At 64.0% G+C, this 114,907-nt stretch carries 110 protein-coding genes, 1 pseudogene and 1 riboswitch (2 of these 112 cut by a window edge); of the genes and pseudogenes, 46 read left to right on the top strand and 65 right to left on the bottom strand.

Translation table 11 applies throughout. The features are described from left to right. From E5554_RS16470 to E5554_RS16495, 6 genes are all read right to left on the bottom strand, one after another. Positions 1–1,589: the 5' portion of an asparagine synthetase B family protein gene (locus E5554_RS16470; RefSeq protein WP_048937967.1), read on the bottom strand. It extends 133 nt beyond the left edge of the window; 1,589 of the gene's 1,722 nt are visible here — the first part of the coding sequence; the start codon lies at positions 1,587–1,589; the stop codon falls past the left edge of the window. Continuing rightward, entirely contained in the window at positions 1,586–2,251 is a 666-nt protein-coding gene (locus E5554_RS16475) for a lasso peptide biosynthesis B2 protein (RefSeq protein WP_080727251.1), read from the bottom strand. Before E5554_RS16475 ends, E5554_RS16470 begins: the two co-directional genes overlap by 4 nt. Positions 2,252–2,316: 65 nt before the next feature. After that, positions 2,317–2,448: a benenodin family lasso peptide gene (locus E5554_RS16480; RefSeq protein ID WP_159078611.1), complete on the bottom strand. Its 132-nt coding sequence runs from the start codon at positions 2,446–2,448 to the stop codon at positions 2,317–2,319. Positions 2,449–2,587: 139 nt separating this feature from the next. Further along, positions 2,588–3,259, bottom strand: a complete 672-nt coding sequence (locus tag E5554_RS16485) for a GntR family transcriptional regulator (protein ID WP_080993597.1) — start codon at positions 3,257–3,259, stop codon at positions 2,588–2,590. Positions 3,260–3,273: 14 nt separating this feature from the next. Then, positions 3,274–3,687: a helix-turn-helix domain-containing protein gene (locus E5554_RS16490; protein ID WP_136187471.1), complete on the bottom strand. Its 414-nt coding sequence runs from the start codon at positions 3,685–3,687 to the stop codon at positions 3,274–3,276. Positions 3,688–3,844: 157 nt separating this feature from the next. Further along, a complete protein-coding gene (locus E5554_RS16495) occupies positions 3,845–4,258 on the bottom strand; it encodes a hypothetical protein (protein ID WP_136187472.1) in 414 nt (137 codons plus the stop codon). Between the two features lie 360 nt (positions 4,259–4,618). On the opposite strand from E5554_RS16495, the gene E5554_RS16500 reads away from it, so the two are divergent. The 21 genes from E5554_RS16500 (at position 4,619) to E5554_RS16600 (ending at position 26,187) form a co-directional block, all read left to right on the top strand. After that, positions 4,619–4,900 carry a hypothetical protein gene (locus E5554_RS16500; RefSeq protein WP_048938646.1) on the top strand — a complete coding sequence of 94 codons (282 nt, stop codon included), beginning with the start codon at positions 4,619–4,621 and terminating at the stop codon, positions 4,898–4,900. A 50-nt stretch (positions 4,901–4,950) separates the two neighbouring features. Beyond that, positions 4,951–5,685 carry a DsbC family protein gene (locus E5554_RS16505; protein WP_080993656.1) on the top strand — a complete coding sequence of 245 codons (735 nt, stop codon included), beginning with the start codon at positions 4,951–4,953 and terminating at the stop codon, positions 5,683–5,685. Positions 5,686–5,857: 172 nt separating this feature from the next. Continuing rightward, entirely contained in the window at positions 5,858–6,187 is a 330-nt protein-coding gene (locus E5554_RS16510; RefSeq protein ID WP_048938644.1) for a hypothetical protein, read from the top strand. Between the two features lie 117 nt (positions 6,188–6,304). After that, positions 6,305–6,571 carry a type IV conjugative transfer system protein TraL gene (locus E5554_RS16515; protein ID WP_026109091.1) on the top strand — a complete coding sequence of 89 codons (267 nt, stop codon included), beginning with the start codon at positions 6,305–6,307 and terminating at the stop codon, positions 6,569–6,571. A 7-nt stretch (positions 6,572–6,578) separates the two neighbouring features. Continuing rightward, positions 6,579–7,214 carry a TraE/TraK family type IV conjugative transfer system protein gene (locus E5554_RS16520; RefSeq protein WP_048938643.1) on the top strand — a complete coding sequence of 212 codons (636 nt, stop codon included), beginning with the start codon at positions 6,579–6,581 and terminating at the stop codon, positions 7,212–7,214. 49 nt (positions 7,215–7,263) lie between these two features. Then, entirely contained in the window at positions 7,264–7,977 is a 714-nt protein-coding gene (locus E5554_RS16525; protein WP_234415765.1) for a type-F conjugative transfer system secretin TraK, read from the top strand. Beyond that, on the top strand, positions 7,974–9,323 hold the full coding sequence (locus tag E5554_RS16530; protein ID WP_168708730.1) for a TraB/VirB10 family protein: 1,350 nt from the start codon (positions 7,974–7,976) through the stop codon (positions 9,321–9,323). Before E5554_RS16525 ends, E5554_RS16530 begins: the two co-directional genes overlap by 4 nt. A 32-nt stretch (positions 9,324–9,355) precedes the next feature. Continuing rightward, positions 9,356–9,976, top strand: a complete 621-nt coding sequence (locus tag E5554_RS16535; protein ID WP_048938641.1) for a TraV family lipoprotein — start codon at positions 9,356–9,358, stop codon at positions 9,974–9,976. Beyond that, positions 9,973–12,501 carry a TraC family protein gene (locus tag E5554_RS16540; RefSeq protein ID WP_048938640.1) on the top strand — a complete coding sequence of 843 codons (2,529 nt, stop codon included), beginning with the start codon at positions 9,973–9,975 and terminating at the stop codon, positions 12,499–12,501. The genes E5554_RS16535 and E5554_RS16540 overlap by 4 nt, the downstream gene beginning before the upstream one ends. After that, positions 12,498–12,845 carry a hypothetical protein gene (locus E5554_RS16545; RefSeq protein ID WP_234415584.1) on the top strand — a complete coding sequence of 116 codons (348 nt, stop codon included), beginning with the start codon at positions 12,498–12,500 and terminating at the stop codon, positions 12,843–12,845. The genes E5554_RS16540 and E5554_RS16545 overlap by 4 nt, the downstream gene beginning before the upstream one ends. Then, positions 12,842–13,081, top strand: coding sequence for a hypothetical protein (locus E5554_RS16550; protein WP_048938656.1), 240 nt, complete (start codon positions 12,842–12,844; stop codon positions 13,079–13,081). The genes E5554_RS16545 and E5554_RS16550 overlap by 4 nt, the downstream gene beginning before the upstream one ends. A gap of 46 nt (positions 13,082–13,127) precedes the next feature. After that, complete coding sequence (locus E5554_RS16555) at positions 13,128–13,700, top strand: conjugal transfer protein TraW (protein ID WP_053094346.1); 573 nt, start codon at positions 13,128–13,130, stop codon at positions 13,698–13,700. Then, positions 13,697–14,710 carry a TraU family protein gene (locus E5554_RS16560; RefSeq protein ID WP_048938638.1) on the top strand — a complete coding sequence of 338 codons (1,014 nt, stop codon included), beginning with the start codon at positions 13,697–13,699 and terminating at the stop codon, positions 14,708–14,710. Before E5554_RS16555 ends, E5554_RS16560 begins: the two co-directional genes overlap by 4 nt. Positions 14,711–15,071: 361 nt before the next feature. Further along, the gene (locus E5554_RS16565; protein ID WP_048938637.1) at positions 15,072–17,000 is read left to right on the top strand and encodes a hypothetical protein; all 1,929 of its coding nucleotides are present in this window, start codon (positions 15,072–15,074) and stop codon (positions 16,998–17,000) included. Continuing rightward, positions 16,997–18,085 (top strand): conjugal transfer protein TraN, encoded by a 1,089-nt coding sequence (gene traN / locus E5554_RS16570; protein ID WP_136187473.1) that lies wholly within the window; start codon positions 16,997–16,999, stop codon positions 18,083–18,085. Before E5554_RS16565 ends, traN begins: the two co-directional genes overlap by 4 nt. 97 nt (positions 18,086–18,182) lie before the next feature. Next, complete coding sequence (locus E5554_RS16575) at positions 18,183–18,920, top strand: type-F conjugative transfer system pilin assembly protein TrbC (RefSeq protein ID WP_247594290.1); 738 nt, start codon at positions 18,183–18,185, stop codon at positions 18,918–18,920. Next, positions 18,892–19,491 (top strand): S26 family signal peptidase, encoded by a 600-nt coding sequence (locus E5554_RS16580; RefSeq protein ID WP_048938634.1) that lies wholly within the window; start codon positions 18,892–18,894, stop codon positions 19,489–19,491. Before E5554_RS16575 ends, E5554_RS16580 begins: the two co-directional genes overlap by 29 nt. A 41-nt stretch (positions 19,492–19,532) precedes the next feature. Further along, on the top strand, positions 19,533–20,342 hold the full coding sequence (locus E5554_RS16585; RefSeq protein ID WP_048938655.1) for a conjugal transfer protein TraF: 810 nt from the start codon (positions 19,533–19,535) through the stop codon (positions 20,340–20,342). After that, on the top strand, positions 20,339–20,929 hold the full coding sequence (locus E5554_RS16590; RefSeq protein ID WP_247594291.1) for a hypothetical protein: 591 nt from the start codon (positions 20,339–20,341) through the stop codon (positions 20,927–20,929). Before E5554_RS16585 ends, E5554_RS16590 begins: the two co-directional genes overlap by 4 nt. 149 nt (positions 20,930–21,078) lie before the next feature. Beyond that, entirely contained in the window at positions 21,079–22,443 is a 1,365-nt protein-coding gene (locus tag E5554_RS16595; protein WP_199909715.1) for a conjugal transfer protein TraH, read from the top strand. A 15-nt stretch (positions 22,444–22,458) separates the two neighbouring features. Beyond that, positions 22,459–26,187, top strand: coding sequence for a conjugal transfer protein TraG N-terminal domain-containing protein (locus E5554_RS16600; protein WP_136187474.1), 3,729 nt, complete (start codon positions 22,459–22,461; stop codon positions 26,185–26,187). Here E5554_RS16600 and E5554_RS16605 read toward each other — a convergent pair. Both E5554_RS16605 and E5554_RS16610 read right to left on the bottom strand, forming a co-directional pair. Further along, positions 26,162–26,572 carry a hypothetical protein gene (locus E5554_RS16605; RefSeq protein WP_136187475.1) on the bottom strand — a complete coding sequence of 137 codons (411 nt, stop codon included), beginning with the start codon at positions 26,570–26,572 and terminating at the stop codon, positions 26,162–26,164. The genes E5554_RS16600 and E5554_RS16605 overlap by 26 nt on opposite strands. A gap of 582 nt (positions 26,573–27,154) precedes the next feature. Then, on the bottom strand, positions 27,155–28,153 hold the full coding sequence (locus E5554_RS16610) for a 2-oxoglutarate and iron-dependent oxygenase domain-containing protein (protein ID WP_048938654.1): 999 nt from the start codon (positions 28,151–28,153) through the stop codon (positions 27,155–27,157). A gap of 136 nt (positions 28,154–28,289) precedes the next feature. On the opposite strand from E5554_RS16610, the gene E5554_RS16615 reads away from it, so the two are divergent. Both E5554_RS16615 and E5554_RS16620 read left to right on the top strand, forming a co-directional pair. Further along, complete coding sequence (locus E5554_RS16615; RefSeq protein ID WP_017502979.1) at positions 28,290–29,243, top strand: LysR family transcriptional regulator; 954 nt, start codon at positions 28,290–28,292, stop codon at positions 29,241–29,243. Positions 29,244–29,252: 9 nt separating this feature from the next. Further along, entirely contained in the window at positions 29,253–29,786 is a 534-nt protein-coding gene (locus E5554_RS16620) for a phosphoribosyltransferase family protein (RefSeq protein WP_017502978.1), read from the top strand. A 24-nt stretch (positions 29,787–29,810) separates the two neighbouring features. Here E5554_RS16620 and E5554_RS16625 read toward each other — a convergent pair whose 3' ends face one another. From E5554_RS16625 to E5554_RS16705, 17 genes are all read right to left on the bottom strand, one after another. After that, entirely contained in the window at positions 29,811–30,797 is a 987-nt protein-coding gene (locus tag E5554_RS16625) for a bile acid:sodium symporter family protein (protein ID WP_017502977.1), read from the bottom strand. Further along, positions 30,794–31,174: an oxalurate catabolism protein HpxZ gene (gene hpxZ / locus E5554_RS16630; protein ID WP_048938630.1), complete on the bottom strand. Its 381-nt coding sequence runs from the start codon at positions 31,172–31,174 to the stop codon at positions 30,794–30,796. Before hpxZ ends, E5554_RS16625 begins: the two co-directional genes overlap by 4 nt. Next, the gene (locus tag E5554_RS16635; protein ID WP_017502785.1) at positions 31,171–32,508 is read right to left on the bottom strand and encodes an AtzE family amidohydrolase; all 1,338 of its coding nucleotides are present in this window, start codon (positions 32,506–32,508) and stop codon (positions 31,171–31,173) included. The genes hpxZ and E5554_RS16635 overlap by 4 nt, the downstream gene beginning before the upstream one ends. After that, the gene (locus E5554_RS16640) at positions 32,505–32,684 is read right to left on the bottom strand and encodes a DUF4089 domain-containing protein (RefSeq protein WP_017502786.1); all 180 of its coding nucleotides are present in this window, start codon (positions 32,682–32,684) and stop codon (positions 32,505–32,507) included. Before E5554_RS16640 ends, E5554_RS16635 begins: the two co-directional genes overlap by 4 nt. A 6-nt stretch (positions 32,685–32,690) precedes the next feature. After that, positions 32,691–33,020, bottom strand: a complete 330-nt coding sequence (gene uraH / locus E5554_RS16645; RefSeq protein WP_017502787.1) for a hydroxyisourate hydrolase — start codon at positions 33,018–33,020, stop codon at positions 32,691–32,693. Then, positions 33,017–34,438 (bottom strand): NAD(P)/FAD-dependent oxidoreductase, encoded by a 1,422-nt coding sequence (locus E5554_RS16650; protein ID WP_017502788.1) that lies wholly within the window; start codon positions 34,436–34,438, stop codon positions 33,017–33,019. The genes uraH and E5554_RS16650 overlap by 4 nt, the downstream gene beginning before the upstream one ends. Then, complete coding sequence (gene uraD / locus E5554_RS16655) at positions 34,435–34,908, bottom strand: 2-oxo-4-hydroxy-4-carboxy-5-ureidoimidazoline decarboxylase (protein ID WP_017502789.1); 474 nt, start codon at positions 34,906–34,908, stop codon at positions 34,435–34,437. Before uraD ends, E5554_RS16650 begins: the two co-directional genes overlap by 4 nt. Next, positions 34,901–35,788: an allantoinase PuuE gene (gene puuE / locus E5554_RS16660; RefSeq protein WP_038293028.1), complete on the bottom strand. Its 888-nt coding sequence runs from the start codon at positions 35,786–35,788 to the stop codon at positions 34,901–34,903. The genes uraD and puuE overlap by 8 nt, the downstream gene beginning before the upstream one ends. Beyond that, complete coding sequence (locus E5554_RS16665) at positions 35,785–36,981, bottom strand: alanine--glyoxylate aminotransferase family protein (RefSeq protein WP_080993657.1); 1,197 nt, start codon at positions 36,979–36,981, stop codon at positions 35,785–35,787. Before E5554_RS16665 ends, puuE begins: the two co-directional genes overlap by 4 nt. A gap of 37 nt (positions 36,982–37,018) precedes the next feature. Further along, positions 37,019–38,275: an allantoate amidohydrolase gene (locus E5554_RS16670; protein WP_017502792.1), complete on the bottom strand. Its 1,257-nt coding sequence runs from the start codon at positions 38,273–38,275 to the stop codon at positions 37,019–37,021. Continuing rightward, positions 38,269–39,849: a gamma-glutamyltransferase family protein gene (locus E5554_RS16675; RefSeq protein WP_017502793.1), complete on the bottom strand. Its 1,581-nt coding sequence runs from the start codon at positions 39,847–39,849 to the stop codon at positions 38,269–38,271. Before E5554_RS16675 ends, E5554_RS16670 begins: the two co-directional genes overlap by 7 nt. A gap of 197 nt (positions 39,850–40,046) precedes the next feature. Next, positions 40,047–41,126 carry a Rieske 2Fe-2S domain-containing protein gene (locus E5554_RS16680; RefSeq protein WP_017502794.1) on the bottom strand — a complete coding sequence of 360 codons (1,080 nt, stop codon included), beginning with the start codon at positions 41,124–41,126 and terminating at the stop codon, positions 40,047–40,049. Next, positions 41,123–41,515 carry a VOC family protein gene (locus E5554_RS16685; protein WP_017502795.1) on the bottom strand — a complete coding sequence of 131 codons (393 nt, stop codon included), beginning with the start codon at positions 41,513–41,515 and terminating at the stop codon, positions 41,123–41,125. Before E5554_RS16685 ends, E5554_RS16680 begins: the two co-directional genes overlap by 4 nt. A gap of 11 nt (positions 41,516–41,526) precedes the next feature. After that, complete coding sequence (locus E5554_RS16690; RefSeq protein WP_017502796.1) at positions 41,527–42,510, bottom strand: 2-oxoglutarate and iron-dependent oxygenase domain-containing protein; 984 nt, start codon at positions 42,508–42,510, stop codon at positions 41,527–41,529. Between the two features lies 1 nt (position 42,511). Continuing rightward, entirely contained in the window at positions 42,512–43,540 is a 1,029-nt protein-coding gene (locus E5554_RS16695; RefSeq protein ID WP_026109529.1) for a 2-oxoglutarate and iron-dependent oxygenase domain-containing protein, read from the bottom strand. A 1-nt stretch (position 43,541) separates the two neighbouring features. Then, positions 43,542–44,936 (bottom strand): nucleobase:cation symporter-2 family protein, encoded by a 1,395-nt coding sequence (locus E5554_RS16700; protein WP_107917611.1) that lies wholly within the window; start codon positions 44,934–44,936, stop codon positions 43,542–43,544. Continuing rightward, entirely contained in the window at positions 44,926–47,229 is a 2,304-nt protein-coding gene (locus E5554_RS16705; protein WP_136187476.1) for a TonB-dependent receptor, read from the bottom strand. The genes E5554_RS16700 and E5554_RS16705 overlap by 11 nt, the downstream gene beginning before the upstream one ends. A gap of 163 nt (positions 47,230–47,392) precedes the next feature. Between E5554_RS16705 and E5554_RS16710 the strand changes: the two genes are divergently transcribed. Continuing rightward, a complete protein-coding gene (locus tag E5554_RS16710) occupies positions 47,393–48,304 on the top strand; it encodes a LysR family transcriptional regulator (RefSeq protein WP_048938628.1) in 912 nt (303 codons plus the stop codon). 444 nt (positions 48,305–48,748) lie between these two features. Here E5554_RS16710 and E5554_RS16720 read toward each other — a convergent pair whose 3' ends face one another. Genes E5554_RS16720 through E5554_RS16755 form a run of 8 tightly spaced genes read right to left on the bottom strand, consistent with a single transcriptional unit; the run spans position 48,749 to position 54,657 of the window. Then, positions 48,749–49,969, bottom strand: coding sequence for an FAD/NAD(P)-binding oxidoreductase (locus E5554_RS16720; protein WP_017501556.1), 1,221 nt, complete (start codon positions 49,967–49,969; stop codon positions 48,749–48,751). After that, positions 49,966–50,934 carry a carbon-nitrogen hydrolase family protein gene (locus tag E5554_RS16725; protein ID WP_048938627.1) on the bottom strand — a complete coding sequence of 323 codons (969 nt, stop codon included), beginning with the start codon at positions 50,932–50,934 and terminating at the stop codon, positions 49,966–49,968. The genes E5554_RS16720 and E5554_RS16725 overlap by 4 nt, the downstream gene beginning before the upstream one ends. Positions 50,935–50,942: 8 nt before the next feature. Then, positions 50,943–51,545, bottom strand: a complete 603-nt coding sequence (locus E5554_RS16730; protein WP_080993651.1) for a GNAT family N-acetyltransferase — start codon at positions 51,543–51,545, stop codon at positions 50,943–50,945. Continuing rightward, positions 51,542–51,943, bottom strand: a complete 402-nt coding sequence (locus E5554_RS16735) for a ketosteroid isomerase-related protein (protein ID WP_048938652.1) — start codon at positions 51,941–51,943, stop codon at positions 51,542–51,544. The genes E5554_RS16730 and E5554_RS16735 overlap by 4 nt, the downstream gene beginning before the upstream one ends. A 5-nt stretch (positions 51,944–51,948) precedes the next feature. Further along, entirely contained in the window at positions 51,949–52,260 is a 312-nt protein-coding gene (locus tag E5554_RS16740; protein ID WP_048938626.1) for a 2Fe-2S iron-sulfur cluster-binding protein, read from the bottom strand. Further along, positions 52,260–53,108: an S-formylglutathione hydrolase gene (gene fghA / locus E5554_RS16745; protein WP_026109246.1), complete on the bottom strand. Its 849-nt coding sequence runs from the start codon at positions 53,106–53,108 to the stop codon at positions 52,260–52,262. The genes E5554_RS16740 and fghA overlap by 1 nt, the downstream gene beginning before the upstream one ends. A 9-nt stretch (positions 53,109–53,117) precedes the next feature. Continuing rightward, entirely contained in the window at positions 53,118–53,519 is a 402-nt protein-coding gene (locus E5554_RS16750) for a VOC family protein (protein ID WP_199909717.1), read from the bottom strand. A gap of 25 nt (positions 53,520–53,544) precedes the next feature. Next, positions 53,545–54,657: an S-(hydroxymethyl)glutathione dehydrogenase/class III alcohol dehydrogenase gene (locus tag E5554_RS16755; protein ID WP_017501549.1), complete on the bottom strand. Its 1,113-nt coding sequence runs from the start codon at positions 54,655–54,657 to the stop codon at positions 53,545–53,547. 207 nt (positions 54,658–54,864) lie between these two features. On the opposite strand from E5554_RS16755, the gene E5554_RS16760 reads away from it, so the two are divergent. Next, positions 54,865–55,770 (top strand): LysR family transcriptional regulator, encoded by a 906-nt coding sequence (locus E5554_RS16760; protein ID WP_017501548.1) that lies wholly within the window; start codon positions 54,865–54,867, stop codon positions 55,768–55,770. Positions 55,771–55,833: 63 nt separating this feature from the next. On the opposite strand, the gene E5554_RS16765 is transcribed toward E5554_RS16760, so the two are convergent. Further along, on the bottom strand, positions 55,834–57,084 hold the full coding sequence (locus tag E5554_RS16765) for a tyrosine-type recombinase/integrase (protein WP_157228513.1): 1,251 nt from the start codon (positions 57,082–57,084) through the stop codon (positions 55,834–55,836). Between the two features lie 303 nt (positions 57,085–57,387). Here E5554_RS16765 and E5554_RS16770 point away from each other — a divergent pair, with 303 nt between their 5' ends. Continuing rightward, positions 57,388–57,732 (top strand): DUF6538 domain-containing protein, encoded by a 345-nt coding sequence (locus E5554_RS16770; RefSeq protein ID WP_136187478.1) that lies wholly within the window; start codon positions 57,388–57,390, stop codon positions 57,730–57,732. A 159-nt stretch (positions 57,733–57,891) separates the two neighbouring features. Continuing rightward, complete coding sequence (locus E5554_RS16775) at positions 57,892–58,143, top strand: hypothetical protein (protein ID WP_136187479.1); 252 nt, start codon at positions 57,892–57,894, stop codon at positions 58,141–58,143. Positions 58,144–58,307: 164 nt separating this feature from the next. Here E5554_RS16775 and E5554_RS16780 read toward each other — a convergent pair whose 3' ends face one another. The 9 genes from E5554_RS16780 to E5554_RS16820 form a co-directional block, all read right to left on the bottom strand. After that, positions 58,308–58,667 (bottom strand): hypothetical protein, encoded by a 360-nt coding sequence (locus E5554_RS16780; RefSeq protein ID WP_136187480.1) that lies wholly within the window; start codon positions 58,665–58,667, stop codon positions 58,308–58,310. Between the two features lie 83 nt (positions 58,668–58,750). Next, complete coding sequence (locus E5554_RS16785; RefSeq protein WP_136187481.1) at positions 58,751–59,563, bottom strand: energy transducer TonB; 813 nt, start codon at positions 59,561–59,563, stop codon at positions 58,751–58,753. A 4-nt stretch (positions 59,564–59,567) separates the two neighbouring features. Next, on the bottom strand, positions 59,568–59,930 hold the full coding sequence (locus E5554_RS16790; RefSeq protein ID WP_136187482.1) for a hypothetical protein: 363 nt from the start codon (positions 59,928–59,930) through the stop codon (positions 59,568–59,570). After that, the gene (locus E5554_RS16795) at positions 59,927–60,754 is read right to left on the bottom strand and encodes a DUF3325 domain-containing protein (RefSeq protein ID WP_136187483.1); all 828 of its coding nucleotides are present in this window, start codon (positions 60,752–60,754) and stop codon (positions 59,927–59,929) included. Before E5554_RS16795 ends, E5554_RS16790 begins: the two co-directional genes overlap by 4 nt. After that, positions 60,751–61,053 (bottom strand): iron transporter, encoded by a 303-nt coding sequence (locus tag E5554_RS16800; RefSeq protein WP_136187484.1) that lies wholly within the window; start codon positions 61,051–61,053, stop codon positions 60,751–60,753. The genes E5554_RS16795 and E5554_RS16800 overlap by 4 nt, the downstream gene beginning before the upstream one ends. Further along, positions 61,050–62,678: a PepSY-associated TM helix domain-containing protein gene (locus E5554_RS16805; protein WP_136187485.1), complete on the bottom strand. Its 1,629-nt coding sequence runs from the start codon at positions 62,676–62,678 to the stop codon at positions 61,050–61,052. The genes E5554_RS16800 and E5554_RS16805 overlap by 4 nt, the downstream gene beginning before the upstream one ends. 213 nt (positions 62,679–62,891) lie before the next feature. Beyond that, positions 62,892–65,405, bottom strand: a complete 2,514-nt coding sequence (locus E5554_RS16810) for a TonB-dependent receptor (protein ID WP_136187486.1) — start codon at positions 65,403–65,405, stop codon at positions 62,892–62,894. A 122-nt stretch (positions 65,406–65,527) separates the two neighbouring features. Further along, positions 65,528–66,595, bottom strand: coding sequence for a FecR family protein (locus E5554_RS16815; RefSeq protein WP_136187487.1), 1,068 nt, complete (start codon positions 66,593–66,595; stop codon positions 65,528–65,530). Positions 66,596–66,616: 21 nt separating this feature from the next. Then, positions 66,617–67,195: an RNA polymerase sigma factor gene (locus tag E5554_RS16820; protein WP_348769736.1), complete on the bottom strand. Its 579-nt coding sequence runs from the start codon at positions 67,193–67,195 to the stop codon at positions 66,617–66,619. 142 nt (positions 67,196–67,337) lie between these two features. Further along, positions 67,338–67,580: riboswitch (cobalamin riboswitch) on the top strand. Between the two features lie 187 nt (positions 67,581–67,767). Here E5554_RS16820 and E5554_RS16825 point away from each other — a divergent pair. From E5554_RS16825 to E5554_RS16840, 4 genes are read left to right on the top strand one after another with little or no spacing between them, the layout of a single operon-like run. Next, on the top strand, positions 67,768–69,903 hold the full coding sequence (locus E5554_RS16825; protein ID WP_136187489.1) for a TonB-dependent receptor: 2,136 nt from the start codon (positions 67,768–67,770) through the stop codon (positions 69,901–69,903). 2 nt (positions 69,904–69,905) lie between these two features. After that, on the top strand, positions 69,906–70,187 hold the full coding sequence (locus tag E5554_RS16830) for a hypothetical protein (RefSeq protein ID WP_081261050.1): 282 nt from the start codon (positions 69,906–69,908) through the stop codon (positions 70,185–70,187). Beyond that, positions 70,184–71,701, top strand: a complete 1,518-nt coding sequence (locus E5554_RS16835; protein ID WP_136187491.1) for a PepSY-associated TM helix domain-containing protein — start codon at positions 70,184–70,186, stop codon at positions 71,699–71,701. Before E5554_RS16830 ends, E5554_RS16835 begins: the two co-directional genes overlap by 4 nt. 8 nt (positions 71,702–71,709) lie before the next feature. Next, on the top strand, positions 71,710–71,973 hold the full coding sequence (locus E5554_RS16840) for a hypothetical protein (protein WP_136187492.1): 264 nt from the start codon (positions 71,710–71,712) through the stop codon (positions 71,971–71,973). Between the two features lie 397 nt (positions 71,974–72,370). Here the strand turns inward: E5554_RS16840 and E5554_RS16845 are convergent, their stop codons facing one another. After that, the gene (locus tag E5554_RS16845) at positions 72,371–72,937 is read right to left on the bottom strand and encodes a FecR domain-containing protein (RefSeq protein WP_136187493.1); all 567 of its coding nucleotides are present in this window, start codon (positions 72,935–72,937) and stop codon (positions 72,371–72,373) included. 64 nt (positions 72,938–73,001) lie between these two features. Here E5554_RS16845 and E5554_RS16850 point away from each other — a divergent pair. The 8 genes and pseudogenes from E5554_RS16850 to E5554_RS16885 all read left to right on the top strand — a co-directional run bounded on the left by E5554_RS16850 (position 73,002) and on the right by E5554_RS16885 (position 83,001). Next, positions 73,002–73,759, top strand: a pseudogene (locus tag E5554_RS16850) (IS5 family transposase). A 275-nt stretch (positions 73,760–74,034) separates the two neighbouring features. Continuing rightward, positions 74,035–75,045 carry a L,D-transpeptidase gene (locus E5554_RS16855; RefSeq protein WP_136187494.1) on the top strand — a complete coding sequence of 337 codons (1,011 nt, stop codon included), beginning with the start codon at positions 74,035–74,037 and terminating at the stop codon, positions 75,043–75,045. A gap of 112 nt (positions 75,046–75,157) precedes the next feature. Further along, positions 75,158–75,646 carry a nuclear transport factor 2 family protein gene (locus tag E5554_RS16860; protein ID WP_017502601.1) on the top strand — a complete coding sequence of 163 codons (489 nt, stop codon included), beginning with the start codon at positions 75,158–75,160 and terminating at the stop codon, positions 75,644–75,646. Between the two features lie 140 nt (positions 75,647–75,786). Continuing rightward, positions 75,787–77,022 (top strand): glycosyl transferase, encoded by a 1,236-nt coding sequence (locus E5554_RS16865; protein WP_136187495.1) that lies wholly within the window; start codon positions 75,787–75,789, stop codon positions 77,020–77,022. Next, on the top strand, positions 77,015–78,172 hold the full coding sequence (locus tag E5554_RS16870) for a glycosyltransferase family 4 protein (protein WP_136187496.1): 1,158 nt from the start codon (positions 77,015–77,017) through the stop codon (positions 78,170–78,172). The genes E5554_RS16865 and E5554_RS16870 overlap by 8 nt, the downstream gene beginning before the upstream one ends. A gap of 1 nt (position 78,173) precedes the next feature. Further along, the gene (locus E5554_RS16875) at positions 78,174–79,193 is read left to right on the top strand and encodes a sulfotransferase (protein ID WP_136187497.1); all 1,020 of its coding nucleotides are present in this window, start codon (positions 78,174–78,176) and stop codon (positions 79,191–79,193) included. Next, on the top strand, positions 79,145–79,885 hold the full coding sequence (locus E5554_RS16880; protein WP_026109479.1) for a response regulator transcription factor: 741 nt from the start codon (positions 79,145–79,147) through the stop codon (positions 79,883–79,885). Before E5554_RS16875 ends, E5554_RS16880 begins: the two co-directional genes overlap by 49 nt. Before the next feature lie 317 nt (positions 79,886–80,202). Continuing rightward, entirely contained in the window at positions 80,203–83,001 is a 2,799-nt protein-coding gene (locus E5554_RS16885; protein ID WP_136187498.1) for a TonB-dependent receptor, read from the top strand. 101 nt (positions 83,002–83,102) lie between these two features. Here the strand turns inward: E5554_RS16885 and E5554_RS16890 are convergent, their stop codons facing one another. Together E5554_RS16890 and E5554_RS16895 are read right to left on the bottom strand one after the other, a co-directional pair. Then, a complete protein-coding gene (locus E5554_RS16890; protein ID WP_136187499.1) occupies positions 83,103–83,717 on the bottom strand; it encodes a hypothetical protein in 615 nt (204 codons plus the stop codon). Continuing rightward, positions 83,714–84,475: a DUF2092 domain-containing protein gene (locus tag E5554_RS16895; RefSeq protein WP_210729761.1), complete on the bottom strand. Its 762-nt coding sequence runs from the start codon at positions 84,473–84,475 to the stop codon at positions 83,714–83,716. The genes E5554_RS16890 and E5554_RS16895 overlap by 4 nt, the downstream gene beginning before the upstream one ends. Positions 84,476–85,030: 555 nt before the next feature. Between E5554_RS16895 and E5554_RS16900 the strand changes: the two genes are divergently transcribed. Continuing rightward, positions 85,031–85,408, top strand: coding sequence for a DUF202 domain-containing protein (locus E5554_RS16900; protein WP_097383474.1), 378 nt, complete (start codon positions 85,031–85,033; stop codon positions 85,406–85,408). 83 nt (positions 85,409–85,491) lie between these two features. Continuing rightward, positions 85,492–86,406, top strand: a complete 915-nt coding sequence (locus tag E5554_RS16905; protein ID WP_048938617.1) for a formylglycine-generating enzyme family protein — start codon at positions 85,492–85,494, stop codon at positions 86,404–86,406. 45 nt (positions 86,407–86,451) lie between these two features. On the opposite strand, the gene E5554_RS16910 is transcribed toward E5554_RS16905, so the two are convergent. Continuing rightward, positions 86,452–87,279 (bottom strand): outer membrane beta-barrel protein, encoded by an 828-nt coding sequence (locus E5554_RS16910; RefSeq protein ID WP_136187500.1) that lies wholly within the window; start codon positions 87,277–87,279, stop codon positions 86,452–86,454. 660 nt (positions 87,280–87,939) lie between these two features. Here E5554_RS16910 and E5554_RS16915 point away from each other — a divergent pair. Then, positions 87,940–89,097: an ATP-binding protein gene (locus E5554_RS16915; RefSeq protein ID WP_136187501.1), complete on the top strand. Its 1,158-nt coding sequence runs from the start codon at positions 87,940–87,942 to the stop codon at positions 89,095–89,097. Between the two features lie 52 nt (positions 89,098–89,149). Here the strand turns inward: E5554_RS16915 and E5554_RS16920 are convergent, their stop codons facing one another. Beyond that, on the bottom strand, positions 89,150–89,800 hold the full coding sequence (locus tag E5554_RS16920) for a response regulator transcription factor (RefSeq protein ID WP_004207433.1): 651 nt from the start codon (positions 89,798–89,800) through the stop codon (positions 89,150–89,152). 301 nt (positions 89,801–90,101) lie between these two features. Between E5554_RS16920 and E5554_RS16925 the strand changes: the two genes are divergently transcribed. Next, a complete protein-coding gene (locus E5554_RS16925; protein WP_136187502.1) occupies positions 90,102–91,151 on the top strand; it encodes a transporter in 1,050 nt (349 codons plus the stop codon). Positions 91,152–91,165: 14 nt separating this feature from the next. Here E5554_RS16925 and E5554_RS16930 read toward each other — a convergent pair whose 3' ends face one another. Both E5554_RS16930 and E5554_RS16935 read right to left on the bottom strand, forming a co-directional pair. Then, positions 91,166–93,682, bottom strand: a complete 2,517-nt coding sequence (locus tag E5554_RS16930; RefSeq protein ID WP_136187503.1) for an FtsX-like permease family protein — start codon at positions 93,680–93,682, stop codon at positions 91,166–91,168. Continuing rightward, a complete protein-coding gene (locus E5554_RS16935) occupies positions 93,679–94,368 on the bottom strand; it encodes an ATP-binding cassette domain-containing protein (protein ID WP_136187504.1) in 690 nt (229 codons plus the stop codon). Before E5554_RS16935 ends, E5554_RS16930 begins: the two co-directional genes overlap by 4 nt. Here E5554_RS16935 and E5554_RS16940 point away from each other — a divergent pair. Then, complete coding sequence (locus E5554_RS16940; RefSeq protein ID WP_136187505.1) at positions 94,367–95,089, top strand: arylesterase; 723 nt, start codon at positions 94,367–94,369, stop codon at positions 95,087–95,089. The genes E5554_RS16935 and E5554_RS16940 overlap by 2 nt on opposite strands. A 243-nt stretch (positions 95,090–95,332) precedes the next feature. On the opposite strand, the gene E5554_RS16945 is transcribed toward E5554_RS16940, so the two are convergent. The 13 genes from E5554_RS16945 to E5554_RS17005 form a co-directional block, all read right to left on the bottom strand. After that, a complete protein-coding gene (locus tag E5554_RS16945; RefSeq protein WP_136187506.1) occupies positions 95,333–96,079 on the bottom strand; it encodes an A24 family peptidase in 747 nt (248 codons plus the stop codon). Then, positions 96,076–96,798: a type II secretion system protein N gene (gene gspN, locus E5554_RS16950; protein WP_136187507.1), complete on the bottom strand. Its 723-nt coding sequence runs from the start codon at positions 96,796–96,798 to the stop codon at positions 96,076–96,078. Before gspN ends, E5554_RS16945 begins: the two co-directional genes overlap by 4 nt. After that, positions 96,795–97,283, bottom strand: a complete 489-nt coding sequence (locus E5554_RS16955) for a type II secretion system protein M (RefSeq protein ID WP_026109066.1) — start codon at positions 97,281–97,283, stop codon at positions 96,795–96,797. Before E5554_RS16955 ends, gspN begins: the two co-directional genes overlap by 4 nt. Further along, complete coding sequence (gene gspL / locus E5554_RS16960) at positions 97,280–98,398, bottom strand: type II secretion system protein GspL (RefSeq protein WP_136187508.1); 1,119 nt, start codon at positions 98,396–98,398, stop codon at positions 97,280–97,282. Before gspL ends, E5554_RS16955 begins: the two co-directional genes overlap by 4 nt. After that, positions 98,395–99,390, bottom strand: a complete 996-nt coding sequence (gene gspK, locus E5554_RS16965) for a type II secretion system minor pseudopilin GspK (protein WP_136187509.1) — start codon at positions 99,388–99,390, stop codon at positions 98,395–98,397. The genes gspL and gspK overlap by 4 nt, the downstream gene beginning before the upstream one ends. Further along, entirely contained in the window at positions 99,377–100,072 is a 696-nt protein-coding gene (gene gspJ / locus E5554_RS16970; protein ID WP_136187510.1) for a type II secretion system minor pseudopilin GspJ, read from the bottom strand. The genes gspK and gspJ overlap by 14 nt, the downstream gene beginning before the upstream one ends. Continuing rightward, complete coding sequence (gene gspI, locus E5554_RS16975; RefSeq protein ID WP_136187511.1) at positions 100,072–100,434, bottom strand: type II secretion system minor pseudopilin GspI; 363 nt, start codon at positions 100,432–100,434, stop codon at positions 100,072–100,074. The genes gspJ and gspI overlap by 1 nt, the downstream gene beginning before the upstream one ends. Before the next feature lie 64 nt (positions 100,435–100,498). Next, a complete protein-coding gene (locus tag E5554_RS16980; protein ID WP_136188396.1) occupies positions 100,499–100,906 on the bottom strand; it encodes a GspH/FimT family pseudopilin in 408 nt (135 codons plus the stop codon). Between the two features lie 121 nt (positions 100,907–101,027). Next, positions 101,028–101,534, bottom strand: a complete 507-nt coding sequence (gene gspG / locus E5554_RS16985) for a type II secretion system major pseudopilin GspG (protein WP_281729003.1) — start codon at positions 101,532–101,534, stop codon at positions 101,028–101,030. 11 nt (positions 101,535–101,545) lie between these two features. Next, positions 101,546–102,763, bottom strand: a complete 1,218-nt coding sequence (gspF, locus tag E5554_RS16990) for a type II secretion system inner membrane protein GspF (protein WP_136187512.1) — start codon at positions 102,761–102,763, stop codon at positions 101,546–101,548. Beyond that, positions 102,756–104,270, bottom strand: a complete 1,515-nt coding sequence (gene gspE / locus E5554_RS16995) for a type II secretion system ATPase GspE (RefSeq protein ID WP_010336568.1) — start codon at positions 104,268–104,270, stop codon at positions 102,756–102,758. The genes gspF and gspE overlap by 8 nt, the downstream gene beginning before the upstream one ends. 23 nt (positions 104,271–104,293) lie before the next feature. After that, on the bottom strand, positions 104,294–106,540 hold the full coding sequence (gene gspD, locus E5554_RS17000; RefSeq protein WP_010336567.1) for a type II secretion system secretin GspD: 2,247 nt from the start codon (positions 106,538–106,540) through the stop codon (positions 104,294–104,296). Next, complete coding sequence (locus E5554_RS17005; RefSeq protein ID WP_136187513.1) at positions 106,537–107,397, bottom strand: type II secretion system protein N; 861 nt, start codon at positions 107,395–107,397, stop codon at positions 106,537–106,539. The genes gspD and E5554_RS17005 overlap by 4 nt, the downstream gene beginning before the upstream one ends. Positions 107,398–107,581: 184 nt before the next feature. Between E5554_RS17005 and E5554_RS17010 the strand changes: the two genes are divergently transcribed. Then, on the top strand, positions 107,582–108,241 hold the full coding sequence (locus E5554_RS17010) for a 2OG-Fe(II) oxygenase (protein ID WP_136187514.1): 660 nt from the start codon (positions 107,582–107,584) through the stop codon (positions 108,239–108,241). A gap of 141 nt (positions 108,242–108,382) precedes the next feature. Here the strand turns inward: E5554_RS17010 and E5554_RS17015 are convergent, their stop codons facing one another. Further along, a complete protein-coding gene (locus E5554_RS17015) occupies positions 108,383–110,512 on the bottom strand; it encodes a TonB-dependent receptor (RefSeq protein WP_136187515.1) in 2,130 nt (709 codons plus the stop codon). A 440-nt stretch (positions 110,513–110,952) separates the two neighbouring features. Here E5554_RS17015 and E5554_RS17020 point away from each other — a divergent pair, with 440 nt between their 5' ends. Beyond that, positions 110,953–113,718: a bifunctional aconitate hydratase 2/2-methylisocitrate dehydratase gene (locus tag E5554_RS17020; protein ID WP_136187516.1), complete on the top strand. Its 2,766-nt coding sequence runs from the start codon at positions 110,953–110,955 to the stop codon at positions 113,716–113,718. Between the two features lie 98 nt (positions 113,719–113,816). On the opposite strand, the gene E5554_RS17025 is transcribed toward E5554_RS17020, so the two are convergent. Then, positions 113,817–114,907, bottom strand: partial view of an arylsulfatase gene (locus tag E5554_RS17025; RefSeq protein ID WP_038292613.1) — the 3' portion only. It continues 454 nt past the right edge of the window; 1,091 of the gene's 1,545 nt are visible here — the last part of the coding sequence; the start codon falls outside the window, past its right edge; it ends in the stop codon at positions 113,817–113,819.

Genomic DNA, 114,907 nt, shown 5'->3' on the forward strand with positions numbered 1-114,907 from the left:
TCGGCGAGTTGGCCCTCAAAGAGCATGGTCCTGATCACGTCGACATTACGCATGAAACCTGCCTCGAACAGCTGCCCGAACGATCCTTTCGACCGGCGGTCAATGATCTGCTGCGGCAGCAATTTGCGAAAGGCTTCGCGAACAAGCGATCTGTCGACCCCGCCTTGCGACCAGCGCCAGACTGGAATGGACAGGCAAAATTCCATCAGTGGCTGCGAGAGCAACGGATAGATCGTCGGCAGCCCGCCAATATTCAGAAATTCGGTAAAATGAATGGCCTCAAGGGTCGCCGCGATATGCTGCCGCTTGCCTGGTCGCCGCTTGCCGCCGCCTTCGATCCATGGATGTACGGGCAGGGCTTCAGGGTTCTTTGCTAACAGAAATCGCTCATCGACCCTCTGCACAAACGGCCGTCTGGCTAACATTCCATGGCGGAGCGATCGCGACAATATCTGCCAAACATCACAACCGGTCATCCGCGCCAGATTGGATAAGGTCAATCGGTACGTCGCACCGATGCCAGTATCCAGAAGGCAGTCGGTCGCGGGATAGGAAGAATGGATGAATGCGAAGATGTTGTCCCCGCCTCCCCCGCTAAAATGGGCTTCGGCTCCGCAGGCTTCAGCCACCCTCGCCGATCCCTTATCGATTGCCTGCGTAAAGGCGCTGGATGACGGCCGCGGCTTTGGTGCCGCAAGCGACTTAGCATAATCGATATCGGCAACGTCCAGCACGGCCTCATGCAGCGGGAAGCTGTACATATCAGCGACCGCTGCCGCGTAGCTTCTCTCGTCGCCCCTCCCGGTTCCAGAGATGGCGTTGAGGCAGTTCACATCATCCTTGCGCGACCTGAGCGAGGCCGCAATGACGGAGGAATCCAGGCCGCCCGACAGTCCAAGCAATGGCCGGGGAAAACGCCGTGCCCAGGCCGACACTGCATTCTCAATCTCTCGCTTCAGTCGATCGGCTATCTGGTCGACCGGCTTTTCAATCATGGCTTCTTCGATCCGTGGCAGCCATCGCGCCAGAGTTTGAAAACCGTCAGCGCACGATCTGAGGCTCAAACCTGGCAAAAGCTCGCACACGCCTTGAACGCAGCTGTCCTGCGTTCGAACCATGGGATTGCGCAGGTGCATGGCCATCGCCGCCCAATCGGGTTCGGGCATGGCCGGGCCAGCGAACAGTTGGTTCGCGTCACTCGCAACCAGCAGCCGGTCTCCGTCACGTCGATAGTAGCAAAGTACCTGGCCAGATGGGTCGCGAACCATTTCGATCTGGCCGGTGCGATTATCGTGGAGGAGAGCCACATAACGCCCCCAATATTCTGACAGCAATGTGCCGATCGGATCATTCTCTCGCAGGAGAGCTGGGAAATCAGGGGGCGGTACAATGCGGTTCGCAACGCGGTCGAAGAGATTGCCCACTAACAGCAAATGCCGGCCGCGATCATCGCTCGCCTCATAATGATCAAGGTCGCTGGAAACAGCGTTCAAGGAGATTGACGTTCCACCGCTCTCCTCCCCTACGGCTGAACGGAAACGCTCTCCGAACAACCCACCATCCATGACGAAAGAGTAGGAGCTGCTCATGCGATACCTCGGATCACCGTGTAGGGCGCAATGCCCTCGAGCGTGTCGTTCAGCACCATGTCGCCGACCTGCAGCCAGCAATGCGCAGAAAATGGATGGAGCCTCACGCCCACGATCATGTCGCTGTCGATGCCCTGGCCCTTCAGGAAATGCTTGAGCGCCCGCGTTCGGCTGACGCAATTCAGCTTCACCGGCAGCAATCGCTCTGCTCGTGCCATCGCTTCGATCAGATCATGAATATCCGCGCCGCACGCATGGCCAGATTTCGCTTTCGACCAGCGCGAATCCAATCCATCAGCGAACAAGGTCGCCGGTCTGAATTTCTGTTTTAATCGCGATGCGAGCAGAACGGCCATGGCTCGTGCGACCGATCCAGGGCGGATCGATCTAGGTCGCCATGGCGGGGCATCGCGGGCCGGCAACATGATATCGGGTAGGTCCGCTTCAGCGCGCTCCGCCGACTGGGGGACCAATATCCCTTCGTCGAGGAAGTAGCGCATGGCCGGATCCAGATCCTGGCTGCGATCCTCATTGAGGCAAGCTGATAAAGCGGCAGTTTTCTGAGGGCTTAAGGCGAAGTAGCGATCAGCGGCGAGATCGAGAAAGACCGCCTGTCCTCCGGTCAGGCAATAGGCAAGCCCCGGACGCAAAATAGCCAGCATGATGCAAGCCCTCTGATAGATAGGAAGATGCCCCGGCGCGCGAAATCGCGCGCCGGGTCGGCCGATTATTCGTCGAGAATGCCGGTCTGCTGCTGACCGGCGGGGTTGTCCCGATCGACCAGGCCGATGCCCTGCGTTTCGGCGCTCGCGTGGCCGAGATCGATCATGTCACTTTCGAGATTTTCCAGACGTTCCATAACAACCTCCATCTTCAAGAAAACTGCCAAGTGGCAGCGATCAGAAGTTTAGGAGAGGGGCCGACTTATCTGCGACCTTATACGCTCCCAATATGCCACCTAATCTGACCGACGCAGGAGGTTGGGCTTCCAGCGCGCTTTAAGTTTCAGGAATTCTATGTCTTTTCGGTGAGTTAAGGCTGGACACATTCGAGAGAATCCGATGCCCTACCGTCGACGCACGCCTTATCCGACGTCGGTGATAGGCCCAAATCGCCTCTCTGATGGCCCCATCGCTACCGCTCCTTGTCAGGTTCCAGATCGCGAGCAGCTCATCCTGCACATTGTCGAAGACAAGAGGCTCATGGAGTCGGGCAATGGCCAAACGGTCACCGGCCATCATGATCGCGCGCGAATGAACCGCATTTTTGGGCCGGCTACCGATGAAGCTAAAAAGGCTATTAGCGGCATCGCGCAACTCGCGAGGATGAAGCGGGCCGTGCCGCTGCAGCACCTCGACCGCTTCAAGGTCGCCCTGCGACGGCTCCCTCGCTTTGAGGGCATGGCGCACCAGATATCCGTGCCAAGTGTAAAGGTCGCGCAACGTATCAGCTGTGACGAGCGGCACGACGAAGCCGCCACCCAGGTTCGATGCCAGAAGTTGCTCACCGACGAGCTGGTGTGCGCTGTCGCGCACTGGCGATATGCTGACGCCATAATGGTCCGCCAAGGCCTGCACCACGAGCGGCGCGCCGGGCCTCAATATTCCGTCCAGAATATCCTGTTTCAGGCGCCGATAGATACGATCCGCAGTGATCGGTTCAGGAGACATCGCGCGACAAGCCCTTATTCGTGATCGTCAGCATCCTCAAAAAAGGAGGCTCTGCGCCTGCTGAGTGTGCTGGACGAATGTTCAAAAATGAGAGCGATGCAGCGATCCTCCAATTCGGACAGATCCTCGTCGAGAAGCAATTCCTGGGGGATTGACATTTTTCGCTCCATGAGAAGTAGCGGGATCATGATGTGAGCCGTCGATAGCCCCAGCCGATGCGCACATGCCAAATGCTCATCCAGCTTGGATTTAGGATTGCCCGCCTCAATCTCCCGCAACCATCGAACACTCACCCCAGCGGCACGTGCCAGCTGCGGCTGAGTGATCCGGTCACGTCGGCGGCGCTCTTCGATACGTCTGCCGGAAATCTCCTTGATGGTGGAGAGAACCAGCCCGTCATCCTTGGTCTGAAGTCTTCGAGTCTGCATGTACAGGCACCCCCGGACATTGTCTCGAAACTCCCAATGGCACTTACCCGATCAGCCTACGCTATGCATTTTGCTCATGCGGTCAAAGGCTATCGTTCTCATTTTGAGACGATTTTTCAGATAGTCCCACTCCCTTCGGGTGAACAGCCGGCAGGATTCAGGCTGATTGGGTTCGGCGCAATATCGCGCAGATGCGGGCCATATCCTTCTCGCTGGTGGCGCTCATATGGTTCAGCGCCGCGACATATATGGTGCCGAGCGAAGGCGCGTGAATTGCGCCATATTCCGAAACTCTGTCCCTGATTTCGCGGGCCATGCTGCCCAGATCGAGGGGGGCACCCACATAATGCTGCATGCTGCCCAAGAGCTGCGAGGTCTCAGGCTCGGCAAGGTCTGCCACCAATTCGTCCAGCTCGCGAGCGGCAAGCAGGGTCACCGCAGCATGCAATGTGTTGCCATAGGACAGCAGATCGCTGGCGACGGAGCAGAAACGGAAATGACATTGCAGGAATAGGCTCAGGCCCCGGTCGGACATGGTCAGCCTGTAACTTCGCGTTGCCGGTCCAGCCATGGATGCTCCTTCTGTCCTTCGCGCACCAGAACGAATCGGCCGCACAAATCTGTTGAAAATGGGCTGTGCGGAACCATCGGATCAGTTTGTGGTCACAGGTTGGTAAACGCCCGATCGGCACTGCCGTGCCCATTCGGCACGACGTTGCCTGATCCCGGCATCTCACTGCCTTCCAGCGGCACGTCAGTACCCTGCACCGGCACAACATTGCCCTGGCCATTGCAGGGCGGGGGTCGACCGGACATCGATCCAAAACAACGGACCGGTGATGGCAAGTCTACCCGAACGAACGAAGCTCCCGGTCACACCGTTCATCACCCAGGCAGTCGAGAGGCGCCCGGACAAAAGGAGGTATGAACCATGGTCAGGGTTATTCCTTTCGGACCACCGACCTTCGTCATTCTCATGACCGTGACTATGCCCTCCCTTGCGGCTCCAAAACAAGATGCCTTCGCAAAATCGGTGTCGATCGTGGAGAGCCCGACACTCGTCATTCGCCCTGTCGATGGTGCGTTTGCGATCACGTCGGTGCCCCCACCCCGCCCTGAGGCGGAGCCGGCAACCGTTTTGATCGGTCGATCCGTCGCGATCGACGCCGCGCTTTTCTCTCCCAAATCCCGGAAATCGGAGCAGCCGCAATGACAACTGCATCCCGCATTCTCTCAATCGCCGCGCTCCTTGCTGGCGCAGCGATGGCATCGGCCGCCACGACAGCGGGCGCGGATCCGATCGATGATCCCGCGCTCCTGACGGCAGCAGCAACCGAAGCCGAGGCGAAGCTGCATCAGAGTTTCACGAACCTCCAGTTCGAGGATTTTGCGCCATCGCCCGTCCATGGCCCCCTCTTCCAGGCCAGCGCCGGCGGCCGGATCCTCTATTACGCGCCGGAAAGCAATCATCTCCTGTTCGCGACCATCTACGACAAGAATGGCGTCAACCTGACGGCCCTGTCCCAGGATGCCGCGGCTCGAGCCAATCTCAAAAACCTTGATCAAAGCCAAGCGCTCCTGATCGGTCCGCCCGGTGCCCCACTGGTGATCGAGTTCACCGACCCCGACTGCCCCTATTGCCGCGCGCTCGATCGCTTCTGGGCTGCCAAGGCGGCCGAAGGCAAACCGGTGCGCCGCCAGATCTACTTCGTGTCCGGCATCCATCCAGAGGCGGCGTCGAAGGCCGAGCACATATTATGTGCGAAGGACCGCGAAGCCGCGTTCCGCGCCACCTATGCCGGTGAGCCGCCAAAGCCCCTCAACCGGTGCGCGGATGGCGCGGCCCAGGTTCAGGCTCATGCGCAGGCGGTCAAATCCATGGGCATATCGGGTACTCCGACGCTCATTCTCGATGGGCAGCTCATATCCGGTTTCCGCCAAGCCGAGATCGAAGCCTGGCTCGCCAAAAAGCGGCCGTCGGCCAAGCCCACGACCTGATCCCAATTCTGGCGGGCCTTAAGGCTGCATGGCGGCCGGGGCCTCAAGATGCCGACGACGGCGCCCGATCCCGAGGAGCCACCCAGCCTGTCGTCGGCCGACAGCGAACACCCAGTCGGTGCCGGCAGGCATGTCTTGGGGCGGCTCCTCTTATGTCCGGAGACTTAAGCAAATGATCAAGCTTGCACATCTGCCGCGGCTGCGTCGCCCGTCTTTTGCGTCGGCCGATGCCGTGGGAACGTTCGTCGCCGCCCTCGCCCTCGCATCGGCCGCCCACGCCTTTCAGGCGCCGACCGCGGGCGACCTTGGCTACGATATTTACGATATCGTGGTGAACCAGGGCGTGAAGGGACCGCTGGGCTTTGTGGGCGGTGTCGCCGCCTTCCTGTTCGGCGTCTCGCGGCTCTTCTCGAACATCATGATCGGCATTCCCACGATCGTGGCCGCCGTCTGCCTCATCCGGGCGGACTCCATCCTCCAGACCTTCGGCATGATCGTCTGAAGACAGGCTCAACAGACCAGCGCGGGGCCTCAACCGCCCCGCGCCGGACGGAGAGCGAACCGCGCTCTTCGTAACCCTCACATCTGTTCAGATGTGGGTGAAGCAAGGGAGAAGGGCGTGGACGAGAGACTTCCACAATTTCTGCACAAGCCGGTCCAGATCCTCTGGTTCGACGCGCAGGAGTTCATCCTCGTGGTCTCCACCATCTTCGTCGCCGTCATCGTCGGCGGGCTGGTGGGCTGGTCGCTCCTCGGCGTCCTTCTCCTTTTCATTCCCTGGAAGCGGACCAAGCCTCGCGGCTTCGTGCCCCACCTGGCCTGGCGCTGGGGGCTGCTCCGCCTCCCCCACTATCCCGGGCCGACCCAGACCCGCTTTTGCGAGTGAGATCCCCATGTTTCGTCAGAAATTGCCCCAGGAGGCTGCCGACCCGCTGCTCGGCAAACCGGCAAGCTTCGGCATTCACCGCTATCTCCAGGGATCGTCCAACCTGTTCGAGGAGAACAGGCTGCTCAAATTCTCGATTGTCGGCCTGTTCGGCATAACCGCCGTGCTGGTCATGGCGCTCTACTCAACGTCCCAGAACCAGCGCACGATCGTCATTCCCTTTGGCGCCAGCGGCGATCTCTATGTAACCGGCGGCAAGCCCTCTTCGGCCTATCTGCGCGCCATGACGCGCAACATCGTCGCGCTGTCTGGCACCTATTCCGCCCTCTCTGCCGACCGGCAGTTCCAGGAGTTGCTCAGCATCGTCCACCCGACTGCCTATAATGGCCTGCGGGACAGCCTGAATGCCGTGCTCGATGAGCTCGCCAACAATCCGACGCTCTCGATCGCCACCTATATCCGGCCCGATCAGCCTGTCACCTGGACCGATCGCCAGATCCTCGTACCCGTCGAGAAGATCCGCGTCATCGGCGGCGTCATCCGCAAATTCCGGGGCAATCTGCGCATCCGATACACGATCGATGCCGGCCGCTTCTGGATCCTGTCCCTCACCGAGGAGAAATTTGATGCCGAACTTCGGTAACCGAGTGCGCGCGTCTCGCGCTGCCCTGACCCTTCTGCCTCTCATCGCCATGGCGTCGCCGGGACACGCGCAATCGATCCAGGCACTGCCCGACCAGACCAGCACGATCCGGCTCTCGAACCGGGACGTCAATCATCTCATCTGCCAGGCCGGCGAGATAGAGGATGTCAAATTCTCCGCCGAGAAGGGCCTAGCAGTCGAGAAAGGCGGCGGCGACGCCTGGGTCAAATTCCTTGTCCGCGAAAGCGACGATGGCGGCCAAATCACCCGCAGCTATGTGACGACGCCGTCCGAATTCTTCGTCACGTGCAACGGCGCGATCTACCCGCTTTACGCCGAACCCTCCGAAATCCCGGCGCAGACGATTACGCTGGTGCCCGGCGCCCGGCAGCGCGCCCGTGCCAATGAGGATTTGTTGGCTCCGCTCGCCGAGGAAGATCGCGCCGTTTCGATCACCCTGTCCCTATTGCAGGATCGTGTACCGGCCAGCTTCACCGAGGTGGCAACCGCCAGCCGGCAAATCACTCTGCCCGCCGCGCCCGCGCTGCACATCACCGAACACCGCCGCGTCACCATCGAGGGCGCCGGCCTCAACGCATCGGAATATCGGGTCGAAGCCACAAGCGACATCGGCGTCGACGAGCGCCTCTTCCTCGATGCAGCGCTCGGCGCCCGCATCTTCAGCGCGACGCTCGATCGGCTCTCACTTCGTGCCGGAGAAACCGCCCGCCTCATCATCCTGCGCCGAGGAGACGGGCTATGAGCGATGAACGACAGGATATGCCCCAAAGCCCAGACGCGCCCGGTTCGCCCGCGCAGGGCAGCGGCGCGAGGGGCCATTCGCGGCCGACCCGTCCGTCCTCTGCAACGACCAACAAGGACAACAGCGTTCTTCACCTGCGCGGCCCGGCCCTTCTCGATTTGAAGGCGCGCTGGGCGACGCTCAGCCCCCATCAACAATTGCGCGCACGCCAGGCCGCTATCGGCGTGCTGGTCGCCCTGTTCGGCTATGGTCTTTATTCCGCCTCGCACAGCGCGGAGGACACCACGCCCCAGGCGCCGGCGGCATCGAAGCTCGACATGGGGGCGGGCCTTCGCGGCGACAGCCTTGAAACGAAGGTACGCGGCGATCTCAAGAAGATCCTCGATGGGCAGAACCTGCTCGGCGACCGGGTCACAGCGATCGAGGAGGGCCGGATCGGAACCGCCGGTCCAGCATCGAGCGACGCAGCAGACGGCGACCTCCCCAATGCCATGCCGGGCGACATCCCGGCCTTTCCGCCCAGCCCGACACCAAGCGAACTCGAACGTGCCGACGGCAGCCTGCCGGCGCCACCGATACCAAGCGCGCCGGCCGCTCCGCCAGCGCCGCCGGTCGAGCGCCAGGTCGGCGCGATCGGCGCCGCGACGAGCGCAGTCGTCGCCGAAGGATCGGCTGCTCCAAATGGCGCTAAAAAAAAGACCAGGACGATCTATTTGCCGCCTGGTTTCATGAAGGCGCGGCTGCTGACCGGGATCGACGCGCTCGCCAGCCGGGACGCGACGAGCAATCCGGAACCGCTGATCGCCCGCGTCGAGGCGCCCGCCGTGCTGCCCAATGATGTGAAGGCCAACCTTTCTGGTTGCTTTGTCATCGGCAATGCTACCGGGAGTCTTGCCAAGGAACGGGTCGAGGTCCAGCTCATCTCGCTGTCCTGCGTCGATTTTGATGAGCGATCGGTTATCGATCAGCCGATCAAGGGCTTCTTCGTCGATACCGACGGCAAGAAGGGACTGTCGGGCAAGGTCGTCACTCGTGCCGGCGCAGCGCTCGCCCGTAGCTTCATTGCTGGCACGATCGCAGGGGTCAGCCAGAGCGTCGAGAATACGTTTGGCAACACCTCGACCTCAGCGCTCGGTACCGTCCGGTCCCTGGACGCAGGCGATGCGCTCAAGACAGGCGTAGCAGGAGGCCTTTCCAAATCCTCCGACAAGCTCACTGACTTCTATCTCGATCTCGCGCGCCAGGCCGGCCCCATCGTCGAGGTCGGCGCCGCCAAGGATGTGGTGGTCGTGATCCAGGAGGGTCTGGCTCTGGAAATCAAACCCACCACGGCCACCAAATTCTGATGTGCACTTGCCACCTTCAGGGAGATCATCCCATGCCCAACCAGCACCCGCGCGGGAGCGCTCGGCTTTCCACCCCCGCTCTGCTCCTCCTTCTTGGCATCTTGCCCGGCTGCACCACGCTTGGCTCGGCCATGTCGCCCTATCCTGAGAAGTTCAGCTGCAAGAACAGCGATCATGGCCAGTGCATCCATCCCGAGAAGGCCTATGCCGACGCGGTGGCTGGCCGGGCATCGAAATCCGATCCCAAGGTCACGAACGGCAGCAAAACCGGCGAAAGTGCCCGGAACACCGACACACAGAGAACCGGCCGCAGATCCGCGGCGGATGGCTATGTGGGATACCGAAGCAGCGTCTATCGGGAACTTCAGGGCCTCGTCGAGGCGCCGGTCACGCCGATGCTCAGACCCGGACGAACGATCCGCACGCTGATCCTGCCCTATGCCGATCGCGACCGGCCCGAACGGCTCTACATGCCGCGCTACGTCTATTCTATCCTCGACAAGCCGCAGTGGGTGGTCGGCGATTATCTCGTCAATCCGACCGAGGCGGCCGCACGCGCACCGATCCTTGAACAGACCAAGGCCAAGCCTACGCACCCCGATAGCGATATCCCGGCGCCGCCACAGGATCAGGCCCGGGAGCAGGATCAATGAGGGGGCTTGGAACGCGCCATGGCGGCGGCATGACCTATGAGCGCCTGCGGCAAAGCGTCTCGCGCGACACCTACTCCGACTTCCTCCCCATGGTGAGCTGGGTCGAGGAAGAGGAAGCCTTCCTCACGATCGACGACGGCTGGGGACAAGCCTGGGAACTGGTGCCGTCGGCCTATCTCTTCGCCCATGTCCATCAGGCGCTGCTTGGGCTTCTCAACATCCAGTTCGGCACGGGCACCGTGGTCCAGCTCCACTGCTTTGCCGATCCGCTCATCGACCAGGCGCTCGACGCCTATCTCGACCTAAAATCCCGGCCCGATCCGCTCGTCCAGGCATCGGCCCGGCGCACGGCGCAATATCTGCGCGACGGCACCGAAGGACTTTCCGCCCTTCACGGCATCCCCATTCGTAATTTCCGGGTCCTGCTCGCGATCAAGTCGCGCAAACCGCTGGGCGCAGACCTCCGCCGCCAGATCGAGGAGCAACTCTCCAAACTCGGCATTGTGCGCATGGCGCCCGAAGCGCTGGTGAGCTTCTATCGCCGGATCTTCAACGGTGCCTTCGATCCCGCGCCCGGCGTCTTCGCCAGTGGGACCGCAGACAATCCCGCGCGTCCGGTGCGCAAGCAGATTATCGATGCAGGCCCGGACCTGCTCTTCGATGGCCCGGAGCTTTATTTCGGAAACCAGGTCGCCCGCTGCCTGACGCCCAAATCGCCCGCGCGCCGGGTGACGGCGGAGCGCTGCAATCGCCTCTTGGGCGGCATGCGCGGCGCGGCCGAAGATAGCGACCAGATTGGTGGCCCCTTCCTCTACACGCTCAACATCCTCTTCGATCATTCGGCTTTCGAAATCCACAAGCGCGCGCAGATCCTCTCCGCGCAAAAGGCCGCCGGTAGCTTCGCCGTCGAGGTGGGAAAGCAGATCGAGGAAATTGGCTGGGTGCTGGATGAAGCGGGCAACAGCCGCTTCGTCTCGGTCATCCCCACCGTCTGGGTCTTCGGCCGCGACAGGGCGCAGGCCCGCGAAATGGCCGCCCGCGCCAAGCGCCTTTGGGAAAGCGAACCCCTCCCCTGGATGATGCAGGAGGAGAGCTATCTCAATCCCATCCTGCTGCCGATGAGCCTTCCCTTCGGCTTCTACCCCGAGCGCCGGACGCTGCGGATGCTGGAGCGCGATCTTCCGATGCCGGCCAAGGCGGCCGCATTGCTGGCGCCTGTCCAGACCGACTTTCGTGGCGGCGGTCGCCCTGCCCTTCTCTATGTCGGGCGCAAGGGCCAGCTCATCACGCTCGATCTCTTCGACCCGCGCATCAACAATTATAATTTCATCGTCTCGGCCGAGAGCGGGGCGGGCAAGAGCTTCCTCCTCAACAATCTTTGCCTGCAATATTATGCCCAGGGCGCGCTCATCCGCATCATCGATATCGGCGGGAGCTACCGGAAGCTCTGCACCCTCTGCTCGGGCCGCTATATCGACATTGGCGAGGAAGCGCTGGTCCTCAACCCCTTCGATATGGGCTTTGCGCTCGATGGCGACGACCGCCAGTCCGCCATCTCCATGGCGGTCGCGATCGTCGCGGAAATGGCCAATGCCGCGACCCGCAAGGGCGTCACGACGTCCGAATGGAACCTGCTCAAATCCGCCGTCCAATGGACGATCGACACAGGGCGCGCGGAATCCGGCATCGACGCGGTCCGGGATTGGCTCGGCGCCTATCCCGCCGGTGCCAGCCATGACCTCGACAAGGTCGACCATCTCGTGCCGGTGGCGCGCGAGCTCGCCTTCAACCTGCGCGATTTCGGCAGTTCGGGCGCCTATGGCCATTTCTTCAACGGTCCCTCCACTTTCGACATCTCCGCCGACGAATTTGTCGTGCTGGAGCTCGAACGCCTCAAGGCCATGCCGGACCTCTTCAACGTCATCGTGATGGTGGTCGTGAATGCGGTGAGCCAGGAACTGTACCTCTCCGCCCGGGATCGACCGCGATTTGTCCTGTGCGATGAAGCCGCCCAGTTCATGACCCGGACCGACGGCCAGGATCTTTCCCGCCTCGCCGAAGTGTTCGGCCAGGGCTACCGGCGCGCGCGCAAGTATCAGGGGAGTTTCGGGGTCGTTCTCCAGTCGATGAACGACCTGCTGCTCTTCGGCGGCACGGGCCAGGTGATCCTCGAAAATGCCGCCACCCGCTTCCTGCTCCAGGGCTCGACCTACGAACGCGCGGTCCAGAACAAGATCCTCGATTATTCGGGCTTCGTTCTCGATCTCCTGAAGTCGGTCCGGAACAACAAGCCGCATTATTCCGAGGTCTTCATCGACTCCCCGCTCGGCCTCGGCATCGCCCGCCTCGTCGTCGATCCTTTCTCCTACTGGATCAACACAAGCGCTCCCCAAGAGGTAGCAGCCTTCGAAGCGCGCCTGCGCGCCGGCCTCTCGCCGCTCGAAGCGATCTGCGATCTGGCCGGCATCGATCCCGCGCAGCTCCTGAGCTCGTCCAGATTCACTTCCTCGCAGGAGATGTCATGATGCGAAATCCTCCTCCCCAGCCCGCGCACGCCCGACCATCAAGCCCGCAGCTAGATCTCGAACTTGACCCGACGATCGAAGCGCTGATCGAAGCACGGGCCGCAAGCCTCGCCCAGCATCAGGCGCTGTTCTGGCGCTTCCGGCTCGTGACGATCGAGACCCTGATGATGGGCGCACTCATTCTCTGCGCCGGCCTTGCGCTCCACCAACCTGCTGCCATGGTTTTGCGTGCGGCCATCATGGTGTCAGCCGGCTGCTTTGCGAGCGGTATGCTGCTCATCGGCCTCACCGGTGCCTTCGATCGCGGCCTCGATCATTTCACGAGATGGCGGCGCGGCCAATGACCGGCATCCTCTCCTCTTCCCCCGCCCATGGTCCGGTCCGCCTGCTTCTCGGCACGCACCTCCTGCTGCTGATCCAGACGGTGCTGGTGCTCCAGGCAGCGGATCCGATGCCGACATCCCTTCGCATATTCCTCTGCGTGACGGGCGTGCTCGGCCTCGCGGCGCTGATCGTCGCCGTACGCGGCGAGCGGCAGGACGAGGGCAGACCATGGTGGGCGAAGCACCATGACGACTGAAGCCCGCTTCCCCGACCGCGCGCGCCATGCGCTTCTCGGTGCGCTGATGCTTGGTCTCGCCTGCCAGCAGGCGCAGGGCGCGACCTCCACGATCGGCCGCACCTGGCCGATCGCAGAGCCGGACGCGATGAGCGAAATTGAGGCGCGGGTGGCCAATGCGCCTGACATGGCTGCGAAGTTCGGCCCTCGCGCCAACTGGACGGCGCTCAAGGCTACGTCGCTGGAGACAGCACCTGTCGATCGGACGCGAAGCATCATTCCCTTCTACACGGTCGATGACGAGATCCGTCTGCCTGACGGCCGCGTCCTTTATCCCAAGGGCTTCACCTTCAATCCGCTGGACTATGTGTCGCTCCCCCAGCGCCTCGTCATTGTTCATCCGCGCGATCTTACCTGGGCGCTGAAGGCCGCGCGCTTCACCGATTTCATCCTGCTGACCGCTGGCGATGCGCTCGAACTCTCCGAGCGCACCGGCCGCCCGCTCTTCATCCTGGAGGAGCGCGTGAAGGAAAGGCTCGGCCTTACTGTCGCGCCTGTCATCGTCGCGCAGGAGGGGAAGAAGCTGGTCCTTCGCGAGTATGCGCCGAAGCGTCCCGCGCATCAGAGCGCCCGGCCATGAACCGCAAGAAGCTCCTCCGCGCCGCCGCCCTATCTCTTGCGCTTGCGCTCGGCTCTGCCAGCGCGCCGGCGCACGCCTCCAAATGCGAGGCCGGCACCATCTTCAATCCGCTCACCAAGGTGCGCTGGAACTGCATCTTCCCGATCACCATTGGCGGCGTCCGTGTCGGAAGTTTCGACAAGCTCGACAAGGAGCTCGACGCCCAGTCTGCGTCCAAGCCGTTATGCGCCTGCCGCAAGGGCGCCACCTTCTGGTTCGGTGTGAAGGTGAGCTTCTGGTCACCCAACCGCATGATCGATGTGGTGACCGAGCCCGGCTGCATGATGGCGCTCGGCGCCGATCTCCTGCCGACCGGCGGCAAGCTCCAGGGCAGCCAGAGTGGAATCGCCGATGGCACCAACAGCCAGAAGATGTTCGCGCAGATGCATTATTATATCTCGCCGGTCTGGAAGATGCTCGACATGTTCGCTGACCTGCCGTGCATCGAGGATGACGGGTTCGACGTCGCCATGATCACCGAGGTGCTGCCGACCTGGCAGTCGGGGACACTGGGCGCGATCATCCAGCCCGAGGGCATTCTCTTCGGCAATCCCGCAGCGGGCCTTGCCTGCATGGCTGACAGCGCCGCGGCAGCCGCCGGCAAGGTGCTCGATCCGCTCTTCTGGTGCATGGGCAGCTGGGGCGCCACATACCCGATCGCGGGCGATATCCATTTTGGCGACAGCGTCGAGGCGTGGGCCGGGCTTGCGGCGCGCGGCACCTTCATGATGGGGCGCCTTGGCGCGCTCACCATCAGCTCGGCTGACGGCTGCTCTTTCAAGGCGCAGCCGATCTGGACCAAGAGCCGCTACAAGCTCCAGATCATGGAGCCGGTCAAGGGCGGCAAATGCGTCAATATCGGGCGTCCCGGCGCACTCTGGTCGAGCGGCAAACATGCGCCCGGCAAGGACAACGCCCAGTTCATGTCTTTTGAAAAAGTGATCTGCTGTGCGGGAGTATCCACCCCGTGAGCCAGATGCCTTCCCCATCCCCCGTAGCAATCGACGAGCACTCCAGATGGTCTGCCCGCCTAGGCCATATCGGCACGTACGATCGCTGCGAGGGCGGAGCGACGCCGTCCCCCCACAGCGTCGCTCCACCCCCCATTCCCCTCGCGCACCCGATGACCGCCAGATCGGGCCCAAGAGAGGGGAAGGTCAGCACGGTCGGTGAACCCCCTGCTCGGATCGGGTGTCCCCTCTCCCTAATGCCCGATCCGATATCGGCCGTGCTGACCACCTTTAAAGGCCGTGCCTGCTTCCGTCTGAAAGCCAGCGGCCAGGCCTTTCGTCTGACCCCTGCGGAAAATTCCCGTTCGGCCGGAGGCTTCCGATGAAGAGGGCGATCCTCATCATCATGGGCAGCGTGGCGCTCGCGCCGCAATGCGGCCAAGCGCAGGATATGGAGGCCCGCGCGCGCGCTGCGGCGGCGGCATCGCGGACGAAGTCGAGCGACAGCGACTCGATCACCAGCAATTACGTCAATCCAGGTCTGGCCGGTGAAGCGATCAGCACTATCGACAGCAGCCGAAACTTCACCACCAACCTCGCCTGCCAGAAGAGCGCCACGATGCTGGATCTGCTGGTCCAGCCCGGCACGACTGGCGACATCACGCATGTGAGCATAGCGCGCGACAGCGATCTCGACGGCAGCTTCGATCAAAATCTGACCCTGCCTGTCCCGGTCTCGGGCATCTGCGCCAACGGCATCGTCTCCTGCGATCCTGGCAGCTGGAACAACTGCACCCCCTTCCAATGGGATGTAGCCTCGTCCGGCAGCCTCAAGCTCAGCCAAGTGCCGCTGACCGACCTCTCTGCCTGCTATTGCGTCAATGCGAGCTGCGGCAGCAACCTGGTGCTGGGCAACCTCAATTCTGTCCTCAAGGATCTGGGCGGCGGCATCATCGGCGCGCTCACCACGGCAGACTCCCGGATCGGGGTGGCGCAGGCAAGCATCGAAGGGCCTGTCATCCGCTATGTCGGCGCCCAGACGACGGCCTGTACCGCGTCGCCTTCGCTATCTTCGACCAGCTATCGCGCCGATCCAACCGCAATTAGCGCGGACGCCAGTGCGAGCGCGCAGGCAAGCAGTGTCTTTCAGGCACTGGCCGGCTCGGCGTCGGCGACCGGCAAAGCCGAGGTCACCCGCAGCTGCTCGATCGATCGGGAGATCAGCGTCAAATCCTGGGATTTCGACGACATAGTGGGCGTTGCCGGAACGGTGACCTCCGTCACCGCCTGCGGCACCGGCTGCCGCCGCTATCAGATCCGAGGTTCTGGCACCTGCGGCAGCGTCCCGCCCATTCATACAGCCAGCTTCGATCCGATCGCGCCGACACGCATCGTCTCCGCCCGGATCGTGGAAATGGGCGCGGACGACTGGGTCCAGGCACGGGTCAACGGCCAGATCGTCGGCTATGCCGGAAAGCGCCCCTGGACTGGCGAGGCCCTGCCATCTGGTGACTGCCGGATTAGCGGCGATCCCTATTATAATCGCACCGCCATCGACATCACGCCCCAGCTGCGCGCCGGTGCCATGACGGTAGGTGCCCGCGTTCGCGCCGGGGGCGATGGCAATTGGGGCTATGTCACGGTCGAGGTCCAGGTCGATATGGCCTGCGAGGTTTCCGAACGGCTGGTGGATCTCTGCACGGGATATGCGCAGGTCACGGCGTGCAGGCTGGACAGCGAGAGCGTCGACGGCGTCACGACCTTTTCCAACGGGGTGAACACGGGCCTTAAACCCCTCGCCCAAACCCGATCGTTCGGCACGAGCAATTGCACATTCCAGTATAGCCGCGACTTTTTCGAGCGGGACCGCCGCTATAAATGCCTGATCGATAATGGCGAAGTGAGCGCGCCCGATCTGTCGCGCAGCGCCTATATCATCGACCATTCGACCGAGACCCTGCTCGCTGATCGCACCCTGTCGAGCGACGGGACGATCTCGACCTCCACCCGCGCCTTTACCCTGCCCGATCGCGGGACGGTTCCGGCCTGCGAGCCGATCTGCAAGACCCGCGCGCCCAGGGCGAACAGCGACGTCGCGATCTCGGGCGTGGTCGGGGCTAGCCAAAATGATCCGGCCGGCTGGAACAGCTTCTATCATAGCTGCGGCACAGACAATGTCTGTCCTCTGGGCGAAGAGGAGGAGCTGGTCACCGCCTGCGGCTGCCTCGACGATTTTCCAGAAGCCGCCGTCATGATGCAGACCGTGCGCCTCGCTGGCTCCGATCTTGCCTGCACAGCGGGGACGCCATGAAAAAGCGAAATTTCCTTGGCCTGCTGGGCGCCGCGCTCATGGCTATCAGCATCCCTGCTTCGGCGTGGGCGGCCCAGCTCTGCGCCGCTGATTTGAACGGCAATGGCGATGCGGCTGACGAAGGCGAGATGGCGAGCTGCGTCACCATGGCCGGCGGCGCGACGCAGTGCCCGATCCAGCAAATACCCTGCGTGGTCGACGTCGTAGGCGTCTATAGTTGCCCGTTCGGGGGCGATCATCAATGTCTTGTGCCAGCGGCAGGCGGAACGCCGACCTGCTCGCCCCTCGCCTGCATCGACACCGCGCTCAATCCGGTCGAGGATGAGCTTCCGGTCGACGATACAGGCCCGGACAATGATGGCCCGGTCGACGCCGATGGAAACTGCCTCGGCACGATAGAAATATTCGGCGGCCGGGCACTGCGCTGCCGTCCGCCAGGCGCCAGCGTCACCTTCCAGAATTGCTGCAAAGACCGGGACAAGATCGTCAAGGACGGCATGGGCGGTTCGATCAGCTCGATCACCACCAAGATAGCGATCGCCAAGGGCGTGTTCACCGGCGCCAAGGCCGCCTATCTCGCCTTCAAGGCAGGTGCGACCGCGGGCCAGGCGGCGAGTGCCGGCGCCAACGCCATCATCGTTGGCCTTGATCCAACCTCGATCGCGATCAGCCTGGCCATCAATTTCATGATGGAGGTGCTGCTCCAGGGCTGTGACCAACAGGATATGGAAACCGGCATGCTCCGCGGTTCAGGCATGTGCCACGAGGTGGGCATTTATTGCTCCTCCTCGATCCTTGGCATCTGCATCCAGAAGGCGCGAGGCCATTGCTGCTTCAACACCAAGCTTGGCCGCATCATCCAGGAGCAGGGCCGACCGCAGCTCAGCGCATTCAACGCCATGGGCTGGGGAACACCCAAGCAGCCCTATTGCCGGGGCTTTACCGCTGAAGAATTCCAGGCGCTCGATTTCAGCCAAATGGATCTCTCCGAATATTATGAGGAGATCGAGGCGCGCGCCCAGTCCGACATCCAAATCGACATGGAGGAGAAGGTCGATGCCTATCTGCGCACCGTCAATCCCTGACAGCCCAATGGCCCCGCTCGTGCTTGCGCTCGCGCTTATTGGGGCCGCGCCAGGGCTGGCCCGGGAGGCTCAATCGGCAAACGAAGGGACGTCCGCCATGGAGCGGCTTCACAAAGCCAAGGCCAGCGTTACCCCAATGGCGCACGGTGGGCCGAACGCGATCCCCGCCCCCTCTCCGACACTCAGGCGACGTGCCTTCGATGCCATGCGGAAACGGCGGCTCGATCCGCAGATGGAGGCGCAGGCGCGCGCGGCGCAAATCCAGGCAGCCAATGCACTCACCGCGGAGCAGCAGGCCATGAGTGCCCGGCTTCATCAGGCGTTGGGCCTGGCACCGCCCGATAGCGCTCAGGCGCCGGCACCCGCCGCTTCGAACACACCGGCCAAGGCCTGGGTGCCGCTGCTGTTCGCTTCCTCGTCCATGCCGATCGAGACTTTGCGCACTTACGCCGGACAGCTCGAACGGGTCCGCGGGGTGATCGCCTTTCGCGGAGTCCCCGGTGGTCTCACCAAGATCGGCCCCATGGCCGAGCTCACGGCGCGGATGCTCCGGGTCGACCCCGGATGCGAGGGTCCGGGCTGCACGATGCGCAACGTCCAGGTGGTGATCGATCCGATCCTCTTCCGCCAGCATGGCATAGTCCGGGTACCGGCCCTCGCCATGGTGCCGGGCGATCCGACCCAGCCCTATTGCGAACGGGAGGACGAGACGGCCCCCCGTGCCGCCCATCTCGTGCTCGGCGATGCAGCGCTTTCTGGCTTGCTGGATGAATATGCCCGCCTCGGCGGCAAGGAAGAGGTGCGCGATGCTTCGGCTCGTCTGGCTGGCCGCTAAAAGGCTTTTCCACGGATTGAAAGCGCTCCCGCGCGAGGCAGTGCTGGCGCTGGGCGGCGCGGTCGGCGATCAGCCGGCGCGTCCCAAGCGCTTCTGGCTGGCGCTTGGTATCACCGTGCCGCTGGCGACGCTTACCTGGCAGGCAATCCCTTCGGTCACCATCGTCATGAGCCCGTCGATCGACGCCTGGGCCGTGCGCGCGGCGCCTGGGACAATCCACAAGGGCGATCTCGTCATGTTCGCACTGTCCCATCCGATCGCCGGTCCCCGCCCCGTCAGCGTCACCAAACGGGCGATGTGCATGCCAGGCGAGCGCCTGCGCGAGGTCGAGCGCCATTCAGTCTTCGATGGCAGGGTCACAAACAGCAGCTATTATTGCGGAGATCTCCTGCTGGGTATCAGCCGTCCTGTGGGCCGTGATGGCCAGCGCCTCGATCATCTGCACTGGGGCGATCATGCGATACCCGCAGGCTTCGTCTATGTTGGTTCCGACCATCGCGAGGGCTTTGACAGCCGGTACTTTGGCCCAGTGCGGATCGAACGTCTCACCCGCATGGAGCGCGTGCTGTGAAGCGGAGCATCGCCGCTGCCGCGATCGCGCTGGCGGTCGCCATGCCATCGGCTGCCGCGCAGCCCAACGGCGAACCCAAGCTCGGCTACTGGTGGTACGCCCCCAAACCCGCGGAACCCGGCGAAGCGGACGAGGATCAATTGCCTCCGGCGCCCGTCATCCCACCGATGACCGAGCTCGCCAGATGGAGCCCGCCCCGGATCGCCAAGCTCATTACCGAGCAGCGCGACTACGCTGCCACGGTGCTGACGGTCGATGCCGTCGCTGATTTCTGGCGGCTCCAGGACTTCGCCAGGCGCAAGGCCCGCGCCTTTGCCGGCGTCACCCAACTCGCCATGCTCACCCACCCGGAATTAAGCGCCCGCTCTGCCTATCCAGTCGTGGGCGACGCGCGCGACGCCATGGGCGCGCAGAAGGACGCCACCCGCCGCGCCTATCTCCGGTCCAAAGGCGGCGAATTCGCGCTTATCATGTTCTCACGGGCCAGCTGCGGCTATTGCCGCGTCCAATGGCCGATCCTCCAGCGCTTCCAAGAGGAGATGGGCTGGCAGGTCAGCAGCCAGAATCTCGATCGCAAGCCTGAGCTGTCCAGTCGATTTGGGGTCGATGTGACCCCCACGACCATGGTTATCCGCCGCGGTTCATCCCAGCGCATGGTAATCGCCAATGGGGTCGAGGCCTATCCCAATCTCATCCAGACCGCCTATCAGGCCGTAAAACTGCTCTCCGGCGACATTCGTCCCGAGCAATTCCTGACCGGCGCCGGCGAGGAGAATGGCTTCTTCGACGCGCTGGCCAATGGTCCGGTTGCAGCCAATGACCCAGCCGTCAGCCAGAGCGCGCAGCCGTGAGATCCGCCGTCATGACATTGGCGGCTGCGACGGCTTTGAGCGCCAGTCCAGCGATCGCCGCAGAACCGCCGACCCGAGCCGAAGCTGCGCGCGCTGCAGTCCATCCGGTCAGTACCGAGCAGGCGATGAAAAGCTGGCTCGATCGCGTTCCGCGCACCAGCGCCTTTCCGCCCGACCTCGACGCGACCCTACGAGGCCAGGGCGCCGCCTATGTGGTCGAAATGAGCACGGCGCCCGGCTGCCTCCCCTGCGGCGATCTCTGGACCAAGCTTGGCGTGATGAAGGCCCGCTATGGCTGGACCGTCAGAACCATCTCGACCCAGGAAGCGATGATCCGGTCCGGCCGCCTCGGCCTCCCCTGGGTCGGGCACCCTGTTGCCTGGGTTCGGCCGCTGGCCGATCCCAATCGCATCATTCCGGTCGCGATCGGCACCGATCATTCGGTCAACATGAGTCGCAATCTCTATCTGGCGGCCAAGATGCAGTCAGGCGTGCGCGTGGCCGTAGGGGTCCGCGCCATGTCCAAGTTCACCGGGATCGTCGGCGTGTCCGCGTCCTCCCCATCCACCCATCGTCGGAAAGGCTGAGCAATGGCGTGCCCAGTCAATTCCACCCCCTCACCCCATTGGAGCCCGCCATGCGCCACGCCCCCACCCCCTGCCGCTCGCGCCTGAAGAACAGAGCGCTCCCTCGCCGGTTCGCCGCCGTCCTCACCCTCTGCGCTGCCAGCTGCGGCATGACGCCCGCCCCCGCGCTAGCGCAGAGCTGGGCGGAGCATTGGTTCGACAATGTCACCTACACCAGCCCCGGCAGCTTCGAGGATCAGACGCGGGGCTATGTCACTGCCGGCGGCATGTCAGGCCGCATCGACGTCCATAACGACTATCTGATGAGCCTGACGCTGCCCAAGGTAAAAGCGGGTTGCGGCGGCATCGACATGTTCCTTGGCGGCATGTCCTTCCTCGATCCCGACTATCTTGTCGAGAAGCTCGAGAGCATTCTTCAGGCGGCCCCGGCCGTGGCCTTTCAATATCTCCTCGAAACGCTCGATGAGAAAATGGGAAACATCATTTCGAAAATGGAGGCAGCCACCAATTACCTGAATTCCATCCAGGTGAACGACTGCCGCCTCGCCAACCGCATGGTCCAGATCGCCAGGGGCGACGACAATGTGTCCGGCATTATCGAGGAGATGACCGGCTACAAGTCGGTCAAGGAGGGTTACGCCAAAAGCTATCAGCAAAGCCGCGAGAAGATCCAGTCGAACGGCAATAATCCGACCGAGGATCTGCGCGATGCGCTGGCCAACTGCCCGGCCGAGGTGACGGAGATATTCAGGACCGGATCGCTCCTCTCCCACGCCGCTGGCCGGGTGGGTGCGGCGGACTGGTCTGCCGTCATGCGGGCGCGGGTGGGCGACGTCTATATGCGCTGGGACGCGACCGACAAGGTACCGCTCTTCTCTGCCATCCCAGCTTGCGCCGGCCAGGATAGCGAATCTTCCGACGACTTCCTGAGCGGCCGCGTCATGCGGCGCGCGCTCAACGTCCCCGCCACCAGCGCCGACTGCACGCGCGATGGTGCCAAAGGCGCCCTCACCCTCACCCGCGAACGCATGACAACGATCGCCGAGAAGATCCGCACACGCGCTGCGCTGACGGCCGAAGAACGCCAGTTTGTCGCCAATGTCCGGACCCTCCCTGTCTATCGCATGTTGGAATGGGGCGTTCGCCAAGATGTGGTGGACTCGGTCATCGCGGACACCGACGAACTGGTGGCGCTGACCCTCGCCTATCAGATGCTGAATGACCTCACACGCAGCATCGACTTTGCGCTGACCAACGCCGAGCGCGGCACCAATGCGGCAGGGGCTGCGGACAGCAGCAACGCCAATATCTGCCAGACCCGGATCCTGACCAAGGGGATAGAGCAGCTTCGCGATCTGCGCGAAGAAGTGCTGCGGCAGCGCTCGCAGATGCGTCAATCATATATGGCGGCGCTTGAGGCAGCCAACCTCTCGACCAACTATGCCGGCCTCGTCCGCCAGCGCGACCGGGATGCCCGCGACGCCGCCGGCGCCGCCACCAACCGCAATCGCTAAAAGGGATCCTTTCCCATGCGCCTTGTCGTTCGTCTGATTGCGATCCTGACCAGCCTTGCCCTCGCTGAGCCGGCCCTTGCTCTGGAAGCCAGTTTCCACAGCTATGACGGCTTTGCAGAGACGGTCGACGCCTTTCGCCTCGTCTCGATGATCTTTGCCGATCCGCGCTACGAGACGCTGGTGCTGATCGTGGCAGTGGTCGGCATGGCGCTGGGCGCAGTCCTCGCCATGGTGCGCGGCACGGGCATGGGGCTTGTCGCCTTCGGATTCCAGATGCTGGTCGGGATCGGCATGTTCGTCGGCCTGGTCGCAACTACCGGCACGGTCCATGTCTATGACCGCGTCCGCAATGCCTATCAGCCGGTGGGCGATGTCCCCAACCTCATCGTGCTGGTGGCAGGCGTCACCAACATGATGGAACGGGCGCTGGCCGAGACGATCGACGACAATACGCTCGATCCCCATGCCAAGCTGGAGTTCGGCGCGGGCGGCCATGCCTTCGATCTGTTCCTGAACGCCGTCTCGCCGCGCGGGCCCATGACCGACAGCTTCCTCGATGCGACGGTCAAGGATTATGTCCGCCAATGCTATCCGGTTGCGCGCGTGTCGCCTGCCTATGGCGTCGATGACGACCAGCTCTTCCGCGCCAGCACCGACCTTCAAACCGCCTTTGCCGCCATGGCCGGACCATCGACATTCAGCACCGTCTTCACAGCGTCGGACAAGGGCGGCACGACGGTCAGCTGTCAGGAAGCCTGGGAGCATAGCGCCGATCGCCTATCCGATCCCGCCATCTTCGAAAGCTATTCGGCACAGGTCTGCGCCCGCACCGGCTACGATATTGCAAAGGCGGAACAACTCGCGCGCTGCCGCAGCAATCTGGGCGAAATGGGCGACATGATGATGGGCACCCCGCTCACCGCCCAAGCCTTCCTCACCAACATCCTGCTCGGCAATAGCGTGGGTGATGTCCTCTTCGAGGATAGTCCCGCCACAACCTCTCGCGTGATGGCAAATCGGGCCGTCGTGTCGAGCGGTCTTGCGACCATGTCGACCGCCAATGAATGGTTCCCCACGATCCGCGCTGTCGTCTTCGGCATCATGCTCTTCATGGTCCCAGTCGCGCTCCTCTTCATCCTGACACCGATCAACCTGCGGGTCGCGAGCTTTGCGCTGGGGCTTTTCATCTTCGTGGCGCTGTGGGGCGTGATCGACGCCGGCATCTACCAGTTGACCCTTGGACGGGCCACGGCGACGCTGGCCGAGATGCGGGCCAATCATCTGGCCGTCAATGCCTGGATGCTCGCGCCCTCCTCGGCCATGAAAGCGCTCGCCATATTCGGCAGCTTCCGCACGGCAGGCGCTGGTCTTGCTGGCGCCTTCGTGTTCACCGTGTTCCGCTTCTCGGGCAATGTCTTCTCGTCCTTCACCGGCGGATCGCTGGGCGTAACGGCGCAGGCATCCACCGCAGCGGCGACGGTCTCCACATCGGAAGGCTACGCATCGGCACTCGAGGCCCAGGCGTCTGCCGCCGGCACGGGCACCCGCCGCAGCGCCTCATCCTCATTCGGGGATTTCGGCGCGCGGTCCAGCTTTGGCGCCACGCGCAGCTTCGGCGCCGCCGGCGCCGTCGAAGGCGCGCATGGGGGCGTTCCAGGTCAGGCCGCGCTAGGGCTCGGCGGGATCGACGCCGGCCGAGAACTTGGCGGGCTCGCACCAGCGCTCGCCGGCCGCGACCTCGCCGATCTATCGGTCAAAGGCGCGGTCCAGGCGGCAGCCGCCACGGGCGCCATCCACAATTTCGCGGAAAAGGACGCGCTGAGGAAGCTGGGCACAGGCTATTTCGGATCGGGTCAGGGCGGCGAGAAGGCCTTTGCCGCCTTCACCCAGAACCTCGTCCAGTGGCGCGCCTTCGGCGACACCCGCGCCTACGACATGATGATGCAGGGCGCGAGCCGGCATTTCGAGCGCGCAGGCTATTCCCCTGAAGATGCGGCGCTCAAGGCCAGCGGACTGATCTCACAGGCCCATGCCGATCCGACCTTTGCCAAGCTCATCGCCAACAGTTTCTCCCAAGAGGAGATGCTCCGGAATGAGCTTACCGGCGCGCAAACGCAGGTCGGCGCGATGGAAGGCCGCCGCGACTATGCGGGCGATCAGGTTTCCGCCGTCGAGCGGGGCAATGTCGCGACCGAACAGGCTCGGCGGACTGGCGGGAACGAGGGACAGCGGTTCGCAGCAAGGATGCTTGGCGTGCCGGTGGATGAAATGAACCGCCGCATCTCCTTCATCAACGCCCTCTCCGGCGAGGCGCGCTCAACCGCCATTTCCCAACTCTCCCGCGCAACTAGACGCAGCGAAGCGCAGGTCATGCATGCCCTTGAAACCTACCGGGCGGCGAGCGAGGTCGGCACCGCCGACGGGGCGACGGCTGAAGCGGCCCGCGAAGGCACGAGCGTCTACGGGCGCACGCGCGAGGCCGCCGGTTATGATTTTGCCGAACGCTCAGGCAAGCTCGATGCGCAACGCGAGGTCGGCCATGATGGCACACGTGGCGCAGCCCGGATCGGCGAGCAACGACGCCAATCTGAGAATTTCGGCTTTGCGGAAGGTGCTGGCGCCGCCGGCATGTCGACGCGTGAGGCAGCCCGCCTCGACAGCTTCATCCGAGCTCTGTCAGACGGTGCCGGAAACCAGGTCGACATGGCTGAGGGCGGCGCCGAAGGCGTGGCTGATCGCGCGCGCAATGCCAGAATGACCAGCATTGTCGACAAGGAACGCCTGTCACGCGTGCAATCGATGCTCAAGGACAACGGCATTGAGATGACCAAGCGGCAGATAGCGATGGATCAAAATGGTGATTTCAGCCTCAACCTGACACCGGCGACGGCGGCCCAGATGTGGAAGGCTGGACTTCTCAACGAGAGTCAGCTTGGCGCTGTCGCCAATGGCGGCCATGCACGCTTCAGTCTCGCGCATAATGATCTTCTCGTCTCCAGCAGCGCAGGGTTCGAGAAATCGGCACGGAACGACAGCAGCACGAGGTTCGAGGCCGGCAAACAGGCCGGCCCCGACACGATCGAACATTTCATGGGCGGCGGCGACGAGGGCAAGGCGGCGATGGCCAACTGGCTGCGCGGCGGGTTCGAGATGGACCGCAAGGGCAACTGGCGCCTGAAACCCCAGGTGGCGGACACACTTCAGCGAGATGTGCAAGCTGTTATGGCTCAGACTGGGTGGGAACGTGCAATCGCAAGGACAGCGCAGGATCAGAACGCATTTCAAATATCTGTGAACGGAGAAGTGTCAGGAGGGACAAGTGCAAAAGCAGGCCGGACCAACAGGTCGAGACAAGGTGGAGCAGCGTTCGGTCAAGCTGGCGGGTCGCTGGGTATTTCGAGTCAGGAGGCAGGATCGACTAGCGAAATCGCAAGTGCCCAGCTCAACGTTGTGAACTTTGACGTACGACAAGCTCTGGCGAATGCCGAGCGATCAGCCGCCAGATCAGCTAATCCAGCTGAAGCATTCTCCCACCGCCTGGCGACAGAAATCCTTGGGCCGAATGGGCTGCGGAACAGGTATCTCGGCGACGCGGACAGCGCTCGGGGAACAGCCGATTTAATGGCTCCTGTAACGTCTATTGAGCAAAGCTCACTTCTCAACAGCGGCAGGTTCTCGACCGATCTGATGAATGGCCCCTTCGACGGAAATCCGTCATTCAAGAAGAATGACGGGGCCGAATAACATAAAATGGGTGCGACGGATTCAACGGACTCCCAATCCAGTTAGAGCCTGAGGCGGGGTCTAGCGGATCGAACTCACGCAGCATGCCAGAAGGGCTATTGCGCATTGGACTACGTTCCCAATACTCTTCTGTTTCATCATCCATTTCAAAATGTGCTGCCGCCAGCCATGCTTTAAAAAAGCCGTACGACAGAACTATAGCTACGATCGGCGGGAAGAAAAAAACATTAATGAATCCCGCGAGAGCCGAACCGTAAAAATCAGCAAGGAATTCTACGCGCGAGGACGCAAATAAACCGCCCCAGTACAGCGGGACCGCACTCCACCAAAAGCGCGCATACATCGGGCGCCACAGCCATTCACGAATTTTCAGTTGGCGGGCCATCACGCTTGTTCATCTCGATTTCGATGCTATTCAATTTCATTGGCAATAGTACCATCTTCTGCAGACACGGAAAAACATATAAACGCAGTCCACTCTCACTTTCTCGCCTTTCAGATATCCCCCCTTCCTCGTTCAAGACTTTAGTTCCTCGCTGGTTAAATATCGGCTCTGAAACGAACCCCGCGTAACGTCTTACATACAGCGTTACCCAATGGGTCACCGCTAGAGCCGAAATCCCGGCAACGCCCCCCCCCGCGACAACCTTCTCTTCATAGCACCTTCAATCGTTGCACTGCCTTCCGACAGGGGGGAGGCAGCTTCGACGTCAAGGCACAGAGGAAAGTCAAAGTATCACCTCGCCACCCGAAAGGCATCGACGCTCCCGCCTGCTCAATCACTCCCCCAAACTTAGAAACATCACTTTATCAAGTTGATCGACAGCATGCGCGCATTCGCCATATGCTCCTCCTTCGCGCACCACGGTGGTGCCACTCCGCATCATTAAATGCCAAGCGAAGTGAGGCATCTACCACAACAGTTCAACGTTCGACGGCAGGGTCAAATTAACCAAGACCTACTAAACTATCCGAAATCCTTCTTGTAGGTCGCCGAATAGCGTTCGCGCATATGCCCTTCCACCGTGATCGGGGCATATTGGGGCGCTCCGCCGGCGGGCAGGCAGGATGGGATGCACGCGATCCGATGTTCGGGGTTGCCGGAAAAGAAGAAGGGCACCGAATAGCGTTCCCGGCCGGACCGGTTGATGACGCGGTGGATGGTGGAGCGATAGCGGCCGTTGGTCCAGCGCGCCATCATGTCGCCCAGGTTGATGATGAAGGATCCGTCCAGCGGCCGGGCCGCCAGCCAGCGCGCGCCGTCATGGTCCCACACTTCCAGCCCGCCGACCCCGTCCTGCATCAGCACCGTGATGGCGCCGAAATCGGTATGCGCGCCGCAGCCCTTTTCATCGGGATGCGGATTGGCTTCCTGCGCGGGATAATGGAGCAGCCGCAGCGTCGCGATGGGTGAGGTCTGGAAATCCGCGAAATAGTCCGCATCCAGCCCCAGCGACAGCGCCAGCCCTTCCAGCAGCACCGCTATCAGGCTGCGCATCGCCGCATAATATTCCTCCATCGTGGCGCGGAAGTCGGGCAGGTCTTCGGGCCAGACATTGGGGCCGGTGTTGAAGAATTTCTGCGCCCGTTCATCGTCCGCCGCCACTTCCGCGCCGATATAATAGCCTTCCTTGAGGTCGGGCGGCGAATCCGGTTCCAGCGTCTGGCCGCGCAGCGGCTCATAGCCGCGATTGGCCTTCGAAAGCGCCATCGCCCGTTCCATCTTGCGGTCCATCGGCTGGGCAAAGAAGGCCGCGCTCTGCGCGAAGACCCGCGCCAGCAGCGCCGGGTCGATGCCATGGCCGACGCAATAGAAGAAGCCCTTGTCCAAACAGGCGGTGCGGATCGCCTGTACCACGGCGGCGCGGGCGCCTTCGTCCGAACCGGGCAGGCTGGAAATATCGACCGTCGGCAGGGTCAGCGCATCGCCCCGTTCAATCGTATCCCCTGTTGCTGTCAGCGTCATTTCATATCCTCGCTCGGCCTCTATATCGGCGCCCATTCTTCCTGTCTGCCCGCTCGAAAAAAAGCATCGATTATAGCCCACCCCGATGCCGAAAAGAGGACGTTGACCGAATCGGGATTATGGCCCAGGAGCGGCTATGTCCAACCGCGCCCACCGTTTCCATGCCCCCATGATCGTCTATTTCGACGCCATCCGCCGGGCGGGTTCGGTGCGGGAGGCGGCACGGCGGCTGAACGTCGCATCCTCCGCCGTGAACCGGCAATTGCTGAAGCTGGAGGAGGAACTGGGCACGCCGCTGTTCGACCGGTTGCCCGGCGGGCTGAAGCTGACCCATGCCGGGGCGACATTCGCCCGCCATGCGATAGAGGTGTTGCAGGACGCCGAACGGGTGCGGTCGGAGCTGGAGGCGATGCAGGGCCTGCGGTCGGGCCATGTCGAGATCGCGGCGGTGGAGGCGCTGACGTCGGGCCTGCTGCCCGATGTGCTGGCGCAACTGCGCGAACGCCACCCCCGCATCACCGTGGGCGTCAGCGTGCTGGGATCGGCCGCCATTTCCGCCGCGGTCATCGGCGGCGACGCGGACATGGGCATCGCCTTCGGTGTCGAGCGGACGTCCGACCTGCGCCAGCTGTCCCACAGCCGCCATCCGCTGGGCGCGACGATGCGGCCCGACCATCCGCTGGCGCGCAGCAGCAGCCTGACGCTGGCGACCTGCCTGTCCCATTCGCTGATCCTGCCCAAGGCGGATCTGTCCATCCGCCAGCAATTGCAGCGCGCGCTTGGCAAGCTGCCCCAGGGCGCGGTAGAGACCAGCTCGGTCGAACTGGCCAAGCAGCTGACGATGCGCGGGCTGGGCATTTCCTTTCAGACGCGGATCGGCATAGAGGATGAGATCGAGCGGGGCGAACTGGTCCATATTCCCATCGCCGGGCCCACCTATCTTCAGGCCGACCTGGGCATCTATGTCCGGTCCGCGCGCAATCCCGCCATTGCGGTCCATGCGCTGGTAGAGTTGCTGAACGCAGCGCTCGCCCGTTGCGCGAACGCCGCGAGCGAGGCCGAACCGGCCGCACCCCCATCATCCACCTGAAGGCCCATCATGACGCAGACGCAAGATATCCAGTTTTCCGAAATGTCCTATGACCAGTTTCTGGCCGATGTCGAAACCATCGCCAGCGCGGTCGAACAGGATCCGTGGGTGCCCGACTATATCGTCGGCATCGGCCGGGGCGGGCTGGTCCCCGCGACATTCCTGTCGCACCGCATGGGCATTGCCATGCTGTCCATCGACCATAGTTCGAAGGTGCATGCCTTTTCGGATTCGCTGCTGGTGCATCTGGCCGCCTGCACCCAGCTGGGCGAAAAATATCTGTTCGTCGACGATATCAACGACAGCGGCAAGACCATTGCCAGATTCCGGTCGCTGCTGATCGACAATGGCGGGTTGGCCGCCAATGTGCGTTTTGCCGTGCTGATCAACAATGTCAGTTCGCGCGAGACGGTGGACCATGCGTCGCGCAATATCGACCGGCAGGTCGACAAGCGATGGTTCATCTTCCCCTGGGGGTCGGTGGCGACCCGCGCCATGCAGGAACAGGATGCGCGCGAGGATCCAGAGCGGCTGAGCCTGTAGGGCGGGCCGTGCGCGATTGGGCGGCTATGCGCCGGCCAGTGTCCCCTGCGCGGTGTCGGATGCGGCATAGCGGCGGGCCAGCACGGCGCAGACCATCAGCTGGATCTGGTGGAAGAACATCAGCGGCAGGATGATCGCGCCCACCTGCGACGCGGAAAACAGCACGCCAGCCATCGGCACGCCCGACGCCAGGCTCTTTTTCGAGCCGCAAAACTGCAGCACGATACTGTCTTCCCGATTGAAGCCCAGCCATTTGCCCAGCGCATGGCTGAGCAGCAGCACGACCGACAGCAACAGCACGGAAAGCCCCGCAATCCGGGCAAGATCGTCCGGCGTGACGCGGTTCCACAGCCCCTCCACCACCGCCGCGCTGAAGGCGGTATAGACCACCAGCAGGATCGATCCGCGATCCACCATGGTCAGCAGCTTCTTTTGCCGGGCGATCCAGGCGCCGATCCACGGCCGCAGGAAATGGCCCGCCAGAAAGGGCAGCAGCAACTGGACCGCGATGGTCACGACCGCGTCGCCGGAAAAGCCGCCCTGCCGCCCGGTGATGAGGAAGGCGACCAGCAGCGGGGTGATGAAAATGCCCGCCAGGTTGGAAAAGGAGGCGCTGCACACCGCCGCCGCGACATTGCCCCGCGCCATGGCGGTGAAGGCGATGGACGATTGCACGGTGGAGGGCAGCAGGGTGAGGAACAGCATACCCGTGCCCAGCGCGGGATCGATGCCGGGGATCGCCCGGACGGCCAGGCCCAGCAGCGGGAACACCGCAAAGGTCATCAGCGCCACCGTCAGGTGCAGCCGCCAGTGGCGCGCGCCGTCGATCACCGCCTGCCGCGACAGGCGCGCGCCATGCATGAAGAAGAGGATGACGATGCCGATGTCGGCGCAGCCCCCCGCGACCGTCGCCGCCATCCCGCGCACCGGCAGGAAGGACGCCAGCAGCACCATGCCGACCAGCAGCAGGATATAGCTGTCGATGTTCAGCCGTGCCAGCAGCGCCTTCACGAGGCGCTGCCTTCGATGGAGACATGGGCGGACACGATCTTCCACCCGTCGGGGAAGCGGATCCAGGTCTGGCTCTGGCGGCCGCGCCGGTCGGACCCTTCGCGGAAAAATTCGATATTGGCGGTGGCGGCGTCGGGGCCGAAGGCAGCGACCGCGATCCGGCCGACGCGGCGCTGGGGGGAACCGCCGCGCCCTTTGCGAAAGTCGCGAATTTCTTCCATGCCGTACAGCACCTCGCCCACGCCATAGCGCACGGTGGTCGGCGCGTCGTGGAACAGCGCGTCCATCTCTGCCAGATCGTCCGCCATCAGCGCGCGTTCATAGCGTTCCAGCTGCGCCGTCACTTCGGCCACAACCCCTGCATCGTTCACGGTCATCGTCCTTCCCCTTTTGCCGCTATCAGGCCCCTGCCCTCCAGCATGGTCGCATAATCGATCAGGGCGCTGTCGCGACCCTTCGCCGCGATCAGCTGCACCCCCATGGGCAGCCCCGCCACCGGCAGGGGTGCGGCCACCACGGGCAGGCCCAGAAAGCTGATCGGCTGGGTGTAGAGGCCCAGATTGGCGCGGGCCGGTTGCGGCGCGCCATCGATGGGGATGGTGGGATCGTCGATGCGCGGCGCCGGGCCGAAGGTGGCCGGCGCGATCAGCACGTCATGGTCGGCCAGCGCGCGCTCCACATGGGCGGCAAAGACGCTGCGAAAGGCCATGGCCTGCGCATATATGGCATCCGGCAGCGCCGCTCCCGCGATCAGCCGGTCGCGGGTCGCTGGATCGTAGGACAGCGGATCGGCCGCCAGCGCGTCGCGATGCAGCCGCCCGCCCTCATAGGCGGTGAGCAGAAAGGCGGCCGATCGCGCCCTCGCCACATCGGGCAGGTCGACCACCGGCAGCCCGCCCAGCCCGGCGGAAAGGCGGTCCAGCGCCGCCGCCATGTCCGGCGCCAGATTGGCCGCGAACCAGCCGCCCAGCAAAGCGGGCCGGCCGAGCGGCGCGGCTTCGCCCGCGCCGCCGCGCAGCACCGCGTCGACCAGCGCCAGATCGCCGGCGCTGCGCGTGAAGGCGCCGATATCGTCCAGCGTGTGGACAAAGGGATAGGTCCCCGCCAGCGGCAGCGAGCCATGGGTCGGCTTCGTCCCGTAAATGCCGCAAAGGCTGGCCGGAATGCGGATCGATCCATTGGTGTCGGACCCAAGGGCAAAGGGCAGCATGCCCGCCGCCACCGCCGCCGCCGACCCTCCCGACGATCCACCCGCGAACCGCGCCGGATCGTGCGGGTTGCGGGTGATGCCCCAATGCGCATTGTCGGTGACGAAGCCATAGGCGAACTCGTCCATGTTGAGCGTCGCCACCAGCACCGCGCCCGCCGCGCGCAGTCGCGCGATCGCTTCGGCGTCGGCGGTCGCGGGCGGCGCATCCTTCAGCCGTGCGGCGCCCGCCGTGGTCGGCAGGCCGGCGACGTCGAACAGGTCCTTGACGCCATAGGGCACGCCGGCGAGCGGGCCGGGATCCTGCCCGGCGGCCAGTTGCGCATCGACCGCTGCCGCCTGCGCCAGCGCCCGGTCGCGCAGGGTGCGCGTCACCGCGACGATCGCCGGGTTGCGGGCGGCGATGCGGTCCAGCGCCGCCGTCGCCAGCGCCACCGCCGACAGCCGCCCGGACCGGACCGCATCGGCGCAAGCGACGACGCCCCATGTCGACAGGTCGGTCATGCCTGTCCCCCGCGCAGCAGGTCGGCATGGCGTTGCAACAGGCGGGCATTGGCCGCCACGCCCGCCACGCAGGCATCAGGCAGGTCCATGCCGATCCGCGCTGCGATTTCGGCGGCCAGATCCGCGTCGGCCGTTTGCGTGAAGAGGGGGACGAAGAGGGGGGTGTCAGCTTCCATGGGCCTTCAGCTTCCGCGATAGGTGGAATAGGAAAAGGGCGAGGCGAGCAGCGGGACATGATAATGGCCCCCTTCGCCCATGCCGAAATCGATGGGCACGATGTCAAGGAAGGGCGGCTGCGGCAGGTCGACGCCCAGCCAGCGGAAATAATCCGCCACCGCAAAGGTCAGCCGGTAGTTTCCGGCCGCCAGTTCCAGATCGCGCAGCGCCGGGCAGCGGCCGTCCGCATCGGTCAGCCCTGCGAACAGCAGCCGGTCGCCCGACAGCAGGCGGATCGCCATGCCAGCGGCGGGGCGGCCGTGCATGGTGTCGAGGACATGGGTGGACAGGCTCATGCCGCGGCCTCCGTCGGCGTGGCGCGGGGCGTGGGCAGCTGCGCGGAAAATTCAGGTTCGGCATAGGCGAAATAATCGGCCAGTATCGCCCCCTGATCGTCCAGAAACAGCTGGTCCGCGACCCCCTGCACCAGCCGGGGCAGCGCATGTTTCAGTCCCGAAATCGCCGATGCCGACAGACCGAAATTGATGAGGCCCGAATAGTTGAAGGCGAACAGCCCGTGCAGCGCGTCTTCATCCTGCGGCGTGCGCGGCAGCAGCTGGAACCCCGTGCCCAGATAGGGGTGCGCATCCAGCACCGCGTCGCGATCCTGCGGTGCGAAGCGGTCCGACCAGCGGGCGATGCCCGCCGCGACCGGGCGCAGTTCGGGGCGCAGCGCGGGATCGGTGGCAAGGCCGGTGGACAGGATCAGGAAATCGAAGCGCTGCCGCCCCTGCGGCGTGATGACATCCACCCCGTCGCCTGCTTCCGCCACATCCAGCCAGGGCGATCCCAGATGCAGATGGAAGCCCGGATGGCTGGCCGCACGCGCGAATGTGTCGTTGGTGGGCGGCTGGTTGCGTTCGAAAAAATTCTTCATCATCCGATATTTGGCCTCATCCGCCAAAGCGGGGAAGCGCGGGATGACGCCGTTCGCCTCCAGAAAACGGATCGGGTTAACGGTGGGCAATTGCTGGCGGCGGACAAAGACATGCACCTCCCCCGCGCCCAGCGACAGCGCATGTTGCGCATTGTCGAAGGCCGACGCGCCGCCGCCCAATATCGCGATCCGCCTGCCCGCCAGCGCATCGAAATCGATGGCCTGAGAGGTGTGGGCATAAAGATGGCCGGGCAGCTTCGTCACCATGGCGGGCATCTGCCACTGGCCGCCGCCCTGTATGCCGGTGGCCATGACGACCTTGCGCGCCAGCAGCGTTTCGCCATCGGCCAGCGACAGGCGGAACAGGCCGCGCCGCACCGGTTCCACCAGCGTGACCCGGCTGTCGTTGCGCACCGGCAGGCGCAGCACGCGGCGATACCAGCGCAGATAGTCCATCCAGTCGCGCCGGGGGATCTTGTCAATGGCGGCCCAGCCCTGCGGCCCGTGCATCGCCTCCCAATAAGCGCGGAAGGTGAGCGCGGGGATGCCATAGTCGATGGCGGTCAGATGCTTGGGCGTGCGCAGCGTCATCATCCGCGCATAGCTGTCCCACGGCCCTTCCTGCCCCGCCGGATTTTCGTCGAGCACAAGGATGTTGGAAATCCGTTCGCGCAGCAGGCCGAAGGCCGCGCCCAGCCCGCTCTGCCCGCCGCCGACGATCACCACGTCGTGGATGTGCTGGTCATCTGGCGCATCGGTGCGGGTCCAGTCCGCCCCGCCAAAGCCGAGACAGTCCAGATCATGCGCCAGCCGGGCCTCATGCTGTGCCAATGTCATGCCAGATCCTCCAGACGCAGGGCCACGATCCTGCCGATTTCGGCAAGGGCGGTGGCGATTTCGCTTTGTTCGTCATGGGCCAGCCGCTGTCCCATGGCCGCCAATATGCCCGCCTTGTTCGTCAGCCGGACGCAGATGATGAAGGGAAAACCGAAACGCGCGCCATAGCGGGCGTTCAGGTCGTGAAAGGCGCGATATTCCTCGGGCGACAGCCGGTCCAGCCCGGCCGATGCCTGTTCGGCGGCAGATGCATCGGTCAGCGACCCGTCGATGGCGGCCTTCCCCGCCAGTTCGGGATGGGCGCGAATCAGCGCCAGTTGTTCGTCCCGGGTGGCGTCGTGCACCGTCTGCATCAGCCCGGCATGCAGATCGTCGAAGGGCAGGCGTTCGGCGGCGCGCTCCACCACCCAAGGGGAATGTTCGAACAATGCGCCATAGCGGGCGATGAAATCGGCTTTTTCTTCAGTCATGGGGGTGCAGCTCCAGCCAGTGGCGGGCAATGTCGATGCGGCGGGCGACCCAGGCATCGTCATGGGCCAGGACATGATCCAGGAAACGGGCAAGCGCATGGGCGCGGGCGGGCCGTCCGGCGATGCGGCCATGCAGACCAACCGACATCATCCGCCCGCCTTCCGCCCGCAGCTGGTCGAACGTGTCGCGCAGATAGCGGAAGAACTGGTCCCCCTCCGTAAAGCCGTTCAGCGCCACCATCTTCATATCGTTGGCGTCCAGCGCATAGGGCACGATCAGCTGCGCCCGGCCGAAACGCCGGTCATAATAGGGCAGGTCGTCGGCGTAGGAATCCGCGTCGTAAAGAAACCCTCCCTCCTGCGCGACCAGCCGGGCGGTGTTGGGCGAGGTGCGGCCCTGATACCAGCCGAGCGGCCTTTGCCCGGTCAGGCGGGTGTGGACCTCTATGGCGCGGGCGATATGTTCCGCCTCCCGATCCGCCAGCATATGCTGATAATCGATCCAGCGATAGCCGTGGCTGGCCACTTCCCAGTCCGCCTTCAGCATCGCGTCGACGGCGGCGGGGTTGGCGGCCATCGCGGCGGCCACGCCAAAAACGGTGACGGGCAGGCCGCGATCCGTGAACAGCCGGTGCAGGCGCCAGAAACCGGCGCGGCTGCCATATTCATACAGGCTTTCCATCGCCATCGCCCGGTCGGCATGGCTGACCGCGCCGACCATGTCGGACAGAAAGGCTTCGGATCCCCGGTCGCCGTTCAGGACGCTGTTTTCCGCGCCTTCCTCATAATTGATGACGAACTGCACCGCGATCCGCGCGCCGCCGGGCCAGTGCGCGGCGGGCGGGGTCTGGCCATAGCCGATCAGGTCGCGCGCGCTCATCGTGCGTTCCATGCGCTGAGCGCGGCGTCGACCGCCTCGCCCGGGGGACAGCCATGCCCCTCCGCCCGCAGCACCGCCTCCAGCGCGCCCAATGTTATCAGTATCTTGTGCTTGCGCGCATTATATCCCATCGCGCCGAACCGCCACACCTTGCCCGCCAGCGGGCCGAAGGCGGTGCCGATCTCTATTTCGAAATCCTCGCGCATGCGGCGGCGCACCCGCTCTCCATCCACGCCTTCGGGAATATAGGCCGCGGTCACATTGGTCATGCGATAGCGGTCGTCGCCGAACAGCGTCAGCCCCAGCGCGCGCAGCCCGGTCGCCATGGCGCGGCCTGCCGCCGCATGGCGGGCATAGCGCTGCTCCAGCCCCTCTTCCAGCATGATACGGGCGCATTCGCGCGCGCCATAAAGCATGGTGGTCGCCTCTGTATGGTGGTTCAGGCGCTTTTCGGACCAATAGTCCATCACCATGCCCAGATCGAAATAGTTGGACCCGATGACGATGCCCCCGCCCTCATCCTCGCCCTCTTCCATGTCCCCGCTGCGCAGGCCCAGTTCGACGCGGCGGCGGCCGTAAATATGCGTCGCCGCGCGATCGGAAATGGTGATGGGGGCCGAACCGGACGATCCGCCCAGGCATTTCTGCAACCCGCCGGTGACGATATCCGCGCCCCAGCGGTCCGCCGCCAGTTCCATGCCGCCGATGGTCGCGGTGGCGTCAACATAGAGCAGCGCGCCCGCATCGCGGCACAGCGCGCCCAGCCCGTCCAGCGGCTGCGCCATGGTGGTGGATGTGTCGCCATGGATGGTCGCGACGACTTTGGGCCCGGTCCGGGCGATGGCGTCGCCGATCGCGTCCAGCGGCACGACTTCGCCCCAGGGCGCGTCCACCCGCTCCACCCGGGCGCCGACCCGCTTCAATATCTCCGTCAGCAGCAGGCCGAAACGGCCGAAGTTGACCACCAGCACCGTGTCGCCGGGGCTGACCATGCTGACCAGCGCCGCCTCTATGCCCGCGCGAGCCGTGCCGTTGACCAGAAAGGTCTGGCGGTTCTGCGTGCCGAAGATCGGGCGGTACAGCGCCATCACCTCATTCATATAGGCGGTCATTTCCGGGTCGAACTGGCCCAGCAGGTCGGCCGACATGGCGCGCAGCACGCGGGGATGGGCGTTGATCGGGCCGGGGCCCATCAGCAGGCGCTGGGGCGGGTCGATCTCTGCAAAGACATTAGGCACGGTGGATATCCTCCAGGGATTTGATGAAGCGCAGCATCGTGCGGGCGGCCAGATCGGCGTCTTCGGGCAGGACGCTTTCGGCCGGATTGTGGCTGATCCCCTCGCGGCAGCGGATGAACAGCATCGCCGTGGGGCAAAGCGCGGACAGGATCATCGCGTCATGCCCCGCCCCCGACACCAGCCGTCGCACCGGCAGCCCCTCCGCCGCCAGCGCGCCGTCCATCAGCGTCATCAGTTGCGGGTCGCAGGGGCTGGCGGGCAGGCTGTGCAGCGCGTCGACCGACAGGGTGACGCCGCGCACCGCCGCGATGTGCCCGAAACGCGCGACAATGACATCGGCCAGCGCGGCGCAATCGGCATCCCGCGCGGCGCGCACGTCCAGCGTGAACATGGCACTGCCCGGCACCACATTGGCCGCGCCCGGCCCGGCGGTGACGGTGCCCACCGTCGCCACCCGGTCGCCCCCGGCGGCCAGCGCCTCCTGCTCCGCCGTCAGGATCATCGCCGCCGCCGCCGCCAGCGCGTCGCGGCGCAGCGTCATGGCGGTGGTCCCGGCATGGCCCGCCCGGCCGCCGACCTTTATGCCAAAGCGCCGTTGCGCGGCGATGCCGGTGACGGTGCCCAGCGCCAGCCCGTCGGCCTCCAGCACCGGGCCCTGTTCGATATGCGCCTCCAGATAGGCGAAGGCGCCGGGGTGGCGCGCCTGCCGATAGGCGTCGAAATCGCGGGGCACCGCGGCGCCCACTGCCTCGCCATAGGCGGCCATCGCCTGAAACAGGGTGACGCCATCGGCATCTGCAGGTTCGGTCAGCTGCGCGTCCAGCGTGCCCGCCACCGCCCGGCTGGTCAGCATCGCCAGCGGAAAGCGCGACCCTTCCTCATCCCCGAAGGCGTAGATCTCGATGGGGAAGCGCAGCCTTTCGCCCGCATCGTGCAGCGCCGCCACGCATTCGATGCCCAGCATGATGCCCAGCGGCCCGTCATAGCGGCCCGCGTCGCGCACGCTGTCCAGATGGCTGCCCACGATCAGCGGCGGGCCGTCGCCTGTCCCCTCATAGCGGCCGATCAGATTGCCCGCCGCGTCGATCCGCACCGCCATGCCTGCCTGCGCCATCCAGCGCGCGACCAGTTGCTGCGACGCGGCATAGGCGGGCGTCAGATAGGCGCGATACAGCCCGTCAGCGCTGTCGCTATAGGGCGGCAGGCCCAGCCGGTCGCACCGTTCGACCGCGCGCGCGCCGCTTACCATGTCGCCACCGCGCCGTCGGACCGGGGGTCGGTCGCGCCCTCGATCAGGCCGTCGGCATGGCGCACGACCGCGCCGGCATGGCCCATGGTGGCGGTAAAGGGGGCCAGCATCTCCACATCATGGCCCGCCGCCGCCAGCGCTGCGACGGTGGCAGGGTCGAAGCGGCTTTCCAGCTTCAGCGTGGTGCTGCTTTCGCCCCAGGTCCGGCCCAGCAGCCAGCGCGGCATCGTCACCGCCTGCTGCAAGGGCACGTCGAACCAGGCATAGCGGCTGAAGATCGCGGCCTGCGTCTGCGGCTGCCCCTCCCCGCCCATGGTGCCATAGGCCATGACCCGCCCGTCATGGAAACGCGCCAGCGCCGGGTTCAGCGTATGGAAGGGCTTGCGTCCCGGCGCCAGCGCGTTCCAGCCTTGCTGCGCCAGACGGAAACTGGCGCCCCGGTTCTGCCAGGTGATGCCGGTCTGCGGCAGGACCAGCCCGGACCCGAATTCGAAATAGGTGGACTGGATGCAGCTGACCACCTGCCCACGCGCATCGGCCGCGCCGAACCAGCAGGTGTCGCCCAGCGCGCTGTCCTGCGGCCAGGGTAGCGCGCGCGCCGGGTCGATGCGCCCGGCCATCGCCGCCAGCGCATCCCGGTCGTCCAGGATCGACTGGGCGGGAACGGGCATATGGGCCGGGTCGCCGACATGGCTGTCGCGCACCAGAAAGGCCTGTTTCGTCGCCTCTATCAGGCCGTGGAGATGGGCGAACCCCTCCCCCTCCGTCACGCCCAGCCGGTCGAACAGGGCCAGAATCAGCAGCGACGCCAGCCCCTGCGTCGGCGGCGCCGTGTTGTACAGGTGCGCGCCCTTGACCGTCAGGGTCAGCGGCCGGGGTTCGATGGCGCGGTGCGCCTCCAGATCGGCAGCCGTGACCGGGCTGCCCAGCGCGACCAGATCCGCCGCGATCGACCGGGCCAGCTTGCCGGTATAGAAATCCTGCAGGCCATTGTCGGCCAGCATCTGCAGCGTGGCGGCCAGCGCGGGCTGGCACAGCCGTTCGCCCTGCTTCAGCGGGCGGCCGCCCGGCGCGAAAATATCGCCATAGGCGCCGCGCTGCGCAATCAGTTCGGCATGTTTGGCGGCCGCGATCTGCGCCCCGCCCTCTGTCACGGCGACGCCCTGCCGCGCCAGATCGATGGCGTCGCGCAGCAGCCGGTCCAGACTGAGCGTGCCGGCATCGCCCGCCAGCGCCTGTTTCCAGCCCGACACCGTGCCCGCAACTGTGTTCGCCGCCAGCGGGCCGCGCCACGGAATGTCCTTCAGCCCGGCATAGAGCGACAGGTCGGCGCGCGCGGCGGCGGCGCCGCAGGCGTCGATGGCATGGACATGGCCGTCGGGATCGTGGATCAGCCAGAAACCGTCGCCGCCGATACCGGTCATATGGGGATAGACCACCGCCAGCGTCGCGGCCATCGCCACGCATGCCTCGACCGCGGTGCCGCCATCCTTGAGCACGCTCAGGCCCGCCTGACTCGCCAGATGATGCGGCGCAGTGGCAAGGCCATTATAGCTGGATGGTGCGTGCATCATGTCATGGGCGTCCCTGTCAGGCTGATGGGAAAAAGTGTGACGGCGGCGGCCGATCTAAAAAAGAACTTATTTTAGGTCATGGCGATGCCAAAATGGGGACAGCAGATAATCCGGCCCCACAGGGAGAGAGGGCGCAAAAAAAGGGCGGGCGGCGATGCCTCGCCGTCCGCCCCCGCAGGTGCCATGGAACGTCTGTTTCAGCAGGTCAGGCCCAGCGCCCGCAACGCCTTGCGATAGGAAACGGAAGATCGGTCGGCCGCGAAATGGGCTTCCTCCTCCAGTTCCAGCGGCAGGTCCTCCGGGCATTGCGCCTCCACAATGGCCTGATCCTCCGCAAAGATCTGCGCGTTGAAGGCGTAGACATCCTCGACCGATCCGGTGCGGTCGAAATTGCGGACCAGCGGCACATAAAGCGTGGTTTCCCGCGCTGACACCGGGGTGGCGATGTTCATGATGCGCAGCACGCCGTCATGGGGGAAATCGACCGTCAGGAAGGCGATATAGGGCGGATAGACGTCGAAGGTCCGGCGCCAGATGAAGCCTTCGGGTTCCAGATGCTGCAACGGTTTGGGGAAGTTGCTGACATCGCTGATATAGATGCTGCGGAACCCATAGTCGGTCTGCCGGGTCTGGTAGAGCGGCACCACGCTGTTCTCGCGGTCGGCAAAGGCCTCATGATGGATCCAGGCGAAATGGGCGACGTCGATAAACCCTTCCACCTGCCGTCCGGGGGCGGCCTGTATCGACACTGGCGGGCAGACGATGGCCTGAAAATCGGACGCGCCGAATTCGGGGAAGTCGGGAATGTCGGCCAGCGCATTGTCCGGATCCAGACAGGTCCACACCAGCCCATAGCGTTCGACCATGGGCAAGGTGGTGGCGCGGAACCGGTCCGACGGCACGACATTGGGCTGGGCCGGGATCTTGACGCAGCGCCCGTCCGCAGCAAAGCGCAGGCCGTGATAGGGGCAGACCAGATTGTCGTCCTCCACCCAGCCCATGCTGAGCGGCACGCCGCGATGGGGGCACAGGTCGCGCGCGACGCTGATGCCCGATGTGGTGCGATAGACGACCAGCTTCACGTCCAGCAGCTTTGACTGGACCGGCGCGGTGCCGACATCGTCGACGCGGGCGACGGGAAACCAGTAGCGGGACAATATTTCCCAGTCCCCGTCGGCATAGGTGCAGTTGCGCGGCCGGGTGACGCGGGGGGGCCGGGTCGCGGCCGGCGGCGGCACATCGTCCCGTTCCTGCAGCAGCGATGGCGCCTGCGTCATGCGGGAACTCCCAGATAGTTGATGCGGAAGGCATTGCCGTCAGGATCGCGCAGCACCGACTGATACCAGCCATAATAGGTTTCGAACGGTTCCTTCACCACCTGTGCGCCCAGCACGGCGGCCTGCCGCGTCAGCCGCTGCACCTCTTCGGGCGAATCCACGTTGAAGGTCTGGAACACGCGGTCGCCCGGTTCCGTCTGGGGCGCCATGCCCAGCAGTTCATAAGCGCCCGTGCCGCTGAAGCCCAGCGACGTGCCGCCGGCGGCAAAGCCCCGGAAGATCGGCGAGCGGCTTTCGCGATATTCCTCCAACCCGAACAGGCTGCTGTAGAAATCGGCCAGCCGGTCGATGTCGGCGGTGAAGATGTTGGTATAAGCAAGAACAGCCATTGTTCGATCCTTCACGCCGCGAGGCCATAGGTCTTGCGGTACATTTCGGCGATATGATCCCCCACCGTGGTGTCGGGATAGGTGGGCGGCCCGTCTTCGGGCAGGCAGGTCGGCGCGCAGCTGACCTTGTAGAAATAATTGGGGTCGAAAAAGGTCGGCACCGAAAAGCGATCCCGGCCGCTATGGTTGTTGAGCACCCGGTGCATGTTGGCATGGTACAGGCCGTTGGTCAGCACGCGGACCATTTCGCCCAGGTTGATGACGAAGGTGCCCGGGATCGGCGGCGCAGCGATCCATTCGCCCGCCGCATTTTCCACCTCCAGCCCGCCGACATCGTCCTGCAGCAAAATGGTAATCATGCCCCAGTCGATATGCGCGCCCGCGCCGATCTGGTTATAGGCGGCGTCGGTCGGCTGCGGGCCGTATTTCAGCAGCCGGCTGTTGAACAGCGGCTCCTGCAGCCCGTCGACGAAATAATCCTCCGGCAGGTCGATGGACAGGGCGATCAGGCTCATCAGATGGCGGCCGACGCGGAACATCTCTGCCACATAGGCTTCATAGCGGGCGCGAAAGCCATCGGGCTTTTCCGGCCACAGATTGGCGCCGCAATTGGGCACGCCATCACGCACATAGGGATGGTCGTCGTCCAGATCGACGCCGATCAGAAAGCCTTCCTTGAGGTCCGGCGGTGATCCGTCGTCCAGCGTCTGAAGGCCCGGCGCCTCGTAACCGCGGGTGCAGGTCGAATATCTGGTGTCGACCTTTGCCTTTTCCTCCAGCGGCAGGGCAAAGAAGCGGCGCGCCAGGTCGAGCTGGCCGTCCATCATCGCCTGCGGCACGCCATGGTTGGCGATGTAGAAGAAGCCGGTGTCCCGCGCGGTCTTGTGGATTTCCCACGCAACCGCCTTCTTGGCCTCCAGGTCGCCGGACAGGCTGGGCCCCAGGTCGATCAGGGGGATCGCCTCTGCAGGCTTGGGGGGCGTGTAGACGATCATGTCAGGCGGCCTCCGCTTCCTTGAACTTGGGCGTGTTGTTCATCTGGTCCATCTTCATTTCCAGATGCTCCAGCGACGTGGTGCGCGCATATTTCGGCGCCTTGTCGATGGCGCAGGTCGGGATGCATTCGATGACCGCGTCGTAATTGGGCTGGTGGAAGAAGACGAGCGACTGGCGGCGGCTGCCCACCCCCTTGTCGCGCGGCGGATTGACGACGCGGTGCATGGTCGACACCCATTCGTCATTGGTCCATTGCGCCATCAGGTCGCCCAGGTTGATGATGAACGCGCCCGGCACGATGGGCACCGCTTCCCAGCGGCCGTCGGCGGTCAGCACTTCCAGTCCGCCGGGCTTGTCCTCCGTCTTCAGGATGGTCAGGCCGCCATAATCGGTGTGCGCACCGGCGCGCAGCTGGCCATCCTCCAGCGCTTCGGGCTGGTCGGGATAGTTGCTGATGACCATGTTGGTGATGTGCCGGTCGATCTTGTCCGCGAACCAGTCGGGCGACAGGTTCAGCGCGCGGGCGCACAGTTCCATCAGCAGCGCGGCCAGCTTTTCCATCTCATGATAATAAGTGACGATGGCAGGCTGGAAGGCGGGCACGTCGGCATCGGGCCAGATATTGGGATGGAAGATCCGGCGCGCGGTCGGCGTGGTGAAATAGGGGTCGCTTTCGTCCAGGTCGAAACGGCCGATATTATAATATTCGCGATGGTCGGGCTTGGCATCTTCCTCGCCGATGGTGCTGGCAAGGTTGCCGGTCTCTATCCCGAAATAGCCGCGATAGACGGCCGGGTCGGGCGAGCGATATTTGCCCTTTTCCGGGCCCGACAGGTCGAACAGCGCCCGGCTGGCGGTGGCGGCGGCCTCGATCGCTTCGGCCGGGACACCATGGCCCGACACCACCAGAAAACCGATGCTGCGCGCAGCGGCGCCAACCTGTTCGGCCACGGCCTGTCGGTCCGCTTCGCTGCCCGTGCGCGCGGGGGTCAGGTCGATGATGGGAACCACGCTACCGTCAAACTTCATTTCAGCCTCCTGCGTGGCCGGCATGGGGCGCCGGCATGCGATTGTTGTGGATGTCGGATTCCCCGGCGATGGCGCTGTTCGTTGCGCGCCCGGTGCCAAGGAAGATGTTGAGCAGGATCGCCGTGACAATGCCCAGCAGCACGCCGCTATGGGTGAAGGGCGCCAGCGCAGCCGGGGCCGCGGCAAAGAAACGGTCGGAAAAAGTGGGGATCAGGCCCATGCCCAGGCTGATCGCGACGACCAGCAGATCCTCCCGCGATCGGTCCAGCCCCGCCGCCGCGAGCGAACGGATGCCCGACGCCGCGACCATGCCGAACAGCACCAGCGCGGCCCCGCCCAGCACGCTGGGCGGCACGGCGGCGACCAGCGCGGACAGCCGGGGGAACAGCGCCAGCACCAGCATCATCGCGCCCGCGCCGATGCAGACGAAGCGGCTGCGCACCCCTGTCATGTTCACCAGCGCGATATTCTGGGCATAGGATGTATAGGGAAAGCTGTTGAAAACGCCGCCGATGACCGCGCCCAGGCAATCGGCGCGCAGCCCGCGCGACAGGTCGCGCGTCGTCACCGGACGGTCGACCATGTCGCCCATCATCGTCAGCATGCCGCTGGATTCCACCAGCGTGATCAGCAGCACCACCACCATCGATGCGATGGCCGCCGGGTCGAACAGGGGCAGGCCGAAATGGAAGGGCGTGACCAGTTGCAGCGGGGGTGCGGCGACGGCGCCGGAAAAATCCACCAGCCCCATGGCTGCCGCGACGGCATAGCCCGCCGCCATGCCCATCAGGATCGCGCAATTGGCCAGAAAGCCGGTGCCCAGCCGCGTCACCAGCAGGATCACCGCAATGGTGCCGCCCGCCAGCAGCAGATGGACAGGCGCGCCATAGTCGGCGGCGCCCTGTCCGCCGGCGGCCCAGTCCACCGCCACGCCCATCAGCGACAGGCCGATCAGCAGCATGGCGGTGCCGGTGACGGTGGGGGTCAGCACCCGCCGCAGCCGTCCGACCAGCGGCACCAGCGGCAGGACGATCAGCCCGGCGGCGATGGCCGCGCCATAGACGCCCGGCAGGCCCAGTCCCGGCTGGCTGGCAATGGCGATGGCGGGCATCACGCCGACAAAGGTCACGCCCATGATGATGGGCAGGCGAATGCCCACGCCGCCCCGGCCCAGTCCAAGACATTGCAGCAGCGTGACCAGCCCGCAGGCGAACAGGTCGGCGCTGACCAGATAGGCGGTGTCCTGCGCCGACAGGTGCAGCGCGGAAGCGACCAGCAGGGGCACGGTGATCGCCCCTGCATACATGGTCAGCACATGCTGGAAGGCCAGGGCCCCCAGCGCCCCCGCCGGCGGGACATGGTCCACCGGATGGGGCATGACGCGATCAGAAGTCATATTTCACCGATGCGATGACCTGACGCGGCGGGATGTACATGTCGCTGGTCGTGAAGCTGCCAAAGGGGTTGGAATAGCGCGAGGCGATCCCGTTCTTGTCGAAGATGTTCGACACGGTGACGCCCAGCGTCCAGCCGCTGTCCTGCGGGGTGAAGGCGAAATTGGCGTTCACCTGCGTATAGCCGGGCACCACGTCGCGGGCGCCGTCATTGAAGATGCGATACTGGAACTTGCCGCGATAGATGAGTTCCGCATGCGATTTGAGCGTGCCCAGCGAACCGATGTCCAGCGTGTGGGTCGCGCCGACCGCGCCCTGCCATTTGGGCAGTTTGGGCGGCACATTGCCGTTGGTGTTGCGGGTCTGCTGGGCCCGCAGCGCGATGGTATAGGCATCGAAGGGGCCATAACCCAGCGCGGCGGCGGCCAGCGTGGCGGCATGGGCGCGGGACGGGTCCAGCGTGATATAATCGCCCACCAGTTCGCCATCGAGATAGGTGACATTGCCGTCCAGCTTGAGCTTCCCGGTCAGTTCGACCGTGGCCTCCGCCTCTGCACCCCAGATCCGCGTCTTGGGCACGTTCGACACGCCGCCCTGATAGGGGATCGGATCCTCCATCTGATATTGCAGATTTTTATAGTCATAGAAGAAGGCTGCGGTGTTCAGCGTCACCCGGCCGTCGGCAAAGCGGTTCTTCGCGCCGATCTCATAGGACCAGACATATTCCGGCTGATAGGTCAGCGGCACCAGCAACGGCGTGCTGTTGTTGCTGACGCCGCCGGGCTTATACCCGCGCGAAATGCTGGCATAGACCATGTTGCGCGGGGTCAGTTCGAAATCGACCTCGCCCTTGCCGGTCAGCGCATTTTCACTGGTTTTCGCATGCACGGTCGGCGCGAAAATATCGAACAGCGTGCTGTTGCTGCTGTTGAAATCGTCATGGGCGTAGCGCAGGCCCAGCGTCGCGCTGACCGTGTCGGCCAGCTTGTACTTGGCCTGGGCGAAACCGGCATAGCTATAACGTTTCTGCCGGCTGTTGAGCGCATAATCGAGATTATAGGGATAGTTGGCGAAGGTCAGCGGCAGGGTCAGATTATAGACCGGGTTCGCGTCCGTGCCGCGATATTCCAATATGTCCTGGCCCAGTTTCTGATAGAGGAAATAGGCGCCGACAATGTAGCTGAGCGGCCCTTCCCCGTTCGAGGTCAGGTTGAATTCCTGGCTGAAGGCGTCGACGCTGTTGTTCCAATAGGGCTGGGCGTCATAGGTGCCGGTCTGGGCATAGGTGGACCGGTCGACGTCGATCTGGTTGTGGTTGCGCGTCGTCTGGTAGGAACTGAGCGACTTGAGCGTCGCAAAGCCCATGTCATATTGCAGGTCGGCATAGGTCAGGAAGAAGTCGAGCTTGTATTTGTTCGCATAATCCTGGGAAATGCGGCGCGGATCGGTGTCGATATCGTCGACATTCTTCTGCGCGGCGCCATGTTCGTCGGCATTGAAATATTGCGCCGTCAACTGGGCGGAAAATGTGTCGGTCGGCGTCCACAGCAGCGATATCTTGGCGGAAATACGGTCGGCATCGTCCAGCCCGTAGCGGCCATAGGCCGGGCTGAGCCCGGTCTGGCGCGCGAAGCCCTTGTGATAATAGCGCTGCACGGTGCCGCGCACGGCCAGCGTGTCGCTGATCGGGACGTTCAGCGTCGCGGTGCCGCGCACCAGATCGTAATTGCCCAGTTCCAGCTGGGTCGATCCGCTGAGCGCCTGGGTGTCCGGCCTGGCGGTGATGGCGTTGATGATGCCGCCGGTCGCGCTCTGGCCGAAGACGGTGCCCTGCGGGCCGCGCAACACCTCTACCCGCTGAAGGTCCAGGAAATCCTGTTGCAGCGCATAGGGGCTGACGACATAGACGCCATCGATGTGGAAGGAGGTGCCGGGCTGCGCGCTCAGATTGTCGGACGCTTCATAGCCCACGCCACGGATCGACACGACCCGCACGAAGCTGCCGCTGTTGGCGATGGTCAGTCCCGGCACAAAGCCGTTCATGTCGATCAACTGGGTGATGTTGGACTGGGCCAGCGTATCGGCCGAAATCGCCGTGATCGCCAGCGGCGCGCGCTGAAGCGTGGTCTGCTGCTTTTCGCCGGTGACGATGATCTCACCCTCGGCATAGGCGCTATCCTCTGCCGCGCCCCCGGCGACGGGTGCCTCTGCTGCATGGGCGGAGACCCCTGCGCCCAACAGGGCGGATATCATGGTGCTGGCCAGAAACGTCGATTTCGACCGCAGATTCAACATTCACATACCCCCTTTTCGACAGGACGACCGGCTGATCGCTCTTTGATTCGCCCTCTCGATTTTGCTGTTGCACAAAATCTGCCATTGAAACCTGTGCTGATCCATCGCAGAATATCGCAAGCACTGTTCGCATAATGAGAACAGTTCAGACGGAGACTTCCTCATGCTTCTCAGCCGGGCCGCCCTGTATTTCGACGAAGTCGCCCGGCGGGGCGGGCTGCGCCGCGCGGCCGACGTGCTGCACATCGCCCCGTCGGCGGTCGACCGCCAGATCATCCAGTTGGAGGAGGAAATGGGCACCCAGCTGTTCGAACGCACCCCCACCGGCATGCGCATGACGGCGGCGGGGGAATTGCTGATCGACGGGGTGCGCCGCTGGCGCCGCGATCTGCAACGCATCCGGTCGGAAATCGACAATCTGGTCGGGCTGCGCAGGGGCAGCGTCGTCATCGGGCTGGTCGAGGGCGCGACGGAATTCATCGCCGGGGCGGTCGCGTCCTTCCAGCAACGCTATCCCGCCATCCAGTTCCGCATGGAGGTGTTTGGCGCGCAGGGGGTGATCGATCAGGTGATGGCAGGCGACATCGATGTCGGCGTGACCTTCAACCCGCCCAATAATCCGGTGATCCGGCTTGACCGGACGATGATCTATCGACTGGGGCTGGTGGTGCATCCCGACCATCCGCTGGCCGGGCGCAAGGAAATATCGCTGGCCGAATGCGCCAGCCATCCGCTGATCGTGCCCAGCGAGACATTGTCGCTGCGCCGCGTGTTCGACATCGCCTGGGGGCGCCATGTCGGCGGCCCGCCCCGCGCCGTGGCGGAAGTCAGCAGCATCGGGCTGATCAAGTCGCTGGCAATCCGCGGCGCGGGGGTGGGGTTGCTGACCGCCTTCGACGCGATCAGCGAGATTCAGGCGGGCAGCCTGATCTTCGTCCCGTTGTCCGACGAACGGATCGACCTGTCCACGCTTTCTATCGTCAGCGCGTCGGGACGGACGCTATCAGTTCCTGCTTCCCTGCTGATTCAGCATCTGGCACAGATAATGGACCAGCAAGGTGTCCCTGTAATCTAGGGTCAGAACCCATTGCTGGAATTAGATTTAGTTGATTCAGGCTCCGTGAGGAGACTGGATCTGAGCGATTGAACGCTCTTGGGAAAATACGGCTCAAGCCGCGCCATCTGCTCGTCCGTCAGCCAATACAGGTCCCTCAAATCCAATCTCCTCGCGGAGCATGAATCAGATCGAGCCGGTTATATCAATGGGTCCTGACCCTAGATCCGCCGATCTGGACCGCAACCTGGGACATGGTGGTTGCAGCATAGCCATTTTCCAGAAAAATCTTCCTCGCATTTTGCAAGATCGCCCGCCGTCGTGCGATTTTCTTCTCTTCGCGGCTGCCCACTAATTTCCTCTTCCTCACCAGAGCCGGTGCTTAGCCCAATAGTATCTCGCTTTCCTGATTGGATTAGCCTGAGCAAATCGCAAACTCCACGATCGAGGCACCGCCATCTGCTTTCAGGTGACATCCTTAAGCATCGTGGACGCGTCAGCTAGTTGCGTCGGATTCAGCACCGCTCCGGACAGCACATGCGCGCGGCCCTGAACATAATCCTTGACCGCATTGACGCAATCGAGCGCGATCAGCTTGCCGTCCTTGAGGTAAAGTACAGAGAAGCTGCGGGTCGCCGGATCGCCGCGCAAAATCGTCTGGTCATGCCCGGTCGACAGTCCGACGGTCTGGAGCTTCAGATCATATTGGTTCGACCAGAACCAGGGCACAGCGTTATAGGCCTCTTCCATGCCCATAATATGGCCTACCGCAGTCTTCGCCTGATCGTTGGCGTTCTGGACCGATTCCAGCCGGATCTGCGCACCACGGGCGAAGCTGTTGGCATGCGCCGCGCAATCGCCCACCGCATAGATGTCGGGCAGGCTGGTGCGGCAATATTCGTCGACATCCACGCCATTGCCGCCGATGGCCCCCGCCGCGATCAGCGGGCCGGTTTCGGGGATGATGCCGATGCCGACGATCACCATGTCGGTTTCGATCCGCTCGCCATCGGCCATCTGCACGGCGGTCGCCTCGCCATCCGTCACCTCGATGCAGTCCATCCGTGCGCCGGTGCGCAGGTCGACGCCATGGGCGCGATGTTCCGCCTCATAAAAGCGCGATAGATCTTCACCCGCCACGCGCGCCAGCACGCGATCAAGCGCTTCGAGCAGCACGACCTTCTTTCCGAATTTGGACAGCACGGCCGCCGCTTCAAGCCCGATATAGCCGCCGCCGATCACAGTCACATGGTTGATCTGGTCGATCTTCGCCATCATCGCGTCGACATTGTCGCGGCGGCGCACGGCATGGACATTGGGCGCTTCGGCGCCATTGCAGGTCAACATGCGGGGAGAGCCGCCCGTGGCCCAGATCAGCTTGCCATAGCCTATTTCCGTGTCGCCTGCGGTCACAAATTTACCGACAGGATCAACGGCCTTCACGCGGCGGCCGAGCAGCATGTCGATCCCGCGCTCTTCCCAGAAGCTCGCCGGGCGGATCAGGATGCGATCAAAGCTCTTGTCGCCCGCGAAATATTCCTTGGACAGCGGAGGACGTTCATAGGGGGGATCCTTTTCGTCGCCGATCATGGCGACCGAGCCTTCGAAACCCAGTTGCCGCAGCGATATGGCCGCTTGCGCACCGGCATGGCCCGCACCCACGATCAGGACGTCATAACTACTCATTCGAAAATCCCATCAAAAATCGGTTCTGGATAGCTGCTGTCCGCGCATTGCTGGCGGACTGCCGACATTGCCATGGCCCACTCAGCCGTTCGATCGGCGATCAGCAGCGGCACCTGCTGTTCGGGCCAGTGACGGAAGGGAAGAACCGTGCCATCCCGGCGCCACAACTCGACCTGATCGAGCCGGACATCGGCTATCAGCCATTGCGGCCGGTTCAGGTCGCCAAATGCGAACACGCCATTGTCCGGCGTGATGCCGTCAGGCGGCCCGTAAATGCCCGCCGAGCCGTGATTCTCGTCCAGCGAGGGCAACCAAGGCGCCTCACCGACCGTCGGCGCCTGAACCACATAGCATTGATTTTCCAACGCCCGGGCCTGCGCACCGATACGCACGCGCCAAAAGCCCTGCATGCTGTCGGTCGCGGAAGGAACAAGGATGATTTGCGCACCCGCCTCTGCCTGCGCACGCGCGATCAGCGGAAATTCGGCATCATAGCAGATGGTTATCCCCACCCGTCCGACCGGTGTATCGATCACATGGATGGCCTCGCCACCCCCTATGCCCCAGGTTTCCCGCTCGAATCGGGTCATGACGATCTTGTCCTGATGACCGGAACTGCCGTCCGGGCAAAAAAGGCGGGCACGGTTGACGATCAATCCCCGATTATCCCGGCATGGGCGGCTGCCGCCCAGGATCGTCACCTCATAGTGAATGGCAAAATGGCGATGTAGTTCGTCGATCCGCTCCCCGACCGCCATGACATGATGCAGCCAGGCCTGCAAATCCGCCGCAGCGTCAGGATCGCCGCCCGCCAATTCCATCGCAGCATATTCTGGGAAAAGCAGGAGTTGCGCACCCTGTTCCGCCGCTTCCCACACCCAGCGGCTGATCTTAATTTCCCAAGCGCCGTAGGTGGGTAGAAGCTCGATCGGATATTGCGCGGCGGCAATACGGAAATCTGTCATTTGGACGCCTATAGCTGCTTCAACCAGAAGCGCATCAGATGTTCGCTCTCTTTAGCTTGCCCGGCTTCCTTCCAGCGCATGTTCATGGTGAAGCGCGGCGCAAGGCGATAGCCGCGCCTGTGCCAGAAGGGGGTGAGGTCGCGTGCGCTTTCCGGTCGCAAGGGATGGTCCGCATCCCTCGACACCGCGCAAAAGACAGCGCTACTCGCACCGGCCTTGCGCGCCGCCGCCTCGCGCTCGTCGAAGAAGCGATGACCCAGGCCGAGCCCGCGAAACTGGGGCAGCAGCACGGACTCGCCGAAATAGAAGAAGCTATCGACATCGACGCCGGCGGCCAGAAAGGGAGATTTGACGGCATCAGACTGAGTCGCCATGGGCGATGCGGTAGCCATGCCCACGGGAATTTCCCCCAGCCGTGCGACCACCAACACGGCCGCCTCGTCGCTCAGAAACTCGGCCAGATAGCCGGCTTCATAATCGACGCTACCATCATAAAGATAGGGCCAGCTGCGAAACACAGTCATGCGCAAGGTTGCGAGCGCGTGCAGCGACATGTCGTCCTTGCAAATGCACTCGACCCGGATCTGCTCGACGAGGTCCGCCTGCATCAACCCGCCTTCACCTGATCCAGCCAATCGGCCAGATTATAATGATTGCTGACCCGCGCGATCAGGCCATCGCGCAGTTCGAAAAAGGCGCCGACGCGCAGAAGGTAACGCTGGCCCGATGCCGGGGGCAGATCGGTATCGGTTTCCAGATATTCCCCTTTCAGCATGAATTCCCCCGCCGCCCGTTGCCCGTCAGCCGAGGTCAGGAACACCGGATCAATGACCTGTTCCCTGTAGCAGCGGTTCATATGGTCGAGAAACTCGGCAAAGGCTGCCTTCCCCCTCCGCACCGCACCCTGCGAGGGTTCATGCACGACATCATGCGTCAATAAATCGAGCATCGCCGCACTGTCGCCGCGATTGAAGGCCGCATAATAACGGACAAGCAGATCATCGTTCATCGTCTTCAATCTTCCGGCGCTATGGTGACCCGAAGACCGTCCATCTCGGCCGTCAGGGGAATCTGGCAGGAGAGACGCGACCGGTCACTGCGATGATCGCTACTGTCGAGCAGGTCGTTTTCATCCTCGCTCATCGCGGGCATCGCCGCGTCCGGCTCGATAAAGACATGGCAGGTCGCGCAGGAACAACATCCGCCGCACAGCGCCAGCAATTCATCCAGGCCGCTGTCGCGGATCGCTTCCATGAGCGACAGGCCGGCTTCTGCTTCGATCGGCCGTTCCGATCCATTCCGGTCGGCAATGATGATCTGGACCATTAGTTCGTCCCTTTCATTAGCCGTTCCGCATGCCAGCGCAAATGATCGGCCATGAAGGAGGAAATGAAATAATAGCTGTGATCGTAGCCGGACTGCATCCGCAGCGTCAGCGGCTGGCCCGCGCTTTTGCAGGCCGCCTCCAGCAATTCGGGACGAAGCTGTTCGGCCAGAAACTGGTCGGCATCGCCTTGATCGACCAGCAGATCAGGCAACCGGGCGCCATCCTCGATCAGCGCGACGGCATCATGTCTGCGCCAAACGGCGCTGTCCTCTCCCAGATAGCCCATCAGCGCCTTCTTTCCCCAGGGCACCTGCGAAGGGGCAACGATCGGAGAGAAAGCCGACACCGCCTTGTACCGATCGGGATGGTTGAGGCCGATGGTCAGAGCGCCGTGGCCACCCATGCTGTGGCCCATGATCGACTGGCGTTCCATATCGGCGGGGAAGTTCGCCGCGATCAATGCGGGCAACTCCTCCGTCACATAGGACCACATGCGATAATGGAGCGCAAAGGGCGCCTCGGTTGCGTCGACATAGAAGCCCGCGCCAAGGCCGAAATCATAGGCTCCGGCCGGATCGTAGGCGACGCCCTCTCCGCGCGGGCTGGTGTCCGGCGCGACGAGGATCAGCCCCAGCTCCGCGCAGGCTGAACGGAACTCGCCCTTTTCCGTCACATTGGCATGGGTGCAGGTAAGTCCGGACAGATACCAGACCACTGGCAGCTTCACGCCTTCCGCATGGGGCGGCACGAAGACGGAGAAGGTCATCTCCGTCCCCGTCACGCTGGAAGCATGTTTATGGACGCCCTGGACCCCGCCATGGCTTTTGTTGGTTGAAACGGTTTCCAGGGCCATCATTCACTCGCTGAAGAAATAGGCGCAGACCTTGTTCCCGGCCGGATCGCGCAGATAGGCGGCATAGGCGCCGGGCAAGTGACCGCGAGGGCCAGCTGCGCCTTCACACGCACCACCCGCCGAAACGCCAGCGGCGTGGAATGCATCGACGTCAGCTTGACTGGAGGTCGCAAAGCCGATGGTCACACCGTTGCCGGATGGCGCTTCACCGTTGCCCGGACGCAGGACCGGAAAGGCCGGCTTGTCCTTGCCATACAGAATGGCGCTGTCACCAAAGGGCCCCAAATTCTTCACGCCCAAAGGCGCCAGTGCGGCGTCGTAAAACGCCGTGGAAACTGGCAGATCGCTTGCGCCGACGCAGGCGTGCGAAAACACGCCATCACCCGAAATCACTGCCATATTTATTCTCCGACTCTATCAAAAATGAATGTCAGAACACAACCACGCTGCGAATGCTCTTGCCGGCGTGCATCAGGTCGAAGGCGGTGTTGATCTCCTCCAGACCCATGACATGGGTGATCATCGGGTCGATCTCGATCTTGCCGGCCATGTACATGTCGACAATCTTGGGCACGTCGGTTCGGCCCTTGGCGCCGCCGAAGGCCGTGCCGCGCCAGTTGCGGCCTGTGACGAGCTGGAAGGGACGCGTCCCGATTTCTTTACCCGCTTCGGCTACGCCGATGATGATCGATGTGCCCCAGCCGCGATGGCAGGCTTCCAGCGCGGTACGCATAACTTCGGTATTGCCGGTCGCATCGAACGTATAGTCGGCGCCGCCGTCGGTCAGTTCCACGACCTTCGCCACCGTCTCTTCCCGGCTCAGCCCCTTTGAATTGAGGAAGTCGGTCATGCCGAACTTGCGGCCCCATTCCTCACGGTCGGGATTGATGTCGACGCCGATGATCTTGTTCGCACCGACAAGGCGCGCGCCCTGGATCACGTTGAGACCGATGCCGCCCAGGCCGAAGATAACGACATTGTCGCCCACCTGCACCTTGGCCGTGTTGATGACCGCGCCCACGCCGGTCGTCACGCCGCAACCGATATAGCAGCTCGACTGGAAGGGCGCGTCCTCGCGGATCTTCGCCACCGCGATCTCCGGCAACACGGTGAAGTTCGAAAAAGTCGAGCAGCCCATATAGTGGAAGATCGGCTGGCCCTTGTAGGAAAAGCGCGTCGTGCCGTCGGGCATCAGACCCTTGCCTTGCGTCGCGCGGATCGCGGTGCACAGGTTGGTCTTGCCGCTGAGGCAGCTTTTGCACTGGCGGCATTCCGGCGTGTAGAGCGGAATCACGTGATCACCCGGCTTGACCGAAGTGACGCCCGCGCCGACCTCACGCACGATGCCCGCGCCTTCATGACCCAGGATCGAGGGGAAGATACCCTCGCTGTCGAAGCCGTCGAGCGTATAGGCATCGGTATGGCAGATGCCGGTCGCCATGATCTCGACCAGCACTTCACCAGCTCGGGGCCCTTCCAGGTCTACCTCGACGATTTCCAGGGGCTTCTTCGCTTCAAAGGCGACGGCGGCGCGGGTCTTCATGTCTCACTCCTGCTCGTGATCAAGGTCGGAAATGAGCTGATGTGGCTCGGCGCAACCGGCAAAATTCTCGCACCACCATGCGAAGATGCTCGTTAGCCAAACCACAGGCCCCTCCGATATTCTTTTCGTGCTCAGGTTCTAGCAATTCGCTCGCGCTGTGATAATATAGTCATTCAGCAAATAATTATTTCCTATTAGGGATAATAAATGTCGAGTTGGGACGGGATCGACGAATTTGTTAGCGTTGCGACGACAGGCTCTTTCACGCGCGGGGCGCAATCGTTAGGCGTCTCGACAACCCATGTCAGCCGATCGATCATGGCGCTGGAGCAACGAGTACAGGCGCAACTGTTCCACCGCACCACACGCACCGTCCGCCTAACCGACACCGGGCGCGTTTTTTTCGAGCGCTGTGAACGGATAGCCCAGGAACGAGACGAAGCCATTGCGCTGATCGGAGACCGAAGCGAGCCCCAAGGCGAGTTACGGGTCACCTGCTCCACAGCCATGGGGGAGCGTTTTATCTCGCCAATCATTCGTCGCTTTGCCATGCGACATTCCAGACTTAATGTGTCCATCGAACTCACCAATCGGGTGACCGATCTGATTGCCGAGGGCTTCGATTTGGCTGTGCGAACAGGCACAATCACTGACTCGCGCCTGATCGCGACGAGAGTTGCCTCACGCACACTTTATACCTGTGCTGCGCCCAGTTACCTTGCCACGACTGGACGACCGACAATGGTGGAGGCGCTGGATCAGCATGAATGTATCGCGGGCTCTGCGGCCACGTGGCATTTCAAGGTGGACGGCCAGGAAGTCATTCACAGGCCCCAGGGGCGGTTCCGCTGCAATAGCGGCCAGGCAGTGATGGAAGCGTGCGTTGCCGGCCTGGGCATCTGCCAGCTACCCGATTTCTACATCCTGCCGTACCTGAAGCATGGCATGGTCGAACTGCTGCTGGAAGACATGCAACCCGACGATGAACCGATCTGGGCGGTCTATCCCCAGCGGCGCCATTTGCTCCCAAAGGTGCAGCAGGTCGTCGATTGCCTGCTGCATGAGTTAGGGCCGGCGATGAACAGGCCACGAAACGAAAGAACCTCAGGATAAGTCTCGACTTCCATTTATCCCACCAGCTACAGCAGTACGATCGGCTGGCGCCCTTCATCCATCTCAGGCAGCAAGATCCACAAGGGGCACGACCGCTCGAGCCACCAAATCATCCAGACCATCGACGATCCACCGGGAATAATGCCGCTCGATCATCACGACGGAGGTGTCGTGCAGCGCGGCCACGAGGCGAATCGGCAGTCCCATGCGGAGGCCCCGAACGATCGAGCTGTGCCGTAATGCATAAGGGATGGTTGCGGCTGGGAGCCCTGCCTCTTTCACAACCTGATTCCAGCTTCGGGTCATTTCCGAGGGCGATTTCCATGGCCCTCGTTCGTAACGCTCCCACTTGACCGCCGAGACCTGCCGGACACGCCAACGTTCCAACAACGGCGCACTCGACGACCGATCCTCCACGATCGGCTTCAGCAGTTCGACGATATCGTCGCCGATCGCCACGCGGATATGCTCGTTGTTCTTCTTATTCCCCTTGTAGGATTGCGGGATCATGAGCCGGTTCCGCTCCAGCAACGCATCCGCGACCTGCATCCGCCGCAACTGGGCGAATCGGGCACCGGTCGCCGCCATGACCGCGACCAGACGCCCCAGATCCTCGTCCATGGCGCAGGCGGCCGCGACGATCCGGCGCACCTCGGCATCGGCCAAAATCTGGTTCTCACGGGCCTTCGACTCGGTCACCGCCGGGGCTTCGAGGGACAAGCCATATTTGATGGTCAGCGGCAGATCGACCGGAAGAACCTTGCGATGCTCTGCCCAGGCCGCATTGAGGGCCGCCTTGAAATCGTTGAGCAGCCGCTGCGTGCTGGTGAACTTCTGTCGGGCCAGTCGCTTCTGCCAGGCGCGCAGATCCGCCTCCGACAAATCCTTGAGTGCCAACCCTGCCATCCGCTTGTCGCCGAGGACATGCTTGTTGAGCTTGTAATGGGCATCCGACCGGACATCCCTTCCCGCCTGTGCCGCGCGCCGCGCGTCGCGTCGCACGACATAGGCCGAGATCGCCGTCCCGACGGTGATGTTGGGGTCAAGCGCTGCCGGCGCACCGCTCGTCTGCCGCTCGACCCATTCGAGCGCTTTTGCCAGCGCCTGCTTCCAGCTGAGGATCGTATCATCGTCAGCGTCACGGACGTCGTCTGGCTCGCCCAACGTGGCGTTCAAATAGGCATTGGGCACATCGGTGCGCCGGAAACGGACCACCCAGCTGACCTTCCGCGCGCCCTTGTAATAGCCGATATGGAAGCCCTCGGAGACGAGCCGCCAATAGGCCTTGGTCTTGACCGGCAGGCGCAGGCGCACGGCCCGATCCTGGATACGAATGTCGGCAACTATGCGAGCCATAAGCGAAAGGGACCATCCGATTTCTTGTCCTTTTGCTATAGCAGGACTGCCTTGGATTCGCAAGGATGCCACAATGCTAAGTATATGAAATTAAATGCATCCCAGAGTGTCCCCAGACGTCTTGGCGGCTCTCTCTCACGGCTGAAACACGGGTTCGATTCCCGTAGGGGTCACCATTTCGGGGATTTTCAGCAGATTTGCGAGAAACTCCGGCAGGTGCGCCCATATCTCGAGGTCAGGCGGTCCATTTAGGTGGTCCATATGAGCACTCGATTGCTCTTCCCCTTAAAGCGCAAAAACTCCTCGCAATATCGGTTCCGCATGGTCGTACCGCCCCATTATCGGGGGCAGGTCGGCAATGCAGAAATCAAGCAGCCACTCTGCACGGACGATCTCGGCGAAGCCCGACGACTGGGCACTGCTCACCAATATGACTGGCTGAAAAAGTTCGAACTGATCAAGCTTGGACTCAAGGCACGGGACACGCTTGCCGGCACGGATGCGATCGATGGCTATCTAGCAGACTGTCCGTCGAGTTGGGCAGTATGGACAAAGCCATTTCTCACGAACGCGATGGGATCGCTCTGGCCGAAACAGACCATCTGAAATGCCCTATGGCGGAGGAATTGGGTCTTCAGTCCGGTGATAGCCATCCTCTGGCGGGCAATCCCTACCCTGCCTATCGCGACCCATCAATGCAGGCGCTCATCCATTCACGGCACAATGTGACGACCGCGATGCGGAAAGGCGCCGTTTCCGGCAAGGGTGTACGAGGATTGGGCCACCAAGCAGCCCGCTTCGGCGCGGAAGCTTTGCGATGAATGGCGCGTTTCGATCCGTCGTTTCGCCAAACTATTCGGCGACATCGATGTCACCGATGTCGACCGGAACATGGTCATCGATTTTCGCGAAGCGATGGCACGGCTGCCAACGCAGTCGAAGAAGCATGTGGCATGCTTGCCGCTGCTGGATCAGATCCGGCCGGGCCCACATGACGCTGGTTGGTTCGGCGCATAAATTTCTGGTCCATCGGATGCTGCAAAAGCTTAAGCGGCATCTCGATGATGCGGACGCGATCTGAGAACCCGAATCGGACTCCCTACTCGCCACGACCGAGATGGGCTGCTGAACCGCCTGTCACGGAACGCATGGCCGACTTTTGCGCCGCGCGAGGTGGGACGTTATTCGGCCTCCTCGACTGTCGACGCATGCTGGAGGGTGAGAGGCGGCAGTTGAATACCCAACGCGTTGAGAGTGCCAGCGCAGTGAACCACGGTGAGCGTAAGCATGGCGTCGCGATGGAATGATTTCGTATAGCTCAGTACCCGCTGCGCCTGCGCCAGCCAGGCCAGCAGCGAAAGCTCGTCACGGCCGAGCCAGCTAGTACCGGGCACATTGACCCGCATGCCAGCGCGGTGCGCCAGATCACGGAGCCGACCAAATTGCGCCTCATAAAGGAACAGGGCTCGATCGTCAGTCTGGTCTCCTCGCAGCATGCGGATGACGCGCTGTTCGATAAACGAACGGCGCTTGAGCGCCATCGCCGTTCGACGCGGCGATCCTCGGGCGATTATTGTCAATGCGACACTCTCCCAATGAGGGTTTTCAGGCCCAATGAGGGTTTTCAGGACATGAAAAACTCTACGGGGACCACCAGTTCGATGCTGTCGCCCTTCACCTCTTCAGGCGGTCTGGGCAGCGGCGAGGCCCGCTTGGGCAGGCTGAGAGCCTCGTCGTCGAGGGAGCGGACGCCCGAGGACCGCTCCAGTCGCACGGAAAGCACCTTGCCCTCGCGGTTCATGACGAAGCGGATATACGGCACGCCCTGCTGGCGCCGGAACGCCGCCTCCCGCGGATAGCGCTTCACCTTGTTGAGCGCGCCCAGCACCAGGCCTTCCCAACTGGGTTTGGCATCGCTGGCCTTCTGCGCGGGCGGTGCCGGCTTGGTTTCCGGCGCCGTGGTCTTCTCGATCGGCGGGCCGGGATCGATGACAGGCTTGGCCGCAACCAGCGTGACTGGGTTCTGGCTTGGGATCTCTATTTCGGGCACCTCGATCCTGGGGCGATCGGGCTGCAGTTGCGCCTTTTCCTTCTGGACCTGTTCGGGGCCGGGGGACACCTGCCGCTGCGGTTCGGGCGGTGCGGCGGGAGCAGCAATGTCGAACACGCTGAGCGCTGGCGTTGGCTTTATTGCAGTGTAGACCTGCCAGGACAAAAACAGGCCAGCGGCTATGACCATGGCGACGCAGCAAACCCCGCCCATTCCGAACAGCCGCGTCTGAAGGCTCATGGGCTGGTCCGCATAGCGACCCGATGCCCCCCATTCTGACGCTGCTGATATCGCCCCCATATCGACGAGGCCCGTCTGGCGGGCAGGATCGTCCGACGCATCATAGGCCAGAGGAGCAACCCGCGCGCTGCTGCGATTGACCGTCATGCTCTCATTTCCTCACCCAACGGGCTCGGTCGCTCGCCCTCGGCAGGCTGATCTCATCATGTTCGACGACCGCCTGATGGCCGGGCCCTACGTCGAACAGGACATAATAGGGGCCTTTGGGCCGCGCGAAGGTCAGCGTGCCATCCTTGCCCAGTTTGCCGGCCAGCAGCCTCCTGTCGGCATGATCAATCACCTCAAGGCGCTCGCCCTGTGCTGTCTCCCCTTCGGCGTAGCCTCCCCGGCACCGGACAGTCGCCGGGTCCAGCAACACGCATTTGAGGATCGGTTCATGCGCCAGTACGGGCGTCGACAAGACGCCGATGATGACGGCCACCCCACAGGCTAGAGATTTTCTCACGGCTGTCATTTCGTGCGCTCCTGATGGGCGAACCAGGTGACGGTCGCAGGCGAGACAGCGGCCATCGGCCACGATGTCTGATGGACCGCGCCGTCCTTGCCCACAACCGTCATCCATAATTCACTCCTGGCGGTGAGATTGGAGGGCAACTGGATCTGTGTCGAACGCTCCCAGCGCGCACCCTCGAACGCGACGCCCGAAGCGCGCATGGCGCGTGGGCGATTGACCTTGAGGGTGACGCGCAGGATCTGGCTGTCGCAGCTTTCGCAAAAGCGCAGGCGATAGGCTTTCATCGGCACATCCATGTCGACCAGTTCCGGGCCATCACGGTCAGTCTCGGCAAAAGTGAAAGTCCAGGGGCCGACCTGACCATGTATCGCATCCTCGCGTTCCAATGGCTTGGTCTCCACCTGTGCGAAGGCAATGGCAAAGGCTGCAGCGGTCGAAGCCAGCAGAAGCCAGCCGATCCAGCGCCGGGATTGGCGGATCGGTTCGTCGTCGATCAGCGCGGTCTTCCTGCGCGGGCTACGGTCCGCGCTGGCCTTGACCGGCGGCTGCCACGGCCATTTCGGCAGGGCGAAGACGAGTGCGACCGCAGCGAGGCCAATCCATCCGGTCCATATGGCAATGCCGACTCCGGCCGTCACAAGCCCGGCGATGCCAAGCGCCAGTGCGCCTGCCAGGAGCGCCCAGCCACCAATTCGCGCGCCCAGGCGCCAATGCGGCGCGGGCACGATGCGCAGCAGATGTTTGGCATGGCGCTCCATGCCCACGGCCAGCGCCACGAAGCCAAGGAAGCTCAGCGCCAGCATGGCGAGATGCACGCCGCTCACGCTGCACTTCCCGCACCGAACAGCCATGCCGCCGCGCTCAGCAATGCCGTGCCGCCCAGCACGACGCCCCAGATCCACCGCAGGCGACGGACATGGAAGGCCCAGATGACGAACCCCGCATAGAGCGCAAAGCTCAACATGGATGCGCTCAGCACCGCTTGCGCCTTGGGAAGCGGCCAGACGAGCGCGAGCAGCACGGTTGCGGCGGAGATCAGCGCGTAACCGCCCAGAAATGCGCCTGCGACCCGCGATGCGACCGCCAGGCGATAGCCAACGGAAACGGACTTGCCCCGGCTCATGCCTGCACCGCCCGCAGCACGGGTTGCCGCGCCGGAACCGTCACTGGGCGCAAGCGCCGCTGCACCTTGCGGGCTGTGAAGGCGAAGGCACCGGCGAGGCCCAGCATGGTGAGATCGAACCCGGCGAATACCCAGTCTCCCTTGCTCAGCGAGACCGGCAGCCCCCGCCCGGTCGTCAGCGCATTCAGCAGCGGCACGCAGGCGAAAGCGGCGCAACTCGCCCACAGCAGTTCGATCCATGCCCGACGCAGTGGACGGCCCAGCGCGTAGAACAGCGTGCCCAGCCATAGCGCGAACAGACTGTGATATTCCCAGGCCGCACGGTCCATCATGTCGACCGGAAGCAGTCGGTTGGCCCAGAAGAAGCCCGCTACAGCCAGCGGCAGGCCCGCAATCGTGGCGACGTTAAGGCTCTCGACCAGACGCACGCCGAACGGCTCCTGATGCCCGCGGTCTTCGTTCAGATGAAAGCGGCGCCGCTTGACCGACCACAGCACCAGTCCCGTACCGACCATCGCGCAGCCAAGCAGGCCAGACGCAAAATAGGCCCAGCGCCCCCAGAGATCGGCGTAGAGGCCTTCATGCAGGTTGAATAGCACGCTCTGTGTCACGCCCGGCGCGCCGCTGGAGGCCGGCTCATCGGGCAGGCGCTGGCCGGTGTCGGCGTTGAACCGCATGGTTGCCGCATCATTGCGCCCAAGGCCCATCGGGACGTGGGTGATTTCCACTGCCGACACCTCGCCTTCCATCCGCTCGACGGTGATCCAGGCGATCTGGTCCATGCCCCACGCCTTGCCGGCCTGTGCGATCATGGGCGCGAGCGGTGCTGCCGGGCGGCCTATCGGCGCATGCTTATGCTCGCCGCCTTCGTACAGTTCATCATAATAGGCCCCGCTCGTTTCCGGGTCGGTGCCGTAGATCACGTCCTTGCCGGCGGGCATGTAGGCGAAGAGAAAGAAGACCAGCCCGCTATAGGTGATCATCAGGAAGAAGGGCAGCGCCATCACGCTGACCACATTATGCGCGTCCAGCCAGGAACGCTGGCCCTTGCCGGGGCGGAAGGTGAAGAAGTCCTTGAAGATCTTCTTGTGGGTGATGACCCCGCTGACGATCGCCAGCAGCATCAGCATCGTGGCTATGCCAACGATCCGGATCGCCCAGTCATAGGGCAGGTAATGCAGTGCATAGTGCATGCGGTAGAGGCCAACGCCGCCCGCCGTCTCTCGCGGTTCGGGATCGGGCGGCAGGACGGCGCCGCTGGCCGGGTCAAGGCGCTCATTGCTGCTAGCGCCATAGTCATGCGTCCCGCTCGGCATTTCCTCCCAGCGGATGGAGAAATTCTGCCAGTCGCGGTCCCCCTGTTGCCGGTAGGGGAAGATGATCTGCCAACTCGCGGCGACCGGTGCGACTGTGGTCAATCGTTCGATGGCCCGGTCGGCCAGGATCGTGCGATCGACCTCGGCGGGCGCCACCGTGACCACCCGCTCGGGCTGCATCCAGCGGCTAATCTCCTGCTGGAAATAGCCCGCCGTGCCGGTCACGAAGACGAAGAACAGCAGCCAGCCTGCCACCAATCCAACCCAGGTGTGCAGCCAGGCCATCGACTGGCGGAATGCGTCTTTCATGCGATTGCTTTTCAATACCGTTTGGAGAGCGTCTGTCAGTTAGACGTTTGACCGCTGTGGATTTTCACATTTTCTCTCGCAACATGACCCGGCCCATGCCCGCGCGTGGCTTGCCTGACCGAGCAAAGCGGCCTTTGGAGCGGGGCGTTCGCCGCCATATCCCGCGCGAAACCTTCGACTGGGAATGTCGGAGGTTTCGCGCGGGTCATCGGCTCAGTAGGTTCCGCGCAGCGTCACCATGAAGTTGCGGGGATTGCCATAAGTCGCCGCGCTGCTGGTGGAGACGCGGTACGTCTTGTTTGCCAGATTATCGAGGTAGACACCCAGCGTCAGATGCCGGTTGATCTCGTAATCGGCACTGGCGCCGATCACGGCATAGCCCTTGCGCAAGTCCGAGTTGCCGAACACGCGGACGCCGGCACCAAGGCGCAGCCCCTCCAGCGCATCAGGAAGCTGATAGGTGCTCCACACCCGCGCCGAATGCTTGGGTGCCCAGAGCAGGATCGGGCCGCCTTCGTCGTCTTCCTTGTTCTTGGTCACGTTGAACGTGTATCCGGCGGAAACCTGCCAGCTCTGCGTCAGCGCGCCTTTCAGTTCGGCGTCGAACCCCTTGCTGGTCTGAAGCTTCGCCACGCGCTGCATATAGGTGGTGCCATAGCCGGGGATGACGACCTGCCCCTGCGTTTCATCATTCACGTAGACGTTGTTCTTCTCGATGTAGAACACCGAAAAGGCCGCCTGCAATGCACCTCCGTTGAGGTCACCCTTGACGCCGCCCTCGAAGTTGCGGCCGGTGGTCGGCTTGTCCGAAAAGCTGATCTGGGTGGCATCCTCGTGCCACTGGCCGATCGGCACGATGTTCTGCATCGGCTCGAAGATTTCGGAGTAGCTGGCATAGGTCGTCCAGTCGGGCGAGACCTCATAGGTGACGGCCGCGTAAGGCACGAACTTGCCGATCGTCTGGCCCCGGAAATTCTCGTTGCGGCTGTAGCGCCCACCGATAATCACCTTGACCGGATCGGCGATATGCATGCCCAGCGTGCCCCAGAAGCCGTAACGGCTCGTGACCCAGCCGTCTTCGCCATAGACGCTGCCCCATTCACCATAGCCGCTCCAGGTCGATATTTCGGCCGCAGTCGGCTTGGTGTAGCGATAATAGGTCAGGTAATCGTCAACCGTCACGCCGGCGATACTGCCAATCGGGTTGGTCGAATTGGCGTCGCTGCGCGACCAGTTCGCGCCGACGGCAACGTCGTGCTGCCGGCCGAACAGGGTAAACTTGCCCTTCAAATTGGCGTCCGCCATCGTCTGGTTGGAATAGCCGTGCGACATCCAGCGCATGAAGAAGCCGCTGGGGACTGCCGCATCGGAATTGATGCCGATGCCATAATAGCCATAAAGCTCGTCGGAATCGACTTCGCTGCGGGTGAGGTTGACGGTCAGGTTCCAGTCGGGGCTGAAATCGTGGCTGGCCTTGGCGAAATATTGCAGGGTCTGCGCCTTGTCATAGGACCATTCGGGCATCCAGGAATCCCGCTTCGACAGGATCGGCAGATTCTCCGGCGTGCCGAGACTGCCCGAACGCCATGCCAATGTGCGTTCATATTTCTGCGTATTCAGATCGTCATAGCTCAGGCCCGCCGACAGCGTTGTATGCGCGCCTGCGTCCCATTCAATGATGCCATAGCCGAACTTGTCCTTGGTATAGGCGCCGGTGAAATAGGAATCCGCGTCCTGCCAGCCCGCCACCACGCGCGCCCGCAATGTGCCCGAAGCATTGAGCGGCCCGCCCACGTCAAGCTCTGCGCGGTAATTGTCCCAGCTTCCCGCATAGGCTGCGAACTTGATCTGGCGCTTGGTCGTCGGGCGCTTGCGCACAAGGTTGACCGTGCCGCTGGCATCCCCGTTTCCCGAATAGAGCCCATCCGCACCGCGCATCACCTCGACATGGTCATAGGCGAGCAGATTGGGCAGGCCGACGCCGTTGATGATCGATTGCAGGCCGTCATGCATGCGCATGGGGCTGCCGCCGTCTATCGTCAGGTTCTGCATCAGAAAGCCGCGCGAATAGAATACGGGGGTACGGGCATTATAGGAGGCCACGTAGATGCCCGTCACCTGATCGAGCGCGGCGGTCACGGTGGTGATATCCTTGTCCTCGATCTCCTGCGCGGTCAGCACCGTGACGCTGCGGGGGATGTCGCGCAGCCGCTGCGCCGACTTGCCGCCGACCTGTGCATATTGCCCGGCAAGGGACTTCGTCCCCTCGGTCATCGTCAGGGCAAGGTCCGCGCCATCGGTGCCGTTGGCCGTCATGGTTGCAGTTGCGCCCTCGACCCTCACCGGTCCCAGCTGGACCGCCCCCTCAGCAGACCTGGGCGCTCTTTCGAGCGTATAGGAGCGCGCGCCACTCTGCCGGAAGGTGAGGCCTGTTCCGACCAGCAGGCGCGATAGCGCCTCGGCCGGGCCATAGCTGCCCTGAAGGCCCGGACTGGCGATGCCGTTCGTCAGGTCTGCATCATAGATGATTTCGATATCGGCCGCCTCGCCAAGGCGGTTGAGTGCAACGGCCAGCGGCCCGGCGGGCACATTATAGCTGCGCTCCTGGGCATAGGCGCTCGTTGGCATGACGATCCCGGCGCCCAGCGCGGTCGTCGCGAGCAACGTCGCCGGAATGACAGTGCGAAATCCCGCCACAGCAGCCTTGCCGGCCTCTACAATCTTCACGTGTTAACCCCCAAAATTCAGGCATCTTATATGAATGGCAATTCGCTAATGCGAAGCGCCTTCAAGAACATGACGTCTCAAATCTCGAAGTGAGAACCGGGGAGCCGAATTTTTTTGTGGGTTCAGCCGTGAATGAAAATCACCCGGTCGGTGAGACGGATGGAGGCCAACTTCAAGGATGCCTGGAGTGTGTCGAGCGCGGCGACGGGATTGTCGGTGCGGAAAATCCCGCTGACGCGCCGGTTGCCCAGATCGGTGCCGATGATGCCGATATATCCCGGATGATAGCGATTGAGCTCCGCCACCACGGCTCGCAGCGGCTGGTCCACGAAGACAAGCCGTTTGCGGGTCCAGGCGGAGACCGCATTTGCATCGACAGTGCGAACGGAACCAACGCCGTTCCTGTCATATCTGACGGACTGGCCTTCCTTCAAGATCGCGATGGAGCCCCCGGCGCCCGGCGCTGCCACGCGAACGCTGTGCAGGGTAACGGTAACCCGCGTCCTGTCGGCATGACGATCGACGATGAACCGCGTGCCCAGCGCCGTGGCCGATCCGCCTTTCGCTTCGACCGAGAATGGGCGCCGGGGATCGCGCGCCACCGAAAAGGCGGCTTCGCCTTTCAGCACATGCACGATCCGGCGATCCGGCTGGTAATCGATGGATATGGCGCTGTCGGTATTGAGCTGGACCTGCGATCCATCGGCAAGGGTCATGGTGCGCTGTTCGCCCGTCGCCGTCATCGCATCGGACCGCAGCGCCGTCGGCCAGTCCCCGATCGCGCCCGCGACAAGAAGGGCGACGCTGGCCGCGACGGCGGGCGCAATCCATTTTCTTTTGCCTTCCGGTCGGCCGACCGGCGGATAGCCTGGCATTGGCGGCTCGCTAAGCCTGCGCTGCGTCACTTCCGAACGAATGGCCGGATGCCCCATGAAGCGCCACGCCGCACGGGCCATTTCAAAGGCCGGTGGGTGACGCGGATCGCTGCCCAGCCATTGTTCCAGGGCCGCAATGCCATCATCGCTCAGGCCGGCATCCTGTTCGATCGCCCAGCGCGTCGCGGCATCCTCGATCGGATCCGGGGCATCCTCGTCAGCGCCCATAATGCATTCCGATCGCTTCTCCCGTCTCAACCATGGAAATTTCACACTCTCCATAATCATTGACGTTCGAAAGCGGCATCCGGACACTCCGCAAGCCAACAAATCGCCTCATTCGCTTTCCCCTAATCGGGTCATGCAATGTCGCAAGGCCTGCTGGAGATGTCGGACGACCATGCTGCGGGAAATCCCGATCCGATGCGCAATGTCGTCCAGAGTAAGTTCGTCAAATTTGCGCAGGATGAAGATTTCTCTGGTTCGCGCGGGGAGTTCGTCGATCGCGGCCATCGTCACGGCCAGACGCTGGCGATCGGACAGTTCGGTATCGGCTCCAACCATGTCGGCCGGGACTTCCTCGGGGAGCGTATCGGCGGCGTGGAACAGGGCAGCATATCTGCCGTCCGCCCTGATGCGATCCTTCGCCAGATTGGCTGCCAGCCTGAACAGATAGGCCCGCTTGTTCAGGATTGGCGGATCATCCTCAATACGCTGCACCTTGAACCAGAGGCTTTGCGTGACGTCTTCCGCTGCCGGCCGATCGCGCAATATGCTTTCGACAAGTCGCAGGAGCGACGTGCGCTCTTGCAGGAGCAGGCGCGTAAGGGCGGCGGCGTTGTTGAGCATCGCTATCTGCCGACGCATTACGTGCATTGATAATCGTTCGCAACAACTCATGTGCCGCTTGTTCATGACTGCTAACGGGGCGGTGTGTTCAGCACCTGAGCGTCAGGGACAGCCGCATACCGGCCGTCCAGGCATGACCAAATTCCACGTTCTACGAATTTCTTGCTATCCTGTTCGATAGCCCATAGTTCCCAGCCCGTCCCCTACCGGGGGACAAGATCGCGTTGGTGCTTCGAAAGAGGCTTAAAAGGGAACGCGGTGGAGAGGTACTGCCCCTGAAGCCGAGGCTGTCCCTGCAACTGTAAGCGGATAGCGCGATGCATATCTCGGCAGGCCAAGGATGCCTGTCGCAGCCACTGGGCCGGACGCTAACTCCTGCGAGGCCTGGGAAGGCCGTGCATCGTGCGATGACCCGTGAGCCAGGAGACCTGCCAGCGTCCGGTCGCTCTTGCCTTGGTCCAGGGGATGGCCGCGGCACGGTGTACTCCGTCTGAGCGACGAACTTGCGGCCAGGCCGCAACGGTGGGTTCCGCCGGTCGCTCGTTTGCGCCCGGTCTCCACCGCTGCGCCCGTGCGAGGGGACGTCCTCCTGCGCGGGAACCTGTCTGTTCGACTGGAAAACGCAACGGGGGTTACACATGAATACACGATCGCTTCTTTCCGGCCTAATCCGTTCCGGCGCATCATGTTGCGCACTGGCGGCGAGTGTCACCGCAACGCATGCTCAGGAGACCGCCGAGCCCGCGCCCGATGGCACGGAAAATATCGTCGTCACGGCGCGCAAGGCCGGCGTCCTGCAACTTGGCCAGCAGGCCGATGCCTCCAGCCGCCTTGGCCTGACGCCGATGCAGACGCCCGCGAGCGTCGATGTCATCACCAAGGAGATGATCCGCAGTCTTGGTGACCGCACGGTCGTTGCGGCGGCGGCGCGCGCGCCGGGCCTGATCAACAACTCCTCGGCATTCGGCTATTCCCTGAGTTCACGCGGGTTCACCGGCTACACCTCGGTGATGCAGCTCTATGACGGCATGCGGGTCTATACGACGACCACGCAGACCTTCCCCGCTGATCCCTGGATGGCCGAGCGCATCGAGGTGCTGCGCGGCGCTGCTTCCGTACTGTACGGCGAAGGCGGCATCGGCGGCGCGATCAACGTTGTGCGCAAGAAGCCCAACACCGAAGAGTTCGAAGGTGAACTACGCCTCAGCGGCGGCTCTTTCGATACATATGCAGCGGCCGGCGGGATCGGCGGGCCGATCGGGGACAAGCTCTCCTACCGCGTGGATCTCAGCTACAACCGGTCGGACGGCTGGATGGAGCGCGGACGCTCCCGTAGTCTCGCCCTGTCGGCCGCGCTGCGCTACCAGGCCAGTGACGATCTGGTGCTGACCCTGACGCATGATCGCGCCGATCTAGATCCGACGATCTGGTACGGCACGCCGCTGCGTGATGGCAAGCTGGTCCGCGATATCCGCAAGAAGAACTACAATATCGCCGACCGCTCGTTGCGCTTCGACGACGCCTGGACCCAAGCCAAGGCGGAATGGACGCCGGCGGACGGCGTGGCGATCACCAACGTCGCCTACTATCTCACCGGTTTCAAGCACTGGCGCAATGCGGAGGGCTATGCCTGGTCCGGCGATCAGATCCGCCGGTCGAGCTATCTGGAAATCTTCTACAAGACCAAGCAGTGGGGCGACCGCTTCAACGCTGTGTTCGACCACACATTGCTGGGCATGAACCACCGCCTAAGCCTGGGCGGAGAGTATAACAGCGGATCGCTGCTGCGTACCGACAGTTCGCCCAATTCCCGCTCCGATCTGGTGGATCCCTACGACTACGCGCCCGGCACGTTTCTGGATGGCGCCTTCGGCACCCGGTACAAGTATAAGACAGATGTGCAGCAATGGGCGCTGTTTGGCGAAAGCCGCCTCTCGCTGACGGATCGACTGTCGCTGGTGACGGGCCTGCGCTACGATCGCCCGAAGACCGAGCGCCACGATGCGCTCGATCCGACCGCCGACTACACCGCGCGCTATCCCAGCACCAGTTGGCGCGCGGGACTGGTCTATAATCCCACGGACACGATCTCGCTTTACGCGCAATATTCGGCGGCAGCGGACCCGGTGACGGCGTTCCTCACCGCTACGCTGGCACAGACCAGCTTCGATGTATCGACCGGGCGGCAATGGGAAGCGGGCGCCAAGGCGACCTTCCTGGACGGCCGCGGCGAGTTCACCCTGTCGGGCTATCGCATCGTCAAGACGAAGATCCTGACGCGCTCCGCCAATGATCCCACGGTGTCTGTGCAGGTCGGCCAGCAATCGTCCTACGGCGTCGAGGCATCGTTCGGACTGGCCGTGACCAAGTCCTTCAGCATCCTGGCCAACGGCACGATCCTGAACGCGCAATATGACGACTTCGACGAACTTGTCGGCACGGAGCTTGTCAGCCGCAGCGGCAACATGCCGATCGGCGTTGCCGAAAAGGCAGCCAATCTGTGGCTTTCTTGGCGGCCGGTGCAACCGCTGCACCTCGACACCGGCCTGCGCCATGTCGGCAAGCGCTATTCGGATGCCGCCAATACCCGTCGCATTCCGGCCTATACGCTCGTCGACGCCTCGGCGCGCTACGACCTTGGAGAGAAGACGAGCGTGACGCTCAACCTGCGCAATGTCTTCGACCGGATCTACGTCCAGAACAGCTATTCCACCTCGCAGTGGGTGCTGGGTGAGCCGCGCAGCGTCGCGGTGACGTTCGAACAGCGGTTCTGATCGTGCCGGCGAGGCAGGAGCCGGGCTGGCGCGCCATCGCGCCGCGCGTGCTGGCATCGACCATCGGTGCCTATGGTCTGTGCTATGCATGGATCTGCGCGGCGGTACGCCTGCTGCCGATGGATGCGGTTGACGCCAACATCCTTGCTACCTGCCTCGCCTTCATGCTGTTCGTGACGGTGATTCTTCGCGCCTTTGCGGTGCGCAGCGTCACGCGGATCTGGGGCGAACTGCTGGTGGGCACGGCCCTCCCCTTCGCTCTGATACTGGGGGTCGCCAGATGAAGGATAGCCTGCGCCAGTCCATGGGCTGGTTCCATACATGGTGTGGGCTGCTGTTCGGCTGGGTTCTGTTCGGCGTCCTGCTGACCGGATCGCTGGCGGTATTCTATACGGAGATCAACCTCTGGACGACGCCCGAACTGCGCTCTCCGGTGGCTATCGACCGGGGACGAGCCGTAGCGATGGGACGGGATTATCTCACCCGCATCGCTCCGGATGCCCGGCAATGGCGTATCGTCATCCCCACTGCACGCGAACCGGTGCTGCGGCTGGTGTGGACCGACGGCGCGGGCAAGGCCACCACCCATCGCCTGAACCCGCAGACCGGCGCCCGCATCCCGCGCGACATGGACGCCGGGTTCTTCTTCATGCGCTATCACTACACGCTGGGGATCGATCGCAAGTCCAGTCCCATCGGCTTCCTGATCGTGGGCGCGGCGGGCCTTGCGATGCTGGCCGCATCGATCAGCGGCGTCATCATTCACAAGCGCATATTCCGCGATTTCTTCACCTTCCGCCCCTGGGCCTCGCGCCAGCGGGCGTGGATGGATGCGCACAACCTTCTCTCGGTGCTGCCGCTGCAGTTCCACATGATGATGGCCTATACCGGCCTCGTCCTGATCTATTACGCCTATATTCCCGCCGGCGTCGCGACGCTGAACGGCGGCGACGTCAAAGCCTATCAGGCCGCGGCTGCGCAATCGCGCTACATCGACGTGGATACACCCGCCGGATCGCCGCGGGCCACGGTTGCGCTGATGCCGATGGTCGCACGCGCCGAGCGCGCATGGGGTGGCGGAGCGGCCGTCAACATCTATGTGAGCCATCCCGATCGTGCCAATGCCACGGTCGAGATCTGGCGACAGCGCGACGATCGTATCGCCAGTTTCCCTGATCGCGTGGACTTCGCGGGCGCCGACGGCCGGTTGCTGCGCGTTCTGGTGAAGCGCTCCCCGGCTCGCGAAACCCAGGCCTTCCTTGCCGGACTGCACTTCATAGAATGGGGCGAAATCGCTGCCCGCTGGCTCTATTTCCTGACCGGCCTCGCCAGCACCGCGATGGTTGGGGCTGGCCTTGTCCTCTTTACCGAAAAGCGGGCGCGCCGGGGCGGATCGGCATTTCACGCCATGGCAGGCCGGATCACCATCGCCGCTGTGGCTGGAAACATCATCGCCTGTGCGGCGTACCTGCACGGTGAGCAGTTGCTGCCTCCCGGCATCGAAGGTCGCCGCACTCTGGCCGCCAGCATCTACTTTTCAGCCTGGCGGCTGAGCCTCATCCATGCCGGTGTACGGCCCTGGGCCAGCGCGTGGGCAGAGCAGTTGCGTGCGGCGGCGTTGCTCTGCCTGACTATTCCCGTGAGCACGGCTCTGGCGGGAATGCCGCTGACGTCAACGCTGGCTCATGGCGATGGGATACGCTCAGGCGCAGACCTGACGGCGCTGGCGATGGGCATCATCTTGTGGATCGCAGCAGGCAGCATCGCTCGCAGGTCGTCCGGCGGCGCTGCGCAGTGATCATGAGCATGGCCCTATCCCTGATCCTTGCGGTGGCCGGCTTCGATGCCATCCGGCGCGGCACATCCCGAAGGCACATCGTCTATCGAGCCGCCTGGCGCGCGGGCGGAGCCGCATTGCTGGTTCTGGCGATCCTTCCCGTCGCGCAACTGGCCACGACCAACCTGATCGCTTCGCTGCTCTGGTTCTTCTGTATCCTGCCGTTGGCCGGGCTCATTGTCGTTTTTGGAAAACCCATTCGCCAGTCATCTGGGCGTCCCGATTTTGACTGAACGCGATTGCCCTCTCGATGTCATGACCTGCATATCGATCCTGAAGCAAAGGCTGACTATCACTGCCTCGGTCGTGACGCACAATTGGTTCAACCGTCTCTAGATGATACGGGTCGGTCCGGCGCATAAATTGATTGTCCATCGGATGCGGCAAACCGTTTCCTGCGCCATTGCAGGCGTCGAGATTATTGCTGGCCCACTCACCACACTCGCCGTGGCGAGCGACACGGAGATCGACCGCACGGAAACCTTGCCTTGTTCGAGGCCCTTTGAATTCAGCACTTCTAACTCCCTCCATTCGACATTCGGGATGGAGGCACACCTGCTATTGAGAATACCTTGCAATTCATACGTTCGCATGCGGTCAAACGAGAGGTCGAATTTCAGAAAAATAATTTCAGGCGAAAATCACGATCAGACTACGGGACAATTGCACGGATCGCAGGCCGAGAGATTTCTGAAGCCGGGATATGGCTGCAACCGGATCGTCGATGCGAAATACGCCACAGACGTGCAGGGATGATGCGTCGCCCACTATAGTCATGTAGCCGGGATGATAGCGGCCGATCTCGGCCACGCCCTGACATAGCGGCGCATCCTTGAATACGAGCACGCCGTCCGTCCAGGCGGTGGCCGCTTCCGTATTGATGGAACGAGGAGCATCGATACGGCCATCGGCGCCATAGCGGATGGACTGGCCTTCCCGCAGAATGAGGCTGGCCCCCTTGTCCTCTCCGCTGACGAGCATCACGCTGTGCTCTGTCACGGTAACCTCAGTGTCGGCGCCCGTCTGGCGGACCGAGAATTGCGTGCCCAGCGCCATCGTTTCACCGATTGCTGCCTGGACGGTGAAGGGGCGGGAACGATCGGGCGCAACCGTGAACAGCGCCTCGCCTTTCAACAACCGGATTCGGCGATCCGTCGAGCGGATCTCGATCGTGACCGCACTAGGGCGGATCGACATTCGGGATTCCCAAAGCGGATGATCGCTGATTCATAGGACGCCGTGTTGATGCGCGGAGTGGATGATGGCGGCGAAGCGGTACGAGTTGAACGAGGTGCAATGGGAGAGGATTGCGCCGTTGCTACTGGGCAAAGCGACCGATCCGGGGCGGTCGGGAACGGATAACCGCCTGTTCGTGAACGGATGTTTGTGGGTGCTGCGGTCAGGAGCGCATTGGTGCGATCTGCCGGAGCGCTATGGCAAGCGGAAGACGCTGCATCGCCGCTTCAGCCGTTGGTGCCATGCGGGTGCCTGGTAACGGGTGTTCGACGCACTGACGGCCGACCGGGACAACCAGTATTTGATGATCGACAGCGCCATCGTTCGCACGCACCAGCAGGCGGCGACCGGAAAAGGGGGGCGTGCGATCAGGCGCTGGGGCGTTCCCGAGGCGGACTGACCACCAAGATACACATGCTTGCGGACCCGCTCGGCCGGCCGCTGCGCTTCATCATCACGCCCGGCCAGACTGGCGACGTTACTCAGGCGCCGGCCCTGCTGCACGGACAGGAAGCCGTCGTCGTGCTCGCCGACAAAGCTTATGACAGTAATGCTTTACGGACAATCATCGCGAAAATGGGCGCCGAAGCGCTCATACCTTCAAACCGCTGCCGTAAGGTCGCCATCCCGCATGACGCGCTGATCTACAAACACCGCAATCGTATCGAACGATGTCTCGGCAGGCTCAAACACTTCCGCCGCTTCGCAACACGCTACGATCGCCGCACCATCCACTTCGCCAGCTTCACAAACCTCGCCGCCGCCATGATCTGGTTACGCTGAATGTCGATCCGCGCTAGCCGAAAAACAAACTGCGGTCCGGGACCGGATTGCACATCGATCGAAAAACTGATGGTCCATGACCATCCAAAATCGCCCATCAGGAATCAATTATACTGTTATCAAATTTCAACTATCCTAAACTTTCAGCGTCCACGGGGTCACCAGAAAATCTCTCGACATCCCTATTTATAACGCCGCTCATCGGGTGCTTCCCCTATGGCGTGCCATCTTGATCCTAGATAGGCTTAATCCCGGACAATCGGGGGGATCGGATCATGGGCGCCTTGCGCGATTACGCTGTTCGCTTTGCCACCATTCTGCCATTGACGCTGCTGCTCCCCCACCCCGCCCTTGCCCAGGGCGATCGCGCCACATCGCCGCCCGAATTTGCCCGCCGCGCCGACAATCTGAAGCCGGGCCAATGGGTCTGGGCGCCACAGGTATCGCCGACCGGGCCGCTGCTCGTCTATGTCGATCTCTCGCGCCAGATCGCGACCGTCTATCGCAATGGCGTGCGCATCGCCGTGTCCACCATCTCCTCGGGCAAGGAAGGCCATGCAACGCCCACCGGCGTCTTCACCATCCTGCAAAAGGACAAGGACCATCGGTCCAGCACCTATAATAACGCGCCCATGCCCTATCAGCAGCGCCTGACCTGGGACGGCGTCGCGCTCCATGCCGGCGGCCTGCCGGGCTATCCCGAAAGCCATGGCTGCATCCACCTGCCCTATAAATTCTCGCAGGAACTCTTCGCCATCACCAGCCTGGGTGCGACCGTGGTGGTTCAGGGCAATGCCGCCACCCATATGCGCACCAGCCAGGCAAGCCTGTTGTCGCCGATCAACGACAAGGGCGAGCAGGTCGAATATCGCCCGCTCAAGGATGAGGAATATCGCTGGCAGCCTGAACTGGCGACCAGCGGCCCCCTGACCATCATCGTCTCGAAGAAGGAGCAGCGGATCGTCGTGCTGCGCAACGGCACGGAAATCGGCCGCAGCGTCGCCGAGATTAAGGAGGGCGATCCCGGCTCCCATGTCATCACCCTCACCATGGGGAAGGATGGGAAGACCCACTGGCTCTATGTCGGCCTGCCGGGCCATGAAAATGATGTCGAGAATGTCGTGGACGAAGCGGTGCTGAACCGGGTGCGCCTGCCGCGCGGATTCTACGACAAGATCCGTAGCCAGTTGAAGCCGGGCACCACCATCCTCGTCACCGACTCCAGCGTCGGCGCCTCGACCGGCGAGAAACTCACGATCATGGACGCGGTCGCGCCCCAGCCCTAACCGTTCGATCACCAAGCATCGCCACGGCGGAGCCCTCTATGCTTGCGGGCGCCCATCCCCATGCGCACAAGCTGTCGGAAAGAGCAGCATGCCATAGGAAAGGATGAGGATAATGCCCCGCTTCACCGCCGAAACCGCCATTGCCGCGCTGGAGATCGAGCAACTGGTGATCGACTGGGGCTATGATCTGGACCTCAACGGCGGCATGAACGTGGCGCCGCTCTGCACCGACGATTGCCATTATCTGGTCGGCGGCACGCTCCATCAGGGCCATGGCCCCATCACCGCCTTCTACACCGCCCGCAACGAACGGGTCGCCACCCAGCAAAAGGATGGCGTCCGCACCCAGCGGCACACCATCACCAATATGCGCATTCAATTCCCGGCCGCCGACCATGGCAGCGCGCAGTTCATGCTGGTCAATTATTCGGGTGAGGGCAAGGCGCCGATCCTGAACCTGGTCGGCCCGACCATCGTCGCCGATTGCCGCATGGAATTCCGCCGGGATGCGGACGGCGAATGGCGCATCTCGCTGTTCGACAGCACGCCGATGTTCATCGGCAATGATCCGTTCCTCAACGCCGCCGTCGTCCGGAAATAGGGAACTTCGCTGCCCGGCAAGGGTGACATGAAAATGCCGAACCCGGCGCACAATGTTACAGACATCGCCGCAATCTGAAATCGCCGGGCAAAATCACACGCAGACACTCCGCCTGACCAGCGTCAGACGCGGAGTGCAGCGTGATACAACAGCCGATCAATTTCCCGGCCCGGACCGACCAGATAGACAGGAAGAGGCAGTCGATCTGCTTCTTCTTCAACGCGCAGATCCATCATCTTCTGCACGCCATGCCGCTGGCACTGGAATTGTCGCATGATCCGCGCTTTCGCGTCGATATCATCGCGGCCGGCGCCGATCATATTGCCCTGGCCCGCGACCTGGCAGCCCGTCATGGCGGCGGCCGGCTGAACTTCATCCATCTCGACAATATCTGGCTGCGCACCCTGTCCCATCTGTCGGGCCATGCCAGCCCGCCCAAGCTCGCCACCCTGCTCGCTGCGCGCCGCCGCCTCGCCCGCTATGACGCGATCGTCGTGCCCGAACGCACCTCTCTGCTGCTGCGCCGGCTCGGGCTGGCGGACAGCCGCTTCATCCATACCTGTCATGGCGCGGGCGACCGGGCGGTCGGCTATGATCCGCGCATCGCGCTGTTCGACTTCGTCCTGCTGGCGGGCGAGAAGCAGCGCCGCCGGATGCTGGCACAGGGCCTGATCCGCGAGGATCATTACGCCATTGCCGGCTATGGCAAGTTCGACCTGACCCAGGGCCAGCGTCCGGCCAGCCCTTTCACCGACAGTCGCCCGATCATCCTCTACAACCCGCATTTCTCGCCGCGCCTCTCTTCCTGGCAGGCGATGGGCATGGATGTACTGCGCCAGTTCGCGGCCGATGATCGCTTTAATCTGATCGTCGCGCCCCATGTCCGCCTGTTCGACAATCGCCGCAAGCGCGCCGCGGCCGAGCGCATGCTGGCCGAGTTTGCCGGCCTGCCGCATATTCATGTCGACCTGGGCAGCCGGGCGAGCGTCGACATGAGCTATGTCCAGATCGCCGCCGCCTATATCGGCGACGTGTCGAGCCAGATCTACGAATTCATCGCCACGCCGCGCCCCTGTCTCTTCCTCAACGGCCATGGCGCGCAATGGCGCGACGATCCCAACTATGCCCATTGGCATTATGGCCCGGTCCATGAATCCGCCGATCGCATCCCGGACAAGGTCGCCGCCGCCATGGCCGCCCATGGCATGTATGACGCCGCCCAGCGACGCGGCCTGTCCGATACCTTCACCAGCGGTGGCGCGCCTGCCTCAGCGCGCGCGGCCAGGGCGGTCGCGGATTATCTGACACGCGGCGCGCCAGCAGCGCGGCCCGTTCCGACACCCTATAAGCTGCGGGAGGCGCTGCGCCATGGCTGATGCCGATCGCCGCCTCTGGCTGGTCGCCCGCGTCCATGCGCCCGATGAAGGCGGGGTCCAGACCTATGTGACCGAAACCGCCCGCGCCTATGCTGCGCTGGGCTGGCGCGTCACCCTGTTCGCCAAATCCTCGGCCGGTCCGCGCCGGGTCAGCAGCGACGGCGTCGAACTGATCGATGTCGGCCCGGCCTCGCGCCTGCGGGTCTATGGCCGGCTGTTCCGCGCCATGGCCGGCGCCTGGCTACGCGGTGAGCGCCCCCAGGCGATCCATGCCTGCACCTGGCGCGCAGCCCTGCCTGCCCTTGCCTTTCCCCGCCCCCTCATCGTGACGATCCATGGCCGGGAAGTCGGTCGCCCGGCCGGCGGCGCCTTCGCCCTGTTGCGGGTGCTGCTGCGCCGCGCCCGGCGCATCGTCGCGGTCAGCGCCGTCACCCGCGACCTGCTGGTGCAGCGCCTGCCCGATCTTGCCGCGCGCACCATCGTCGCCTGGAACGGGGTGCGCATGCCAGCCGACCGTCCCGCCACCGCCTTCCAGAATGGCGCCGCGCCGGCCCAAGTGCTGACTGTCTGTCGCCTGGTCGCGCGCAAGAATATTCCGGCCGCGATCGACGCCGCAGCCGCCTGCCTGCGCGAGGAAGCCTCACTCCACTACACCATCGTCGGCCGCGGCGTGGACGGCATCCGCATCCAACAGACCGTGCGCCGCCACCAGTTGGAGGATCATGTCCGCCTGGCCGGCTATGTCTCCGACGCGGAACTGGCCGCGCAATATCGCGACGCCGACATTTTCCTCCACCCTCAGATCGCGCTGGAAGATGGCGCCGAGGTGGAAGGCTTCGGCCTCAGCGTCGCCGATGCCATGGCACAGGGGCTGGCCTGCATCGTCGGCGCGGATGGCGGCCCGGCCGAACTGGTCCGCGACGGCGTCACCGGGCTGGTCGTCGATGGCAACTCCCCCAGCGCATTGCGCGCGGCGCTCGCGCTGCTGGCGCGCGATCCCGCGCTCTGCCGCCGACTGGGCGATCAGGCGCGGATCTGGGCCGCGAACAACCTGTCATGGGAACGGCATTGCCGCCTGATCCTGCATGAACTGCCGCCCCGTCGGCCCGCCCCGTCTCGCAGCACGCCCGCACTGACCGAAGGAGGATAGGATGCGCAACTACAGGGGCCCCATCATCCATATCGGCTATCACAAGACCGGAACCACCTGGTTCCAGGATATTTTCTACCCCGCCGTCCGCAATCGTCGCTACCTGCCCCGTGCCGTCGCGCGGGCCGCCTTTCTGGAGGCCGGCGCGCTGCATTTCGAGCCTGACCAGGCCCGCCACAGACTGGGCCAGGACCGCGACGACATCATCCTGTGCGAGGAAAATCTGAGCGGCGGGCTGCATAATGGCGGGCTGGCCGGCAATCTTTCCAAGGATGTCGCCGGCCGCATCCGCGATACGCTGCCCGGTGCGCAGATCGTCATCTTCGTGCGCGATCCCTGCTCGGCCATCGCGTCCGCCTATCTCCAATATGTGAAGGGCGGCGGCACATTCGGCATCCACCGCTACTTGTTCGGCCGAGACCGGCTCGGCCCGGTAGCGCCGGAGCGGGACGAGGCGCCCGGCTTCCGCCGCGAGCATTTCGACTATGCCCGGCTGATCGCTCATTATGATCGGCTGTTCGGCGCGGACAATGTCCATGTCTTCCGCTATGAGGATTTTCGCGCCGATCCGCGCGGCTTCGCCGCCGCTTATGCTAGCCGTTTCGGGCTGGATGTCGCGCTCGATCAGCTGGACTGGGGCACACGCAACCCCTCCCCCGATCGGCTGCTACTCTGGGCCTTTCGCACGGCCAATCTCTTCACCCGGCGCGCCGTCGCGGACAAGGACTGCCTGCTCCATCTGCCCGGCTGGTATGGGCTCAGCCGCAAGCTGCTGCGCCGCGCCAATGCCTCGGGCCGCTTCGGCCGCCCGCTGCGCATGCGCGACATATTGGACGAGGGCGCGATCGCCCATTTCAACGACTATTATCGGCATGGCGAGGCCGCCATTGCCGACCGACTGGAACAACAGACATGCCGCGACGCAAAATCACGCGACGGGATGGCCGGACCGGCGCCGTCCTATGCTCGATCATGCAGAACAGCCACATCCTCCTTGCCGACGATGACGCAGCACTGCTGACGTCGCTGTCGGACTATTTCGGCCGCTATGGCTTCGACGTCGACACCGCCGCCAATCTCGCCGACATGCGCCGCCTTTCGGAAGAGGGTCATTATGACCTGTTGATCGCCGAACCGATGATGCCGGGTCAGCATACAGCCGGCCTGCTGCGCGAATTCGCGTTCGAACGGCGCATTCCGGTCATCATCCACAGCCGCGCCAGCAGCGACATTGATCGCATCCTGGGCCTGGAAATGGGCGCGGAAGATTATCTGACCAAGCCCTGCAACGCCCGCGAACTGCTCGCCCGCGCCAATGCGGCGCTGCGCGCCCGTCGCCGCCAGGCCGATGCCGGCACCATGGCTACGGCCCCGCGCGACAATAGCTGGGTCGCCTTCCAGGGCTGGCGCTTCGACCTTACCACCCGCCAGTTGTTCGATCCGAGCGGCGGCACCATCTCGCTGTCCGAGGGCGAATATCAGTTGCTGCGCGTCTTCGTGGCCAATGCGCGCCAGGTGCTCAACCGCCACCAGTTGCTCGACCAGGTCTATGGCGCATCGAGCGACCATTATGACCGCGCCATCGATGTCCAACTGTGCCGTCTGCGTCGCAAATTGTCGGCTGGCGGCCTCAAGGGACAGACGATCCGCACCGTGCGCAACGAAGGCTATATCTTCGTCCACCCCGTCACGGCTGGCAACGCCGCCAACTGATCACAATAAAAATCAAATCCATTACCCCGCATATGAAAATATGCGGGGATTTTTTCGTCACAAATCAAATATAATTACGAAATTTCATAAATCATGAAATTCCGTGAAACATACGCAACATTTCACAACATAATAAAAACTATCGTCATATCTGTTTTTTATTGGCAACAGCTTTGTTAAACCTTTGTGAAACACGGCAAATCGCGTTGACGCACTTCGTCGCACGCATACAAATCTCTCCATCGGCTCGCGTCACCCCAAGGACAAAACCAACAGGGCGCGGACCGGGATAAAATATCCCAAGGGAGATTATTTTCATGCCGTCTCACATCATGCGGCGCCTTTCGGCGTCGACCATCCTGCTCGGCCTGGCGACCCCGGCCTTCGCGCAGACCAGCGCGGCGGATGATGGCGCGACCAGCGACACCATCGTCGTCACCGGTTCGCGCATCGCCCGCCCCGACCTGCAGCAGGCATCGCCGATCGCGATCGTCAGCGCGCAGGAATTGAAGCTCAGCGGCAAGGTCAACGTCGAATCGATCATCAACGACCTGCCCCAGCTCATCCCCAGCACGACGGCGGCATCCAATAATCCGGGCGGCGGCGTGTCGACGGCCGACCTGCGCGGCCTGGGTGCCAACCGCACCCTGGTGCTGGTCGATGGGCGTCGCTACGTCTCCTATGACTCCAACCAGATCGTCGATCTCAACACCGTTCCGGCGGGCTTGATCGACCATGTCGAGGTCGTGTCGGGCGGCCGTTCGGCCGTCTATGGTTCGGACGCGATCGCCGGCGTCATCAACTTCGTGACCAAGCGCGACTTTTCCGGCGTGGAAGCAAATGCCAATTATCGCATCAACCAGGCTGGCGACGGCGGCACTTTCAACACCAACCTGCTGATGGGTGGCAATTTCGCCGACGGTCGCGGCAACGCCACCTTCTACATCGATTACACCAAGCGCGACGCCGTCCAGCAGTCGGCCCGCAGCTACACCAAGCAGGCCTATACCGATGACGGCGATGGCGGCCTGGCCGCCGGCGGCTCGGGCTCGATCCCCGGCACCCGCTTCGCCCTGGCCGGCACCCAGTATAAGTTCAATCAGGACGGCAGCTATTCGGCCTATGACGCGACGACCGACGCCTACAACTATGCGCCGGACAATTATCTGCAGGTGCCCCAGAAGCGCATCCTGCTGAGCGCCCAGACCCATTATGACGTCAACGATCACCTGACCGTCTATGCCGAGGGTCAGTTCATCAACAACCGGGTGAAGAACCGCCTCGCGTCCACGCCGTTCACCGGCTCGGTCTCGCTCGACGTCGACTCCTCCTTCCTCTCGCCGGAATCCCAGGCGCTGCTGTCGGCAGCGGACACCGACGGCGACGGCTATGCCACCGCCGCCATCTATCGCCGCCTCAACGAGGTCGGCGCCCGCATCTCCAATGTCGACAACACCGCCTATCGCACCCTGATCGGTGCGAAGGGCCAGATTGCCGGCGACTGGAACTATGACGGCTATTACAGCTATTCGCGCACCAAGCAGGTCGAGACCCAGACCGGCAACGTATCGCGCAGCCGCGTGGAGCAGGCGCTCAAGACCACCTATGACAGCGACGGCAATCTGGTCTGTTCCGACACCAGCAATGGCTGCGTCCCGCTGAACATCTTCGGCGAAGGCAATATCAGCAGCGAAGCCGCCGCCTTCATCTCGATCCCGGTCAAGAATGTCAGCACCGTGACCGAACAGGTCGCCAGCTTCGCCGTCACCAACGGCAATCTGTTCGACCTGGGCGCCGGCCCGGCCGGTATCGCCTTTGGTGCGGAATATCGCTCCGAACATGGCAGCTATGATCCGGACTATGCCCTGTCCTCGGGCGACGTCGTCGGCTTCAACGCCGGTGAAGGCCTGTCGGGCGGCTATAATGTGAAGGAGCTGTTCGCCGAAATCGACGTGCCGCTGCTCGCCGACCTGCCGCTGGTCCACAAGCTCGACTTCAACGGCGCCTATCGCTTCTCGCATTACTCGACCGCAGCCAAGAATGTCGGCACCTTCTCGGCCGGCCTCATCTATGCGCCGATCAAGGACGTCACCTTCCGCGGCCAATATAGCCGGGCGGTGCGTGCGCCGACCGTCGCGGATCTCTATTCGGGCCAGTCGCAGGACTTCCCGACCGCGAACGATCCCTGCTCGACCGAGGACGCGACCACCAATGCCAGCCTGGCGGCCAGTTGCGTCGCAACCGGCGTTCCGTCGAGCGCGCTCGGCACCGACATCAACGGTGGCAGCTCGCAGATCGACTCGATCACCGGCGGCAACCCGAACCTGCGTGAGGAAAAGTCGGACACCTGGACCGCGGGCGTCGTGCTCCAGCCCAGCTTCCTGCCGCGCTTCAGCCTGACGGTCGATTATTACCATATCAAGATCGACAATTATATTTCGACGCCGGGCACCGCGAACATCATCAAGGCCTGCTATGGCGATCAGTCCAATGGCTGGACGCCCTATGACAGCAGCTATTGCTCGCTGCTGCCGCGCAACGAGAACAGCTATGCGATCGAGGGCGCGGAAAATCTCCTGTCCAACACCGGCGGTCTCAAGACCGAGGGCGTGGACTTCGAGATGAACTACAGCCTGCCGCTCAACTTCGGCGTGTTCGGCGCCAAGACCGGCAAGCTCAGCTTCCGCGTCGCGGGCACCCGTCTGATCCGTTACGACCTGAACCCGGTCGCGGCGATCCCGGAACTGAACCAGAGCTGTGCCGGTCGCTTCGGCGTCTATTGCGGCGATCCCTATTCCAAGCTGCGGCTCAACAACCGCATCACCTGGAGCAGCGGTCCGATCACCCTGGGCCTGACCCATCGCTATCTGTCGAGCGTCCGCGACGACGACGATACCACCACCTATACCGTCGAGAAGATCAAGGCCTACAACCTGTTCGACCTCGGCCTCCAGGTGCAGGCCACGGAAACCTTCGGCTGGTCGCTGGGCATGAACAACATGTTCAACAAGAAGCCGCCGATCATGGGCGACAACCAGCAGCAGTCGAACACCTATCCGTCGACCTACGACGTCTATGGCCGCGCCTTCTTCGTGAACGCCTCGGTCAAGTTCTGATCATACCGCTGGACGGGCACTCCTCGCCCGTCCGGCACCTGCCCCACAAAAAAGCGGCCGCCCTTTCGGACGGCCGCTTTTTCCTTTGATCGACCGGCGCCTCAGCGCGGCGGATTGACCACCACATATTGCACCGACGATCCGACATATTGCGGCTGATACCAGTTATTGCCGCACTGCGAATAGCTGATGCCATTGACCACCACGGTCGAACAATCTGGCGGCACGCTGCGCACGATCGACCCGATCGCCGCCGCCGTCAGCGTCACCGCGGCCGCGGTCGCCACCGGATGCCAGTGATCGTCCCAATCATCATCCCACCGGTCATGGCGATGATGATCATAATGGTCGTAGCGGCCCGGACCGCCCCCATGATGCCCACCGCCATGATTTACATTCACATGGACATTATTGACCGTGTTGTGATGCCGGTTGTGATTGACATTGTTGACCGATCCGCCGCGCACGCCCGGCCGCCCACCGGGATGGGACTTGCCCGGCCGCGCCGCATGGCCGCCACCCGACGGTCGCGCCGGTCGTGCGCGTCCGCCGCCGCGATTGCCACGCTTCCGGGGCGGCGCCGCCTCCGCCGTCGATGCGGCCATGCCCAGCACCAGCGCCGCGGATGACAGCATGACCCGACCGATGACGACCGGTTCGGCCATCAGGGCAAGCGATGCGATAATGGCCAGGCCGCGTTTTGCCTCCATGCTCATTTCGCCTCTCCCTTGCTCAGGTCAACCATGCGGATCGGATTGGCGCCGGCCGGCGCGGTGAAGGCGAGGTCAGCCGCCGACGGTCGCGCGCTGCCGTCCCAGCGCATCAGCGCGCTATATTGCGGCATCGACGGATCATTCGTGTCGGTGATCACCATCTTGCAGGGCAACTGGCTGCTGTCCTCGATCCATATCTGCCAGTCGACCTTTTCCTGGCGGAAGGCATAATGGGTACAGGTACGGCCGTCGATCGTCTCTGGGCGGATAACATAGCCCGACTTTATGCGGCTGCGCAGCGTCTGGTCCGTGCCCCAGGTGAACAGGTCGGCCAGCGGCAGTTCGACACCATAGGTGGTGCGCAGGCTGTCGAGCGACTGGCCGATCGAACCGGTCACCGGCACGCTGGCATAATAGTTCAGGCGCGGCGCCAGCACCGTGAACTTGCCGCCGCCGAAATAATATTCCCGATTCTGAATGTCGGATGTGGCGACGATCTTGAACGCGTCGGGCTTGTGGACCTGAATGTCCAGCGCACCGGTGAATTGCAGCTTCTGCCCGGTATCCAGCACCACTTCGGTCGTGACATCGGCCTTCAGCGCGAAGCCGGGCAGCGAGATCAGCTTGGCGCTCATCTTGTCCATCGCGTCCATTGCCGCCGGCTCGACCACGCCCGCCGCCGGCGCAGCAGTCTGCGCGTGGGCAGTGGATGCGGCCAGCAAAGCCAGCGGCACACAGAGACATTTTATCCTAGACCTCATCACAAGCTCCTTCTGCCCGGATCGGACGCGCGGCGAGATGCGCGATGCGGCCATTGGACGCCATCTCCCTTGCTGCGGCCGACTATCGCCGTTCCCACGACGCGGCCCATCGGGATAATTGCCGATTTGGCCGCATTTCTTTCCGAGCACCCCCTGAGCCTGACGGAGCATCAGGCGGAAAGTGCAGTCCTTCTTCCCGCCTGATGCATGACCACACCCAGGGGGATGGGTGGCAGTCATTTCATGGGCCGGTAGTCCCGGCCGATCCCTGCTGCCGGGTGGTCATTTCCGCACCATCCCGGCCTTGTCCTGTCGCTATCAAGCTAGAGCGCCGCCGGGGCCGGCCAAGTCGGGATTTGCCCTGATCGGCCTTTTGCGCCGGTGCCCGTCATTCGGCGCGATCGTAACATGCTGCTATCCAACGCTCCGCGCCCCTTTGCGCCCGCGCACCGGCAACAGATCGTTACCGTGCCGTCCCAGGGTTTATCATGATCGCCAATCCCCGACGGCACGCCTAGGATCACCGCAAGATTTCTCGCTGACGGAGCGGCGATCATGACGGAAGACATTCCCAAACTCCCGACCGACATGGGTGCAAAACGCACCGTCATGGCCGCCGATCGCACCTTGATGGCCTGGATCCGCACCTCGCTCTCGATGCTCAGCTTCGGCTTCACCATCTACAAATTTCTCGACGCCGCGACGGAGAAGACGGGCCACGGCGATTCCCAGAGCCCGCAGCATATCGGCCTGTTCCTCGCCGGCATGGGCACGCTGGCCATCCTGCTTGGCACATGGGGCTACTGGATGACGCTGTCCGACCTCAAGCAGACCAACCAGTTTCATCTGGGCCGCCCGGTGCTGGTCATGGCGCTGATCATGTGCGTGGCCGGCATTGCTCTGTTCGCGGCCATTGCGACGCGCGCCGTATAGGCGCATCAACAGGATCGACAGACAAGGAGTATCGGTTGACCGTGCCATCCCCCCTCGCCCCTGCGGCCACTGCGCCGGACAATATGATCCATATTCCCGGCGGCCGCTTCATCATGGGGTCGGATCATCATTATCCCGAGGAAGCGCCGGCCCATCCAGTCGAGGTCGACGCCTTCTGGATCGATGCCACCCCCGTCACCAATCGCGACTTCCGCCGCTTCGTCGAGGCGACCGGCCATCGCACCACGGCGGAGATCGCCCCCAATCCGGACGATTATCCCGGCGCCCAGCCGGACATGCTGCGCCCCGCCTCTTTGGTCTTCACGCCCACCGAACGCCCGGTGCCGCTGCATGACTGGAGCCAGTGGTGGCGCTATGTCTTCGACGCCGACTGGCGCCATCCGCTCGGCCCGGACTCCTCGATCGATGACCTCGACGACCATCCGGTGGTCCATGTCACCTATGACGACGCCGCTGCCTATGCCGCCTGGGCGGGCAAGGCGCTGCCCACGGAAGCGGAATGGGAATTTGCCGCGCGCGGCGGCGTCGATGGCCAGGAATTTGCCTGGGGCGACGAACTGTTGCCCGATGGCAAGGCGATGGCGAATTTCTGGCAGGGCAATTTCCCGTCCGAAAATCTGCTGATCGACGGCTATGAACGCACCTCGCCGGTCGGCAGCTTCCCCGCCAATGGCTATGGCCTGTCCGACATGATCGGCAATGTCTGGGAATGGACCGAGGATTTCTACGCCGCCCGACACCAGGCCGATCCCTCGCGCCCCTGCTGCGCGCCGCGCAACCCGCTCAACCAGGCGCGCGAAGCCAGCTATGACCCGCAGCAGCCACACATCCTCATCCCGCGCCGTGTCCTTAAAGGGGGTTCGCACCTCTGCGCGCCCAGCTATTGCCGGCGCTATCGCCCAGCCGCGCGCCATGCCCAGGCGATCGACTCCTCGACCAGCCATATCGGCTTTCGCTGCGTGATCCGCGCGGCCTGACAGGCAGAAGGGGCGTCGCGCCGAACCGCACGACGCCCTTTCCTGTCAGAACCCGACCTGCATGAAGACCGCCGGGCCGCTGAACCGATATTTCATCCGCCCGGCCCAGTTATCCTTGTCGACATCGACCCGATAATTGACGTAGCGCCACATCGCGCCGATCCCGACATTCTTGGCAAAGCGCCAGGTCATGGCCGCTTCGGCATTGAGCAGCCGCCCCTTATAATCGTCGATCTTGAGCGACAGATAATCCGCCCGCGCGCCCAGGGTCAGGTCGGTGGCGATCCGCTGCGTCGCAAACAGCCCCACCGTCGGCAGCGGCGCCAGCGCCTTGCGGCGGCGCTGCGTCCCGCTCACCTGCGTTTCACCCAATCTCGCGTCGCCCTTGAGCGTCAGGGTAAAATCGGTCGCATGCAGCCCCAGCGCCGCGCCGACGCGGGTATCGGGCGTGCTCACGAACGCATAGCCGAAGGTCAGTCGGTAGACGTCGCTATCGAAGCCGCTTTCCACCCGGACACCGGCCGGATAGGTGACATCGTCAAATGTGATATCGCGCGCCACCGTCTTGGACCCGTTGCGGCTCAGCGAATAATATTCGCCCATCACCGACCAGTTGCCGCCCAATCTTATCCCCGCCGCGACCTGTGGCAACGCCTTGTGCTTGTCGAGATCGAGGTCGGATTCCAGGTCGATATTCGTGCCACCATCCGGGTTGGAGGCTGGCGCGACCCGAACATGGGAACTGACCGATGGCCAATAGGCCCCCACTTCGACCCAATATTTGTCGTCGAGCGATTGCGCATGCGCGGGCGCTGCAACCGTGCCCATCATCACGACACAAATGCCGCCAAGCCCGATGCTGTGACGCGCCATTTCGTCCTCCCTTCGGCTGGCGGCCGCTCATTAGATACGGTGACCATGCCGCCTGCCCCCTTGTGCGCCCTTGCGTAGAGCTTGGGCATCGGGGTCATTGCCTAGGAGCGCGGAGAATGTTGCCGGGGTAAACCCGATGCCGTCATCACCATCGACCTGTAAAGCGGCCGGAAAATGCCGTGCGGGTCGCTCCCCCCATCTCGGGGTAAATACCCGGTCGTCAAATCGGGCCGCTAACCATCCATCCGGCATGCGCGACTCAGGAGCGGCGAGCAGGCCGCCGACCGACTTCGGCGCGCTACGCTAGGTATATTTCCTTAGACCTAAAATTATACATAAAACCCACATTTCTTCAAAGTATACAATGTCATACTTTAGTCCATTAACCCTCTTAAACGCCCATTTCACATAGGTTTCGTGGCAACAACCCGCCAAACATCCATCAATGCAGAAAGCGTCGAAAGGCCAGGAAAAACTCTGCTTTTTACACAGGCTTGACCATTGCTACATAGAATCACCACCGGTATACTTACCGATAACAGGGTCGCTCGTTAGTTAGTCCATTTTCACGCGGCATTTCCCGCGGAGATGATCTTTACGCGCCGGGACTTTCGCCCCGGTCGAATGATACAGGGCATTTTAGCTGGTGAGGGAGACGTCATGCTCGAACTACATCAAGCGGGGGCACCCTATTATCCGGAGTTTTTCGGTGACGAACGTGGCAGTGCCACAGTTCCCGTGCCGATCTATCTGGTTCCGCCGGGTCCGTCCCATACAACATCCCGTGCAGAGCTGCAGCGCCTGATCAACAGCATTCCGGTCAAGATCGTGGTGGTGGATCGCGATGCCTGCATCGTGGCCATCAATGGCGCCTGCCAGCCCTATCTCCGCGCCGTTGGCCTCGACCTGCATCTCGTGGCAGGCCAGAGCTATTACGCCGTCAAGGCACGTTTCGCCGCACCACCGCCAGATGCCCGCAGCGTGAGCGAGCATGTCGCCGCCCTCTGCCAGCACAGCACGCCCTTCAGCCAGACCCTCAGCTTCCCGCTCGCCGGGCAGGACATCCGCATGGTCGTCCATGGCGAACGCCTGCCGGGCACCGAGGATCTGTTCATCCTCAGCCATCTCGACGATGAAGATCCGGAAAGCGAAACCGCCAATCCCCGTCGCTACCACCTCTCGATGCTGCAGGCGGAGGAAGAGGAGCGCAAGCGGATCGCCCGTGAACTGCATGACGAAACGGCCCAGCAACTGGCCCTGATGCAGTTCAACCTCATGACGCTGCGCAACAGCGACATGAGCCCCCAGGCCAACGACGCCTATCAGGCCATGGAAATCTCGCTCAAGGCGATCCAGGATCAGGTGCGGACGCTCAGCTATCTGCTCCATCCGCCCGAACTGGCGGAGGATGGTATCGAGGCGGTCCTCGCCCATTTCACCCGCGGCTTCGCCCGCCGGTCCGGGCTCCAGATCGAATTTCGCTGCCTTTCGGGACCGATCAAGCGCGACCCGGACATGGAGATCGCCTTCTATCGCGTCGCGCAGGAAGCACTGGCCAATGTCTACAAACATGCCGATGCCCGCCACGCCGTCGTCCGCCTGCGACGGACCCAGACCAGCTTCACCCTGGAAATAGAGGATGATGGCCGGGGCGTGCCCGAACATATCCTCAACGGCCAGGGCCGCGACATCGTCGGCGTCGGCCTGTCGGGAATGCGGGAGCGGGTCGCGGCCCTCGCCGGCCAGTTGGAAGTCCGTCGCACCGGCACCGGCACGCTCGTCACCGCGACCATACCGCGCCGCCGCCAGACCGACTGACCTCGGCTGATCGGCGACGCAGGATCAGGCCCGCCCGCCGATCGCCCGCCGATCAGGGTTCGACGATATTGTTGCGCACCGCATAGCGCACCAGTTCCGCCGTCGTTCCCAGCTTCAGCTTGTGCATCGCCGCCGCGCGGTGGGTCTCGACCGTCTTCACGCTGATATCGAGCAGATGGGCGATCTGCTTGTTGATCTTCCCCTCCGCGATCAACTGGACGATCTCGCGCTCGCGCGGGGTCAGCGTGGCGACATTGCTGCCGGCCACGCTGCTTTTCACATAATGGTCGAGCAGGGTTTCCGAGATCGCTGCCGAAAAATAGGGCTTGCGCAGCGACAGCGCCTCGACCGCCGACTGGAGATGCTGTCCGCTGTCGGACTTGAGCACATAGCCGCGCGCGCCCGCACGCAGCACCTCGACCAGCAGATCCTCCCGATCATGCATGGTGTAGATCAAGATCTCGATCCGCGGGAATTCCTGCTTGAGCGCGCGGGTCAGTTCCAACCCGTTCATCAGCGGCAGCGAATAATCCAGGATCGCGATGTCCGGCTGGGTATCGCGCGCCGCCTTCAGCGCGTCATGCCCGTCCGATGCCTCGGCGACGATCTGCCAGCGATCTTGGGTTTCGAGGAACGTCCGAACCCCCTGGCGCAAGGCCTGATGATCGTCGGCAATCAATATCCGCGTCAATGGCTTGCTCATCCCTTACCCCTGTCCACTCCCGATGGCGCCCATGATGAGCCTGCCTATCTTTGCGGCCCGCCCGCCTGAAACAATGGGGGTTTTCCCCCGCATCGGCCGATATTGCCCCGACAGCGCGCAAAGCCGCCAATATCGGCCTTTCCGTCGTGGCAAGCACAGGGCCTGGCAGCGGAAAATCTGCCATGTCCCGCTTTGCTTGGCGAGAGGAAAGCATGGTTATCGTGCATTTTCCTGATCTTAGCATCGATCACAGGGTTTTCTGCGATGCGAGCGTCCCCCAACCGGGTCGGGGATTATCCCGATGGCCCCACCCGCCGCGCCGATGGATGATGGCACCGGGCTTCATGGCCTTCAGGGAAAATGGGGACAGATGATGCGCAATGTGAAGACCTGCCTGCTGGGCGCTATCCTGCCGCTGGCCGGTGCGATCAGCACCCCGGCGAAGGCCGTCGAGGGCGCCGCCAGCCTCTATGTTCCCGGCACCGGCGGCCCCGCGACCGCCGTGATGCCGCCGCTGGAGGGTGTCTATTTCGACGACACCATCTACATCTACAATGGCAGCGCGAGCGCCAGCAAGGAATTCGTCGTCGGTGGCAATGTCGTCGCCGGCCTCGATGCAACGATCGTCGCCGATTTCCTGACGACGCTGGTCGTACCCTCCACCAATTTCCTGGGCGGCACCCTGTCGATGGGCGTGACCGTGCCGGTCGGCGCGCCGATGATCGATGCCAATGCCGTCGTCACCGGCCCGTTCGGCAATCTGCGCAGCCTCAACGTCCATGATTCCGCGCTCGTCGTCGGCGATCCTGTGTTCAACACCATGCTCGGCTGGAAGGCGGGCAAGCTCCACATCCAGGCCAGTTCCATGGTCAACATCCCGGTCGGCCATTATCGCGAGGACCAGCTGGCCAATCTGGCGCTGCATCGCTGGGCGGTCGACACCTCGCTCGCGCTCAGCCTGCATGATGATGAGAGCGGCTGGGATTTGACCGGCAAGGCCGGCGTCACCTTCAACGGCAAGAATGACTATACGGAATATGACAGCGGCAACGAGTTCCACCTCGAAGGATCGGTGGAAAAGGCGCTGTCGAAGAAATTCTCCATCGGTGCCCAGGGCTATTGGCTGAAGCAGATCAGCGATGACAAGAGCAGTGGCGCCCTGCTCGGCGCCTTCCGGGGCGAGGTGGTCGGCGTCGGCGGCACGGCCGCGCTCAATGTCACCATGGGCCGCTCGCCCGCGACCTTCCGCCTGCGCGCCTTCAAGGAACTCGACGCCACCAACCGGCTGAAGGGCGAGGCCTTCTTCCTGAGCCTCAGTCTGCCGCTCTACATGAAGATGCCCAAGCAATAGCCTGGGCATCCCCTCTATAGTTGCCGCAGCGCGCGCGCGGGCCGCACCGACATCAGCGGGATCGATCCGGCAAGGCCAATCCCCAGGGTCAGCACCGCCCCGCCCGCCAGCGTCGCCAGCACCACGCCCCAGTCCGGCGCCCAGCCAAAGCTGAAGAGCTGCACCACAACATACCAGGCGGCCGCCCCGCCCAGCAGCAGCGCGACCAGCGCCAGCAACCCGGCCAGCACGCCATATTCCAGCGCCTGCGCGCCCAATATCTGGCCACGCGTCGCCCCCAGCAGTTTCAGCACGACACTGTCATAGCTGCGGCTCTGCCGCCCGGCCGCGATCGCCCCGATCAGCACCGCGACCCCCGCCAGCACCGTCACCGATGCCGCCGCCAGGATCGCACTCGACATCTGGTCCAGCAAGCCAGACACCTGGCCGATCACCTGCCCCACCTCGATCACCGACGCGCCGGGGAAGGTCGCCAGCAGCGCGCTCGTCACCGCCTGCTCCTGGCGCTTGTCGGGCAGGCTGATCGTCGCGGTCAGGCTGTGCGGCGCCGACGCCAGCGTGCTGGGCGAAAAGACCATCACATAGTTGAAGCCCATCGTGTCCCAGTTGATCTTGCGCAGCGACGCGACCCGCGCCTCGATCTCGCGGCCCAGGATCGACACGGTGATGCGATCGCCGACCCAGATGTCCAGCGCCCTGGCTTGGTCGGCATCGAGCGACACCAATGGCGGCCCGACATAATCGCGCGACCACCAGCGTCCCTCCACGATCTCGCTCCCCTCCGGCAGGGTCGCGCTATAGGTGACGCCGCGCTCGCCGCGCAGGATCCACGCCCCTTCCGGTTTCTCCTTCAGGTCAGCGACGCGCTTGCCCGAATAGCCGGTCACCGTGCCACGCAGGATCGGCACGACGTTCAGCTTCGCCGCCGGCACGCGCTTGGCCATCAAAGCGCGAAACTGCGCCTCCGCCCCGGCCGGCATGTCGAGTATGAACAGGTTGGGCGCCTGTTTCGGCACGGTCCGGCCGATCTCCGCCTGGATGCTGGTCTGGATCGCCGCCAGCGTGACGAACAGGGTCAGCGCCAGCCCCAGTGCCACCGTCAACGCCGCCGTCTGCGCGCCGGGCCGATGGAGGTTGGCGAGCGCCAGCCGCAGCAGCGGCCGCCGCGCATGCGGCATGCGCCGCGCCAGCCACTTTATCCCCTGCCCCATCGCCAGCAGCAGCAACAGGGTCGCCGTAATGGCGCCCAGTATGGCCGCAGCGAACATCGGCGTGCGCGCCGTCAGCAGCACGACCGCCACCAGCAGCGCGATCGCCCCGCCGACAAGCGCCAGCGTGTGCCGGTCGATCCGTCGCCGCCCGTCGACCAGGGTACGCAGGATCGCCGCCACCGGCTCGGTCCGAGCACGGGCGAGCGGCGGCAGGGTGAAGATTAGCGCGATCAGCAGGCCATAGGCCGCGCTCGTCACCAGCGGCAGCGGATAGAGATGGAAGCCCGGCGCCACCGGCAGCATGTCGCCCGCAGCCCAGACCAGCAAGGGCGGCGACAGCGCACCCGCCACCAGCCCGGCCAATATGGCCAGCCCCGCAACCACCCCGATCTGCAACAGATAGATGCGCTGGATATCGGCCGATGTCGCCCCCAGCACCTTGAAGGTCGCGAGCGCGCCACGCTTGATCGCCAGATAGGACGCGACGCCATTGCTGACGCCGATCCCGGCAATCACCAGCGCGGCGAGGCCGATCAGCGACAGGAACTGGCCCATATTCTCGATGAAGCGGTTGGTGCCCGGCGCCGCCCGTTCACGGTCCTTAAATTCCCAGCCCTGCTCGACATAGCGCTTCTCCAGCCGCTCGCGCAGCGCCTGCGCATCCGCCCCGGCGGGCAGGCGCAGCCGATATTTGGCGCGGTAGAGACTGCCCGGCTGGATCAGTCCGGTGCGGTCCAGCCCGTCCATCGACACGATCGCCACCGGCCCCAGGGTAAAGCCCTCGCCCACCCGGTCCGGTTCGTCGGCGATGATCGCAGCGACAGTGAAATCAGCCGTGCCATAGCGCAGCGCGTCACCGACGCCGATCGCCATCCGCTCCGCCAGGGCCAGGCTGATCAGGATGTGGTCGGCGGCCAGCGGCGCATAGCGGCCATGCTGCAACGCCAGCCTGCCATAGAGCGGATAGGCATCGTCCACGCCTTTCAACTCGGTCAGCAGCGGCGGCGCCGCGCGCGCGCCGCCCTTGTGGACCATGGCGCGCAGCCGCACCGTTTCGCTCATCCGGCCCAGCCGCGCGATCGCCTGCTGGTCGCGCGCGTCCATCACCCGCTGGGTCATGGCGATCTCGACATCGCCGCCCAGGATCATCTGCCCCCGCGCCGAAATCTCGGCGGTGATCGCGCTGGTCAGGCTGCCGATCGCCGCCAGCGTCATCACGCCCAGGAACAGGCAGACGAACAGCAGCCGCAAGCCGCGGAACCCGGCATGCAGGTCGCGCCGCGCGATCCGCCAGCTTGCCCCCCACCCCAATGTCGTCACGCGGTGACCTCGCCGCTCAACTGGCCGTCGCGCATCTCGACGGTCCGGTCGCACCGCGCCGCCAGCGCCGGATCATGGGTGATGATCAGCAGTGTTGCGCCGCTCGCCTGTTGCCGGGCGAACAGCAGGTCGATGATCGCCGTGCCGGTCGCCTGGTCCAGATTGCCGGTGGGTTCGTCGGCGAACAATATCGCCGGATCGGGCGCCATGGCCCGTGCAATCGCCACGCGTTGCTGCTCGCCGCCCGACAGCTGGGCGGGATAATGGGATAGGCGATGGCCCAGACCCACCGCCTTCAATTCCTGCGCCGCCCGCTCGAACGGATCGGCCAGCCCCGCCAGTTCCAGCGGCACGGCGACATTTTCCAGTGCCGTCATCGTCGGCAACAGATGGAAGGATTGCAGGATGATGCCGATCCGACCGCGCCGCGCCCGCGCTAGCCCATCCTCGTCGAGCGAGCGATAATTGACGCCGGCCACGCTGACCGTGCCGCCGCTCGCCTGCTCCAGCCCCGACAGGATCGCCATCAGTGACGATTTGCCCGATCCCGACGCGCCCAATATCGCCAGACTCTCGCCGCGACGAATATCCAGGTCGATCCCCTTCAATATCTGCGTGTTGCCGAGCGAGAGGGTGACATTGCGCGCCTGGATCGCGATATGGGGGGCATCGATGGTCGCATGCATGAAGAAGGAAGGCTCCTTGGCGAACGGTTTCCGGCTATATGGGTTCTCGCTGCTGCTTGTCCAACTGCTCGCCGCCTGTTCCCCAACGAAGGAAGAAGCGCTTCCCGCCGCTGACAATGGCGCCGCGAACATGACAGCGAAGGCGACACAGCCAATCGCCGATGGCAAGTTGGTCGTCGTGTTCGGCGACAGCCTCTATGCCGGCTATAATCTTCAGCAGGATCAGGGCTTTGCACCCATACTTGAACAAGCCCTGTCAAAACAGGGGATCAAGGCCCATGTCGTCAATGCCGGCGTGTCGGGCGACACCAGCGCCGACGGCCTCGCCCGCCTCGCCTTCGGTCTCGACGGCCTGCCGCGCAAGCCCGACCTGGTCCTCGTGGGCCTGGGCGGCAACGACATGCTGCGCGGCCTCAGCCCGCAGGCGACCCGGACCAATATCGACGCCATCCTGACCGAACTTGCCAAGCGCGGCATTCCCGCGATGCTGACCGGCATGATGGCTTCGCCCAATATGGGACCGGACTATGCCGCCGCCTTCAACCCGATCTACCCGGACCTGGCGAAGAAGCATGGCGTGCCGCTCTACCCCTTCTTCCTCGACGGCGTGATCGGCCAGCGCAGCCTGCTGCTGCCCGACGGCATCCACCCCAATCCCCAAGGCGTCCAGCGCATCACCGCCAAGGTCGCACCGTTGGTGGCCAGGCAGTTGGGGGAGTAGACCCCAGGGGAAAATCGGGTGTCCGTCAAAATGGCTAAAATGGGTGGGAGCAAGACATTCCTCCCCGGCACGGGGAGGGGGACCGCTCGCGTAGCGAGTGGTGGAGGGGCACAGGCCAGATAGCGCAGCGCCAAGAGGCACCTGCCCCTCCGTCAGCGCTTCGCGCTGCCACCTCCCCGTTCCGGGGAGGAATGTCCACTTCTGGTCGCTTCCTGCCCACCCAAATTTGCCCTCACGGCCCCGCTAGATCAGCCCTCGCACGATCCAGCCTGGCAGCGTCGCGATCGCCAGCAAAGTCCCCAATGGCACCCGGCTCTGCCCCTGTACGGCCTGGCCCAGCGCCAGCGCGACCAGCGCCCCCGCCAGACCCAGCGAGGCGGCGATCAGCAGGATGAAGGGCAGCGCCTGCCAGCCCAGCCAGGCGCCGATCGCGCCGAGCAGCTTGGCGTCGCCCAGCCCCAGCCCCTCGCGCCCGCGCAGCGCGCGATAGCCGAGCGCGATCGCCAGCAGCCCCAGATAGCCCGCCGCCGCGCCGATCACCCGATCGATCAACGCAACATCGGTGGTCCACAGCCCCAGCGTGAAGCCGAAGAAGGCCAGGGGCAGGGTCAGCGCATCGGGCAGCCAGAAATGGCGCCAGTCCAGTAGCGCCAGGGTCAGCAGCAGCCAGCCGAGCAGCGCCCAGCCGATCCCGCCCAGATCCGGCACGAAACCCAGCGCCAGCGCGCCGATGATGGCGCAGCCCGCCTCCACCCGACCATGGAGCGGATCGATCGCCGCGCCGCAGGTCCGGCATCGGCCGCGCTGCACCAGCGCGCTCAGCATCGGCACCAGATCGATCGGCCCCAGTAGCCGGCCACAGCCGTCGCAGGCCGACCGGCCGCGCATCACGCCCCGCCCCTGCGGCCAGCGCAGGATCAGGGTGGCAAGGAAGCTGCCCGCGATCGCACCCGCGACCGCGCCGACCAGGGCCGCCCAGGGATGGATCACAACGTCCCTTCGACCTTCAGCACATAGGCGTTGCCGACCGTGGCGAAGCCCGTCTGGCCCAGTGTCCCGGCCAGCGCCGGGTCAGCGGTTTCCACCCGCATTTCGGCGGTATAGCGGCCCGACCGCCAGATGCGCAGGTTGATCTTTTCCATCCCCGACTGGCTGACGAGCGGCAGCAGCAATGCGTCACCATCGCAGGCGACCGTGCCCGACAGCCCCTGCGACAGGTTCAGCCCGGCAATCTGCGTCGCCATCCGCGCCCGCACCCGACCTTCGGCATGGCCGCAGACATCGCCGCGATAATAGCCGCTGACATCCTCCATCACCAGCCCGCTGACCGGCAGCGGCGCGAATGTGCGGCCCAGCGGCACCGAGCCGGTCACGTCATCGATGCCGATCCGGTCGAGCCCGACGGTCAGCGCCCCCTGGATGTCGTCGGGCTGGCCGCGATGGCGGGCGATGTCGAACCGCGCCCGGCCGACCAGCAGCGATAGCGGCGACAGGCCGGCGCGCACCGACCCCATCGGCATTTCACCCAGCATCAGTTGGTCGATCCGCCCGCTCCACACGCTGCCGCGTATCTCGCGCGCGGCCAGGCCCAGCCGGTCGAGCTGCGCCAGCCCCAGCGCCACGCGCATCGGAATGAAGAGGATGAGGCCCAAGACGAACAGTGCGATCAGGATGATGCGCATCCGGCGCGACAGGATCAGCCCCTTCATTGGCCACCTCCGCGCACCAGCACCGCCTGCACCGACACGCTGCCCGCCGTCGGCGAGGGCCGCGCGCTCATCGTCTCGACCCGAAGCCCCTGCGCCTCCAGCCCCGCGATCCAGCTCATCATCGCCACCGGACGGACCGAGGCGATGGCGATCTCCATCCGGTCATTGCCCTGCGGCTGCGCCCGTTCCAGCGTCAGCCCGGCCTCGCCCGCGCTTTGGCCGACAAACTGCTCGATCGGGATAGCCGGGCCACTCGGCATCGGCGCCCGCGGCAGATGCTTGAGCAGCTTCACCTTGGCGCGGATCGCCGCGTTGCGATCGGTCGCTTCGCGCAAAGCATCGCGGGCGGAAACCTGCGCATGGGTCAGCGGCCGGGCCACGCCCAGCCACAATATCACCACCGCCAGCAGCGCGAACATCACGCCCAGCATCCATTGCTCGCGCGGCGACCGCTCGATCCAATAGGCTTTCATCCTGTCCATCATGACCGCACCGTAATATCTGCCAGCGTGCGCCCGCCCGGATCCTGGGACGGGGTCGCCGTGATCGTGTAACCGGCCGCCTGCAACGCCAGCAGCACGATGTTGATGTCATCCGCCTTGGCGGCGGCCAGGGTCGCGCGCACCATGCCGTCGGGATCGCGCGACAGCGCCGTCAGCGACACGCCCGGCGCATCCTGCATCGCGCTCATCAGGCCGGCGACCGGCGCGGTGAAGGCATAGGCGCCGGCTCCGCGCGCGGCGAGTTGCCGGTCCATCTCCGCCTCGACCTGCATCACGTCGTTCGCCTCGGGCAGCACCTGCCGCGCCAGCACCAGGCTTTCGCCATCGACCTGGCTGGCGGCGACATTCTGCCGCACCAGGGTCACAAGGCTGATGAGCAGGCTGGCCAGCAGGATCAGGCCGCACCAGATCGCGACCCGGCCCAGCGCCCGCGTGTCGATCTGGCGCCGCACCCGCTTGGCGAAATCGCCCTGGCGCAGGTCGATCGGCGGCGCATCGAGTGCGGCAACGAGCCGCGCTTCGATCTCGTCCGCCCCAACCTCCCGCACCGGCGCGTCGCCAATCAGTTCGGGCAGCGCCATGTCGCCGGTCAGCGCCATGTCCGCGCCGCGCAACACCAGCGCCCCGCCAATCATTCCCGATACGAAACCAACTTCATTTTCCGGCAGCAGCAGCGCCGCCGGCACGATGATGTCGGGGTCCAGCCCATGATGCTGCGCCCAGAGCAGCCAATGCTGCATGTCACTGCGCGCCGCGACCGCCACGATGTGCGGGCGGGCGGGATCGTCATTCTCGTCCGCGGCGGCAAACAGCTGGTCGGACGGCAGGATGGCGCCGGCCAGCGCGCCCAGCCGCGCCGCCGCCCGCCCCTGCCGCGCTGGCAGGTCGGGATGCGACACCCAGTGCAGCGCCACCAGCGCGGCCGGCGGCACCAGCATCACCCGCGCCTTGTCGGGCAGCGTGGCAAGGCCACAGCCGGCCAGCCAGTTGGCACCGGCGCCGGTCTGGACGATCGCACCATCCACCACCCGCATCCATGTCGGCGCGTCCTCCGCCCCCTCGGGCAGGGCAATGATCAAGGCATCGGCCGAACTCATGCGCCCGTCCCCCAATCGCGCCGCACCAGCCGGATCGGCGGTTGCCGGGCATCGATCAGCCCGCGCTCCACCACTTGCGTTCCCCCTACATTCACCGACACGTCCACTCTGAAAAATCCCGTCGTCAACTTGACCTGCTCGGCCACCTCGGTGAGCGGACTGAGCCCGACCAGAGAGGGTGCCTGCCAGAATTGCGGTATGCTGCCGTAGCCTTCCGCCGGCCGTTGCGCCAGCAATTGCCGTGCCTGCGCCACGCTCAGCTGCCCCGGCAGCAGCATCGCGAACAGCGGCGCCTGATCGGGCAGCAAGGTGTTGATATTTATCGGCGACATGTCCGACACCGGCAGCGCGCAGACCCAGGGCCGGACCAGATCATAGACCGCCGGTGTGATGCCGTTCACCGCCCGCAGCTCGCTGGCGTCGACCATGAAGCGGTTGGCGGTGCGATAGGGCCGCGCCGCGCGGGCATAGGTCTCGTCCTCGGCGCCGCCCGGCTGGGGCACGCTGTCGGTATCGATCCAGTCGGCGAGCGAGGCGGCGGCGACCTGCGCCTGGCGCACATCGACGCCCAGCGCCTGCAACAGCGCCTGAAACTGCGAAACCGCCACCGGCCGCACCTTCAGGCTGTTCTCATTATTGCCGGCGACCACGCTGTTGAGGTTGAAGCAGTTGCTGCCGTCGGTCACCCGCGCCGTCGCCATGCCGCCGGGCACCGGGATCGCCTGCGGCGTCCCCATCCAGTTGCCCGCCAAGGTCGTCTTGCCGGGGCTGGCCGCGACCAGATCGCCGATCTTGAGGCGCACGATCACCATGCCGGCATCGGCGAAGGCCCGCCCCTGATCGACCGCGCCGCCATTGCCCGTCATCCGCGTCGCCAGCGCCACCCGCTCCAGCGCCGTGGCCGCCACCACCGCCATCACCGCGACCAGCAGCAAGACGGTCAGCAGCGCGGCGCCGCGCTCCTCAGGACGGTTGGGATCAGGCCGCCGCATTGGCCGCCTCCTGATCGTCAAGCGGGGCTTCCTTGGGACCGGGCGCCACCAGGAAACGCAACATGACCGGTGGCTCGCCAGTGCGCTTGACCACCATCTCCACCGCGCGCGGCATCAGGTCGGGCTGGCCCGGCGTCCAGTCCTCGCGCCACTTGCCCTCTACGTCGCGGAAGCGCAGCGTCACCTCCTCGACATGGTCGAGCAGCGCCGCCGGCTCGTCGCCCGCCGCCCCGTCGATCTGGGCATAGCCGCGCCGTTCCAGCCGGCCCTGCCGCACCCAATATTCCACCTTCTGCAACGATGGCCGGGGCAGGTCGCCCAGATTATCCCATCCGCCGCGCACGAACTGCATCACCGGCTGTTCCTCGCCATCGCGATGCGCCCAGAAGGCCGGGGCCAGCGTCCCCGCCTCGGTGCGGCTGATGCGCGGCACCGCCTGACCAAGATCGGCCGACAACGCCCCCGCGGCCCGCTGGATCGCCGCCATGTCGTCCAGACGCGCCTTGACCTGCGCCTGCGCCGACACGCTGTTGCCGAGCAGCAGCACGCCCGCCGCCGCCAGCATCGCAAAGATCATCAGCGCGACGAGCAGCTCAATCAGCGTGAAGCCCTGTTCGGCGGAACGCCTCAAAGACGTGAAGCCTTGTTCACCCCGTCCGCCTTCCGGCTTCTCCGGCCTCATCACTCCACCTCCCGCAGGAAGCTGAGCACCACCGGCGATGCGCCCGGCTGGCCATCGACCACCAGATCGACCTGCAACAGGCGCTTGTCCTCGGTCGCCTTGACGGTGCGGGTCCAGTGCCAGCGGCGGCCGCCATTCTCGACCTCGCCATCCTCCTCGCCCACCGAGGGCGGGGCGACATCGCTCTGCACCTCGACCATCAGGTTGCGGGCGACGATCTGGCCCAGCGCCTTGCTGTCGAGGTCCGCGGCGGTGCGCAGCGTCACCCCCTGCAACCGCACCAGCGCCAAAGCCGCCAGGCTGAACACCGCCAGCGCGACCAGCATTTCAAGCAGCGTGAAGCCCTGTTGGGCGGAACGCATAGAAGACGTGAAGCCGTGTTCGGCGGAACGCGACAAAGGCGCGACGCCCTTTTCATTGCGCCGATCAGCCACCGACCACGACCTTTCCGGCCATGTCGACGCTCACCTGCACCCGCTCCGCCTCGCGCGCCAGGGTGATGGTCAGCGGATCGGTGGGCAGGCCGGTGCCGTCGAAGGCGATCTGCTGGCGGCCGTCCTGGCCAACCAGCGCCCGCGTGCCGGTCTTCCAGTTGGCGCTGACGAAGGGTTTTTCGTCCATCGGCACCCATTGGCCGCCCTCACGGCGCTGAAACCCATAGCCCGAGGCGGAGACCCACACGCCCATCGGGCGCGCGGTAACGACCGCTTCGTCGCGCGCGGCGGCAACGCGCGCGGCAAAGCGGTCGGCATCGTCAACGATCCGGCCGCGCGGATCGGGAATGGCGATCACCACGGCAGCCGAAATGAAGCCGATGATCGTCAGCACGACCATCAGTTCTATGAGGGTGAAGCCGTTGCGTGGCGGGACCGATGCCCCACCACCGTTCGGGCTGAGCCTGTCGAAGCCCCCTGCCGAGCGGAGCGAGGCACCTCGCCCCACGCCGCGTGCGGCATCACATTTCGCTGGAATAGATGTCCGCATTCTCATTCTCGCCGCCCGGCTGGCCATCGGCGCCCAGCGAGCTGATGTCGAACGCGCCCTTCTTGCCCGGCACGGTGTAGATATAGGCGCGGCCCCACGGATCCTGCGGCAGCTTCTTGATATAGCCGCCCCGGCGGTAGCGCTGCGGCTGTGCCAGCGACGCGGGCGGATTGAGCAGCGCCTGCAGCCCGTCCGACGCGGCGGGATAGGTCAGGTTGTCGAGGCGATATTGCTCCAGCGCCTGTTCGATGGTCGAAATGTCGGCTTTGGCCTTTTCGACACGGGCGGTATCGGTCGCGGGGATCACGTTGATCGCCACGATCGTCGCCAGCAGGCCGATGATGACGATCACGACCATCAGCTCGACCAGCGTGAAGCCGTGTTCGGCGGAACGCCTCGAAGACGTGAAGCCGTGTTCGGCGGAACGCCCCACTTGCTTGTCGTAACGCGCATGAGAGTGGGAGAGGATCTTTCGCATATTCTACTCCTTCAAGCCCCGGTCAGGCTTTGCAGCTGCAGGATCGGCAGCAGGATGGACAGGATGATGACGGCGACGATGCCGCCCATCAATATGATGATGATCGGCTCCAGCATGGCGAGCGCGGCCGAGGTGAAGGCGTCGAACTCGCGCTCCAGATAATCGGCCGCGCGCTCCAGCATCGTGTCGAGCCGCCCAGCACTCTCGCCGCTCGCCGCCAGATAGACCAGCAGCGGGGGAAACACCCCTGCCCGCTTCAACGCCGCCGACAGGCTGCCACCGCCCCGGATCGCCTCGACAATCTCGTCCGACGCCTTGCGCAGCACCCGATTATGCACCGTGTTGGCGGTCAGCGACAGCCCCTCCATCAGCGGCAGCCGGCTCGCCACCATCGTCGAGAGCGTGCGCGCCATCCGCGCGGCGTGCAGGTCGCGGATCAACCGGCCCAGCACCGGCAGCCCCAGCAGCATCGCATCGAAGCGATAACGGAAACTGTCGATCTTGAGCGCGCGCCAGAAGCCGAAGGCGCCAAGCCCGATCAGGATCAGCAACAACCACCAATAGCCCGCCAGAAAGGCGGAAATGCCCATCACCATCCGCGTGAGCAGCGGCAATTGCTGGCCCACCGTGTCGAACTGCTCGACCACCTTGGGCACGACGAAGATCATCAACGCCGCGACCACGAACACGGCGAAGGTCGCCAGCACCGAAGGATAGGCGATCGCGGTCAGCACCTTGGAGCGCATCACCGCCTGCCGCTCCATCAGTTCGGACAGCCGCTCCATGATGGTGGGCAGACTGCCCGAGCTTTCGCCGGCCGACACCATCGCGCGATAGAGGGCGGGAAAGCTTTTCGGCTCCGCGCCCAGCGCATCGGCCAGCCGCCGTCCCTCCAGCACACCCGAATGGACCTTGCCCACGATCGCGCGGACATGATCCTGCTCGCTCTGCCGGCTGATCGTGCGCAGCGATTCCTCCAGCGGGCTCACCTGGATCAGGGTCGACAATTGCCGGGTAAAGAGCGTCAGGTCCTTGGCCGACAGCTTGGGCGCGCGCAGCGACAGGCCGGCCCGCTTGCGCGCGACCGACACCGCGCCCGGCTCCAGCCGGACGACGAACAGCTTGCGCGCATCCAGCTTGACCCGCGCCTCGTCCAGGCTGTCCGCCTTGACGCTGCCCTTGCGCTCCTTGCCCGCCGGGTCGATCGCGACATAGTCGAAATCAGCCATCGGCAATGGTTTCCACCTCGGTCGCGTCGCGGCGCGACACGCGGATCGCTTCCTCGGCCGTGGTCTGGCCGTCGCGCACCAGCGCACGCGCGGCCGATCCCAGGTTCGGCGCATTGAGGAAGGCATGGCGGGCGATCAGCGATTCGTCGCCGCCATCGTTGATCAGGCGGCGGATCGTGTCGTCGACGCGGATCGCCTCGAACACGCCGATCCGGCCCTTGTAACCGGTGCCGTTGCATTCGTCGCAGCCACGCGCCCGGTAGATGATCGTGCCGGGGTCAAAGCCCAGCAGGGCGCTCGCCGACTTGTCGGCCTGTACCGGCTCGCGGCAATGCTGGCACAGCCGCCGCACCAGACGCTGGGCGACGACGGCGCGCAGCGTGGAGGCAAGCAGGAAGGGTTCGACGCGCATGTCGCGCATACGGGTGATCGCGCCGACCGCGTCATTGGTATGGACGGTCGACAGCACGAGATGGCCGGTCAGCGACGCCTGCACCGCAATCTCGGCCGTCTCGCGGTCGCGGATTTCGCCGACCATGACGACATCGGGGTCCTGGCGCAGGATCGCGCGCAGCCCGGCGGCGAAGGTCAGGCCGACCTTGGCATTGACCTGGGTCTGGCCGACGCCCTCCATCGCATATTCGACCGGGTCTTCGACCGTCAGAATGTTGCGGCTGCCATCGTTCAGGTTGCGCAGGCCGGCATAGAGCGTCGTCGTCTTGCCCGAACCGGTCGGGCCGGTGACCAGGATGATGCCGTTGGGCTCGCTCAGCCCCTCGCGGAAGATGCGGTCGGGTGCCCCGGTCATGCCGAGCAGGTCGAGCGTGATGCCGGCATTTTCCTTGTCCAGGATACGCAGCACCACCCGTTCGCCCGCCCGGCTCGGCAGGGTCGATACGCGCACGTCGAGCAGCTTGCCGCCCAGGGTCAGGCCGATGCGGCCATCCTGCGGCACGCGCCGTTCGGCAATGTCGAGCCGCGCCATCACCTTGATGCGGCTGACCACCACCGGCGCGACATGCGGCGGCATGCGCAGCGTCTCGCGCAGTACGCCATCCACGCGCATCCGCACGATCAGCCCCGTCTCATAGGGTTCGATATGAATGTCCGACACGCCCTGGCGTGCGGCCTCGGCAATGATGCCATTGATCAGGCGGATCGCCGGCGCGTCGTCTGCGCTGTCGAGCAGATCGTCGGCGGTCGGAATGTCGGCGGCCAATATGTCCAGCTCATCCGCGCCGACGTCGATCGACCCGGCCATGGCGGCGGCGCTGCCCTCCATCGCATAATGATCGGACAGATGCCGGTCGAACTGCGGCGCCTCGACAAAGCGCACGTCGAAGCTGCGGGCGAGATGACGGCGCACCTCCAACAGCACGCGTGGATCGCTGCCCTCGCGCACCGCGATCGACAGTCGTTCGCCATCCTGCGGCAACATCACCACGCCATGCTTGCGGGCAAAGCCATAGGGGATGTCGACCGGTCGTGGCGGAAGAACTGACGGCATTACCGTCACATGCTCCTGTTCGCTCACTTCTGCTCTCCGCTTGGCGGCAGATCGACCGGGCGGACGACGCCGCTCGACTGCCGCACCGTGGGTTCGATGACCTGGACCTGTCCCGGTGCCGGCGATGTCGCCGGCGCGGCGGCACCGGCCTGCGGCTCGACCAGCATGTCGCCGGGCTGTGGCGCGATCGGCGGCTGCGCGCCCATATAGTCGCGCACCAGCTCGTCGATGGTCGGCTCGCTGTCGGGGCTGCGCTGCAACTGCATGCCGCGCACATAGCCATAGCGCTGCTGGGTCAGGCGCTGCGCATCTTCCTTGGTGCGCAGGATGGTCGGGCGGATGAAGACCATGAGGTTGGTCTTGGTCCGGCTCTTGCTGCGCGACTTGAACAGCTCGCCAATGCCCGGAATGTCGGACAGCAGCGGGATGCGCTCGATCGTCTTGCGCTCATTATCGTCCAGCAGGCCGCCCAGCGCCAGGATTTCGCCGTCATCGACCGTGACCGTGGTCTCGATCTCGCGCTTGTTGATGATCAGGTCGCTGCTCGAATTGCTGACTGGCCCCGCCACGCTCGACACTTCCTGCTTCAGGAACAGCTTGATCGCGCCGCCGGTGTTGATCTGCGGCTTCACCTCCAGCTTGATGCCGACATCCTGGCGCTGGACGGTGCGGAACTGGTTGTCGAAATTCTGGCTCAGCGCCTCGCCGGTGGTCACCGGCACCTGCTGGCCGACCAGGATCGACGCCTTCTGATTGTCCAGCGTCATCACCGACGGCGTCGACAGCAGGTTGCTCTCGGTATCCGACTTCACTGCATTGATGATCGCGCCGAAAATGCCGTTCTTGCCGATCTGCGTGCCCAGGCCGCCGACGATGCCGGTCGCGCTGGCCAGGCTGTCGACCGCCGCCTGGGTCAGGCTGCTGGCCAGATCGCTGTTGGTCTGCGTCTCGGTCGTCGTGGTCGTCCCGTCGGCCGCCACCACCGTCGTCTTGGTGGTGCCCAGCTTGGTCGCGCCATAGGCACCGGCAATGGTGATCAGGCTGGGCGACGCATTGCTGTAATTGGTCGCGGCAAAGCCGGTCGATGTGCTGCCCAGCAGGAACTGCACGCCCAGCTTCTTGGCCGCCGCATCGCTGATCTCGACGATGATCGCCTCCACCAGCACCTGCTCGCGGCGGGTATCGATCTGGCGGATGGTCTCGCCCAGCATGCGCTGCACGTCGCTGTTGGCGGCAACGATGATCGCATTGGCGCCTTCATAGCGGGTAACGATCGCCGGGCCGCGGGTCGAAATGCCGCTGCCGCTCGATCCGCTGGAGGCCGCCGCGACCGGTGCCGCCGCTGCGCTGGCCGGAGCCGCGCCGCCGCCAGCGCCGCCGCTGGCACCGGCCGCCGGGACCGAGGAGGTGACGGGCGAGCTGCTCGACTGGCCGATCAACTGCTGCAACACCGGCAACAGCTTCTCCGCATCGGCATGTTCCAGCCAGTAGACGCGGATTTCCGTGCCGCTCGCCGCCTGCCGGTCCAGCTCGCGCGCCATATTGGCGAGGCGCGTGACGGTGTTCACATCGCCGCGAATGGCGATCGCATTGCTGCTGTCGATCGGCACCACGCTGGCGGCCGCCGGCGCGCCATTCTCGCCGCCGCCACTCTGCACCAGCGCCTGCAGCGATGTCGCGATCTCGCGCGCGCCGGCATTTTTCAGCATTACCATCTGGGTCGAGCTGGTGTCGCGATCGACCCGCGCAATCACCTGGCGGATGCGCGCGACATTGTCGGCATAGTCGGCGACGACGATGCTGTTGCCGGCGCGATTGGCGGTGACCGTGCCTTCCTTGCTGATCAGCGGGCGCAGCGTTTCCAGCACGCTTGCCGCGTCGACCGACCGCAGGCGGAAGACTTCGGTGACGAAGCTGTTGCGGGTCGCCGCCCGGCCCACCGCGCTCGGCTGGCCGGCCGCGCCGTCCGCCGGCTGGATGCGATAGGCGCCACCGGGCGCCGGCACCGCGACCAGGCCATTGGCGCGCAGCGTCGACAGCACGATCTCGAAATATTCCGACTTGGACAGCGGCCGGTCGGTCACGACCGACACCTTTCCCTGCACCCGGTTGTCGATGATGAAGGTGCGGCCGGTGACGCGCGCGGCATCCTGGATGAAGGCGCGGATATCGGCATCGCGCACATTCAGCGTCTGCTGCGCATGGCCGGGGACCGGGGCAGCCAGGACCAGCGCGAGGGCGGCGGAATATTTGAGGATATGTCTAGTCATTGGCCTTGCAATATCAGGTTGATCGGCACGGTGACGGCGCCGCGCTCCACGGTCAGGGACAGGCGTGCGCCGGGCACGATCTGGTTCTGCAATGATGCCAGGTCACCGGCCGATCCGATCGGCTGGCCGTTGATCTGGGTCACGATGTCGCCGGCCTGGAAACCGGCATTTTGAAAGCCCGGCCCCTTGGGGCTCAGCACCAGCCCGGTCACCCGGCCATTCTGGGTGCGCGGGGAAAAGCCGATGTCGCGCTTCACCGCATCGGCGCTCGGCGCATCGCGGCCCGGCACCGGCGAGGGCGCGCCCTCGCCCGGCGCCATATCCCCCTCGGGCGCGCCGCCCGGCCCACCAGCCGGTCCGCCGGCCGCCGACGCCGGCTGGGACTGGTCGAGGAACACCTGCTCCTCCGCCCCACCGCGATCGATGGTCACATGGTCGAACAATACCGCCTTCAGCACCACGCCGGGCATGATCTCGTCGCCCACGGCATAGCTGTTCTGGATGCCATCGGGCGTCGCCAGGATCGCCGATCCCTGCCCCGTCCCCTCGTTCAGCCGCACGCCATAGAGCGTCAGCGCCAGCGAGGTGACGACGCCATTGCCCGCCTGCGGCGCGCCGGTGCGGAAAAAGGGATCGAAACTGGCGAACAGCGCCTGCCGCGCACTGGCCGAAAGCACCTGCGCCTGCCGCCCTTCCCAGGGGCCGAAGGCGCCGACCGGCGTCAGCAATACCCATACCAGCCGGGCCAGCTGCAATGCCAGCACGGCCAGCAACAGCTTCTCGACCAGCCCCAGCCAGTCGACCGGCCGCGCATAGCGCCGCCACCCTTGCAACTTGTCGCCGAACGGCACACGCATGAGCCGGAATGTCCCCCTTGGTTCGCCCGCCTGCTAGGCAACTCTTCTTACTGCCAGATGACGTTTATGTTACCATAATATGACAGGTAGCAATGGGGCCGCGACGATGCTTGCATTTCGCAGGGTCAACGATAGCTAGGGCCACGGAAACCGGCCTGTAGCGCCGTCATTCGCGGAAATGACCATGACCTTGTCCGACCCGATCCTGTCACCGCCCGCCGCACCCGACGCCGATCCGGCCTGGATCGCCAGCCATGCACGAGTCCAGCGGGTGCCCAGCAAGGATCTCACCCTCTTCATCCAGCGTGATTTCCTGAGCCTTGAGGAATGCGCGCAGGTTATCGCGCGGATCGATGCGGACCGTCGCCCCTCGACCATCGCCGACGCCAATGGTGACGGCTATTTCCGCACCAGCGAGACCTGCGACCTCGACCATGGCGACCCGTTCGTCGCCGCCATCAACGCCCGGCTCGACAGCTTCGCCGGCATCGCCACCCAATATGGCGAACCGATCCAGGGCCAGCGCTACGGCATCGGCCAGGAATTCAAGGCGCACACCGATTATTTCGAACCCAAGGGCGCGGACTATGACAGATTCTGCGCGGTCGCGGGTAACCGCACCTGGACCTTGATGGTCTATCTCAACGAACCGGCCGCCGGTGGCGCCACCCGCTTCACGAAGATCGGCAAGACGGTGCAACCCGAAACCGGCAAGCTGCTCGCCTGGAACAACCGCATCACCCCGGATCGCTTCAACCCCGCCAGCATCCACCACGGCATGAAGGTCCGCAGCGGCGTCAAGCATGTCATCACCAAATGGTATCGCGAACGCCCCTGGGGCTGAAGGCGATGCCCCAGGCGGCGCACATATTTCAGCCGCGCTGGGTGATTTTCCGCCAGCGGGGTGTGCGTTCGCAACGTCCGCCCTGCAAGGCAACTATGACACCGCCCCGCGCCTGGCGCGCAGGGCGGGGCCCTGCTCCCGTCAGAAGTCGACCGTGGCCGAGAGCCAGAGGCGGCGCCCTTCCTGGTTGATCGAATAGGCCGGGGTCCAGGCGGTCACATTGGCCGCAGTCTGATAGGGCACATAGACCGCATAGTCGGTGTCGAGGATATTATAGAGCGTCGCCGACAGGCGGAAGGCGGGTGCGACCTGGTAGGAACCACCCAGGTGGAAGACTTCATAGCTGCGGAAGTCGCCCACGGACGTCTGCTGCGCATTGGCGCCGCGATAGCGGCTCGACCGCACTTCCGCCCGTGCCCAGACGCTGGCCTTGTCGCCCAGCTTCCAGCGCAGATTGCCGTTCAGCATATGCTTGGGCATGCCGATCAGCGGCAGCCCCTCTTCCGATCCGCTGAGCTGCTCAGTCTCGGTATAGGTATAGTTGGCCGTCAGCGACAGGGCGGAGGTCAGCGCGAAACGGGTTGCCACCTCGACGCCGCGGGTGCGGGCCTTGTCGATGTTGATCGACTGGCTGAACAGGTCGACGGTCGGGAACGGGCCGACATCCAGACAGCCGGGGCGATTGGGATTGCCTGAAAACTGGCAATTGGGGATGCCCGGACCGCTGGCGATCTTGTCGGTGAAGTCATTGTTGAACAGGGTGACATTGCCGCTGAAGAAGCCGTCGCCATCATAATAGAGGCCCGCTTCATAGCTGGTGCTGGTTTCCGGCTTCAGCCCCGGCGTGCCAAGCAGCGGGATGCGCCCCTGCCCGCCAAAGCCGATGATGCCTTCGGCAATCTGTTCGACGCGCGGCGTCTTGAAACCGCGGCTGACGCCGCCCTTCAGGGTCAGCACATCATTGATGTTCCACACCGCATAGGCGCGCGGCGACCATTTGTCGCCGAAGGTCGAGTGATTGTCGTAGCGGGCGCCACCAGTGATGTTGAAGCCGTCGACGACGGTCAGCGTCGCTTCGGCAAAGCCCGCCCACTGGGTGAACTTGAACGGCTCGGGGGCGACGCCCTCGACCATCCGCGCCTTCCAATATTGGCCGCCGACGGTGAAGGCCAGCGCGCCCGCCTTGCCGGCAAAGCGGGAATCGATGATGTCGTTGCGCGCCTCCAGCGTGCGGGGGCCGCCCGGCACCGCGCCCGGCGTGCCATTGGGGATCAGGCGGCCGATCGTCTCGGTCTCGTTGCGGGTCAGGGTGGTGTCGAGCTGGCCGAACCCCATGCGCCAGCTATGCGCGATCACATAATTGCTGCGGTTGAACCGCTGTTCGGGGGCGTAGCCGCCCGATCCCAGCGTGCCGAGCTGGCCCCGGCTATTGTCATAGCTTTGTTCGTTGCGATCATATTCGAACCACAGGTCATGATCGGCATGGGGCGTCAGCGTCAGACGGCCGCCATAATTATAGATGTCCGATTCCACCGGATTGCGGCCCAAGGTCAGCGCCGGATCGCCGGGGATCTCGATATCGGAGCCGGCGCGGTGGAAGACACTGCCGCGCAGGGTCAGGCCGGCCAGCCCCTTGATGATCGGCCCCTGGGCAAAGCCGTTGACCGACTGGATATTGCCGAAGCGGTCATCGCCCTGGATCGTGCTTTCGGCGGTGGCGGTGCCGACCCAGCGATCGCCGACCTTGCGCGTGATGATGTTGACCACGCCGCCCATCGCGTCCGAGCCATAGAGCGTGGACATCGGGCCACGCACCACCTCGATCCGGTCGATCGCGGAGAAGGGCGGCAGGAAGCTGGTGGAGGTTTCGCCAAAGCCGTTGGGCGTGACGCCGCCGGGCGCATTCTGGCGTCGGCCGTCGATCAGCACCAGCGTATAGTCGCTGGGCATGCCGCGGATCGAGATGTTGAGGCCGCCGGTCTTGCCCGCTTCGCCGCCAACATCGACGCCCTGCACGTCCTGCAGTGCTTCGGCCAGGCTGCCGAACCGCTTTTCCTGCAATTCCTCGCGGCCCAGCACGGTGATGCTGGCCGGCGCCTCGATGATATTCTGTTCATAGCCGGCCGCGGTGACGACGATCGCACTCGACTGCGCATCGGCATCGGCATCGGGCGCCTGCGCCTGGGCGGCGACGGGCAGTGCGAGCGCACCGATCAGGGCAGCGCCCCCCAGCAGATGGGCACGCGTCGACAAGATTGCAGGAAATGGCATTTCAGACCCCCATTGAAATAATAGTGCGACTTAGTCGCATTAGAATTTCACGGGCTGATGTGGAGGAAGAAGGTAGCGGTCAATCAATGATGATATGCCCAGCCGCCTGCGCAACAATTTCTCACAATCGCGACACCGGCGGAGCGCAGGCCTCTTCTTTGCGGGACATGTTGGAGCCGCCTGGGCAACATAAGAAGGGTTGCAGACATCATGGTGGCACCCAATATCCGCTTCGACACTCGTCCGCCGCTACGGATCGCCGCCGCTCCCCGCGCAGCGAGCGCCGGGGCGATCCGGATCGGTGCATCTGGGCCTATCGGGCAGCTTGCAAGCCGGGCGATCTTGGCCTACGCGCGACCCGTCACCGCCCCAGGTCGGTCCATAAAGCCGTCCGGTGGTGCCACGCCCGGATTCATACACTTTATGGCATTGGATTTATAATGAGCATCTACCTGGATTATCTGGCCGAAATCGACAGCAGGAAAGTCCAGGGGCTCGCACCCAAGCCGATCGACGATGGCGCCCTCGTCGCCGAACTCATCACCCTGATCCAGGATGCCGGCAGCGAACATCGCGCCGAAGCGCTCAAATTCTTCATCTACAACACCCTGCCCGGCACCACCAGCGCTGCGGGCGTGAAGGCCGACTTCCTCAAGAAGATCGTGCTGGGCGACGTCACCGTCGCGGAAATCACCCCGGCCTTCGCACTGGAACTGCTCAGTCATATGAAGGGCGGCCCCTCGATCGCCGTGCTGCTCGACATCGCGCTCGGCGATGACGCCGCGCTGGCCGCCCAGGCCGGTGACGTCCTGAAAACCCAGGTCTTCCTCTACGACGCCGACATGTTCCGCCTGCGCGATGCCTTCGCGGCCGGCAATGCCGTCGCCAAGGACGTGCTGGAAAGCTATGCCAAGGCCGAATTCTTCACCAAGCTTCCCGAGGTCGAGGACGAGATCAAGGTCGTGACCTTCATCGCCGGCGAAGGCGATATATCGACCGACCTTCTCTCGCCGGGCAACCAGGCCCACTCGCGTTCGGACCGCGAACTGCACGGCCTGTGCATGATCTCGCCCGAAGCGCAGCAGGAAATCGTTGCCTTGAAGGCCCAGCATCCCGATGCGCGCGTGATGCTGATCGCCGAAAAGGGCACGATGGGCGTCGGCTCGTCGCGCATGTCGGGCGTCAACAATGTGGCGCTGTGGGCCGGCAAGCAGCAGAGCCCCTATGTCCCCTTCGTCAACTATGCGCCGGTCGTCGCCGGCACCAACGGCATCTCGCCGATCTTCGCGACCACCGTGGACGTGACCGGCGGCATCGGCCTCAACCTCAAGAACTGGGTCAAGAAGACCGATGGCGAGGGCAAGGCGATCATCAACAATGACGGTAATCCGGTGCTGGAAGAGGCCTTCTCGGTCGCGACCGGCACGGTGCTGAAGATCGACGTCAAGAACAAGAAGCTGACCGACGAGGCCGGCAAGGAACTGGTCGACGTCGCCGCCGCCTTCACCCCCCAGAAGATGGAGTTCATGAAGGCGGGCAGCAGCTACGCCATCGTCTTCGGCAAGAAGCTGCAGACCTTCGCTGCCGAAACGCTGGGCATCGAAGCGCCCAAGGTGTTCGCGCCGAACAAGGAAATCACGGTCGACGACCAGGGCCTGACCGCCGTAGAGAAGATCTTCAACCGCAACGCCGTGGGCGTGACGCCGGGCAAGGTGCTGCATGCCGGTTCGGACGTGCGCGTGAAGGTCAACATCGTCGGGTCGCAGGACACCACCGGCCTAATGACCGCGCAGGAACTGGAGGCGATGGCCGCCACCGTCATCTCGCCGCTGGTCGATGGCGCCTATCAGTCGGGCTGCCACACCGCGTCGGTGTGGGACAAGAAGGCCCAGGCCAACATTCCCAAGCTCATGAGCTTCATGAACAATTTCGGCCTGATCACCGCGCGCGACCCCAAGGGCGTCTATCATGCGATGACCGACGTCATCCACAAGGTGCTGAACGACATCACCGTGGACGACTGGGCGATCATCATCGGCGGCGACAGCCACACCCGCATGTCGAAGGGCGTGGCCTTCGGCGCGGACTCGGGCACGGTTGCGCTGGCGCTGGCCACCGGTGAAGCCACCATGCCGATCCCGCAGTCGGTCAAGGTCACCTTCAAGGGCCAGATGGCGCCCTATATGGACTTCCGCGACGTCGTCCACGCCACCCAGGCGCAGATGCTCCACCAGTTCGCTGGCGAGAATGTGTTCCAGGGCCGCATCATCGAAGTCCATATCGGCACGCTGCTGGCCGACCAGGCCTTCACCTTCACCGACTGGACCGCCGAAATGAAGGCGAAGGCGTCGATCTGCATCTCGCAGGACGAAACGCTGATCGAATCGCTGGAAATCGCCAAGTCGCGCATCCAGATCATGATCGACAAGGGCATGGAAAATGCCGCCGGCACGCTCCGTGGCCTGATCGCTCTGGCCGACAAGCGCATCGCCGAGATCCGCTCGGGCGAGAAGCCCGCTTTGTCGCCCGACGCCAACGCCAAATATTATGCCGAAGTCGTCGTCGACCTCGATCAGATCGACGAACCGATGATCGCCGACCCGGACGTCAACAATGCCGACGTGTCGAAGCGCTACACCCATGACACCATCCGCCCGGTTTCCTATTATGGCGGCACCAAGAAGGTGGATCTGGGCTTCATCGGATCCTGCATGGTGCACAAGGGCGACATGAAGATCCTGGCCCAGATGCTCAAGAACATCGAAGCTGCCGAAGGCAAGGTCGAATTCAAGGCGCCGCTGGTCGTCGCCCCGCCGACCTACAACATCGTCGACGAGCTGAAGGCCGAAGGCGACTGGGACGTGCTCAAGAAGTATGCCGGCTTCGAGTTCGACGACAGCCACCCCAAGAACGCCGCCCGCACCGAATATGAGAATACCCTCTATCTGGAGCGTCCGGGCTGCAACCTGTGCATGGGCAACCAGGAAAAGGCCGCGAAGGGCGACACCGTCCTCGCCACCTCGACCCGCCTGTTCCAGGGCCGCGTGGTGGAAGACACGGCCGAGAAGAAGGGCGAATCCCTCCTCGCCTCGACTCCGCTGGTCGTGCTCTCGACGATCCTGGGCCGTACGCCCAATATGGACGAATATAAGAAGGCCGTGGTCGGCATCGACCTCACCAAGTTCGCCCCGCCCAAGGCGGCCTGATCAAGACCGCCGCCCGATCGCAGGATCGGGCGGCGGCATCAGGACAGCGATGATCAGAAGCGGCGCGGGACAGTATCCCGCGCCGCTTTTTTCATGGTTCAGCTCGCGCCGCCCGCCGCATCGCCCATCGCGTTGATGGCGTCGTCGATGGTGAAGGTGTTGGGCTTCTGGATCGGCGGGAATTCCTTGAAGGTGTCGGCAAATTGGGCCGCCCCCGCCTGCGCGCCATAGAGCAGGAAGGTGTTCTTCAACACCCAGTCATAATAGGTGTTGGATGTGATGTCGGCGAACTCATAGGGATCGATCCGCAGGTTGAAGAGCTTGGGAATGCGCAGCCGGGTGAACGGCTCGCCCCAGACCTTCATCGTGCCGGCGCAGCGCTGTTCCAGGAACACGCATTTCCAATTGTCGTAGCGCATGGCCAGGATGTCGCCATCGTCGCTGATGTAGAAGAAGGCGTTGCGCGGGCTCTTCTCTTCCTTGCCGGTGATGTGGCCGACCAGGCTGACGCCGTCGATATGGTTCTTGTAGGTCCGGCCGATCGCCTTGTAGCCCTTCTTCACCTTCTCGACGATGTCGGGCTCGCCCGCCATTTCCAGGAAGGTCGGCAGCCAGTCATGATGCTGGACGATGCCGTTGGAGACCGATCCGGCCGGCACCTTGCCCGGCCAGCGCACCATCATCGGAATGCGGAAGGCGCCTTCCCAATTGGTGTTCTTTTCGCTGCGGAACGGCGTGGTGCCGCAATCGGGCCAGCTGTTGCGATGCGGGCCATTGTCGGTCGAATATTGGACCAGCGTGTCCTCGGCGATGCCCAGTTCGTCCAGCAGGTCGAGCAGCTGGCCGACATTCTTGTCATGGTCGATCATGGTGTCGTGATAGTCGGACTGCCAGCGGCCGGCCTGGCCCTTGCTGCCCGGCTTGGGGTGCGTGAACATGTGCATATGCGTGGTGTTCACCCATACGAACCACGGCTTTCCATCGGCCTCCGCCTGCTTGATGAACTTTGACGCGCGTTCGACGAATTCATCGTCGCAGGTTTCCATGCGCTTGGCCGTCAGCGGGCCGGTATCCTCGATCTTCTGCTTGCCGACCTTGCCCCAGCGCGGCATTTCGGTGGCGTCGTCGACATCGGTGGCGAAGGAATGGATCACCCCGCGCGGGCCGAAGCGTTCCTTGAAATGCGGCA

It is taken from the genome of Sphingobium sp. PAMC28499, assembly GCF_004795815.1.
GTDB lineage: Bacteria > Pseudomonadota > Alphaproteobacteria > Sphingomonadales > Sphingomonadaceae > Sphingobium > Sphingobium yanoikuyae.

Coding starts and splice junctions, on each gene's coding strand:
- E5554_RS16805 (WP_136187485.1), bottom strand. CDS start 62,678: ATGAAAGACGCATTCCGCCAGTCGATGGCCTGGCTGCACACCTGGGTT.
- gspE (WP_010336568.1), bottom strand. CDS start 104,270: ATGCCGTCAGTTCTTCCGCCACGACCGGTCGACATCCCCTATGGCTTT.
- E5554_RS16500 (WP_048938646.1), top strand. CDS start 4,619: ATGGTCAGGGTTATTCCTTTCGGACCACCGACCTTCGTCATTCTCATG.
- E5554_RS16560 (WP_048938638.1), top strand. CDS start 13,697: ATGAACCGCAAGAAGCTCCTCCGCGCCGCCGCCCTATCTCTTGCGCTT.
- E5554_RS16860 (WP_017502601.1), top strand. CDS start 75,158: ATGCCCCGCTTCACCGCCGAAACCGCCATTGCCGCGCTGGAGATCGAG.
- E5554_RS16475 (WP_080727251.1), bottom strand. CDS start 2,251: ATGCTGGCTATTTTGCGTCCGGGGCTTGCCTATTGCCTGACCGGAGGA.
- E5554_RS16595 (WP_199909715.1), top strand. CDS start 21,079: ATGACGCCCGCCCCCGCGCTAGCGCAGAGCTGGGCGGAGCATTGGTTC.
- gspK (WP_136187509.1), bottom strand. CDS start 99,390: ATGCGGCGGCCTGATCCCAACCGTCCTGAGGAGCGCGGCGCCGCGCTG.
- gspG (WP_281729003.1), bottom strand. CDS start 101,534: ATGCGAAAGATCCTCTCCCACTCTCATGCGCGTTACGACAAGCAAGTG.
- E5554_RS16705 (WP_136187476.1), bottom strand. CDS start 47,229: ATGTTGAATCTGCGGTCGAAATCGACGTTTCTGGCCAGCACCATGATA.
- E5554_RS16685 (WP_017502795.1), bottom strand. CDS start 41,515: ATGGCTGTTCTTGCTTATACCAACATCTTCACCGCCGACATCGACCGG.
- E5554_RS16925 (WP_136187502.1), top strand. CDS start 90,102: ATGGCCCCACCCGCCGCGCCGATGGATGATGGCACCGGGCTTCATGGC.
- E5554_RS16880 (WP_026109479.1), top strand. CDS start 79,145: ATGCAGAACAGCCACATCCTCCTTGCCGACGATGACGCAGCACTGCTG.
- E5554_RS16940 (WP_136187505.1), top strand. CDS start 94,367: ATGAAGAAGGAAGGCTCCTTGGCGAACGGTTTCCGGCTATATGGGTTC.
- E5554_RS16665 (WP_080993657.1), bottom strand. CDS start 36,981: ATGGGCCCCGGCCCGATCAACGCCCATCCCCGCGTGCTGCGCGCCATG.
- E5554_RS16725 (WP_048938627.1), bottom strand. CDS start 50,934: ATGACAGATTTCCGTATTGCCGCCGCGCAATATCCGATCGAGCTTCTA.
- E5554_RS16885 (WP_136187498.1), top strand. CDS start 80,203: ATGCCGTCTCACATCATGCGGCGCCTTTCGGCGTCGACCATCCTGCTC.
- gspN (WP_136187507.1), bottom strand. CDS start 96,798: ATGAAGGGGCTGATCCTGTCGCGCCGGATGCGCATCATCCTGATCGCA.
- E5554_RS16720 (WP_017501556.1), bottom strand. CDS start 49,969: ATGAGTAGTTATGACGTCCTGATCGTGGGTGCGGGCCATGCCGGTGCG.
- E5554_RS16760 (WP_017501548.1), top strand. CDS start 54,865: ATGTCGAGTTGGGACGGGATCGACGAATTTGTTAGCGTTGCGACGACA.
- E5554_RS16640 (WP_017502786.1), bottom strand. CDS start 32,684: ATGGAAGCTGACACCCCCCTCTTCGTCCCCCTCTTCACGCAAACGGCC.
- E5554_RS16820 (WP_348769736.1), bottom strand. CDS start 67,195: ATGAACAAGCGGCACATGAGTTGTTGCGAACGATTATCAATGCACGTA.
- uraD (WP_017502789.1), bottom strand. CDS start 34,908: ATGACTGAAGAAAAAGCCGATTTCATCGCCCGCTATGGCGCATTGTTC.
- E5554_RS16735 (WP_048938652.1), bottom strand. CDS start 51,943: ATGAACGATGATCTGCTTGTCCGTTATTATGCGGCCTTCAATCGCGGC.
- E5554_RS16855 (WP_136187494.1), top strand. CDS start 74,035: ATGGGCGCCTTGCGCGATTACGCTGTTCGCTTTGCCACCATTCTGCCA.
- E5554_RS16565 (WP_048938637.1), top strand. CDS start 15,072: ATGAAGAGGGCGATCCTCATCATCATGGGCAGCGTGGCGCTCGCGCCG.
- E5554_RS16870 (WP_136187496.1), top strand. CDS start 77,015: ATGGCTGATGCCGATCGCCGCCTCTGGCTGGTCGCCCGCGTCCATGCG.
- E5554_RS16550 (WP_048938656.1), top strand. CDS start 12,842: ATGACCGGCATCCTCTCCTCTTCCCCCGCCCATGGTCCGGTCCGCCTG.
- E5554_RS16790 (WP_136187482.1), bottom strand. CDS start 59,930: ATGACAGCCGTGAGAAAATCTCTAGCCTGTGGGGTGGCCGTCATCATC.
- E5554_RS16920 (WP_004207433.1), bottom strand. CDS start 89,800: ATGAGCAAGCCATTGACGCGGATATTGATTGCCGACGATCATCAGGCC.
- E5554_RS17015 (WP_136187515.1), bottom strand. CDS start 110,512: ATGCCATTTCCTGCAATCTTGTCGACGCGTGCCCATCTGCTGGGGGGC.
- E5554_RS16600 (WP_136187474.1), top strand. CDS start 22,459: ATGCGCCTTGTCGTTCGTCTGATTGCGATCCTGACCAGCCTTGCCCTC.
- gspD (WP_010336567.1), bottom strand. CDS start 106,540: ATGACTAGACATATCCTCAAATATTCCGCCGCCCTCGCGCTGGTCCTG.
- gspF (WP_136187512.1), bottom strand. CDS start 102,763: ATGGCTGATTTCGACTATGTCGCGATCGACCCGGCGGGCAAGGAGCGC.
- E5554_RS16490 (WP_136187471.1), bottom strand. CDS start 3,687: ATGCAGACTCGAAGACTTCAGACCAAGGATGACGGGCTGGTTCTCTCC.
- E5554_RS16495 (WP_136187472.1), bottom strand. CDS start 4,258: ATGGCTGGACCGGCAACGCGAAGTTACAGGCTGACCATGTCCGACCGG.
- E5554_RS16710 (WP_048938628.1), top strand. CDS start 47,393: ATGCTTCTCAGCCGGGCCGCCCTGTATTTCGACGAAGTCGCCCGGCGG.
- E5554_RS16540 (WP_048938640.1), top strand. CDS start 9,973: ATGAGGGGGCTTGGAACGCGCCATGGCGGCGGCATGACCTATGAGCGC.
- uraH (WP_017502787.1), bottom strand. CDS start 33,020: ATGAGCCTGTCCACCCATGTCCTCGACACCATGCACGGCCGCCCCGCC.
- gspI (WP_136187511.1), bottom strand. CDS start 100,434: ATGCGTTCCGCCCAACAGGGCTTCACGCTGCTTGAAATGCTGGTCGCG.
- E5554_RS16835 (WP_136187491.1), top strand. CDS start 70,184: ATGAAGGATAGCCTGCGCCAGTCCATGGGCTGGTTCCATACATGGTGT.
- E5554_RS16905 (WP_048938617.1), top strand. CDS start 85,492: ATGATCCATATTCCCGGCGGCCGCTTCATCATGGGGTCGGATCATCAT.
- puuE (WP_038293028.1), bottom strand. CDS start 35,788: ATGAGCGCGCGCGACCTGATCGGCTATGGCCAGACCCCGCCCGCCGCG.
- E5554_RS16980 (WP_136188396.1), bottom strand. CDS start 100,906: ATGGTCGTGCTGACGATCATCGGCTTCATTTCGGCTGCCGTGGTGATC.
- E5554_RS16520 (WP_048938643.1), top strand. CDS start 6,579: ATGTTTCGTCAGAAATTGCCCCAGGAGGCTGCCGACCCGCTGCTCGGC.
- E5554_RS16915 (WP_136187501.1), top strand. CDS start 87,940: ATGCTCGAACTACATCAAGCGGGGGCACCCTATTATCCGGAGTTTTTC.
- E5554_RS16620 (WP_017502978.1), top strand. CDS start 29,253: ATGACGCAGACGCAAGATATCCAGTTTTCCGAAATGTCCTATGACCAG.
- E5554_RS16580 (WP_048938634.1), top strand. CDS start 18,892: ATGCTTCGGCTCGTCTGGCTGGCCGCTAAAAGGCTTTTCCACGGATTG.
- E5554_RS16840 (WP_136187492.1), top strand. CDS start 71,710: ATGGCCCTATCCCTGATCCTTGCGGTGGCCGGCTTCGATGCCATCCGG.
- E5554_RS16845 (WP_136187493.1), bottom strand. CDS start 72,937: ATGTCGATCCGCCCTAGTGCGGTCACGATCGAGATCCGCTCGACGGAT.
- E5554_RS16675 (WP_017502793.1), bottom strand. CDS start 39,849: ATGATGCACGCACCATCCAGCTATAATGGCCTTGCCACTGCGCCGCAT.
- E5554_RS16690 (WP_017502796.1), bottom strand. CDS start 42,510: ATGATCGTCTACACGCCCCCCAAGCCTGCAGAGGCGATCCCCCTGATC.
- gspJ (WP_136187510.1), bottom strand. CDS start 100,072: ATGAGGCCGGAGAAGCCGGAAGGCGGACGGGGTGAACAAGGCTTCACG.
- E5554_RS16505 (WP_080993656.1), top strand. CDS start 4,951: ATGGCATCGGCCGCCACGACAGCGGGCGCGGATCCGATCGATGATCCC.
- E5554_RS16605 (WP_136187475.1), bottom strand. CDS start 26,572: ATGGCCCGCCAACTGAAAATTCGTGAATGGCTGTGGCGCCCGATGTAT.
- E5554_RS16535 (WP_048938641.1), top strand. CDS start 9,356: ATGCCCAACCAGCACCCGCGCGGGAGCGCTCGGCTTTCCACCCCCGCT.
- E5554_RS16740 (WP_048938626.1), bottom strand. CDS start 52,260: ATGGTCCAGATCATCATTGCCGACCGGAATGGATCGGAACGGCCGATC.
- E5554_RS16510 (WP_048938644.1), top strand. CDS start 5,858: ATGATCAAGCTTGCACATCTGCCGCGGCTGCGTCGCCCGTCTTTTGCG.
- E5554_RS16485 (WP_080993597.1), bottom strand. CDS start 3,259: ATGTCTCCTGAACCGATCACTGCGGATCGTATCTATCGGCGCCTGAAA.
- E5554_RS16615 (WP_017502979.1), top strand. CDS start 28,290: ATGTCCAACCGCGCCCACCGTTTCCATGCCCCCATGATCGTCTATTTC.
- E5554_RS16695 (WP_026109529.1), bottom strand. CDS start 43,540: ATGAAGTTTGACGGTAGCGTGGTTCCCATCATCGACCTGACCCCCGCG.
- E5554_RS16955 (WP_026109066.1), bottom strand. CDS start 97,283: ATGATGGACAGGATGAAAGCCTATTGGATCGAGCGGTCGCCGCGCGAG.
- E5554_RS17020 (WP_136187516.1), top strand. CDS start 110,953: ATGAGCATCTACCTGGATTATCTGGCCGAAATCGACAGCAGGAAAGTC.
- E5554_RS16700 (WP_107917611.1), bottom strand. CDS start 44,936: ATGACTTCTGATCGCGTCATGCCCCATCCGGTGGACCATGTCCCGCCG.
- E5554_RS16575 (WP_247594290.1), top strand. CDS start 18,183: ATGGAGCGGCTTCACAAAGCCAAGGCCAGCGTTACCCCAATGGCGCAC.
- E5554_RS16585 (WP_048938655.1), top strand. CDS start 19,533: ATGCCATCGGCTGCCGCGCAGCCCAACGGCGAACCCAAGCTCGGCTAC.
- E5554_RS16890 (WP_136187499.1), bottom strand. CDS start 83,717: ATGAGCATGGAGGCAAAACGCGGCCTGGCCATTATCGCATCGCTTGCC.
- E5554_RS16800 (WP_136187484.1), bottom strand. CDS start 61,053: ATGAGCCGGGGCAAGTCCGTTTCCGTTGGCTATCGCCTGGCGGTCGCA.
- E5554_RS16935 (WP_136187504.1), bottom strand. CDS start 94,368: ATGCATGCGACCATCGATGCCCCCCATATCGCGATCCAGGCGCGCAAT.
- hpxZ (WP_048938630.1), bottom strand. CDS start 31,174: ATGACCGTGAACGATGCAGGGGTTGTGGCCGAAGTGACGGCGCAGCTG.
- E5554_RS16780 (WP_136187480.1), bottom strand. CDS start 58,667: ATGGCGCTCAAGCGCCGTTCGTTTATCGAACAGCGCGTCATCCGCATG.
- E5554_RS16895 (WP_210729761.1), bottom strand. CDS start 84,475: ATGAGGTCTAGGATAAAATGTCTCTGTGTGCCGCTGGCTTTGCTGGCC.
- E5554_RS16825 (WP_136187489.1), top strand. CDS start 67,768: ATGAATACACGATCGCTTCTTTCCGGCCTAATCCGTTCCGGCGCATCA.
- E5554_RS16555 (WP_053094346.1), top strand. CDS start 13,128: ATGCTTGGTCTCGCCTGCCAGCAGGCGCAGGGCGCGACCTCCACGATC.
- gspL (WP_136187508.1), bottom strand. CDS start 98,398: ATGAGTTCGGCCGATGCCTTGATCATTGCCCTGCCCGAGGGGGCGGAG.
- E5554_RS16770 (WP_136187478.1), top strand. CDS start 57,388: ATGAGCACTCGATTGCTCTTCCCCTTAAAGCGCAAAAACTCCTCGCAA.
- E5554_RS16910 (WP_136187500.1), bottom strand. CDS start 87,279: ATGGCGCGTCACAGCATCGGGCTTGGCGGCATTTGTGTCGTGATGATG.
- E5554_RS17005 (WP_136187513.1), bottom strand. CDS start 107,397: ATGCGTGTGCCGTTCGGCGACAAGTTGCAAGGGTGGCGGCGCTATGCG.
- E5554_RS16670 (WP_017502792.1), bottom strand. CDS start 38,275: ATGGTAAGCGGCGCGCGCGCGGTCGAACGGTGCGACCGGCTGGGCCTG.
- E5554_RS16525 (WP_234415765.1), top strand. CDS start 7,264: ATGGCGTCGCCGGGACACGCGCAATCGATCCAGGCACTGCCCGACCAG.
- E5554_RS16530 (WP_168708730.1), top strand. CDS start 7,974: ATGAGCGATGAACGACAGGATATGCCCCAAAGCCCAGACGCGCCCGGT.
- E5554_RS16610 (WP_048938654.1), bottom strand. CDS start 28,153: ATGACGCTGACAGCAACAGGGGATACGATTGAACGGGGCGATGCGCTG.
- E5554_RS16680 (WP_017502794.1), bottom strand. CDS start 41,126: ATGACGCAGGCGCCATCGCTGCTGCAGGAACGGGACGATGTGCCGCCG.
- E5554_RS16900 (WP_097383474.1), top strand. CDS start 85,031: ATGACGGAAGACATTCCCAAACTCCCGACCGACATGGGTGCAAAACGC.
- traN (WP_136187473.1), top strand. CDS start 16,997: ATGAAAAAGCGAAATTTCCTTGGCCTGCTGGGCGCCGCGCTCATGGCT.
- E5554_RS16875 (WP_136187497.1), top strand. CDS start 78,174: ATGCGCAACTACAGGGGCCCCATCATCCATATCGGCTATCACAAGACC.
- E5554_RS17010 (WP_136187514.1), top strand. CDS start 107,582: ATGACCTTGTCCGACCCGATCCTGTCACCGCCCGCCGCACCCGACGCC.
- E5554_RS16755 (WP_017501549.1), bottom strand. CDS start 54,657: ATGAAGACCCGCGCCGCCGTCGCCTTTGAAGCGAAGAAGCCCCTGGAA.
- E5554_RS16635 (WP_017502785.1), bottom strand. CDS start 32,508: ATGACCGACCTGTCGACATGGGGCGTCGTCGCTTGCGCCGATGCGGTC.
- E5554_RS16650 (WP_017502788.1), bottom strand. CDS start 34,438: ATGACATTGGCACAGCATGAGGCCCGGCTGGCGCATGATCTGGACTGT.
- E5554_RS16480 (WP_159078611.1), bottom strand. CDS start 2,448: ATGGAACGTCTGGAAAATCTCGAAAGTGACATGATCGATCTCGGCCAC.
- E5554_RS16785 (WP_136187481.1), bottom strand. CDS start 59,563: ATGACGGTCAATCGCAGCAGCGCGCGGGTTGCTCCTCTGGCCTATGAT.
- E5554_RS16545 (WP_234415584.1), top strand. CDS start 12,498: ATGATGCGAAATCCTCCTCCCCAGCCCGCGCACGCCCGACCATCAAGC.